A 115,343-nucleotide genomic window follows, 5' to 3' on the forward strand; every position below is an offset into this window, starting at 1 on the left:
ACGACTCTGCTTCGACGGGATGCGCGCCGCGGTGAAGGCCATGCTCCGGTCTATCACGCCCGGCGGAAGGCCGCCGGGAGAAACTCCCGGCGGCCTTCCGTGAGTACGTGAATCAGGGAACGGCGACGAGACCCACGGTGGGCAGGAAGGTGCACGAACGCGGATCGGCGCCCTCGTCCTGCGTGGTGATTCCACCGGAGATCACGGCAAGGACCTGACCCGAACCGGTGTCGGCGATCGCGCTCAGCGTGGTCGGGCCGTCGGGGTTGATCTTCGCGTCGTTGGTGAGCGGTTGCGTGCCCGTGCGTCCGTTGGAGACGTTGACCCAGCTCAGGGTGAGCGGCTGTTGCTGTTCGCCGGCGGCGGGTGCGGTGCCCAGCGCGGTGAAGACGAAGCCGGTCTGGCCTGCGCCCGGTCCGGGAGGGGGAAGGTGCGACGGACCCGCGACCGCGAGGGCGGTGCCCACGGAGTCCTGGCTGTCGCCGATGCAGCCCTTGCCGATAGTCGGGTAGAGGAACTGCGAGATCACCACGGCGCCGGGCTCGGGGATCTCGGGTCCGCCGCCGCCGCTGCCATCGAGGAAGGTGATGACGCGCTGGAGCGTGCTCTTCACCGATTCGGGGAGCTCGGAGTTCGCGAGCAGTTCCTTGGCCTGCGCCAGCAGGTCGTTCTTGCCGTCGGCCGCGTCGGCGACATCGGCGGGGCCCGCGGCCGCACCGATGATCGCGGGCGCGAGGGAAGCCAGGGCCTCGGCCTCTTCGGGGTTCGCCCGGACCCCGGCGAGCAGGTCGGTCAACGACTCTACGGAAAGATCAGCGGGAATCTCGAACTGGGGCAGTTCGATGAGCCCTGCCAGGTCCGGCAGTACGGGTGGCGCCGGTTGCGCGACGGCCTGCGTAGGCACGGCCAATCCCGCGGTGGCGGCGAGTGCGCACAGCGTGAGCGCCCGTCGCATTCCTCGAGTACGAAGCACTGTTCCCCATCCTTGTCGTTGAAGCATCCGGTTGTTCGGGACGAACGACCGGATGCTGACGGCTCGAGGAGACACTCTATGGACCCCCCGCACACGGGACAAGCCTGCCGTTTCGGAACGGCGCGCCCATCGCTGGTTCGGGATTCTAACCACGGGGTGTTCCGTCCCTCGGATCCTGTCGAACATAACGCGTTCGACCTGAGAAGATTGTGACTGTAGATGAAATCGTTACGGGAGTGAACTCCGGTTCGTTTGCATGCCTATCGGAACGGTAATCTCCTTCGCCGGGTCCGGTTCACCGGACGGACGTTCGACGGGAGAGGCCGCACCGCAGTGCCACGAGGGTTTCCTTCGCACCGGATGTGGTGGTGCGCGGCGTTACTGGCGCTGTCCGTCGTCGTCCGGATCGCCTGGGGATTCATCACTCCCAACGGCATGAACCTCGTCGACCTGCACGTCTACGTCGACGGATCGGCCGCTCTGCTGCAGGGCGACCTCTACGGGTTCACCTATTCGGAGGACACCCCCGACTTCCCCCTGCCGTTCACCTATCCGCCCTTCGCCGCGCTCGTCTTCCTGCCCCTGCACCTGATCCCGTTCGGAATCCTGGGCGTGGCCTGGCAGCTGCTGACGGTCGCGGCGCTGTTCGCCGTCGTGTGGATCTCGCTCGAACTCGTCGTGGACGCGCGGGCACGGAGCCGGTCGTGGGTCGGTGTCGCGATGCTGTGGACGGCTGCGGGCATATGGACCGAGCCGGTACGCACGACCCTCGACTACGGCCAGATCAACGTCTTTCTCGTCCTCGGCGTGATGCTCGCGGCCCGCAGTTCCCGGTGGTGGCTGTCGGGTGGGCTCGTCGGCGTGCTCGCCGGGATCAAGCTCACGCCTGCCATCACCGGCCTGTACTTCCTCGCGCAGCGACGCTGGCGCGAGGCGGTGTTCTCCGCGGTCGTCTTCGTGGGGACCGTCCTGGTGAGCCTGCTCGTGCTCGGCTCCCAAGCCGCCACCTATTTCGGGTCCCTCTTCGGCGACGCGGATCGGATCGGGCCGGTCGTGTCGGTGTGGAACCAGTCGCTGCGCGGAGCGCTGGGTCGTATCGCGGGTGAGGACGTCGGACTCGGGCCGGTGTGGCTGGTCGGCGTCGTGGTCTGCGCGGTCCTCGCGTTCGCGGCGTGGCGGTCGCTGGAACCGCTGCCCGACGGAACGCGCGACCGTCTCGGCACGCTGCTGATCGTGCAGCTGTTCGGCCTGCTCGTCTCGCCCATCTCGTGGGTCCACCACTGGGTGTGGGTGGTCCCTTTGCTGCTGTGGCTTCTCTACGGACCCTTGGCGCGGTCGCTCGGAGCCCGCATCGTCGCCGCGTGCTGGGCCGCGGTCACGCTGATCGGCGTTCCGTGGGTACTGAGTACGGCGCAGAACTCGATCTGGGATGTCGAACGTCCCGCTCCGCTCGCCTGGCTCGGCGCCGTCAACGTGGTCGGTGTCCTCGCCGTCTACGTCGTCGTGATCCTCGCGGCCCGGGGACGTGAGGGGCAGGACGAACGGGTGACTACAGACCCGAGCGCCGTGCCTCCTCGTCGATCCGACGCGCAAGAGCCGGATCCGACTCCGTGATGCCACCGGCGGAATGCGTGCTCAACGCGAAGGTCACCTTCCGCCACCTGATGTCGATGTCCGGATGGTGATTCGCCTCCTCGGCGACGACGGCCACCCGGTCGACGAGTGCGATCGCGTCGGGGAAGGTGGGCGCCTCGATGGTGCGGACCAGCGACTGTCCCGCGCGGTGCCAGTGCGGCAACTCGGCCAGCGCGGCGTCGATCTCTCCGTCCGTCAGCAGCTGGGACATGACTCATTCTGGGACGATGCACGTCATGTCTGCAAGCACATCGTCCGCGAGTACACCGGCGCCCGACGGGCACGTCGTGGCCGGCGCCGTCATCCGGGACGGACGCGTGCTGCTCGCCCAGCGCACGCGGCCCGTCGACCTCGCGGGCCTGTGGGAGTTGCCCGGAGGCAAGGCGGAACCGGGGGAGAGCGTGGAGGCGGCGCTCGTGCGGGAGCTGAGGGAAGAGCTCGGTGTCGAGGTGCGCGGTGCGGAGCGACTGGGGGTCGCGGTGCCGTTGGCCGGAGGTCGCGAGTTGTGTGCCTACAGGGTCGAACTCGTCTCGGGTGATCCCGAGCCGCTGGACCACGCGGCGTTGCGGTGGGTCGACGCGGACGAACTCGGGGAGGTCGATCTCGTCCCGGCCGATCGTGCGTGGATTCCCGATCTACGCGAACATCTGCGGCGCTGAGGTCATACGGCGCATGCCTGGTGGTCAGGCGGCGCGGGCCTTGTCGAGATACTTGCGCAGTTCCTTCTTGCTGAGCCCGTCGTTCTCGACCTTCTTCATGCGCATGACGACGACGGGGCATTTGAGGCACCGCGTCTTCTTGCGGCAGCACTTCTTCTTCGGCTTCAGGCCTGCGACCTTGCTCGCCTTCACCTTCCCCATACGTCCCGCCTGCCTTCCACGGTCCAGCGCGCGGCGAATCACCGGCGGGCGAAGGTTAGCATCCCCTTACTCACGGACCCAGGGGTGCATGTGGTGCCGGATTCGGCGGTTACGTCTCCTGGGGGAGTGTCGAGCGTCACCCCGATCGTCGCCGACCTGCGGGTATCTGATGAGGTAGAAGCGGCGACCGACGAACGGCCTGTAAAGTGTATTGACGGCCGCAGTGCCTGCACGCCGAGAATCGGACGGGGCAGGTAGCTCGCAATCTCGCGTCGCGGCCATCGAGACGAACGCCGTACGGGCGAGGTGCCGACCGGGTCCAGTGCCGTGTGGCCGGACTACAGCCAGGAGAGCTATCGCGTGAGCACCGCTGATTTTCGGAACGTCGCCATCGTGGCGCACGTCGACCATGGAAAGACCACTCTCGTCGACGCCATGTTGCGCCAGTCGGGCGCGTTCGCCGAACGTGCGGAACTCGTCGACCGGGTCATGGACTCGGGCGACCTCGAGCGCGAGAAGGGCATCACCATTCTCGCGAAGAACACCGCGGTGCACCGTCACCACCCGGACGGCACCGTCACTGTCATCAACGTCATCGACACCCCCGGCCACGCCGACTTCGGCGGTGAGGTCGAGCGCGGCCTGTCCATGGTCGACGGCGTCGTCCTGCTGGTCGACTCCTCCGAGGGCCCGCTGCCGCAGACCCGCTTCGTGCTCCGCAAGGCGCTCGCCGCGTCGCTGCCGGTGATCCTCGTGGTCAACAAGACCGACCGCCCGGACGCCCGCATCGCCGAGGTCGTCGAGGAGAGCCAGACCCTGCTGCTCGACCTCGCGTCCGACCTCGACGACGAGGCCGCCGAAGCCGCCGAGCTCGCCCTCGAGCTGCCCGTCCTCTACGCCTCCGGTCGTGAGGGCAAGGCCTCGAAGAAGCAGCCCGAGAACGGCCAGGTCCCCGACGCCGAGAACCTCGACGAGCTCTTCGAGGTCCTCATGGAGTGCATCCCCGCACCCAAGGGTGATCCGTCGGCGCCGCTGCAGGCCCACGTCACCAACCTCGACGCCTCCGAGTTCCTCGGTCGTCTCGCGCTGCTGCGCATCCACCAGGGTGAGCTGCGCAAGGGCCAGACCGTCGCGTGGATGCACGCCGACGGCGTCAAGAACGTCAAGATCACCGAGCTGCTCAAGACCGTCGGTGTCGAGCGGCAGCCGGGCGAGGTCGCGGTCGCCGGCGATATCGTCGCCGTGGCCGGCATCCCGGAGATCATGATCGGCGACACGCTCGCCGATCCGGAGAACCCGGTGGCGCTGCCGCGCATCACCGTCGACGAGCCGGCCATCTCGATGGTCATCGGCACCAACACCTCGCCGCTCGTCGGCCGGGTCAAGGGCCACAAGCTCACCGCTCGCATGGTGAAGACGCGGCTCGACTCCGAGCTCGTCGGCAACGTCTCGCTGCGCGTCCTCGACATCGGACGCCCCGACGCGTGGGAGGTGCAGGGCCGAGGCGAACTCGCCCTCGCCATTCTCGTCGAGCAGATGCGCCGTGAAGGCTTCGAGCTGACCGTCGGCAAGCCGCAGGTGGTCACCCGCACCATCGACGGCAAGCTCCACGAGCCCTACGAGGAGCTGACCATCGACAGCCCCGAGGAGCACCTCGGCGCCATCACCCAGCTGCTCGCGAACCGCAAGGGCAAGATGGTCCAGATGACCAACCAGGGCACCGGCTGGGTTCGTATGGAGTTCATCATCCCGTCGCGTGGTCTGATCGGTTTCCGTACCGACTTCCTCACGGAGACCCGCGGCACCGGCATTTCCAACGCCATCTTCCACGGTTACGCGCCGTGGGCCGGCGAGATCCGCGCCCGCCACACGGGTTCGCTCGTCTCCGACCGTGCAGGCTCGGTCACCCCGTTCGCGATGATCCAGCTCGCCGACCGCGGCACCTTCTTCGTCGAACCGGGCAGCGACACCTACGAGGGCCACGTCGTGGGCATCAACCCGCGCGCCGAGGACCTCGACATCAACGTCACCCGCGAGAAGAAGCTCACCAACATGCGCTCTTCGACCGCCGACGTGATGGAGACCCTCGCCAAGCCGATCGAGCTGACCCTCGAGGCAGCGCTCGAGTTCTGTGCTGCGGACGAGTGCGTCGAGGTCACGCCGGAGGACGTGCGCGTGCGCAAGCTGCACCTCTCGCAGACCGACCGTGCGCGTGCGCGGTCGCGGGAGAAGGCCCGTAACAAGTAGTCCAGGTGTGGGGTGGCCCCGGCGAGCGCATGCTGGCCGGGGCCACCCACGTACCACCTGCCTCACGGAAGGAGCCCGAGTGTCGCGTACGCGCGCTCGTCGCCGACTGATCGGGGCGACGGCCGGCCTGGCCGTGGCTGCGCTGGTCCTCACCGGTTGCACCGCCGACCCGCCGCCGCCCATCGAGCAGACGGAGCCGACCACGACCCCGGCTCCCGCTCCGAAGCGCAGCACGGTGGTGGTCGCGATCGACGAGGTCGGTTCGGGCTTCAACCCCCACCTGCTCGCAGACCAGTCGCCCGTCGCGAACGCCGTTGCCGAACTCGTGCTCCCGAGTGCCTTCCGGGCCGTGCCCGATCCGGAGAATCCCGCTGCAGCACTGTGGGTTCCGGACGACTCGCTGCTGCTGTCCGCGGAGGTCACCGACGAGGCGCCGTTCACCATCACCTACCGCCTGCGCGACGAGGCCCAGTGGTCGGACGGAGCGCCGATCGTTGCCGAGGACTTCCGGTATCTGTGGCGGCAGATGATCACCCAGCCCGGCGTCGTCGATCCTGCCGGCTACCGCCTCATCGACGACATCCGATCGTCGGGCGGAGGCAAGATTGTCACCGTCACCCTGCGCGAGCCGTATCCGGCCTGGCGCGAACTGTTCACGAATCTCTTGCCCGCCCACCTGGTCAAGGACACTCCGGGTGGCTTTTCCACCGGCCTGTCCGAGACGATTCCCGTGTCCGGAGCGCGATTCCACGTCGACAACGTCGATCGGGGGCGCGCCGAGGTGCTGCTCGAACGCAACGACCGGTTCTGGGGCACCCCGGCCGGACCCGACGAACTGATCATGCGCCGCGCCGGCACCGACGCCCAGGTGACCGAATCGGTGCGCAGCGACGACGCCCAAGTGGTCCAGAGCGCGGGCGGTGTCGCTCTCGAGGCGCAGCTCGCCGCCGTGCCGGGTGTGCGGACCGGCGTCCAGCTCCAGCCGCGCACCCTCGATCTGACCCTCAACACGCGCACCGCCGAACTCGCCGACCCGGTCGTCCGGCGAGGCATGCTCGACCTGCTCGACCCCGAGCTGCTCGGACTTGTCGCCACGGCCAACAGCACCGGGGTCGTGCGGGCGCGGGCCCAGGTGCTCGCGCCGTCCGATCCGGGATACACCGACACGATGCCGGCGCGTCTGTCCCGGGAGCAGGCCCTCGGACGTCTCGCCGAGGCCGGATATCTACCCGTCCCGCCTGCGGTGCCCCCGGTGCCGACGGACCCCGGCGCACCCGGCCCCGAAGCGCCGGAGGCCGCTGCACCGGAGACGAGGGCATCCGAGACGGCGGCATCCGAGACGGCGGCATCCGAGACGGCGGCGCCGACGAGCGCGACTCCCGGACCGAGAACCCCCGACGGGCCGGCCCTGCCCGAGGGCACCCTGGCCCGGGCCGGCGTGCCGTTGACGCTGGTCGTGGGCGTGCCGGAGGGTGACGAGACCGCCCGCGCCGTCGCACGCACCGCCGTCGACCTGTGGCGTGGCGCCGGGATCGACGCATCGGTCGACGAACTTCCCCCCGACGAGCTGTACGGCGAAGCCCTCGTCGAGGGCACCGTGCACGCGGTCGTCGGCTGGATGCGTGCCGGTGGAGACCTTGCCACCGCCGCGCTGTCCCGATTCGGATGCGTCCCGGTGGCCGCAGCACCCACCGTGGCGGGGGAGGACCTGCCGACCGTGCCCGAGTCCGACCTCCCGGCGCAGCCCGACGCCCCCGGGACGGCGGAGGCGGCACAGTCGTCGGACCCCGCGACCACCACGCTCGACGAGGACGACGTCGAGGAACGTGAGGATGCGCTCGCAGCGCAGCTCGAAGCTCCGAGCAACCTCTCGGGTGCGTGCGATCCCGGTCTCGAACCCGATCTGCTCGCTGCACTGAACGGCACCACCGACCCGGCGAAGGTCGTCGCCGACGCGCAGGCCAGGCTGTGGGATCTCGCGGTGAATCTGCCGATCCTGCAGGACCGGGCCGTTGTCGCCGCCGGTCCGGGCGTCGAGAACGTCTCGCTGACAGCCGCCGTCGCCACCGGTATTCTCGGCGACGCCCATCTGTGGGGAAGGACCACACCGTGACCGATGCTCCGGGAGCTCTCCCCGACGTTGCGGATCGACGACTTCTGCTCGTCCACGCCCATCCCGACGACGAAACCCTCACCACCGGCGGCACCATCGCCCGGTACGTCGCCGAGGGCGCCGAGGTCACCGTCGTGACCTGCACGCTCGGTGAGGAGGGCGAAGTGATCGGCGACGAGTGGGCCCAGCTCACCGCCGACCGCGCCGATCAGCTCGGCGGATACCGCATCCTCGAACTCACCCGGGCGCTCGACGCGCTCGGCGTCGAGCGACCGCGTTTTCTCGGCGGTGCCGGGCACTGGCGCGACTCCGGGATGGCGGGCACCCCGTCCGCCGACAATCCTCGCGCCTGGGTCAACGCCGACCGCGACGAGGCGATCGAGGCGCTCGTCGCCGTGATCCGCGAGACGCGTCCGCACGTGGTCGTCACCTACGACCCGTTCGGTGGCTACGGGCATCCCGACCACATCGCGGTGCACGAACGGGTGACCGCGGCCGTCGAAGCGGCCGGCACCGAGGACTATCCCTCCGCCGGGGCGGCGTGGACCCCCGCGAAGGTGTACTGGACCGTCGCCGAACGGTCCGCGCTCGAACGCGGCATCGCCGCCATGGGCACGCTGCCCGACGGCTGGCGCCGACCGGAGGCCGGCGAACTGCCGAGCGTGCCCGACGACGAGGTCACCACCGTCGTCGACGTCCGCTCGGTTCTCGACGCGAAGCGGACCGCGATGGCCGCGCACACGACCCAGGTGCTGGTCGCGGAGGACGGCGAGCAGTTCGTGCTCTCCAACCTCGTCGCCCAGCCCGTCTTCGACCAGGAGCACTTCGTGCTCGTGCGCGGGCAGCTCGGCCTGACCGACTCCACGGGACGAGAGGACGACCTCTTCTCCGGCATCGGCTAGTGTGACCCGAGTCATCAACGAGGCCGTGGGTGGTTCGCGTCACCCGTCCTCGCGTACCACGCAGGCACACCGTCAGGGGGTTGTCGATGTACAACTGGTCCGTCCAGAACCAGATCGTCGCGTTCGTGGAGTCGTTGAGGCCGTACGCCGACGAGATCCGGGCCGACTACTGGCACGCTCTGTACTCCTTCGCCGACCAGCAGAGCGCGCTGCTCACCATGCTCGGATACCCGCCGGTTCCCTGACGTCCCGTGCGTGGGTCGCGGATGGTTCCGCGGACCCCGGTTGCGCTCGGGCGCGTCCGGTAGCGCACCATCGAAGCATGACGGTCGATCCAGCAACCGCTGCACCCCTCGCGTCACCGGTGGACGTCCAACCCCGCCGGGGGCTCGTCGCGCTGCTCGTGCTCGACGGTGCGCTGTGCGCCCTGTTGTCGGTCTTCTATCTCGGCGTGTACATCGCCGGAGTGCCCTTCCCGATCACCATCCTGCTGGCCGGCCTCGTCAACCTGCTGCTGGTGATGGCCCTCCGCGCCGAGACCGGATCCCTGCGCAGCGCGACCCTGCCGCTGCTGGCCTGGGCCGTCGTCTTCCTCGTCTGCCTCGTGGGCGGTCCGGGCGGCGACCAGCTCGCGCTCGGCGACTGGCGGACCCTGCTGCTGCCCGTGGCCGCGCTCGCCCCCGCCGGCGGCTACCTGTTCTCGGCCCGCATCAGGGAGATCACCCAGGCAGTGGGAGGGACGCAGCCCGCGCCGCGTCCCTGAGCACCTCGGTCACCATCTCCTTCGTCAACCGGCCGGTGAAGGTGTTCTGCTGGCTGACGTGATAGCAACCGAACAGGTGCAACGGGTGCTCCCGCGCCTCGGTGGCAGCGAGCAGCACATGTGCGCCGTGCCCGAACTTGGGGCGGGGAACCGGAATCGTCCACCCCGCCGCCGACAGGACCGGCAGTAGTGCCTGCCACCCGAACCCGCCGAGCACGACGACCGACCTCAGCGTGGGGGAGAGCAGGTCGAGTTCCTGTTCGAGCCAGTGCCGGCAGGTGTCGCGTTCGACGACCGTGGGGCGATTGGCCGGTGGCGCGCAGTGCACCGGCGACGTGATGCGCGTGCCGAACAGTTCGAGGCCGTCGCCGATGTGCGTCGCGGTCGGTTGCGACGCCAGTCCCGCGTCGTACAGGCCCGCGTACAGCACGTCGCCCGACCGGTCGCCCGTGAACATCCGTCCTGTGCGGTTCCCGCCGTGCGCGGCGGGCGCCAGCCCGACGATCAGCAGGGACGCATCGGCCGGGCCGAAGCCCGGGACGGGCCGGCCCCAGTACTCCTCGTCGCGGAAGGCCGCCCGTTTCTCCCGCGCGACCTGCTCACGCCATGCGACCAGCCGCGGACACGCGTGGCAGTCGACGAGCGCGTCGTCGAGCTCGGCCAGCGTCGCCGGGGGAGTGCCGTGCAGGGGGCCTTTGCCGGATGTCGGCTTCATCGGTCGATCCATGCTTCTCCCATACCCGGTGTGACCTCCTGGACAAGCGCCCACGCCTCGTCCACGGGGATGTCGATCACCTCGTAGCGTCCCGCACCCGCCGGCGTCGCCGCGACGACGGTCGCGAGACCGGCACGGCGCTGGAAGAAGGTCTGCCGCACCGTCCAGCCGATCACACCGTCCGCATCGAGACAGATGCGCTGCCGGTCGATCGAACCGCTGCGGGCGACGAGATGTCCGTCGACGACGGCGTGGCCGAGACCCCGGTAGCGGTCCTGCGCCAGCGCGCACGCCCCCGCGACCAGCACCACGACCACCGTGGCGATCACGGCGAACGGCACGTGCCGGTCGGTGACGCTCAGGGCGACGAGCCCGGCGGCGACCACGACGGCCACCGGCCACAGCGTCCGCGTGTAGCGGCGACGCCGGGCACGGGGACCGTGACTGCGCAGCGGAACGTCGAGCGGCAGCCCCCCGGTGAGCACCTCGGCCGCGACCCGCCGGACCTCCCCGTCGGGCGCCGACGGCAGGACCAGTGACGAACCGCCCTGTTGCGCGGTTCTGCCCGTCATGACGGCGTCGAGCCGTGCGGCGCCGACGAGCCGCAGCGCCAGCGGTTCGTGCAGCGCGATCCCGCGTAGCCGCGCCCGGTCGAGGGTGGTGTGACGGGTCGTGAGCAGGCCGTGCGCGATGCGCAGGACCCGTTGGTCGTCGGTCACCCGCAGATCGCCGTAGAGCAGCAGGTACCGCACGCACGCGGCCGGGCTGGCGACGAGCACGACGACCAGCACGAGGATCACGAGCGCGACCACCAGGCCGAGGTCTTCCGCGGTCTCCACCGCGCGGCGGACGACCTGCGATTCGGCGATCGACCGGCCGAGCCCGAACTGGAAGGCGGCACCGGCGACGGCCGCGACGGCGAGCAGTCCCGTCGTGGAGAACGGCGCGTAGCGCACCCAGGCCGGGTCGAATCGCGCCAGCTGACGCTCGGTGACGGCAGCGGTCGAGGTCGTCTCGACCGGCACGTCGTCCTGTTGCCCACCCCTCAGGAGAACGGCACGGAGCTCGGGGACTGCTGCGATCGGAAGGCCGTTGAGTTCGAACCGGTTGCGATCGGCGCCCCCGCTCTGACCCGTGCCGATCTTCACGACCGCGAGGCCCAGCACGCGATGCAGGAGGCGTTGCTCGACGTCCACCGACCGGATGCGGCTGCGGGGGATCGACAACTCGCGTCGTTGCAGCAGGCCGCGGCGGAGTTCGACGTGCTCTGGTCCTACGCGGTAGGTGGTGGTGAACCAGCGCAGCAGACCGACCAGCACGAGCACGCCCGTCGCTGCGAGGCCCCACACGGGATTGCCGCTGGTGGACCCGATGACGAACGAGCCTGCGAGGACGGGCAGCAGGCGCAGGATCTCCTCGATCGGGTGGATCAGCAGCATCCGGCGATCGAGACGCGACCACAGCACCTCCTCGTCCGTCCCGGCCACGAGGGCGTCGTTCATGTCGCGTCCGTCTCCGAGCTCGCCGCGAGTGCGGTCAGGCGAGCGACGGTCTCGTCGGCGACCCGGCTGTCGAGCCCGACGATCTCCACCGCACCCGCCGCCGAGGCGGTGGTGACGGTGACGGTGGTCAGGCCGAGCCACCGGTCGAGCGGTCCACGCTCGGTGTCGACGGTCTGGATCCGGGAGATCGGTGCGATGCGGTGCTCCTGCGTCCACCAACCCGAACGCGTGTAGACCGCGGTCTCGTCCATCTCCCAGCGATGGACGCGGTATCGCCAGACCGGCACCACCGCGACGTGCAGTCCACCGAGGACGACGGTCGCGGCCGCGGCGGCGACGTGCCACCCGGCGCCCACCGGCGTGACGAGCACCCACACGACCTGCGCGACGACCAGCGGCAACCACATCAGCGCTGCACTCACGGCCCACAGCACACGCGCCTTCGGGCTCGGCCGCCACGACGGTTCCCTCATCACCACGCTCGTCGCTGCCGTGTTGTCGGCCGACCCCGCCGGCGAACTCTCGTCGTCCTCCACCCGCACCTCCTGCTCCATCGGGCCCCGTGTCCGGTTCCACGCTAGGCTGGGATCCGTAGAACCCGGCCGGACTCGCCCGATCCGATCTCACGATCGGGCCCTATCAGGAGGAGATCGCAATGACGGAGTCGAATGCGCTCGGCATCGAGATCCAGTCCGACAACGATTCCGAGGCCGACCGGCTCGAGCAGGCCATTCCCGTCTACGACGATCCTGCCGACGACCTGCCTTCGGACGTGCCCCTCGAAGCCGACCCGGCAGACACCTACGAGCAGTCCCGCGAAGTCCCGGCGGACGACGACTACCCGCGCGGATAGACCCCGAAGTGGCATGGGGGTGCTCGTAGGCGCATGATCGGGCCCATGACCGATTCCGCAGACGACACCCCGCAGTCCGCGATGCTCCCGACCCCCACCGTGCGTCCCGGCGCTGCGCACCGATCCACGGCGACTCCCTCGGGAATGCGTCGAGCGTTGCGTCGGGCTCGCGACGGGGTCGCACTGAACGTCGACGAAGCGGCGGTCCTGCTGCAGGCCCGGGGTGCCGATCTCGAGGATCTCTGTGCGTCGGCGGCGCGGGTGCGCGATGCCGGCCTTCTCGCGGAGGGTCGACCCGGCACGGTCACCTATTCGCGCAAGGTCTTCGTCCCCATCACCCGGCTGTGCCGGGACCGATGCCACTACTGCACCTTCGTCACCGTCCCCGGCAAGCTCCGCGCCGAGGGTCACGGCATGTATCTCGAACCCGACGAGATCCTCGAGATCGCCCGTCAGGGAGCCGAACTGGGTTGCAAGGAAGCCTTGTTCACACTCGGCGACCGGCCCGAGGACCGGTGGCCCGAAGCGAAGCAGTGGCTCGACGAGCGCGGCTACGATTCCACCCTCGACTACGTGCGAGCGATGGCGATCCGCGTCCTCGAGGAGACCGGTCTGCTGCCGCACCTCAATCCCGGGGTGATGAGCTGGGCCGAGATCTCGCGGCTGAAGCCGGTCGCCCCGTCGATGGGCATGATGCTCGAGACCACCTCGGAACGGTTGTTCACCGAGAAGGGGCAGTGCCACTACGGCAGCCCCGACAAGGATCCGGCGGTGCGGCTGCGGGTGCTCACCGATGCGGGCCGACTCGCGGTGCCGTTCACCACCGGCATCCTCGTCGGCATCGGTGAGGACTTCACCGAGCGTGCCGAATCGATCCACGCGATCCGTAAGTCGCACAAGGCATTCGGTCATATCCAGGAAGTAATCGTCCAGAACTTCCGCGCCAAGGACGACACCGCGATGCGCGAGCACGACGACGCCGATCTCGACGAGTTCCTCGCCGCGATCGCCGTCGCGCGGCTCGTCCTCGGGCCGGGAATGCGCATCCAGGCCCCGCCGAATCTCGTCTCGCTCGACGAGTGCCGCGCGCTGCTCGGGGCGGGTGTCGACGACTGGGGTGGTGTCTCGCCGTTGACGCCCGATCACGTCAACCCCGAACGGCCCTGGCCGAATCTCGACACCCTGGCGCGCCTGAGCTCCGAGGCCGGCTTCGAGCTCACCGAGCGGATCGCCGCGCAGCCGAAGTACGTGCTCGCCGGGCAGCCGTGGATCGATCCGCGCATCACCGCGCACGTGCACGCCCTCGCCGATCCGGCCACGGGCCTCGCGCGCGAGGTGATCCCGTCCGGACTGCCCTGGCAGGAACCCGACATCGACTGGGAGTCGTCGGGTCGCGTCGATCTGAACTCCGAGATCGACGTGACCGGACGCAACACCGAGCACCGGTCCGATCTCGGGAGCGCTTTCGGCGACTGGGAGACCGTCCGCGAACAGGTGCTCCAGCTGGGCGCCTCAGCACCGGTGCGGCTCGACAGCGACGTGCTCTCGGCGCTGCGCTCCGCCGAACGGGATCCGGGCGGTTGCACCGAAGCGGAGTACATCGCCCTCGCCAACGCCGACGGCGCCGGTCTCGAAGCACTCGTGGCGCTCGCCGACCAGCTGCGCCGCGACACCGTCGGCGACGACGTCACCTATGTCGTCAACCGGAACATCAACTTCACCAACATCTGCTACACCGGCTGCCGGTTCTGCGCCTTCGCGCAGCGCAAGGGCGACGCCGACGCGTTCACCCTCTCGGCGAGCGAGGTCGCCGACCGGGCGTGGGAGGCGCACGTCGCCGGCGCCACCGAGGTGTGCATGCAGGGCGGTATCGATCCGGAACTGCCGGTGACCGGCTACGCCGATCTCGTCCGCGCCGTCAAGGCGCGGGTGCCGTCGATGCACGTCCACGCGTTCTCGCCGATGGAGATCGTCAACGGTGTCGCGCGCAGCGGCACGTCGATCCGGGACTGGCTCACCGAACTGCGTCAGGCCGGGCTCGACACCATCCCGGGCACCGCCGCGGAGATCCTCGACGACGAGGTGCGGTGGGTGCTCACGAAGGGCAAGCTCCCGACCGCCGAGTGGATCGAGGTGGTGACCACCGCGCACGAGGTGGGCCTGCGATCGAGCTCGACGATGATGTACGGGCACGTCGACCAGCCGCACCACTGGGTCGGCCACCTCGAGGTGATCCGCGGGATCCAGGACCGCACGGGCGGATTCACCGAGTTCGTGCTGTTGCCCTTCGTGCACCAGTCGTCGCCGCTGTATCTGGCCGGCGCGTCGCGTCCCGGCCCGACCATGCGCGACAACCGTGCCGCGCACGCCCTCGCCCGGGTCATGCTGCACGGCCGGATCGACAACATCCAGACCAGCTGGGTCAAGCTGGGTGTCGCCGGGACGCAGGCCATGCTCGAGGGCGGGGCGAACGATCTCGGCGGCACGCTCATGGAGGAGACGATCTCGCGCATGGCGGGCTCGCAGCACGGTTCGGAGAAGACCGTCGCCGAACTGGTCGCGATCGCCGAGGGCATCGGGCGGCCGGCGCGCCAACGGACCACCGCGTACACGCCGATCGAGCTCCCGGTCACCGCGGGCTGACCCGCCTCGACGGTCTGCACTCTGAAGTAGGGGACCCTTACTCCGGTGTGTGGCACGGGCACGGGGGATACTGGAGGACCGTGGGCGCCGAGGGTGCCCGCTCGGGCGAGACCGCGCAGGTCGGCGGGCTTACAGAGAGGCAGGGAGAACAGCAGTGACGTACACGATTGCGGAACCGTGCGTGGACGTGTTGGACAAGGCATGCATCGAGGAGTGCCCCGTCGACTGCATCTACGAGGGCGGTCGCATGCTGTACATCCACCCCGACGAGTGCGTCGACTGCGGTGCGTGCGAGCCCGTGTGCCCCGTCGAAGCGATCTTCTACGAGGACGACGTCCCGGACGAGTGGTCCGAGTACGTCAAGGCCAACGTCGACTTCTTCAACGATCTCGGCTCGCCCGGTGGCGCCGCGAAGCTCGGCAAGGTCGACTACGACCCGCCGTTCGTCAAGAATCTCCCTCCCATGGGCGAAGAGTGACGAACGGACCGGTGGAACTTTCGTGAGCACGCGTGTCCGCCGTTCGGTGGCGAAGAGCCTGCCGGACTTCCCCTGGGATTCCCTGACCGACGCGAAAACGAAGGCAGCGGCGCATCCCGACGGCATCGTCAACCTGTCGGTGGGCACACCGGTCGACCCGGTCGCCCCCGTGATCCGGGAGGCGCTCGTCTCCGTCGCGGAGGAGCCGGGCTACCCGACCACGCACGGCACCGCCGAACTGCGGCGGGCGGCCGTGGGTGCGCTCGAACGTCGCTACGGCATCACCGGTCTCGACGACTCGGCGATCCTGCCGGCGATCGGCACCAAGGAGATGATCGCCTGGCTGCCGTCGCTGCTCGGCCTCGGTGCCGACGATCTCGTCGTGATCCCCGAACTGGCGTACCCGACCTACGAGGTGGGCGGGCTGCTCGCCGGTGCCCGCATCATCCGCGCCGACGGGCTGACCCGCCTCGGCCCCGAGGTCGCGTCGCTGGTCTTCGTGAACTCGCCGTCGAACCCCACCGGCAAGGTGCTCGGACCCGACCACCTGCGCAAGGTCGTCGACTGGGCGCGCAGCCGCAACGCGATCGTCGTCTCCGACGAGTGTTATCTCGGGCTCACCTGGGAGTGTGAGGCCCTGTCGATCCTGCACCCGAACGTGTGCGGGGGCGACCACACCAACCTCCTCGCGGTGCACTCACTGTCGAAGACCTCCAATCTCGCGAGCTACCGGGCCGGTTTCGTCACCGGCGACGCCGACCTCGTCGCCGACCTGCTCGAGGTCCGTAAGCACTCCGGCATGATGCTGCCGCTGCCGATCCAGGCCGCGATGACCGCGGCACTGAACGACGACGAACACGAGAACGCGCAGCGCGAGAAGTACCGCAAGCGTCGCGAGGTGCTCCTGGGGGCCGTGCGCGGCGCCGGCTTCACCGTCGACCATTCGGAGGCGGGCCTGTACCTGTGGGCGACGCGCGGTGAGGGATGCCGCGCGACCGTCGACTGGTTCGCCGACCGCGGCATCCTCGTCGCACCCGGCGAGTTCTACGGTCCCGGAGGTGTCCTGCACGTCCGGATCGCGCTCACCGCGACCGACGACGCCATCGACGCCGCCGCTGCCCGACTGCGCCGATAGAGCGCGCCGGCGCACCGCTCGGCGAGCAGCTCGCCGGTAGATTGGCCCCGTGAGTTCGTCCGGTGAGGATCCGCTGCTGTGGGTGCTCTACGTCGCCGTGGTGGCCATCGCTGCGGTGAGCGCGTCACGCTCCCATGCGGGAAGTTCCGCGCACGCGACGACGCGATCGTTCTGGTGGCCTCCGCCGGTCGCGGCGACGATCCTGTGGTCGGTGGTCGCGGTGGCCTCGCTCGCGCGACTGGTCTTCCCGGGACTGCTCGACGTCTTCCGGCGGCAGCCGGTCCGCACCCGGGACTCGGGGGAGTGGTGGCGTGTCCTCACCGCAGGTCTGATCGAGGACGGCGGCGTGCTCCTCACCGTCGTGAACCTGCTGTTGCTCGCGGTGGTCGCCATCGCGATCGTGCGGGTGTGGGGGTGGTACCGCGCACTCGGGTTGTTCCTGGTCGGCCAGGTGCTGTGGGGGTTGTTCACCACCTTCGTCTTCCCGTCCGACGGCGCGGGAACAACCGGCGCGACGCTCGCGGCGGCCGCGACTCTCGCGGGACTGTGGCCGGTCGTCGGAGCGACACGCTCGCTGCTCGTCGCCTCCGCGGCGACCTTCCTTCTCGGTGTGGTCCTCGTGATCGCGGGCGATGCGCACGGCGTGGCCGTCCTCATCGGAATGCTGCTGGGCGCGGTCCTGGCCACCGTGCTTCCCCCGGCACATCTGGCGCGGACATCGATGTCCGCGGCGCGCGGCGACATCCACACCTGACCGCCACACCCGACCGCCCCCGCGAGGCTGCGGCATCGATATGGAATCGTGGCTGTCGTGTCTGCACTGCTTCGTTCGCTGAATCCGCTGGCCGTCGCGCGCGGCGACGATCTCCCGGACGTCGTCCGTATCGACGGCCACACCTTCTCCCGCAGCGGTCTGCTCGGCGCGGCCACCGCCGTCGCGGCGCGGGTGGCGCGCGCCGATCGGGTGGCCGTGCTCGCGACTCCGAGCGCGACCACCGTCGTCGCCGTGACCGGTGCCCTGCTCGCCGGGACGACCGTGGTGCCGGTGCCACCGGACTCGGGGCCCGCCGAACTCGCCCACATCCTGACGGACTCGGACGCGCAGGCCTGGCTCGGTCCGGCGCCGGAGGTGCAGCATCCCGACGTTCCGCAGTTGCCGAGCCTGCCGGTCCGCCTGCACGCCCGCGACTGGCACCACCTGCCCGAGCCGAACCCGGCGCGAATCGCGTTCGTGCTCTACACCTCCGGGACCACCGGCGCTCCGAAGGGTGTGCTGCTGAGCCGCCGGGCGATCGCCGCGGGCATCGACGCGCTCGCCGAGGCGTGGGCCTGGACCGAGCGCGACACGCTCGTCCACGGGCTGCCGCTGTTCCACGTGCACGGACTCGTGCTCGGTGTGGTCGGAGCCCTGCGGGTGGGCAGCCGGCTGATCCACACCGGGAAGCCCACTCCGCAGGCCTACGCCGAAGCGCAGGGATCCCTCTACTTCGGGGTGCCGACGGTGTGGACACGCGTCGTCGAGGACGAGGACTCCGCCCGCGCGCTCAGCGGCGCGCGACTGCTCGTCTCCGGCAGCGCGCCGCTGCCGGTGCCGGTCTTCGAACGACTGCGTGAGCTCACGGGACTGGTTCCGATCGAGCGCTACGGCATGAGCGAGACGATGCTGACGCTCAGCACGCGCGTCGACGGCGAGCGCCGTCCCGGCTGGGTGGGCACGCCGGTGGCCCGGGTCGAGACGCGCCTGCGCGACGAGCAGGGCCGCGACGTGCCCCACGACGGGGAGAGCATCGGCGTCTTGCAGGTGCGTGGACCGATGCTCTTCGACGGCTACCTGAACAGGCCGGAGGCCACCGCGGCCGCGTGGACCGAGGATGGATGGTTCGTCACCGGCGACGTGGCGGCCGTCGACGAGGGCGGATTCCACCGCATCGTGGGTCGCGAGTCGACCGATCTGATCAAGACCGGTGGGTTCCGGGTGGGTGCGGGGGAGATCGAGACCGTTCTGCTCGGTCATCCCGCGGTGCGGGAGGTGGCCGTGGTGGGCCTGCCCGACGACGACCTCGGTCAGCGGATCGTCGCGTTCGTGGTGCCCGCCGCCGACGGCCCCCAAGTCGACGGGTCGGAACTGATCGACCTTGTCGCACAACAGCTTTCCGTGCACAAGCGGCCCCGGGAGGTGCGTGTGGTGGGTGACCTTCCACGCAATGCGATGGGCAAGGTGCAGAAGAAGAAACTGGGCTGACAGGGTCGGTGGGGGGCGCCCGCGGGCAGGTTCCTGTCACCGGAACTTCGTGGAAAATCGGTCACAGGGGTTGCATGTGTCACACTGCGAGGCGGATTCTCTACTGCACCGTATGTAGATCTACTCACTTCGATGGGGGTTCGAGGGATGTCTGTAACGGATCAGGTCCGGGTGACCGGGCACGATCGTCGGGGGGACGGTGACAACGCTCCGCTCTTCCTGGTGGACGGGAAGCCCGCGTCCGTTCCGCTGCGCGATCTGCCCGCCGTGGCTCGCAAACTCGTGGCGCACTTCGCCGACAACGTGGCGCCGTGTTCGCTGCGACCGGGCGAATCGCTGCGCGGTGACGTCACCGAGGTCACCGTGCGCTGCCTGCGCATCGCGATCCATCTCCTCGACTCCGGAGAACTACCCTCCGACGCGGAACTCGCCGACCTGCGCAGCAGCGCAGCCCAGTGGGCCCGCGCCGGCTTCCGGCTCGAATACATGCTCCGGATCTATCACGAAGGCATCCGTCTCGGGTGGGAGCTGGTCACCGATCGGGCCCGGGAGGGCGATGTCTCCTCCGTCGCCGACGCGTCCCGCCTGTGGATGGCGCTGCTCGAGAAGGTCACCGTCGCCGCGACCACCGGTTTCGTCGCCGAACTCGACGCCATCCGCCGTGAACGCGACGTCGCCGCGCAGGAACTGGTCGCCGCGCTGCTGAGCGGGCAGGACGCCGCGGCCGTGGCGCAACGCTCCGGGCTGGTGCTCGCCGACACCTACACCGTGCTCGCGGTCTCGCTCACCCGACATCCCGACGAACGCAATCCGCACGTGCGGCCGGAGGTCGTCGCGCGGCGCACCCTGCGCCGGGTCGAGACCGAACTCGAGGCGATCTGCGAGGGCCGCCACCTCGCGATGCTCGGCCCCGAGGGCGGCACCGTCCTGCTCCCCGAATCGCCCTCGACCGAGGCGATCGAGGAATTCCGGCAGCGCATCGAGACCGTCGCGGGCGTGTCCGTCACGATCGCTCTCGTCCACGCCCCCGTACGGGAGGTGCCCACCGCGGCGAAGCAGGCCCACGAACTGCTCGATCTGGTGCGACGGCTCGGCCGTGCGGTCGGGGCCTACGGTATGCAGGATCTGGCCCTCGAATACCAGCTCACGCGGCCCGGACCGGCGCGCCGTCACCTCGCACGCGTCCTCGACCCGCTCGACGAATCACCCGAACTCGTCGAGACGCTGGAAACGCACATCGCCCACGACCTGAGCCGCCAGCTCACGGCCAAGACCCTGCACGTCCACGCGAACACTGTCGACTACCGCCTCAAGCGGGTCGCGCAACTCACCGGATTCGATCCCACCCGGCCCTCCGGACTGCGCCAGCTGCAGGCGGCGCTGATCGCTCGACGACTCGAACTGGAGAGCTCCGAACAGGGCTGATATCGCGTCGGATTCGGCTTCCCGAGGCGTGCCGGTCTATATCATCGGTCTCGGGCGACCGAGGGTCGTCACCCGGAGTGAGCACGAGGGGGCCGACGCATGGCGGGGGAGTCCGGACCGTCCGAGTCGGATCCGCCGAGCCGTCGTGGCGGCGTGAGTGGGGATGCACGGCCGGGCGAGGGTCGGGCGCGCTGGTTCGTCGTCGCCGTGATCCTCGTCCTCGCGGCCGGATCCGTCGCCTTCCTGTTCGTGGAGCGACGGAGTGGGTGCGACGACTCCGAGCGCTACACCGTGGCGGTCACCGCCGACCTCGCACCGGTGATCGAGGGGACCTCGGTATCCGGATGTACGAAGTTCGAGGTCGTCGAACAGGAACCGGGGGAGGTGTCGGCGCGACTGGCGACCGACGACGTTCCCGACCTGTGGCTCCCGGCGGGCGGTTGGTGGGCGTCGTGGGCGGGTGAGACCGCCACGGGCCCGGTGCGCACGGTGTCGACACCGCTGGCCACCACGCCGCTCGTGATCGCGGGTGCGCCGGGCACCGTCGAACCGGCGGCCGACTGGCAGGAGGCCCTGTCCGATCCCGGTCTCGTCTTCGGCAATCCACTGCGCTCCGGTCCCGCGGCAGGTGCCATCCGCGCCGTGCTGGCCGAGGCCGCCGACGATCCCGTCGCGATGGGCACGGTCCGTCCCGTCATGGCGCCGCTCGCCGAGCGGGAGGGGGTTCGCGACGAGGAGGTACCTACCGGATCGACCTTGCTCGAGGAGACCGTCGCCGATGGTGGGACGGTGGTGAGCACCGAACAGCAGGTCGAGACCTATCGCAGCGTCCACAAGCGCGAACTGGGCATCGAGGTACCCGTCACCGGGACGCTGCTCGTGGACTATCCGGTGGTCGTGACGGCGCGCGGAGAACGGCACGACGCCGCGGCGGCGGCCGCCACGGCGCTGACCGACGCGCTGCACACGTCCGAAGGACTCGACAGGCTGACCCGTCACGGCTTCCGGGACGGAGGCGGACGACCCCTGCCCGACGGCCGCGGTGCGGGAGCGGTGCCGGTGCTCGAACTCGACGACGAGACCGTCGCCGAGGAGGCGATGAACGTGTGGGCGTTGCAGGCGCTTCCCGTGCGCACCGTGTTCGCGGTGGACGTCTCCGCGTCGATGAACCGTGATCTCGGCGACGAGAGTCGGATCGAACTGGTCCGGCGCGCCGCGACCGCCGCCAACGAGGTCCTGCCCGGGAACGTCTCAGCGGGCCTGTGGTTCTTCGGTGGGGGAGTGAGCGACTACGCCACATTGCCGAACGACCGCGCCGAGGCAACGGGGGACTACATCGTGGCGGCACCGATCCGGCGCTTCGATGCGGTGGTGGACGACGGTACCCAACGCGACCTGCTCACCTCGCTCGTCGCGCAGATGGCCGGTACGGCCGACGAGACCACCGCGCTCTACGACACGATCCTCGCGGCCTTCCGGTACGTGCAGGACAGCTACGATCCGCGCGCGGCCAACAGTGTCGTCGTGGTGACCGACGGCGCCGACAACGGTTCCGCGATGTCGAAGGACGAACTGCTCGCGGTCCTCTCGAACGAGAACGATCCGTCCAGGCCGGTACGGATCGTGACGATCGGACTCGGTGAGGACGTGGACACCGCAACCCTCGAGCAGATCGCCGCGGCGACCGGAGGGGTGAGCTACCGGACGAGCGATCCGCTCGACATCACCGAGCTCGTGCTCACTGCGCTGGCCGATCGGACGGGTGGCTGACCGTCTTGTCGTCGTGGGTGCGGTGCCAGAGCAAGCCGAGCGCCGTGATGATCAGGAACAGCACGAAGGTCGACGCGAGCTGGACCCGGGCCGCGCTGTCGGACAGCATCAGCACGATGAAGCCGATGAGCATCGCGAGCGTGAACCAGCTGAGATAGGGGAACAGCCACATGCGCAGGCGGATGGTGCCTTCGCGCTCGAACTTGCGGCGCAGCCGCAGATGCGAGACGACGATGAACAACCAGATCGCGATGAGCGCCGATCCGACCGCGTTGAGCAGGATCCCGAGGATGGTGTCGGGCAGCAGCCAGTTGAGCCACACGCTGACGAAGCCGAAGAACACCGAGACGAGCACCGCGTTGCGGGGCACTCCGTGGTGGGTGAGCTTACTGAGCCAGGCCGGTCCGTCGCCGCCGCGTGCCAGCGAGTAGGCCATGCGGGAGGTGCCGTAGACGTTGGCGTTGAACGCCGACAGCAGCGCGATCACCACGACGAGTTCCATGAAGCCGGACACGTAGGGGATGCCGGCGATGTCGAGCACCGAGACGAACGGGGAGGTCTCACCGCTCGCCGCGGTCCACGGCAGCACGAGCACCATGATCGAGATCGACCCGAGGTAGAAGACCGAGATCCGCCAGACGACACTGCGCACGGCCGTCGCGATGGACCGTTCCGGATCCTTCGATTCGGCCGCGGCGATCGTGACGATCTCGATGCCGCCGAACGCGAAGGCCACCGCGAGCAGACCGGCCGCGACACCGGCGATCCCGTTGGGCGCGAAACCGTCGCCGTCGCCGAGCAGGTGCGTGGTGCCGACGGGTTCGGTGCCCGGAAGCAGACCGAACACGAGCAGGATGCCGATCACCAGGAACCCGAGGATGACCGCGACCTTCAGTGCCGCGAACCAGAACTCGAACTCACCGAAGTTGGCGACCCTCGCCAGATTGACCACCGCGAAGAAGGTGACGAACACCAGCGCGACCACCCATTGGGGTACGCCCGGCAGCCACGACTGCACGATCGCGGAGGCACCGGTGATCTCGACACCGAGCACCATGATCAGCATGAACCAGTACAGCCACCCCATGCTGAATCCGGCCCAGCGGCCGATTCCGATGCGCGCGTAGTGCGAGAACGAACCGCTCACCGGCAGCGCGGCACCCATCTCGCCGAGCATGCGCATCACGAAGATGATCATCACGCCGGCGAGCAGGTACGAGACGATGATGGCCGGACCGGCTGCGGCGATACCCACTCCGGAACCGAGGAACAGGCCCGCGCCGATGGCGGAGCCGAGTCCCATCATGGTCAGATGGCGGACCTTCAGGCCGCTCCCGAGATGTTCGGCCTCGGACGCGGGCCGCTGGGTTTCACTCACAGTTTCTCGGTTCCGAATCTGTTGTGGGTGCAGAGTCAGTCGTTGGCGTGCAGAGCCGCGTTCAGTTCGACTCCGCTGCCCTTGTTCGGCACGACCTCGACCGCGCCGCTCACCGAGTTGCGTCGCAGCAGGAGGTTGGACGCGCCGCTGAGGGTCGCGGCCTTGACGACGGTGCCGTCAGGTCCGGTGACCTTGGTACCGGCGGTGACGTACAGGCCGGCCTCGACGATGCAGTCGTCGCCGAGCGAGATGCCCACGCCCGCGTTCGCACCGAGCAGGCAGCGCTTGCCGACGGAGATGACCTCCTTGCCGCCACCGGAGAGGGTGCCCATGATCGAGGCGCCTCCACCGACGTCGGAACCGTCGTCGACGACGACACCCGCGGAGATGCGGCCCTCGACCATCGAGTTGCCGAGCGTGCCGGCGTTGAAGTTGACGAAGCCCTCGTGCATCACGGTGGTGCCGGACGCGAGGTGCGCACCGAGGCGGACGCGGTCGGCGTCGGCGATGCGGACACCGGCCGGAACGACGTAGTCGACCATGCGGGGGAACTTGTCGACACCGAAGACTGTCACCGGTCCGCGGATACGCAGACGGGAGCGCACGGTCTCGAAGTTCTCGAGCGAGCACGGGCCGTAGTTGGTCCACACGACGTTCGCGAGCATGCCGAAGATGCCGTCGAGGCTGAGCCCGTGCGGCTGGACGAGACGGTGCGACAGCAGGTGCAGGCGCAGGTAGACGTCGTGAGTGTCGACGGGCGGCTTCGACAGGTCCGCGATGTCGGTGCGCACCACGACCTGCTGGACCTCGCGCGCCTCGTCGTGACCGGCGAGCAGGGCGAGATCGGACGGGATGTCCGTGCCCTCGAGTCGCGTCGTTCCGGTTTCGCTCGGCTCGCCGAGGGCGGGTGCCGGGTACCACGTGTCGAGGACGGTCCCGTCCTCCGTGATATTCGCGATGCCTACTGCTGATGCTCCGTGTGCACTCACGGGTGAGAAGCGTACGCGAGGCGGTCCTGCGCCTGTGTCCCCCCTGAGAAAATCGTGTGCGGGGTCTGAGGAACAGGCGCGTTTCGTATCGTGCAGGTATGCCCGTACCGCAGCTGGACCTGCACGCCGACCCCGTCGAACTGACCGCCGCGCTCGTCGACATCCCGAGCGTGTCGCAGAACGAGACGCTCATCGCCGACGCCGTGGAGACGGCCCTGCGCGAGCAGACCGACGGCTTCGAGGTCGTGCGCAACGGCAACTGTGTCCTGGCGCGGACGAACCGCGGACTCGGCAGCCGTGTGATGCTCGCCGGCCACCTCGACACCGTCCCGATCGCCGACAACGTGCCGTCACGGCGCGACGGCGACCTGATGTGGGGCTGCGGCACCTCCGACATGAAGGCCGGCGATGCCGTCTTCCTGCACCTCGCGGCGACCGTCACCGATCTCGCTCACGACCTGACGATCGTGATGTACGACTGCGAGGAGATCGCGGCCGCGTACAACGGGCTCGGACGGATCGAGACCGAACTGCGCGACTGGCTCGACGCGGACGTGGCGATCCTCGGCGAACCCACCTCGGGTGAGATCGAGGCTGGTTGCCAGGGCACCCTGCGGGTGCGCATCACGACCGACGGTGTGCGGGCGCATTCGGCGCGCTCCTGGCTCGGCGACAACGCGATCCACAAGCTCGCTGCCGTGCTCGACCGTCTGGCCCGCTACGAGGCACGGTCGGTCGACATCGACGGTTGTGTGTACCGGGAAGGACTGTCGGCCGTGCACATCGAGGGCGGTGTCGCCGGCAACGTGGTGCCCGACGCCGCTGCGCTCGACGTGAACTTCCGGTTCGCCCCGGATCGCAGCCCCGACGACGCACTCGCGCACGTCCGCGAGGTCTTCGACGGTCTCGCGATCTCGATGGAACTCACCGACATGTCACCCGGCGCGCTGCCCGGACTGTCGAACCCGGCCGCGGCGGCGCTCGTCGAGGCCGCGGGCGGGAAGTTCCGGGCCAAGTACGGCTGGACCGACGTCTCGCGGTTCGCCGCGCTGGGGATCCCGGCTGTCAACTACGGGCCGGGCGACCCGAACCTCGCGCACAAGCGCGACGAGCACGTCGAGGTCGGGCGGATCACCGAGGTGACCTCCGTTCTGCGCTCCTATCTCACCCGATAACGTGGCCGCCATGTCCGGCGACAACTCCTCCTCCGAACGCGGCTCCCGGCGCGAGGTCGTGCACCAGGGCCCGGTGCAACTGCGCGGCTCTCTCGCCCGCGAGGCGACGACGATGGACCAGCGGCTGCTCGATCGCCGCGGCCCGTCCGACTGGGTGCACACCGATCCGTGGCGTGTGCTGCGGATCCAGAGCGAGTTCGTCGAAGGCTTCGGTGCGCTCGCCGAGGTGCCCCGCGCCGTCACCGTCTTCGGATCGGCGCGCACCCCGGCCGGTCACGAGGAGTACGAGATCGGCCGCGAGCTCGGCGCCGCACTCGTCCACGCCGGATACGCCGTCGTCACCGGTGGCGGTCCGGGCGCGATGGAGGCGGCCAACCGCGGTGCCAGCGAGGCCGGGGGACTGTCGATCGGACTGGGGATCGAGCTGCCCTTCGAACAGGGCCTCAACGAGTGGGTCGATCTCGGCCTGAACTTCCGGTACTTCTTCGCGCGCAAGACGATGTTCGTGAAGTACTCGCAGGCGTTCGTGTGCCTGCCCGGGGGTTTCGGGACGCTCGACGAGCTGTTCGAGGCACTGACCCTCGTGCAGACCCGCAAGATCACGCAGTTCCCGATCGTGCTGTTCGGTTCGGAGTACTGGAACGGTCTGGTGGGCTGGCTGCGCGAGACCCTGGTCCGCGGCGGCAAGATCTCGCCCGCCGACCTCGACCTGCTCTTCGTCACCGACAGCGTCGAGGAGACGGTGGACATCATCCTCGAGGCGCATCGCGGCGAGGACGAGAACGAACTGTACGGAAACGGGAGTGGATGGTAACCGAAGCTCTGTCGGTCTGTGTGTACTGCGCGTCGGGCCCTGTCGACCAGAAGTTCCTCGAACTCGCCGCCGCTGTCGGTACCGAGATAGGCCGACGGGGCTGGCAGCTGGTCTCCGGCGGCGGCAACGTATCGATGATGGGCGCGGTCGCCGACGCGGCCCGCGCGGCCGGCGCGCACACGATCGGGGTCATTCCGAAGGCACTCGTGCACCGCGAGGTCGCGGACGTCGACGCCGACGAGTTGATCGTCACCGAGACGATGCGCGAGCGCAAACGCATCATGGAGGACCGCGCCAACGCCTTCCTGACCCTGCCCGGCGGCATCGGAACCCTCGAGGAACTGTTCGAGACGTGGACCGCGGGGTATCTCGGTATGCATGACAAGCCGGTCGTCCTGCTCGATCCCACGGGCCACTTCGACGGCCTGCTCGGCTGGCTCGGGTCGATGGTCGACACCGGCTTCGTCGCGCAACGCGCACTCGACGGTCTCGCGGTCACCACCGACCTCGCCGACGCGCTCGACCGTTGCGCTGCGCCGTACGCGACGGTCTGAGGTGTTCCACTTCGCCGCGCGCTTATCTACTCTTCGGTAAGTTCGGGGGAACGCCGTGGGTGTCGCCCGAGCGAGCCCGCCCGTCCCCAACGTCGCCGTGAGGAAATCTGTCGTGACCACTCGATCCGATCGAGGCAATGTCCCCGTCGTGTCCCTGCCCGGACTCGTCTCGAAACTGCCCCGGATGGCTACCGATCTCCCCATCGTGCTGCGCGGAGCAGCCGGGATGACCCGGAAGCCGACCGCCCGCGAGACGATCGGGTCGGTCTTCCAGAAGCTCGCCGAGCGTCACCCGGAGCGGCCCTTCATCCGGTTCGAGGGAGCCTCCATCGGGTACGGCGAGGCCAACGCGCAGGTCAACCGGTACGCAGCGGTGCTCGCCGATCGCGGTGTCGGCATGGGCGACGTCGTGGGCATCCTCATGGGCAACCGGCCCGAGACCCTGCTGGTCGCGCTGGCCGCGGTCAAGCTCGGTGCGGCCGCCGGCATGCTCAACATCAACCAGCGTGGTGAGGTGCTCGAGCACAGCCTGTCGCTGCTCGACAGCGCCGCCCTCGTGATCGGGGAGGAGTGCGAGGAGGCCGTCGACTCTCTCGGTGGCGAGCCGCAGGCCCGCACCGTGCTGCGCTTCGACGATCTCGACACCGCCGCCCGCGACGCCGACGCGTCGAATCCCGCAGTCACCGAGGAGCTGCAAGCGTCCGAGACGGCCTACTACATCTTCACCTCCGGCACGACAGGACTGCCGAAGGCCAGCCGCATGACGCACTTCCGGTGGCTGAAATCGATGTCGGGCCTGGGCAGCCTCGGCGTGCGCCTGCGCCGGACCGACGTCCTGTACTCCTGCTTGCCGCTCTATCACAACAACGCCCTCACGGTCGCGTTGTCCTCGGTGCTCGCCGCCGGCGCCACGCTCGGGCTCGGCCGGAAGTTCTCGGCGTCCAACTTCTGGAACGACGCGGAGCGCAACGGCGCCACGGCCTTCATCTACATCGGCGAGATCTGCCGCTACCTGCTCAACCAGCCGCCGCGGGAGGACGACGCCGACCACGGGATCCGCCTCGCCGTCGGCAACGGTCTGCGCGCAGAACTGTGGGACGAGTTCACCGAACGCTTCGGTATCGACCGCGTCGCGGAGTTCTACGGTGCGAGCGAATGCAACATCGCCTTCATCAACGCGCTCGACCAGAAGCGCACCGCCGGCATCTGCCCGCTGCCCTACGCCGTCGTCGAGTACGACCCCGATTCGGGCCAGGCACGTCGCGGCGACGACGGCCGGTTGAAGAAGGTCGGCAAGGGCGAGGTCGGACTGCTCCTCGCGAAGGTCACCTCCCGCGCACCCTTCGACGGGTACACCGATCCCGAGGCCACCGAGAAGAAGCTGCTCCGCGACGCGTTCTCCGACGGCGACGTCTGGTTCGACACCGGCGACCTCGTCCGCAACCAGGGATGGATGCACGTCGCGTTCGTCGACCGGCTCGGCGACACCTTCCGGTGGAAGGGCGAGAACGTCGCGACCACGCAGGTCGAAGCCGCGGTGTCGTCGCACGAGACGATCGCCGAGGCCGTCGTCTACGGCGTCGAGGTCGACGGGGCCGACGGCCGCACCGGGATGGCCGCGATCACCTTGAAGGAGGGCGCCGAGCTCGACGGAGCGGCGCTCGCGAAGTCGCTGCACGACGCGTTGCCGGACTACGCGGTTCCGCTGTTCGTCCGCATCGTCGACGAGCTCGAGTACACGACGACCTTCAAGAGCAGGAAGGTCGATCTGCGCAAGCAGGGCTACAGCGAGACCGGTGAGGACGAGGTGTACGTCCTCGCGAGTCGCAGCGAGGGTTACCGGCCGATCTTCGACGGCTTCGTCGACGGCGTCGCGCGAGGAGAATTGCCCGGTCGCTGAGCATGTCAGGATGGGATCATGAGCGGCCCCGCGACCGATGTCGACGAGCAGACCCCCGTGACCCGTCCCGGTCCGGCACCGTCCACCCTGTGCGGGCGCCCCGTCGCCACCGACAGGGCGCTCGTCATGGCGATCGTCAACCGCACCCCGGACTCGTTCTACGACCGGGGAGCGACCTTCGAGGACGACATGGCGCTCGCGGCCGTCGACCGCGCAGTGGCCGAGGGTGCCGACCTCGTCGACATCGGCGGGGTGAAGGCCGGCCCGGGTGAGGTCGTCGACAGCGACGAGGAGATCCGGCGCGTCGTGCCGTTCGTCGCCGCGATCCGCGAGCGCTATCCGGATGTGCTCATCAGCGTCGACACCTGGCGCAGCGAGGTCGCGCGTCGCGCTGTGGGCGAAGGCGCCGATCTGATCAACGACACGTGGGCCGGTGCCGATCCCGAGCTCGTCGCGGTCGCCGCGGAACTCGGGGCCGGCATCGTCTGCTCCCACACGGGCGGCGCCGTCCCGCGCACCCGCCCGCACCGTGTGCGGTACACCGACGTCGTCGGGGAGGTGGTGCGGGAGGTCGTCGCGGCCGCGGATGCCGCCGCCCGCGCCGGCGTCGCGAGCGACTCGATCCTCATCGACCCGACCCACGATTTCGGAAAGAACACCCATCACGGACTCGCTCTGTTGCGGCACGTGGACGTTCTTGTAAAAACCGGGTGGCCTGTGCTTATGGCGCTGAGCAACAAGGACTTCGTGGGGGAGACTCTGGGAGTCGAACTCGCCGACCGGTTGGAGGGCACATTGGCAGCGACAGCTCTGGCGGCAGCGGCCGGCGCACGAATGTTCCGGGTACACGAGGTGGCAGCCACACGTCGGGTGGTCGACATGGTCGCGGCGATCGCGGGCACACGCCCGCCGGCGCGCACGGTGAGGGGGTTGGCATGAGTGCACCTGCACGCACGTGGAACGAAGCCAACAGCTGGGATCGGCCCGCCTGGGCGATCGACGAGCTGATCGCGGCCAAGGCCGGCCGCACAGTGACCGTGGTGCTGCCCGCCCTCAACGAGGAGGAGACCGTCGCGAGTGTGATCGACACGATCCACCCGCTGCTCGGTGGTCTCGTGGACGAACTGGTGGTCCTCGATTCGGGTTCCACCGACGAGACCGCCACCCGGGCGCGGGCGGCGGGTGCCCGTGTCATGTCCAGGGAGGAAGCGGTGCCGGGCATCGAACCGGTCCCCGGCAAGGGGGAGGTGCTGTGGCGGTCGCTCGCGGCGACCTCCGGCGACATCATCGCCTTCGTCGACTCCGATCTGATCGATCCCGATCCGGCCTTCGTGCCGAAACTGCTCGGACCCCTGCTGCTCGGCGACGGTGTGCACCTCGTCAAGGGGTACTACCGGCGCCCGCTGCGCACCGGTGGGGGCGAGGACGCCCACGGCGGTGGCCGCGTCACCGAGCTTGTCGCACGGCCGCTGCTCGCGGCACTGCGACCGGAGCTGACCTGCGTGCTGCAACCGCTCGGCGGTGAGTACGCGGGGACGCGGGAACTGCTCGAGTCGGTCCCGTTCGCACCGGGTTACGGGGTGGAGATCGGGTTGCTGCTCGACACCTACGACCGGTTCGGTCTCCACGCGATCGCGCAGGTCAACCTCGGGGTCCGCAAGCACCGCAACCGGCCGCTGTCCGAACTCGGGGCGATGAGCCGGCAGATCGTGGGCACGATGCTCGCGCGCTGCGGGATCCCCGATTCGGGTGCGCCGCTCACCCAGTTCCTGGTGGAGGGCGATGCGTTCGTGCCGTTCGACACCTCCGTCGATCTCACCGACCGCCCCCCGATGGCGACGGTCACCGGCTGACCCGACCGTCCGGCACCGGTCCCGGCCGGTGTCGGCCGCTCGTGCCAAGATCGGAGCATGCTCACGGTTCTGCTGTACGTGCTCGTGATGGCGGGCGTCGCCGCGGTGCTGTTCTTCGTCGCGAGCGCCGTCTTCGGCCGGGGCGAGACGTTGGCGCCGCTGCCTCCGGGCACCACCGTCACGGTGTTGCCGGCCACCGACGTCACCGGCACCGACATCCGCGACCTGCGGTTCCAACAGACCGTGCGGGGTTACAAGATGAGCGAGGTCGACTGGGCGCTCGATCGTCTCGCCCGCGAGGTCGACGATCTGCGGGTCCGCCTCGCCGACGCCGAGGCCCGCGCAGAGGAGCCGCCGGTCGACGGCACCGGAAAGGGCGACGGCACCGGAAAGGGCGACGGCACCGGAAAGTGCGGCGGAGCAGAGGACGTCGGAGCAGAGGACGTCGGAGCAGCCGACGTCGATGGGGAGAACGTCGCCGAGCGGGCTTCGTCGGAGTCGACGGGGGAGTCACGATGACGGCAGACGGGCAGGGTCCCGTGGTCGATACCGACGGGCAGGGTCCCGTGGTCGATACCGACGGGCAGGGTCCCGTAACCGATACCGACGGGCAGGGGCCCGTAACCGATACCGACGACCGCGTGCGGTGCCCGTGGGCCGTCGACGGTCCCGGTTCGTCGCTCTACCGCGACTATCACGACTACGAGTGGGGTCGGCCGCTCCACGGCCGCGACGAGATGTTCGAGCGGCTCTCCCTCGAGGCATTCCAGTCGGGACTGTCGTGGCTGACGATCCTGCGCAAGCGGGAGGCCTTCCGCGCGGCTTTCCACGGCTTCGACGTCGAGGCGGTCGCCCACTTCACGGAGGCCGACGTCGAGAGGTTGCTTGCCGACTCCGGCATCGTGCGCAACCGCCGCAAGATCGAGGCGGTGATCGCCAACGCGCGGGCCGTGCTCGAACTGTCCACCGATCTCGACGAGCTGCTGTGGTCGTTCGCACCGCCGCGACGCGCGCGACGTTCGGTAACGGTCGAGGAGATTCCGGCGGTGACGCCGGAGTCCACGGCGATGGCCCGTGAGCTGAAGCGCCACGGCTTCCGTTTTGTGGGCCCTACCACTGCGTATGCGCTGATGCAAGCTACCGGAATGGTCGACGATCACCTCGAATCGTGCTGGGTGTCACTCGACTCGTAGAACCCGGAGGAGTGTCTTACCCAGGAGTCAGCTACGCGCACGTATTCCGGATAGGGAAGAATGAGAAGGTGCGCGTCGCCGCGACCGGCGATGCAACCACACGGTAACCCACGCGCCCGGCGGTCGGGTGCAGATTTGGAGGGAGCAGAGGATGGCGGCCATGAAGCCCCGGACCGGGGACGGTCCCCTCGAAGCAACCAAAGAGGGACGAGGAATCGTCATGAGGGTTCCACTCGAGGGCGGCGGACGTCTGGTCGTCGAGCTCACGCCGGAAGAGGCTGCGGCACTCGGCGACGAACTCAAGAGTGTCACCAGCTGATCGGCCCCTCTCAGGGCACTCCGGGCCCCGCGCTCCTCGGCGCGCGGGGCCCGGTGTCGTCCTGAGAGCAGGATCGGAGGCGCGATGCTCGCCGACGTGATCGATCTTCTCGCGTGCCCTAACTGCGAGTCCGCGCTCGACCTCGACGACAACGTCGTGGTGTGCGATCGCGGGCACAGCTTCGACGTCGCACGCCAGGGCTACGTGTCGCTGCTCGCCGGCGGTTCGACGCCGTTCACCGGCGACACCGCCGACATGATCGCGGCCCGCGCCGATTTCCTCGGTGCCGGGCACTACGACCCGATCCGGCGCGCGGTGGCCGACGCATGCCTCGACACCGCCGATACGGTGGACACCGATGCGGTAGTCGCAGCCGCCGGCGCTGCGATCCTCGAGGTCGGGGCCGGTACGGGGCAGTACCTCGCGTCCGTGCTCGACGCCCTGCCGGCGGCGCGCGGCATCGGGCTCGACGTCTCCAAGCCCGCGGTGCGGCGCGTCGCCCGCAGTCATCCCCGGACCGGAGCGATCCTCGCCGATGCGTGGCAACGACTGCCTGTGAAGTCGGCATCGCTCACCCACGTGCTGTCGGTGTTCGCGCCCCGCAACGCCGCCGAGAGTCATCGCGTGCTCGTCCCCGGAGGCACGCTCGTCGTTGCTACACCCACCTCGGAGCATCTGCGCGAACTGGTCGCGTTGCCCGGCATGGTGAGTGTGGACGACCGGAAGACGGAGCGGCTCTCGTCCGCGCTGTCGGGACGTTTCGAGCGAACGGGACGGACGGACGTGCGCTTCACGGCCGCACTCCCGTGCGAGGCGCTCGGTCTCGTCGCGGGGATGGGACCGTCCGCCCATCATGTGACGTCCGACCGGCGTGCGGAGTTGCTGGCCTCCCTGCCCGATCCGTTCGAGGTGACGGTCTCTGTCACCGTCACCTCGTGGCGACGGGTCGAGACGGCCGACGAACCTAGCGCGTCGTGAGCACCTGCTGGTAGACGGCGACGGTCTGGCGGGCGATCTGCGCCCACGAGAACTCGTTGACAGCGCGGTCGCGTCCGGCCCGGCCCCACCGGGCGGCACGGTCGCGGTCGCGCGCGACGTCGTCGATCGCATCGGCGAGCGCACGCTCGTAGGTCTCGATGTCGAAGGCGTCGTAGTGCACCAGTCGCCCGGTGACCCCGTCCTGCACGACCTCCGGGATGCCTCCGACGTCGGACGCCACCACGGCGGTCTCGCAGGCCATCGCCTCGAGGTTGACGATCCCCAGCGGCTCGTACACCGACGGACAGACGAAAACCGTTGCAATCGAGAGTAGTTCGCGGACCGATTCGGTGGGCAGCATCTCGCGTACCCAGTGCACCCCGTCACGGGCGTCCTGCAGGGCGGTCACCGCCCGTTCGGTCTCCGCGGCGATCTCGGGGGTGTCGGGCGCGCCGGCACACAGGACGAGCTGGATGTCGGGGTCGAGATGGTGCGCCGCGGCGATCAGGTGCCCGACGCCCTTCTGCCGGGTGATGCGGCCGACGAACACGACGATCGGACGATCCGGATCGAGACCGATGCGGGTGACGACGGACTCGTGGCCGGGCTCGGCCGGGCCCGGATGCCAGACGGTGGTGTCGATCCCGTTGCGCACCACGTGGACCCGAGCGGGATCGACGAACGGATAGGCGTCGAGCACGTCGAGGCGCATCCCGTCGCTGACCGCGATGATCGCGTCGGCGTACCGGACGGCGTTGCGCTCGGACCAGGAGGAGATGCGGTAACCGCCCCCGAGTTGCTCGGCCTTCCACGGCCGTCGGGGCTCGAGGGAGTGCGCGGTGAGGATGTGCGGGACGTCGTGGAGTTCGGCGGCCAGATGACCGGCCAGCCCGGTGTACCAGGTGTGCGAGTGCACCACGTCGACTCCGGCCGCGGCGTGCGCCATGCGCAACCCGGCCGACAGGGTCGTCAGGGCAGGATTGGCATCGCGCAGTGCCGGGTCGGGGGAGTGCACGAACGCGGTATCGCGCGGTGCGCCCGTGCAGTGCACGTCGACCTCGACCAGTCGACGCAGTTGTTCGACGAGTTCGGTGACGTGGACCCCGGCCCCGCCGTACACCTCAGGCGGATACTCCCGCGTCATCATTGCCACCCTCACCGCCTCAAAGTAGCGGGCCGCGCAGGTTCCGGCCACCCGGCCCCGACACTCCGTAGGGCGTCGAGATCGCGCTTCGCTGGCGGCGGCCTGGGTCGGGGGATAGGTTGAAGCGTGTGAGGAGCCAGCCCCATGTGCTTGGAATCGTTCTCGCCGGCGGCGAGGGCAAACGTCTGTATCCGCTGACCGCGGACAGAGCCAAGCCGGCAGTGCCGTTCGGGGGCGCATACCGCCTCATCGATTTCGTGCTCAGCAATCTCGTGAATGCCGGTTACCTGCGCATCTGCGTTCTCACGCAGTACAAGTCGCACTCCCTCGACCGGCACATCTCGCAGACCTGGCGCCTCTCCGGCTTCACCGGTGAGTACATCACCCCGGTGCCGGCCCAGCAGCGGCTCGGTCCACGCTGGTACACCGGCAGCGCCGACGCGATCCTGCAGTCGCTCAACCTGGTCTACGACGAGGATCCCGAGTACATCGTGGTCTTCGGCGCCGACCACGTGTACCGGATGGACCCCGAGCAGATGGTGCGCCAGCACATCGAGTCGGGCGCCGGTGTCACCGTCGCCGGTATCCGCGTCCCGCGCAGCGAGGCATTCGCGTTCGGCTGCATCGACAGCGACGAGAGCGGCAGGATCACCCAGTTCCTCGAGAAGCCCGCTCATCCGCCCGGGACACCCGACGACCCCAACGTCACGTTCGCGTCCATGGGTAACTACGTCTTCACCACGAAGGTCCTCGTCGAGGCGCTGCGGGCCGACTCGGAGAATCCCGACTCCGACCACGACATGGGGGGCGACATCATCCCCGCGCTCGTCGAGCGGGGCGAGGCTCACGTCTACGACTTCAACGACAACGTCGTCCCGGGCGCGACCGAACGCGATCGTGCCTACTGGCGCGACGTCGGTACGCTCGACGCCTTCTACGACGCTCACATGGACCTCGTGTCGGTCCACCCGATCTTCAATCTCTACAACCGGCGCTGGCCCATCCGCGGTGCCGCCGAGAACCTGCCGCCCGCGAAGTTCGTGCAGGGCGGTCTGGCGCAGGAGTCGATCGTCGGCGCCGGCAGCATCCTGTCGGCCGCCACGGTCCGCAACTCGGTGCTCAGCTCGAACGTCATGGTCGACGACGGCGCGACCGTCGAGGGCAGCGTGCTCATGCCCGGTGTGCGCATCGGCAAGGGTGCGGTCGTGCGACGAGCGATCCTCGACAAGAACGTCGTCGTCGGCGACGGCGAGATCATCGGCGTCGACCTCGAGCGCGACCGTCAGCGGTTCGCGGTGAGCAACGGCGGTGTCGTCGCCATCGGCAAGGGCATCTGGATCTGAGAGCGTGCTGCCCGCCCGGAGGCGGCTGCGCGGATCAGCTGAGGCGCACCGCGCAGAGCAGGCCGTCGCCGAGCGGCAGGACCACCGGAGCGAGACGCTCGTCGTCGGACACCGCGCGGGTCGCCTCGCGCACCGCGAGCACCGTTGCGTCGCGGGCAGCGGGGTCGGCGACGCGTCCGTCGAGCAGGGCGTTGTGCAGCACGATCACCCCACCCGGCCGGAGCAGACGCACCCCTTCGCGCACGAAGTGCGGATGGTCGGCCGGGGTCGCATCGACGAAGACCATGTCGTAGCCGGAGTCGGCGAGTCGCGGCAGCACGTCCAGCGCGCGGCCGTTGATGAGCCGGGTGCGCGACGCCACGACACCCGCCTCGCGGAAGGCGATCTTCGCGGCCCGCTGATGCTCCGGCTCGCTGTCGATGGTGGTGAGCACGCCGTCCTCGCGGAGGCCGTGCAGCAACCACAGTCCGCTCACACCCGCACCGGTCCCGATCTCCACTACCGTCCTGGCGTCGAGCATGCGGGCGAACATCGCGAGGGCGGCTCCGACGGAGGGGGACACCGGGTCGGCGCCCAGATCTTCGGCACGGTCACGCGCCGCGGCGAGCTCGTCGTCCTCGACGACGATGTTCTCGGCGTGGGTCAGGATGCGATCGGCGTTGGTCTGCACCTCACTGAGGCTATCCTCGGCGATTCGTTCGCGCAGGCAGGCGCGCACGGAGTGGTGCCGCCAGTTGTGTGATTCAGGCGGATGACCACGCCCGAACCGATTTTCTCAGGGACGTTTCAGGTTACTCATACGGCGGCCACATCGCCGCGAGGAAAACTGACAATCGGCGAACCGGACGATCGCACCGGTTCACGACTTCGAGGACGCACCGCTCTCGGGGAACGCTCCTGTGAAGGAATATTCCCTGCAGATCGAGTGTTGATAGGCCCTGAAGCAAGTACCACTGCGGTCCCGACGAGGAGGATCCACCGATCCACATGACCCGAGCCCACACTGTTCCCGAGAACGACGCCTCGGCGCTCGAGGCGGACCTGAGCGGCACCGCGGCGCTCGAGGCGGACCTGAGCGGCACCGCGGCGTTCGACGCCACCGGGGACCACGCGGCCATGCCGTCGTGGGACGAACTCGTTCGTGAGCACGGCGACCGCGTCTACCGCCTCGCCTACCGTCTTTCCGGCAACGCCCAGGACGCCGAGGATCTCACGCAGGAGACCTTCATCCGCGTCTTCCGGTCGTTGCAGAACTACCAGCCCGGCACTTTCGAGGGTTGGTTGCATCGCATCACCACGAACCTCTTCCTGGACATGGTGCGCCGCCGGAACCGCATCCGGATGGAAGCGCTCCCGGAGGACTACGATCGTGTACCGGCCGCAGGGCCGAACCCCGAGGAGATCTACCACGACGCGCGTCTCGGCGCCGACCTGCAGTCCGCTCTGGACTCGCTCGGACCCGAGTACCGTGCCGCGGTGGTGCTCTGTGACATCGAAGGTCTGTCCTACGAGGAGATCGGTGCCACACTGGGGGTGAAACTCGGTACGGTGCGTAGTCGTATCCACCGAGGCCGCCAGGCACTCCGCGAGTACCTGCGCGAGCATGGAAAGGTCGAAAACGGTCGCGTCGATGCGGGGTAGCCGCCGGGAGGTAGTGATGACGATGGTGCAACCACCTCGCAGGTTCGGCTCCACGGAACACCTCGCCAGCGAGGCAATTGCCGCATTCGTCGACGGCGAACTGCGCATGGCGGCCTACATGCGGGCCGCCCAGCATCTGTCGATGTGTCCGGAGTGTGCCGCCGAGGTCGAAGCCCAGCAGCAGGCCCGCCACGCACTGCGGTCCGCTGCCGATCACATACCGCGTATGCCGAGTTCACTGCGCGGTACGCTCAGCAACATCCCGTCCCACCTGTGCGACCCGACCCCGCGCCCTCAGGCGGAGGAAGGCTTCGCCGCGCGCCGCTGGTCGATTCTCCGGCGCCGGTGACCGGACGGGCGGTAACAGGTGATCCGATGCCATCGGTGATACTGGGCTGCGTGACGGACCTAGACGGGGGAGACGGGCACGCGTGACGGCCGAATCTGCGCAGCACACCGGACGGCGGGGCGGCGACGATCGTCGTCGCGACGACGAGCTGCCCCATGCCTCGTCGGGTAAGGACTCCTCGGGCGGAGACTCGTCCGGCAGAGGCTCGTCCGGCAACGCCTCGTCGGGTCTCCCCGACGGAGCGATCGCGCGCCCCGACGACGCTCCCCGTCTCGAACCGCGGCCCGTCTACCGGCCCACCGTCGACCCGGCATCGGCCCGTGTCTTCGGGCGCCCGGCCGGCGCCGAGGGATCGTTCGACTCCTCGGCCCATCCCCGCGTCGTCGACCCGCGCGTCCAGCAGGCACCTCCGACCGATGCGATCCTGGCCGAGGCCTACGGACGGCCGTCCGACGTCGACGAGACGCTCCAGCGTCCCCCTTCGCAGCCCGCGGCCGAGACCGAGGACGACACCGAACCCGATCCCTGGCGCGACCCCGACTCAGCGGTGCGGCTCGGTCCGCCCCTGGCCGGGCAGACCGAGGAGAAGGAACTTCCTCCGGCTCCCGGACTGACCCTGCGTGAGGTGTTGTTCGACCGCCGCGTCCAACCCCGCGCACTCGCGACCCTGGCCGCTGTGGCTGTCGTGATCGGCATGGTCGGCGGACTCGTCGTCGCGCTCGCGACCGCCGACAACGGTTCGCTGACCAGTCGCGGAGTGACGCTGAGCCAGTCGGGTCCCGACGAGGAACTGCCCACCGGCGCGGTCGCGCGTGTCGCCGACACCGTGCTGCCCGCGGTCGTCTCCATCCAGACCACCGTCGGCGGCGACGCCGGCACCGGCTCGGGCGTGGTGATCGACGGTGCCGGTTACATCGTCACCAACAACCACGTCGTTTCGATGGCCGCCGGCAATCCCGATGCGAAGGTACAGGTCACCTTCGATGACGGCACGAAGGTGCCCGCCTCGATCGTCGGACGCGACATCAAGACCGACTTGGCCGTGCTCGCCGTCGAGAACGTCGACAACCTGGTCGTCGCCGAGCTGGGCCGCTCCGAGGACGTCCAGGTGGGCGAGGACGTCGTCGCGGTCGGTTCGCCGCTCGGCCTGAGCAAGACCGTCACCCGCGGCATCGTCAGCGCGCTGCACCGGCCCATGCGGCTCAGCGGGCAGGGCACCGACACCGACGCGGTGATCGACGCCGTCCAGACCGACGCCTCGATCAACCCCGGCAACTCCGGCGGCCCCCTCATCGACATGGAGGGTCGCGTGATCGGTATCAATTCCGCGATCAAGTCGGAGACCGGCGGTTCGGTGGGCCTGGGCTTCGCGATCCCCATCGACGACGTCACCGAGGTGGCGCAGGAGCTGATCCGCACCGGCGAGATGCGGCACCCCGACATCGGCGTGAACGCACGCTCGGTGGTCAACGACGTCGCGAGCGGCGCGGAGGTCGCCAACGTCCGTCAGGACAGCCCGGCCCAGCGCGCCGGCATCGTCGAGGGCGACGTCATCGTCAAGGTCGGCGACCGCGAAGTCACCAGCGCCGACGAGCTCGTCGTGGCGGTCCAGCAGCAGGAGATCGACGAACCGATCACCGTCCAGCTCGTGCGCAACGGCCGTCTCGTCGACGTCGAGGTCACCCCCGTCTCTGACTGAGCGGCCCCTGTCTCGGACAGAACGTCCCAGCCGTGTGATGTGACCTTCCACGTAGGTGCTGCGATCCGGACGAGACCACGTACCCTGGATGCGTGTTCGGCAACATCGGTTGGGGCGAGTTCCTGGTACTCATCGTGGCGGCCCTCGTGGTCCTCGGCCCGGAGCGCCTCCCCGGCGCCGTCTCGTGGGTGGCCAAGTCGCTGCGTCAGGTACGCGACTACGCCACGGGTGCGCGCGACCAGCTCGAGCAGGAATTCGGACCGGAGTTCGACGACCTGCGGCAACCGCTGTCCGAGCTGAACCAGCTGCGCGGCATGACACCGCGGGCCGTGATCACGAAGCATCTGCTCGACGGCGACGACTCGATTCTCACCGGCAATTTCGACAAGCCGTCCTCGGCGGCTCCGGGAACGCCCACCAACGGCGCGGCCCGGCCGAACCTGTCGAAGCCGCTCGCTCCGGACGAGAAGCCGCCGATCGATCCCGACGCCACCTGACAGCTTTCCTACGATCGAGCCCCCGCCGTGAAGCACGGCGGGGGCTCGATCGATATCGGGTTCTTACAGGTGACGCGTGGTGTCGATTCCCAGCGACATGCCGGCCAGTCCGCGCCTGCGCACGGCGAGCTTGTCGGAGATCTCCTCGAGCGCCACCGCGGGCGCCGAGTCGGGCGCCGCGAGGACGATCGGGGTACCGGAGTCGCCGGCCTCGCGCACTGCCGGGTCGAGCGGGATCTGGCCGAGCAGCGGCACCGTCGCGCCCACCGCGCGGGTGAGCCGCTCGGCGACGGCCTGACCGCCGCCGCTGCCGAAGACGTCCATTCGGGTGCCGTCGGGCAGCTCGAGCCACGACATGTTCTCCACCACGCCGGCGATGCGCTGACGCGTCTGCAGCGCGATGGAACCGGCGCGCTCGGCGACCTCGGCGGCTGCCTGCTGCGGCGTCGTCACGACGAGGATCTCGGCGTTGGGGATCAGCTGCGCGACGGAGATGGCGACGTCACCCGTGCCGGGCGGCAGGTCGAGGAGCAGGACGTCGAGGTCGCCCCAGAAGACGTCGGCGAGGAACTGCTGCAGCGCGCGGTGCAGCATCGGGCCACGCCACACCACCGGGGTGTTGCCCTCGGTGAACTGGGCGATGGAGATCGTCTTCACGTCGTGCGCGATCGGCGGCATGATCATCCGCTCGACCTGCGTGGGCTTGGCGGACGTGCCGAGCATGCGGGGGATCGAGTGACCGTAGATGTCGGCGTCGAGCACACCCACCGACAGTCCGCGCGCGGCCATCGCCGCGGCGAGATTGACGGTGACCGACGACTTGCCGACACCACCCTTGCCGGAGGCCACCGCGTAGACGCGCGTGAGCGAACCGGGCTGGGCGAACGGGATGACGGGCTCCGTGGAGTCGCCGCGCAGCGACTTGCGGAGCTCGGTGCGCTGCTCGTCGCTCATCACGTCGAGGGTCACCCGGACCTCGCCCACGCCGGCGACGTCGGCGACGGCCTTGGTGACGCGCTCCGAGATCTCGGTGCGCATGGGGCACCCGGCGGTGGTCAGATAGATCGCCACATCGACGCTGCTGTCGGCGCCGATCTCGATGCTCTTGACCATTCCGAGATCGGTGATGGGCTTGCGGATCTCCGGGTCCTGGACCCGTGCGAGCGCACTGCGGACGTCGGACTCACTGACTGCCATGACGCCCATGGTAGGCGGCACGCCGCTCGCGACGGGATACGGGTCGACGGTGACCCGACGACGGCCTCCGGTCCGGGGTGACCCGACGACGGCCTTCGGTTCGGGGTCACCCGACGACGGCCTTCGGTCCGGGGTGACCCGACGACCCTCTCCGGACCTCAGTGGATGCGGGGGAGATCCGCGGGGCTCGGGTCGATGCCGGTGGAGTAGGCCGTCGACCAGGCGAGCACGTTCGCCACGTAGGCCATCGAGTTGTTGTAGCGGTGGATCGCCTTCGTCGAGTGCGCGAGGTTGCGCATGTCGAGGCCACCGTCGCACAGGTACTTCGCGGTGGTGAGCGTCGAATCGTACAGGTTCTGGGGATCGGAGACCCCGTCGCCGTTGCCGTCGCCCGCGTACTGGTTCCACGTGGTGGGGATGAATTGCATCGGCCCGACCGCACGGTCGTAGACGGTGTCGCCGTCGAGGGCGCCGCCGTCGGTGTCGTGGATGACGGCCTGGCCGGGCAGGCTGCCGTTGAGCGGCAGTCCGATGACGGGCTCGAGCAGGTTGCCCTTGGCGTCGGCATGACCACCGTTGGCGTGTCCGGACTCGACGCGGCCGATGCCGGCGAGGAGCGTCCAGTGCATGCCGCAGGCGGGATTCTCCTCGGCGAGGATGCGCTCGGCGTTGCGGTAGGCGGCGTAGTTGATGCCGGGGATGCCGAGGGGGCCCTCGTGGAGGACCTCGGGCTCGGGTTCCGGCTGGGGGGCGGCCTTGAAGGTGCGCACGGGTGCCGGTTCGGGCTCGAGCATGATCGTCTGCACGGCGGCGACCGCTTCGGGAATCGCGTTCGCGAGGTCGGCCGAGTCGGTCGACGACGCCGTCGGCTCGGTCTCGTGGTGAGCTGCACCCATCAGCGCTCGCGGCGACGCACCCGCGGTGGTCGCGGCTGCGGCGACCAGTCCGACCGGAACGAGTCCGGTCATCGCGATGACGGAATTTCGCCGAAGCTTCGAATCCGACGGTTTGGCGTGGCGGCCCAATGGATAACCCTCCCTCGGGTGCCTCGGAACGAGACACCTTCGTTACGTGCCGGGCCGAGGTTACAGCATTCGATGCCTTTCCGTTACTCAAACGTGATGTAACGGGGTCGTATGCGTACTGCTGTGGCCCGTCCGTGCTGGTCCGGTGGGTCGGGTGGGGTGAAAGAAAAAGATGACGACACGCGTGTCGTGCGTGGCGTCACCTCACGTGTGTGCCGGGAGTTATTCGCAGAAGGCGGGCACCAGGCAGGGGAGTTCGGGCAACTCCGGCATCGGCGGCGGAGCCGGGATGTTCTGTTCGGGTGCCTGCTGAGCCGGAGTGTCGGCGGGCGCTTGCTGGGCCGGCTGAGGTGTCGCCTCCGGAGCGGGCGCGGTGACCGCCGGAGCCGGCGCGGCGGCCGCGACATCCGAGGCGTTCGGAACGGGCCGCGCCGGGATCGGAGCGAGATCGGCGGGAGCCACCTCGGCGGCCTTCGAATACGCACCGGACCAGTGCCGGACATTCGCCAGATAGTCCGGTGACGGATCGACCGACGCCACCGCCCGCGCCTCCCCGTCCGGCTCGCGCAGGTTTCCGCCCTCCGCGCACATCCGGGCACCGGCGGCCAGGGTCGCGTCGAAGATGTTCTGTGGATCGGCGGTGCCGTCCGCGTTGCCGTCCGCCGAGTACTGCTCCCACACCGCGGGGGCCAGGCGCATCGGCCCGAGCAGCCCCTCCGGGGTGACGACCGGCGCGGTCAGCGTGCCCAGGATGTCGGTGCGTCCCCCGTCCGCGTGTCCGGAGTTCAGGCGCCCGACGGCGGCGAGCAGATTCCACGGCAGGCCGCACTCGGGAGAGTCGATGGCCAGCTGCATCTCGGCCGCGCGATAGGCGTAGAAGACGAGTTCGGGGATCGCGAGCGGCCCGTCGCCGAGGGCCGCCGCACCCCCTGCCGCGGCCACGGCATCGGGCGGAAGCTGGGTGAGCGGGTCGCTCGGGCTGCGCAGCGGTTGCGCCTCGCGCACCTCGCCGGGGAGCACGCCCACCGCCGGAGCGGCGCTCGGCTCGGTCTCGGCGGACGTCGTCTCCGCCACCACCGTCGCCGACGACGCTGTCGCCGCGAGTCCGGCAGCGACGATCACCGGCATCGCCAGCGCGACCTTCCACCGCACGCGATCACCCTCCTCCGATCGTCCGTCCGACTGATGTGACGAAGGTTACAGAAGGGTGTCGGGTTGTGTGCAACGGGGCGTGCCGGACAACAGGACGGGGTCCCTCAGTGACGGGGCCCGCGGGTGCGCGGAGTGCCGGCGTCGTCCTCGTTCTCGTCGTCGATCAGCAGGGCGCGCAGATCGTCGAGTTCGCGACGCAGATAGTCGCGGGTCGCGACCTCACCCACCGCGAGTCGCAGAGCCGCGAGTTCGCGTGCCAGGAACTCGGTGTCGGCCTTGGTCTGCTCGGCGCGGGCGCGATCCTCCTCGAGCGATACGCGGTCGCGGTTCTCCTGCCGGTTCTGCGCCAGCAGGATCAACGGCGCCGCATAGGCGGCCTGCGTCGAGAAGGCCAGGTTGAGAAGGATGAAGGGATAGGGATCCCACTGCAGTCCGACCGCGGCGATGTTGAGGGCGATCCACACGATGACGACGATCGTCTGGATGGCGAGATAACGGCCCGTTCCGAGGAACCGGGCGATCGACTCGCTGACCCGGCCCACCGCCTCGGCGTCGAAGTTGAAGCGGAACCTCGACGCCTGTGGGGTCTCGAGGCGCGAGCGGCCCTGCGTGCTGCGGTCACTCATCCTCGATGTCCTCCTCGCGCCAGTCCTCCGGCAGCAGATGGTCGAGCACGTCGTCGACGCTCACCGCGCCGAGCAGGTGCCCCTCGTCGTCCACCACCGGACCGCAGACCAGGTTGTACGTCGCGAAGTACCGGGTGACGGTGGTCAGGGCGTCGTCGGGGGCCAGGCGCGGCAGGTCGTCGTCGACGACCCCTCCCACCAGGCTCGCAGGCGGTTCCCGGAGCAATCGTTGCAGATGGACACAGCCGAGGTACTTGCCGGTGGGCGTCGCGGTGGGCGGCCGCACGACGAAGACCATCGACGCCAGGGCGGGACTCAGATCCGGATTACGGGCGCGGGCGAGCGCTTCGGCCACCGTGGTCGCCGGCGTCAGCACGACCGGCTCGGGGGTCATCAGACCACCGGCGGTGTCGGGGGAGTGCTCGAGCAGGCGGCGCACCGGCTCGGAGTCCTCGGGGTCCATGCGTTGCAGGAACGACTCGGCGTCCGTTGCGGGCAGCTCACCGAGGAGGTCGGCGACGTCGTCGGGATCCATCGCCTCGAGCACCGCGACCGCCCGGTCGAGGCCGAGCTGGGTGAGCAGGTCGGTCTGATCGTCGGAGGGTAGCTCCTGCACGATGTCGGCGAGGCGTTCGTCGTCGAGCGCCGCGGCGACCTCGGTGCGTCTCTTGATCGGCAGGTCGCGCAGGGCGTTCGCGACGTCCGGCGGGCGCATGTCCTCGAACTGCAGGAGCAACTGCGCGACACCCTGTCCGGGCATCGACAGTGCCTGCTGGGTGAGTCCGTGCACGTGCGGCCATTCCACGATGTGGATGGGGGAGCGGCGCGCGAGCCGGCCGCGATGGCGACGCACCGCCACGCGGGCGACGACCCAGTCGCGGGTGCGCATGAGCTCGAGCCCCAGATCCACCACGACGGCGTCGACACCCATCAGGTCCGGCAGCTCCGGGTCGTCGACGCGCACACGCGAATCGAGGACCTGACCGAGGGCGAGCACCTCCGAGGGTCGCTGCGTGAACCGGCGCAGACTGACGTTGCCGGTGACGAGGGTGACCGCGCCGGGTTCGATCGCGGTCACGCGCAGCATCGGGACGAAGATCCGCTTGCGGGTGGGCAGTTCGACGACGAGCCCCAGCGCACGAGGCGGCTGACGTCCCACTCGTATGGTCAGCACGACATCGCGGACGCGGCCGATGGACTCGCCGTCGGGGCCGAGAACGACCAGTCCGGCCAGCCGCGCGACGAAGACCTTGCTCACTGCTGCCATGATTGCCAGGCTAGAGCGTGCCCGCGCTGTTCCCGGAACTCGGAGGTCTGGTCAGGTCATGTCGTTTTCGTTCAGGCCCCGAAGATCGGTACTCGCGGTTCCCGGCAGCAGCCGGAAGATGATCGACAAGGCCAAGGGCCTTCCCGCCGACGAGATCTTCCTCGATCTCGAGGACGCGGTGTCGCCGCTGGCCAAGGAGCAGTCCCGCAGCACCATCGTCGAAGCTCTGAACGAGGACGGCTGGGGCGACCAGATCAAGGTCGTGCGCGTCAACGACTGGACCACGGACGCGACCTATCTCGACGTCGCGACGGTCGTCGGTGGTGCCGGCGCGAATCTCGACGCGATCCTGCTGCCGAAGGTGCCCGACGCGAGCCACGTGAAGGCGCTCGACCTGCTCCTCACGCAGGTCGAGAAGGCCCACGGTCTCGAGACGGGACGGATCGGTATCGAACCGCAGATCGAGAACGCCATCGGGTTGACGAACATCAACGAGATCGCGACGGCGAGCCCGCGCGTGCAGACACTCGTGTTCGGTCCGGCAGACTTCATGGCGAGCATCAACATGCGCACCCTCGTCGTCGGTGAGCAGCCCGAGGGTTACGACGTCGGCGACGCCTACCACCACATCCTCATGACGATCCTCATGGCCGCGCGTGCGCACGGGCTGCAGGCCATCGACGGTCCCTACCTCCAGATCCGCGACGTCGACGCCTTCCGCCGGTCGGCGCAGCGCACCGCCGCCCTGGGCTTCGACGGCAAGTGGGTGCTGCACCCGAGCCAGATCGACGCGGCCAACGAGGTCTTCAGCCCCCGGCAGGAGGACTACGACAAGGCCGAGATGATCCTCGACGCCTACGAGTGGCACACCTCGGCCGAGGGCGGCGCCCGCGGTGCCGCGATGCTCGGTGACGAGATGATCGACGAGGCGAGCCGGAAGATGGCCCTCGTGATCTCCGCGAAGGGCCGGGCCGCGGGGTTGCAGCGCACCCAGAAGTTCGAGCCGCCGGCCTCCTGACGGGAACGACCAGGGAAAAGAACATATCGGGCGAACCATCGCGGCGTGCCGGTCCCTGTCGAGGCAGAATGGAGACCGGCGCCGCGACCGTCGGCGTGCATCGCGAAGGAGCCGAAACGACATGACGAATCCCCTCGGACCCGGTCGCCAGGTACCCGGTCTGCCGACACCTCCCACGGGCTGGCCCGTCGGTTCGTACCCGACCTATGCAGAGGCGCAACGGGCGGTCGACCACCTGGCCGATCAGAACTTCTCCGTCGAGGACGTCACCATCGTCGGTGTCGATCTCATGCAGGTCGAACGGGTCACCGGTCGGCTCACGTGGCCGAAGGTGATCGGCGGCGGCATCGTCTCGGGCGCATGGCTCGGCGTGTTCTTCGGTCTCCTGCTCGGCATCTTCTCCACCGACTTCCTCGGCCCGCTGCTCGTCGGCCTCGTCGGCGGCATCATCTTCGGCCTCATCTCGGCGAGCATCCCGTACGCCGCGACCCGCGGTCAGCGCGACTTCTCGTCCACCATGCAGCTCGTCGCCGGCCGCTACGACGTGCTGTGCCAGCCGCCCACCGCCGAGAAGGCGCGCGACATCCTCGCCAAGCTCGCCATCTGATCGTCTCGCGGTCGCGTGTTCGCCGAGAACGGCACTCGTCGTGATCGGCCTCGCGCCACTACTGTCGATCCCATGCCCGACCTCGATTCGGTGGCCGATGCCCTCTACGGCCTCGACCCAGGAGACTTCGTGGCGGCCCGCTCCGAATTCGCGGCGCAGGCACGCGAAGCGGGCGACCGCGAGCTGACGGCGGCCATCGGCAGACTGCGCAAACCGACGGTCGCGGCCTGGATGGTCAACCTGCTCGCCCGCGAACGGGCCGACGAACTCGCGGCGTTGCTCGACATCGGATCCGCCCTGCGCACCGCGCAACGACGACTGTCCGGCAGCGAGATGCGGAAACTGTCGGAGCAGCGTCGCCGGGTGGTCGCCGCGCTCGAGCGCGACGCGGGTCGGCTCGCCGCCGACCGCGGCCGCACCGTCTCGGAGAGCGCACTGCGTGAGGTGGGGCGCACCCTCAACGCCGCGTTGTCGGATCCCGACATCGGGGAGCAGGTCCGGCAGGGCCGGCTCGACGCGATCGTCGAGTCCGACGGTTTCGGCGACCTGTCGGCGATGCCGCTCACCGTCGTCCGCGGAGGGTCGGAGGAGGACGACGAGGACGACCGGACGGCAGCGGGCAAGTCTGCACGCAAGAGCAAGGGCGAGCGCGAACCCACGGAGCGTGAGAAGGCGGACCAGGCGGCTCGCGAGGCGGAGATCGACGAGGCCGCTGCCGCTCTCGACTCGGCGCACAACGCGGCCGAGGAAGCGCGCGAAGCCGCGTCGGCGGCAGAGCAGGAGCTGGCCCGTCACGAGGAGGAGGTCGCCGAGCTGCGGGCGAAGCTCGAACACGCAGAGCAGCAACGCACCTTCGCGCGCCGCGCCGCCGCCGAGGCGAAGAAGCGGGTGGTCGCCGCCGAACGTGCCGTCTCGGCCGCCGAGGTCGACCTCGCCCGGACGAAGAACTGAGCTGTCAGGAATGCGCCTTCGCGTGCGCGACGAATTTGCGCTGCCAGGGCGTCTCGACCGCGCGCGGATGGTAGTGCCGCCGAACGAAGTCGACCGCCTCCTCCGGGGAGAGCCCGTCGAGGACGGCGAGGCACGCCAGTGCGGTGCCGGTGCGGCCGCGTCCACGCCCGCACGCGATCTCCACCCGCTGTCTTCCCGCGCGGATCCACGCCTCGTACAGGATGGCGAGAGCGTCCTCCGGGTCGCGTGGCGTGCGGAAGTCGGGCCAGTGGATCCACCGCGACTCCCACTCGAACGGTGCTGCCGGGGGGCGGCCGAGGAGATACACCCCGAAGTCGGGAAACGGCTCGCCGAACACCGGTCTGCGCATCCCGCGTCCCCGCACGAGTCGGCCGGAGGGCAGCTGCAGCACCCCGGTGTCTGCTGGATCCCACTCGCGTCGCACGCTGGAAACCTACCCGCCCGGAGCCGGTGTACCGAACGTCACGGCCGTTCACCCGCGGTGCAAGTTCGCGGTCGATAGTGTCGTTCCATGGGTGAGCGAACGGAACCGGAGATCAGAGTTCTGGAGTCGGAAGCCGAACTGCGGGAGGCGTCCGCGCTGTTCCGCACGGCGATGGTGGGTCTGCCCTCGTGGCCCGAGGTTCCCGACGGGACGGTGAGCCGCTACCTCGAGGCCGGCCGCACGTGGGGTGCTTTCCTCGACGGCATGCTCGTCGGGACAGTCGACGCCACGAGCGGAAATCTCACCCTGCCCGGCGGCGCCCGGGTGCCGCACGCGGCGGTCACCCACATCGGTGTGCTGCCCACCCACACGCGTCGCGGCGTGATCTCCGGACTCGTGCACCGGCAGTTGAGCGACGCGCGCGACCGCGGTGAGATCCTCGCGACGCTGCGTGCCTCCGAAGCGACCATCTACGGCCGGTTCGGCTACGGCGTCGCCTCGACTTCGGTGTCCGTCGACGTCGACGTGCGTGGTGCCGCACTGCGTCCCGACGTGCCCGAGTCCGGAGCGGTGCGTCTGCTGACCTATCCGGAGGCGTGGGACGTGCTGGCGCAGATCCATTCCCGTCATCTGCCGCCGCGCCCCGGCATGATCGATCGGTCGGAGTACTGGTGGAACTCGCGCCGGTGGCGGGCCGACTCGCTCACCGATCCGATGTACGTGGCGGTGCACGGCGAACCGGGACAGGAGGACGGTTTCGTCCGGTACCACCCCGTCGACACGCAGGGGTGGTTCACCAGTCGCAACCGCACCGTCGTGGTCGACGACTTCTTCGCCCCCTCGCCCGCGGCGTACGCCGGCCTGATCCGGTTCCTGCTCGACCTCGACCTGGTCGACACCTTGCGGTTCGCGGCACTTCCGCAGGACGACCAACTCCCGCTCATGCTCGGCGACGCGCGTGCCGTGCACTTCCGCTCGGTCTCGGACGAGACGTGGTTGCGCATCCTCGACCTCGATCGGGCGCTGTCGGCGCGGAGTTACCGAGGCTTCGGCTCGGTGACCGTGGAGGTGACCGATCCGGTGCTGACCGACAACGCCGGTGTCTTCGAGATCTCCGCCGACGGCGTGGCGCGCACCGCGGGACCGGCCGACCTGATGATCGACATCGCCGACCTCGGTGCGCTCCTGCTCGGCCGGCAGGGCTGGCACCGGATGGTCGACGCGGGGCGCGCCCGGGTGCACCGGCCCGAGGCCGTCGACACCGCTGACCTGCTGTTCTCCTGGCCCCAGGCGCCCTTCTCGGGGACCTCCTTCTGACCTCGTCGTCGTGCCGATTCCGTTCCGGATGTACGCCCTGCTCGTTTTGCTACGGCTGGCCGGTACGGGCGTTATCGTCGGATCACGAGGTCCCCGATGCGAGCGGAGTCACGCATGAGACGGTCGGGCAAGAGCCGGCGGACGAGCCGAGCGGTCACAGCTTCCGCGGCTGCTGTGCTCTTGGCGTCGGGGCTGGCCGCGTGCGGCAGCGACGACGAGGGTGTCGTCCTGTCCTTCTACACGGCCGCCGACGGTGCCGAGCAGTACGCGCAGGCCGCGGAGGTGTGCACCGCGGAGGCGGGCGGCCGATATCGCGTGCAGCAGAGGACACTTCCGAAGAACGCCGACGACCAGCGACTGCAGTTGGCGCGGCGGCTGACGGGTAACGACCCGGGGCTCGACCTCATGACCCTCGACGTCGTGTGGACGGCCGAGTTCGCCGAGGCCGGGTGGGCGCTGCCGCTGCCCGACGATGTTGCAGCCGCGGTCTCCGAGGGCACCCTCGAAGGTCCCCTCGAATCGGCGACCTGGCAGGACCGGCTGTACGCCGCACCGCTCAACACCAACACCCAGTTGCTCTGGTACCGAAAGGATCTCATGCCGGACGGGCAACCTCCGGAGACCTGGGACGAGATGATCGAGATTGCGAGCGGCCTCGCCGAGGAGGGCCGGCCGTCGTGGATCGGTGTGCAGGGCCGGCAGTACGAGGGGCTGATGGTGTGGTTCAACACCTTGCTCTCGAGCGCCGGAGGCTCGGTGGTGGGGGAGGACGGTGTCACCGTCACCCTCACCGACAACGACGCGGCGGTGACCGCGCTCGACATCATGAAGCGCGTTGCGACCGCGCCCGGCGCCGATCCCTCCCTGAACCAGGCCGACGAGGCGGCCGTCCGTCTCGGTATGGAGAGCGGGCGCACCGCGTTCCAGGTCAACTGGCCGTTCGTCCTGCCGGGCATCATGGAGAACGAGGGGGCCCTGCCCTTCATCGACGAGAACGGCAATGTCACCTCGGAGAACACCGGCAACACGGTCCTCACCGTCGACGGTGAGCAGAATTTCCTTCCCGCGCCGTACCCCTCGGTGATCCCCGGCGAGCCCGCCCAGGTCACCATCGGCGGGTTCAACATCGCCGTCGCCCGCACGAGTACCCACCCGGATCTCGCGTTCGAAGCGATGCAGTGCCTGCGCAACGAGGAGAACCAGCGCAACAACGCCATCGGTGGCGGCGTGCCGCCGACGCTCGCGGCGCTGTACGACGACCCCGATTTCCAGGAGGCCTATCCGGCCTGGCGTGAGGTCCGCGCCGGTCTCGAGAACGCCGCGGTGCGTCCCGCTTCACCGGCCTACCAGAGCATTTCGACACTGGTGACGGCCACCCTCAACCCGGTCGACCAGATCGATCCGCCCCGCACCGTCGAGGAACTCGCCGAGCAGGTGCGCAAGGCGGTCAATTCGGAAGGACTGATCCCGTGACCGCCGTCGAATCGACACCGACCGACGAGACCCCGAAGGAACCGTCGACGAAGACGAAAGCAGCGCTGTCCGAGGGGAAGAAGGCCGAACGGCGACTCGGTCTGCTGCTCGTCGCACCCGCCGCGATCGTGATGCTCGCCGTCACGGCCTATCCGGTGGGATACGCCGTCTGGCTCAGTCTGCAGCGTTACGATCTGCGCTTCCCCGACGAACGGCGCTTCGTCGGACTGTCGAACTATGTCGCGGTGCTCAGCGACGGATTCTGGTGGCAGGCCTTCATGGTCACCTCGCTCGTCACCCTGGTCTCCGTCGCGATCGAGTTCGTGCTCGGCCTCGCGATCGCACTCGTCATGCACCGCACCATCGTCGGCAAGGGCATCGTGCGCACGGTGGTGCTGATCCCGTACGGCATCGTCACCGTCGCCGCCGCCTACAGCTGGTACTACGCGTGGACCCCGGGCACGGGCTATCTCGCGAACCTGCTGCCCGACGGCAGCGCCCCGCTCACCGACCAGATCCCGTCCCTGGCGATCATCGTGCTCGCCGAGGTGTGGAAGACCACGCCGTTCATGGCACTGCTGCTCCTCGCCGGCCTCGCACTCGTCCCCGACGATCTGCTCAAGGCGGCGCAGGTCGACGGCGCCGGAGCGTGGACACGTCTGGTGCGGATCATCGTGCCGCTGATGAAACCGGCGATCCTCGTCGCCCTGCTCTTCCGCACGCTCGACGCCTTCCGCATCTTCGACAACATCTATGTCCTCACCCGCGGTGCCAACGGCACCGGATCGGTGTCGATCCTCGGTTACGACAATCTGTTCCGGGCCTTCAACCTCGGCATCGGGTCGGCGATCAGCGTCCTGATCTTCCTGTGCGTCGCGATCATCGCGTTCGTGTTCATCAAGTTGTTCGGTGCATCCGCGCCCGGCTCGGACGAAGGGGGCCGATGATGGCCGAGACCAGGAAACGGACCCTGTCGTGGTCGGCGGTGAACCTGATCGTCCTGCTCTACGCACTCGTCCCGGTGCTGTGGATCGCGAGCCTGTCGTTCAAGCCGCCCGGCACCATCCAGGACGGCCGGTTCATCCCGCAGCAGTGGACGCTCGACAACTACCGCGGCATCTTCCGCACCGACGCGTTCACGAGCGCGCTGATCAACTCCATCGGCATCGGCCTGATCGCCACGGTCATCGCGGTGATCCTCGGGACGATGGCCGCCTACGCGATCGCCCGGCTCGACTTCCCCGGTAAGAAGATTCTGATGGGCGTGGCGCTGCTCATCGCGATGTTCCCCCAGATCTCCCTCGTCAGCCCGCTGTTCGAGATCATGCGCGGCCTCGGACTGTTCGACACGTGGGCGGCGCTGATCCTGCCGTACATCACCTTCTCGCTACCGCTCGCGATCTACACCCTGTCGGCCTTCTTCAAGGAGATCCCGTGGGAACTCGAGAAGGCCGCGAAGATGGACGGCGCGACACCGGGTCAGGCGTTCCGGAAGGTCGTGGCCCCACTCGCCGCTCCCGGCATCATCACGGCGGCGATCCTGGTGTTCATCTTCTGCTGGAACGACCTGCTGTTCGCGATCTCGCTGACCTCCACCGAGCGGTCCATCACCGCACCCGCCGCGATCGCGAACTTCACGGGTGCATCGCAGTTCGAGGAACCGACCGGCTCGATCGCGGCGGCGGCCGTCGTCATCACGATCCCGATCATCGTGTTCGTCCTGATCTTCCAACGTCGAATCGTCGCCGGACTGACCTCCGGCGCAGTGAAGGGATAACTATCGTGGCCGAGATCGTGCTCGACAAGGTGACGAAGGAATATCCGGACGGAGCGAAGGCCGTCAGCGACGTGGATCTCGAGATCGCCGACGGCGAGTTCATCATTCTCGTCGGCCCGTCCGGGTGCGGAAAATCCACGACGCTCAACATGATCGCCGGTCTCGAGGACATCTCCGACGGCGAGCTGCGCATCGCGGGTGAGCGTGTCAACGAGCGGGCACCGAAGGACCGCGACATCGCGATGGTCTTCCAGTCCTACGCGCTGTACCCGCACATGTCGGTGCGCGACAACATCGCGTTCCCGCTCACCCTCGCGAAGGTGTCCAAGGACGAGATCGCCCGCAAGGTCGACGAGGCGGCCCGGATCCTCGATCTCACACAGCATCTCGACCGCAAGCCCGCCAACCTGTCGGGCGGTCAGCGGCAACGCGTGGCCATGGGTCGTGCGATCGTGCGCAGCCCCAAGGCGTTCCTCATGGACGAGCCGCTGTCGAATCTCGACGCGAAGCTGCGCGTGCAGATGCGCACCGAGATCGCGCGCCTGCAGAAGCGTCTCGGGACCACGACGGTGTACGTCACGCACGACCAGACCGAGGCGATGACGCTCGGCGACCGCGTCGTCGTGATGCGCGGTGGGATCGTGCAGCAGGTCGGGGCGCCGCAGGAGTTGTACGACCATCCGCGGAACCTGTTCGTCGCCGGCTTCATCGGATCGCCGTCGATGAACTTCGTTCCGGGGCAGATCGAGAACGGTTCGATCCGAACCTCGTTCGGCGAGTTCCGGTTGCCCGACGAGCGGTGGGAGACCGTGCGTCGCAACAATCCGTCGCGCGAGGTGGTCGTCGGTATCCGTCCGGAGCACTTCGAGGACACCGACCTGCTCGACCCGACCCAACGGGAGACGGGCGTGACCTTCTCCGCCGAGGTCGACGTGCTCGAGTCGATGGGCTCCGACAAGTTCGCGTACTTCACGGCCGAGGGGCCGGGCGTGCACTCGAAGGACCTCGACGAACTCGCCGCCGACGCCGGTGCCGACATGTCGGCCGAATCGCTGGTCGCGCGATTGTCGGTGGAATCGCAGGCCACCAAGGGCGGGACCGTGCAGTTGTGGTTCGACAGGGCGAAGATCGCCTTGTTCGATCAGGAGACCGGCGCGAACGTCACCCTCTGACAAACCGGCTTCGGTGGATCCGACCCCGGAAAACGGGGTCGGATCCACCGAAGCCGTCAGCGGGGTGCGCGGCTACGGAGCTCGTCGACGATCTCCTCGCTCCACACGTGCCGCCGCACGAGCCGGTACCGCTCGCTCGCGATCCACAGATACACCTCGGCGTCGGTGCGTGAGCGCAACATCCCCGCTTCCCGGGCCATCGCGACGACGGGGACGAATTCCTCCTCGTACCAGCGCCGCGCGACCTCCTCGCGGGTGAGGTACTCGCCGAGATCCTGCATCAAGCGGAAACCCCACGCCTCGACGGCCTCGGCCAGTTCGGCGTATCCCCACGGGTCGGACACGCGGATCGTGTCCTGGGCCGCGCCGTGCAGGGGAACGCGGCCGAGAAACATCCTGAAGTGGTCCTTGCGCACGAGATCGGGACGGGCGGTGATGCCCTCCGCGGGCACCTTCGTGGTGATCTCGGTGACGTAGGCGTCGATGGTGCGGTCGCCCTGCGCGTAGGCGATGGACACACGGTGGTGCCCGTCCTGCACGAAATGCATCGGTCCCACCCGGTACACGGAGATCGGGGGCATGGCCTCGCCGCGCCGCCGCGCGGCCGCGATGCGTTCCCACCTGGCGCGCAGGCGTGCCGAGGTGGGGCGGAAACGACGGTCGAAGTCGTCGGCACGGTCGACGCTGCCGACGATCGAGGCGACCTCGATGATCTGCAACCCGAGTCGCCGTTCACCGAGGCGTCCGAGGGCTGCGACGACGTCGTCGAAGGGCAGCACCGTGTTGACGTCGGCCGGTTCGCGGCGCAGCCATGCGATCAGCCGGGCGTACTCGGCGCGCCGGCGTTGCCGGGCGAAATCGTCGCCGGCATCGGAGACCGGAAAACCGGTGTCGCGAGCCACGCGTCGACGGTACCGCGCGGTGCACAGGTCCGGGTGTGAACCGCATGTGCGGGGACGGGGACTACATTGCAGGGGTGACCGACGCAGTTCTCGCCACCGTCCGCAGCCACCTCACCGAGCATCTGACCGTGCCGGGGGATCCGGAGCCGGAATCAGCGTCGGTGACCTTCCTCGGTCTCGAACCGATCGAGGTCCTCCGCTTCCGTGGTGCAGAGCTCCTGCGGTACGCGACCCTGGGGTGCTCCCGGCACCCGATGGGCGACCCGACCGACATGGTGGCCGACCCGACGCGCGGGCCGCGTGCCGAACTGGTGCTCAGCCTGCGCGACGACGAGGGCGTCACCGCCGGCGTCCACCGCACCCTCGCGGTGCTCGCGGCGCTGCCCGCCGTGGAGGGTGTGGTCCTCACCGACGACGCCCTGCTCGATCTCGGGGAACCGCTGTGGCCGGGTGCTCCGTTCACCGCGGTGTTGCTCGAGGCGGCCGACGTGCCGTCGCTGGAGTTGCCCGAGCCCTCCGATCCGGTCCACTTCTTCGAGGCCCGCCCGATCACCGGTACCGAAGCGGCCTGGAAGCGGCTGAAGGGAACCGAAGCGCTGCGCGAGGCGTGGGAGGAAGCGGGCATCGACCTGAGCGACCCGCGCCGGGCGCAAGCACGTCTGTGACCGTCCCGGTTCTCACGGACCGCGCGCTCGGACGCGCCACGCTGGCCCGCCGTCACCCCCGCGGCACGACCACTCCGAGCGATCCGGCACCGAGGCACACGGTCGTGCCGGGGGTGGACGAGCGCGCCTGCAACGCCGACCCGTCCCCGGAGACGCGGACGTACACCGTCCCGAGTCCTTCGGTGACGGGGACCGGAACGGATGCGCGGCCGGGGAAGCCGAGGTCGATCGTGCCGTCGGCGGAGGCCCGGTAGTTCACCTGCACGGTCCACTCCCAGTCGCCCGCGGGGGAATCGAGCGGCACGGCCGTGACGGCGTCGGTGGTGACGCGATAGCCACAGTCGGGCTCGGGGCCGGGCGGGACGAGGCGCAGCGGCAACAGGTCGGCAGGAGTGCGGTGACCGAGATCGTCGAGGACCCACAGGTCGGTCGCGTGGTTGCGGATGTCGGACCGGACGGGCAGCGCGGAGAAGACGGACCCCACCAGGTTGTGCGGGTAGGTGACGGGCAGCAGGATCCATACCGACACCGGGTGATCGAGCACGGGCTCGTCGGGCCGGGCCGTGAGCGCCGCCTTCGCCGCCCCGAGATAATCGCCCGTCGGATTGTCCGACCAGCTGCGCGCGAACGTCACGGTCGACCACAGGGAGCCGACGGTGAACACGGCCGCGCAGGTCCAGGCGGCCGCACGCACGGCACGAGGACGGGACGTCGTGCCTCGTCGCGGGGCGCGCAGGATCAGCGCCGCGGCGATCGCGACGACCACGGCGGAGTCGGCGAAGTAGCGCAGAGTGCGCGCGAGTTCGTAGGTGGTCTCCGGACCGAAGCGGGTGCTGATCATCGCCGCGAGCGAGGCCAGGATGTAGGCGATCACAGCGAACCACACGGGCCCGGTCCGCCGTCGCCGGCGCACCGTCCACGCTGCGGCGCCCGCGACAGCGAGCCACGCGACCACGACGAGCACGAGCGGGGGATCGGCCCAGGGCGGGCTCGGATTCCACCGCTCCCATTCCCAGGGACCCCCGAGCAGCGACGGCAACAGCCCGTAGGAGATGCCGTGATGGGTCAACCCGGCCACCATCGACCACGGCGGGATCCCGAACCGGGATTCGACGATCGTCGAGTAACAGACCGCCCACACGACCAGCACGGCCGCCGAGCCGAGCCACAACGGCCGGGCCTGTGCCCACGTGCTGCGGATCGGCCGAACGAGTCCGTCGACGTGGTGTGCGAGGGCGACCGTCGCGAACGCGGCGAACGGAACGAGGACCGACTTCTCGAAGAACACCAGCGCCACAGCGGTGACGACGAGGGCGCTCACGATATGACGGCGCCGGCCGGTCCTGCTGTACTGCAGCGCATCTCCCGCCACCCATGCCAGTGCGGCCTGCAGCGGCAACGCGTTGAGCGCGGCCGACCACCACGCGAAGGCCGGAAGCGTCAGCGGCGTGAGGAGATAGAACAGCAACGGTCCCCACAGAGCGCGTCGCGGGCCGAGCAGCAACCAGAGCACCCGCAGCACCGCCAGCGAGGCGAGCAACTGACCGATCACGAGCGAGGCCGCCGCCGGCCACCATTCCAGCGGCGCGATCGCCGCGGCGATCCCCGCCACGAGGAAGGCGGCGGGCATCAGGTGACCGTCGTGGTCGTACCGCAGGAAGGCGTCGGACAGCAGCGGATACGACCCCGCGCGCCCGACGAGGATCAGGTCGTCCCAGTAGAACTCGCCGGTCGCGGCCACCACGGTCCGGAGGATCGTCTGCAGCAGGATCAGCGCGAGGGCGACGGCGAGCACGTGGCGCCGAGGAGATCGCGCAGCCTGCGCAGCGCGTGTCGAGGGGCGGTCGAGTTCGGTGGTCACAACCAGTTGTTGCGCCTGAAGGTGACGAACAGTCCCACGGTGATCGCGACGATCGCGGAGAGCACGACGTAATAGCCGTATTGCCAATGCAGTTCGGGCATGCGATCGAAGTTCATGCCGTAGATCCCGGCGATCATCGTCGGCACGGCGGCGATCGCGACCCACGCGGAGATCTTGCGCATGTCGGTGTTCTGCTGCACGGTGACCTTCGCGATCGCCGCGTCGAGCAGCGTGCCGAGCGTCTCGTCGAAGGCCGCGATGCGGTCGGACACCGTGGTGTGGTGGTCGGCGACGTCGCGGAAGTAGCGCCGGACGTCCTTCGGGATCGGGTTGCCCGGCGCCCGGATGAGTTGCTGCAGTGGTTCGGCGAGCGGCACGACGGCGCGGCGCAACTGCACGATCTCGCGCTTGAGCATGTAGATCTGGTCGACCGCGATCCGCGTGTCGGGGGTGAACACGAGTTCCTCGATGTCGTCGACGTCGGGTTGCACGGCCGTGGTGACGGCGAGATAGGAGTCGACCACGTGGTCGGCGATCGCGTGGAGCACGGCCGCCGGACCGCGGGACAGATGATCGGGGTCGCGTTCGAGGCGCTTGCGCACGTGCGAGAGCTCGGAGTGGTCGCCGTGCCGCACGCTCACGATGAAGTCGGGGCCGGTGAACAACATGATCTCGCCGGTCTCGACGATGTCCTTGGTGGTCGTCACCGACTCGTGCTCGATGTAACTGACGGTGCGCAGCACCAGGAACAGCACGTCGTCGTAGCGCTCGAGCTTCGGGCGCTGGTGGGCGTGGACGGCGTCCTCGACCATCAGCTCGTGGAGTCCGAAGGTGTGCGAGACGTTCGTCATCTGCTTCTCGTCGGGGTGGTGCAGCCCGAGCCACACGAATCCCGTACCGCGCCGACGTACCTCTGCCACCGCCTCGGTGTGGCTGTAGCGGCCGGGCAGGCGGTGCCCGTCGACGTAGACCGCGCAGTCGACCACCGCTTGCTCGGTGGGGACCGGGGGAGTGGGGCCGCGACGGGTGGCACGAGAAGGCTGGTGCGGCATGTTGTCCTTCCTCACGGCATGCCGCTGGGACGCGGCCCGGTCGCAGGCCCGCGGCGCGGCGGTCGCCCGTCGACGGGGACCGGGCGGGGCAGCTCCAATCATGCTAGCCCGCCGACCTGACAGACTGGTGGCGTGCGTATCGATCTCCACACCCACTCGTCCGCATCGGACGGCACCGACCGTCCCGCGGAACTGGTCCGTGCCGCTGCCCGGGCGGGTCTCGACGTCGTGGCCCTGACCGACCACGACACGACCGCGGGATGGGACGAGGCCGCAGCGGCCCTGCCGACGGGCCTGCGTCTCGTCCGGGGAATGGAGATGTCCTGCACGGGACGCGGGGAGGACGGCGCCCCGGTCGCCGTGCACCTGCTGGCCTATCTGTTCGACCCGCACGATCCGGTCTTCGTCGCCGAACTCGAGCGGCTCCGTGGTGAACGGGTGTCGCGGATCCGGGCGATGGGTGTGCGGATGGCGGACGATGGTCTGCCGATCGACATCGACGCAGTGCTTGCCGAGGCGGGCCCCGCCGCGGGCCGGCCCCATCTGGCGCGGGCGCTCGTCGCCGCCGGTGTGGTGCCCACGGTGGCCGACGCCTTCACCGAGCTGCTGTCGCCGCGCGGCCGTTACTACGTACCGAAGGCTGATACCCCGCTCGCCGACGCCGTGAAGATGGTGACGGCCGCGGGCGGTGTGCCGGTGGTGGCGCACGCCCGGGCACGTGCGCGTGGGCGGCTCCTCGCCCTCGACCACATCGAGGAACTCGCCGAACTCGGGCTCGGCGGTGTCGAGGCCGATCATCCCGATCACGACGAGCAGGATGTGCGGACGATGCGCGATCTCGCGCGGTCGCTCGGGGTCGTCGTCACGGGATCGTCCGACTATCACGGCGACAACAAGACCATCAGGCTCGGCAGCTTCACCACGGCTCCGGCGGCGTACGAGGCGTTGCTCGACTGCGCGACCGGTGTGGAGGTGCTCGAGGGATGAGGCGACGGGGTGCGCGGTATCCGGACGAGGAGTACGGGTCGCCGAACGACGAAAACTACTACGACAGTGAGTACTACAACGAACCGTATTACCCGGACGAGGGGTACTACGCCGATCCGTACGAACCCGCATCGCGCCGCGCGAGTCTGCCCGTCCGCGCCCTCCGCGCTCTCTCCGGTGTGGTGTGCGGGGCGGTGCTGGTCCTGACGTTCGTGGTGTGCGGGGCCCAGTACCTCGCCGGCGACCGCGGTTTCCCCGGCCCGGGCGCCACCTCGGTCGCCGCGCACGTCGTCGCCGCGCTCGTGGCCGTGATCGCCCAGGTGACGGCGGATCGACGCTCGGGTGGCACAGCACTCCTGTCGAGCCTTGTGGTGATCTTCACTGCATCGATTCTGATGATCACTCAGTGGTGGGGATGACGGCCCCGAGTGCCGTCTCGGCTACCCGTCGGTAGCCATCGTGTAACTGCGGAAATTCATCGCGGTGCGCCCGCGGCGCGGTGTTCACGGCACGTAAACTCACAGGTGAGGCGACAAAACCGTGAGACCTTCGCAATCGATGCCGATTTGATTGTTCGTCTGCGAAGGTGGCAAACTTGCGGCAATCCGAAAGCCGGAATACCCCGGAATCGGACGAAGGATGGCAGACCCACCCAGGGCTAGATCACCCAGGGCTCGATGCCAGGGCCACCCGCCCCGGCTCCATCACGTTCCGGAAGCCGTACAGCGTTGTACAGCGGCAGTCGTGATCGCGCCCGGAAGCTTCAATCCAATGTCCTTGGCGAAGCGCTGCAACTCGATGCATGCACGTGTGTGAGATGCATCGAACTGCGGTGTTTTCGCAGCAACCGAGTCCAGAGGTCGACTCGGAACACGCAGGAGTGTCATCGTGTCAATTGTGTCTGATGCACCTACCCCTCAGAAGCTCGAGTTGACGGACGAGGAGATCTTCTCGAGTCACGTCGACGGCAAGCTGTCGGTCGAACTGACCGCGCCGCTCGAGAACCAGCGCGATCTGTCCATTGCATACACCCCCGGTGTCGCCCAGGTCTGCCGGGCCATCGCGGCCGACGAGACCCTCGTCGACCGTTACACCTGGACCAACCGCCTGGTCGTCGTCGTCTCCGACGGCACCGCGGTCCTCGGTCTCGGCAACATCGGCGCACGTGCCTCGCTGCCGGTGATGGAGGGCAAGTCCGCGCTGTTCAAGAAGTTCGCGGGCCTGAACTCAATCCCGCTGGTGCTCGACACCACCGATCCCGACGCGATCGTCGAGACCCTCATCCGGCTGCGTCCGTCCTTCGGCGCCGTCAACCTCGAGGACATCTCGGCTCCGCGCTGCTTCGAGATCGAGAAGCGCGTCATCGAGGCGCTCGACTGCCCGGTCATGCACGACGACCAGCACGGCACCGCCATCGTCGCCCTGGCCGCCCTCAAGGGTGCGGTGAAGGTGCAGGGCCGCGACATCGCCGACCTGCGCATCGTGATCTCCGGCGCCGGAGCTGCCGGCGTGGCGTGCACGAACATCCTGCTCGCCGCCGGTGCGCGCGATGTGGTGGTGCTCGATTCGAAGGGCATCATCTCCTCCGACCGCACCGATCTCGGTGAGATCAAGGCCGATCTGGCCTCCCGCACCAACCCGGAGGGCCGCAAGGGCGGCATCGCCGAGGCGCTCGACGGCGCCGACGTCTACCTCGGCGTGTCGTCGGGCACCGTGCCCGAGGAGATCGTCGCGACGATGGCCGACGACGCCATCATCTTCGCGATGTCGAACCCGGATCCGGAGATCCACCCCGACATCGCCCACAAGCACGCCGCGATCGTGGCGACCGGTCGCAGCGACTTCCCGAACCAGATCAACAACGTGCTGGCTTTCCCCGGTGTGTTCAAGGGCGCTCTCGACGCAGGTGCCCGCCGCATCACCGAGGGCATGAAGCTCGCCGCCGCCGAGGCCATCCTCTCGGTCGTCGGTGACGAACTGGCTGCGGACAAGATCGTCCCGAGCCCGCTCGATCCGCGCGTGGCGCCCGCCGTTGCCGAGGCCGTCGCGGCCGCGGCGAAGGCCGAAGGCGTCACCGACTAGGGATTCGCTCCCGGCGAGATCGCACCGAACGCCCCGATCCGAACCGCACAAGGGTTCCGGACCGGGGCGTTCGGCGTCTCGGCGGGCCGGACGGTCGGGCACGTGCGGACCGTGGCGCACCGGTGGGCGACAATGACCGCCGTGGCGAACGAAGCGAGACGGATCCGGCCGGTCGCGGCGACGGTGCTCACCGCATGCGCGGCGGCGGCCGTGCTCCAGGGGTGTGCGTCGCCCGTTCTCGACGAGGCGGCACCGTCGACGACGGTGATCGTCGGGGCGGGGGAGCGGCCCGACGAGGAACTGCTCGCGCAGCTGTACGCGGGAGCGCTGCGCAGTAGCGGGATCGACGTGCAGGTCCGCTCCGGCGTCGCCGATCCGACCCCAGCGCTCGACGCCGCCGATCTCACACTGATCCCCGGCTACACGGGACGGCTGCTCGCGTCCTACGATCCCGGTGCCGACGCGACCGACGCCGAGGACGTCTTCGAAGCGCTGGCGCGCGCACTGCCCGACGAACTGACCATCTCCGATTACGCCTCGGCGCAGGACCGCGCGGTGCTGCTCGCCGACCGCGAACGGCTCACGCAATGGTCGGTGAGCCGCGTGGCCGACCTCGCCGGCCGCTGCGCCGACCTGACCTTCGCGGTGACCGAGGACTTCGACACCGCCGGTGGACTCACCGCCCTCGAACGCGCCGACTGCCGCCCGCGCGAGGTGCGACGGATCGAGGATGCACAGTCCGTCGCCGTCGCGTCGGAACCCGACACGGTCGTCGGAACCACCACGACGTCGTCCGCCCTCGCGGAGATCGACGCGGATTCGCCCGTGAGCACCGTGCCCGACGCACCCGACCGCAGCCCGCAGGACGACACGAACGCCGACGATGCGCCCGCCCCGGTCCTGCCGGCCCAGAACGTCGTCCCGGTCTTCCGCAAGGGCACCCTCGACGAGGCACAACTCGACGCGTTGCGGACCATCGCGGGTGAACTGACCACGAGCGATCTCACCGAACTGCGTGCGCGTGTCGAGGAGGGAGACGATCCCGAGACCGTGGCCCGCGAATGGATCGACGAACACGCCGGAGCGTGAACGGCACCCCGCGAGTACTCAGCCCGCGCGGGTGCCCATCCGGTCGCGGAGGAACACACCGAAGTCGGAGATCGCCGCGGCGGCCTCGGGAACGAGCGACGCCTGCAACGGCGCGACGTGCCACAGCTCGGGTTGTTCGACGAGGGTGACCTCGACGCCCGCCGCCCGGAGCTTCTCGGCGTACTGCCGCACCTGTGGGTGGAACATCTCCGCGGTGCCCACCTGGATGAGCGTCGGCGGCAGACCCGTGGGATCGGCGTGGATGGGCGCGTAACCGGGATCGGTGGGATCGCCTCCGGCGAGATACGCCTCGGCCGAGGAATACACCCAGCCCTTGTTCAGAACGACGTCGTTCACGTCGGGCAGGTCGCGGGCGGCCGGATCGGTCCACGGCGACAACAATCCGAGCGCCGGCGGGGTGATCCCGTGACGGTCGACGAGCCGGTGTGTGGTGGCCGCGGCGAGGCCACCGCCGGCCGAGTCGCCGGCGATCGCGATGCTCGACACCTCGAAGCCGTGCTCGCTGACGAGTTCGAGATAGGCCGCCTCGGCGTCGTTCAACGCCGCCGGATAGGGATGCTCGGGCGCGAGCCGGTAGTCGAGGACGTACACGGCCGCTCCGGACGCGGCGGCGAGATGCGCCGCGAGCGAGCGGTGCGTGGCGAGCGACCCGCCGGTGTATGCCCCGCCGTGCAGGTACAGGATCGCCGTGGTCCGCTCGGTGGCGCCCACCGTGATCCGCTCGGCGGGGCGTCCTCCCAGACGGATCGGGCGCACCACGGTGTCCTTCGGGAGGAACTGCAACGGCGCCGCGAGGTCGAGCAACCGGCGCTGCGTGGCGAACGACCAGCGCGGCGACAGCAGGGCACGGAAGAGAGGACGCAGGGCGGTACGCGCCACCCGCGGTGACAACTGCGGTGTCGGAGGCATGCCGCAGCCTATCCCCTCGGCACGACCCGGGAGGTCACGGTGGCGACGACACGCTGATAGGCCGGTCCGGCAACGCGGACGAAGGCGTCGAGCAGCTTCGCATCGGCGCCGATCAGTACACGCGCCTTGTTCTTCCGCACACCGGTGAGGATGGTCTTCGCCGCGTCCTCGGGGGTCGTGCGTGCGAGCTTGCGGTCGAAGAACTCCGCGAAGGTCGCCTGGTCGTCGCCGTCGGGGACGGCGGCGTTGCGCGCGATCGCGGTCTTGATACCACCGGGATGCACGCACGTGACCTGCACGGGATGCCGCGCGACGAGCATCTCCTGCCGCACCGCCTCGGTGAAGCCGCGCACGGCGAACTTCGCCGAGTTGTACGCCGCCTGACCCGGGATGCTCAGCAGACCGAACAGGCTCGAGACATTGATCAGGTGGCCGTCGCCCGACGCGATGAGATACGGCAGGAAAGCCTTGGTGCCGTTGACGACTCCCCAGAAGTCGACGTCCATCACGCGCTCGATGTCCTTGAACTCGGTGCGCTCGAGGTCGCCGTGATAGGCGATGCCCGCGTTGTTGTACACCTGGTGGACCGCGCCGAAGTGGGCGGCGACCTGCTCGGCGTACTCGAGGACCTTCTCGCGCTGGGTGACGTCGAGATGGTCGGCCTTCACCTCGGCGCCGAGTTCCCGTGCGCGACGCGCGGTCTCCTCGAGCCCTGTGGTGTCGACATCCGAGATCGCCAGGCGGGCGCCTCGGGCCGCGAGGGCGAGGACGAGGGCCCGGCCGATCCCGGAACCCGCGCCCGTGACGACGACGACCCGGCCTGCGACATCACTCATCGAACTGCTGCCTCTCGGGACGTGCGCTCCTGCGCGGGACGGTCGGTGGCGACGGGGAGATCCGATTCGGCGACGCTACGGTACGCCTCGAGGTCGAATCTGCGGGTGATACGGCGGAATTCGAAGGTGAATCCCGGCCACAGCGTGGTGTTGTTGCCGTGCTTGTCGAGATACCAGCTCGCGCACCCGCCGTTGTTCCACACGCTCGACCGCATCGCGCGCTGCAGGTCGCGGTTGTACTCGTCCTGCACGTCCTCGCGGACCTCGACCGTGCCGATGCGGTTGCGATCGATCGTGCGAACGGCGTCGACGACGTATTCGAGCTGCGACTCGATCATGTACACCATCGAGGTGTGCCCGAGTCCGGTGTTCGGTCCGACGAGGAAGAACAGGTTCGGGAATCCGGCGACCGAGCTGCCCTTGTACCCCCGCATGCCGGTCTCGTCGAAGACCTCGGCGAGCGAACGGCCTTCCTTGCCGAAGATGCCGGCGAAGGTCGGCGAGTCGGTGACGTGGAAGCCCGTCGCGACGACGATCGCGTCGACCTCGCGTTCGGTGCCGTCCTTCGTGACGATGCCGCGCGGGGTGACGCGTTCGATGCCGTCGGTGACGAGGTCGACGTTCGGCCGGTCGAGCGCGGGGTAATAGTTGTTCGAGATCAGCATGCGCTTGCAGCCGATACCGTAGTTCGGCGTGACCTTCCGGCGCAGTGCCTTGTCGCGGATCTGCCGCCGGACCTGGATGCGCGCGGCGAGCTCGAGCGGCTTCATGAAGGCCTGCGCCTTGGCCAGACCCACGACCTGCGTCTCGCGGGCGGTGTACTGCAGGGCGCGTGAAAGGCGCTGGAAGCCGGGGATGAACCGGAAGGCGAACCGCTCGGGAGCGGTGTACTCGCGATCGAAGCGGGGGAGGATCCACGGTGCCGTGCGCTGGTAGACGTCGAGACGGCCGACGGTGCCGGCGATGGCCGGCACGATCTGGATGGCGGAGGCGCCGGTGCCGATGACCGCGACGCGCTTGCCGGCGAGGTCGGCGTCGTGGTTCCACCGTGCCGAGTGGAAGATCTCGCCCTCGAAACCGGAGATGCCCTCGATGTCGGGGAGCGACGGCTCGCACAGGGCGCCCACCGCGGAGATCACGACCTTGGCGCTGTACTTCCCGCGCGTGGTGGCCACGTCCCAGCGGTGCGTCGCGGTGTTCCAGCGGGCCGTCTGCACGTCGCACCCGAAGACAGTGCGTCGCCGCACGTCGTACCGGTCGGCGACCGAGCGGATGTACTTCTGGATCTCCGGCTGCGGCGAGAACGAGCGCGTCCAGCCGGGGTTGAGGGCGAACGAGTAGGAGTACAGGTTCGACGGCACGTCGCACGCCGCGCCGGGGTAGGTGTTGTCGCGCCAGGTGCCGCCCACCTCGGAGGCGCGTTCGAGCACGAGGAAGTCCTTGCCCGCCTGCGACAGTCGGATGGCCGCACCGAGCCCGGCGAACCCGCTGCCGATGATCAGCGTGTCGACCTGACGGATCTCCGCGTCGGCGACGGTATCTGTAACCGGAAGACTCATGTACTTGAGGTTAGAGCGTTCCAGTGACCTGGTCAACACTTGTTGACCATAATTCAATAACGGTGTTTGCATGGTGGACGTGACAGACGACAGTCCCGGACCCCGCCGGACCCGCCTCGGTCCCGCCCAACGCCGGGCCCAGCTGATCGAACAGGGTCTCGAACTGCTCGCCGACCGGCCCCTCGAACAGATCTCCGTCGACGAGGTCGCCGACCGGGCCGGGGTCTCGAAGGGGCTGCTGTTCCACTACTTCGCCTCGAAGCACGACTACCACGTCGAACTCGTGCGATGCGTCGGCCAGGATCTCGTCGAGTACACCGCACCGGACGAAGGTCTCGAACCGATCGAGATGCTGCGCGGCACGCTCGTCGCGTACGTCGACTACGTCACCCGGCGCCGCGACATGTACGTCTCGATCCTGCGCGGCGCCACCAGCGGCGACCCCGACATGCGGGCGGCCTTCGAGGACACCCGCACAGCGCTCGTCGACCGGACTGTCGCGCACCTGCCCGCCATCGGGATCGAGCCGACGCCCGCCGTGCGGCTCGCCGTGCGCGGCTGGGTGGCCTTCGTCGAGGACACGACCATCGCGTGGCTACGCGATCCCGAACTCACCCGCGACGAGTTCGTCGAACTGGCCATCGCGGCGCTGTCCGGCGTTGCGCTGGCGGCACATTCGCTCCACTCATCGGCCGGTGACGCTGCTCCGGCCGGGGGGTTTCTCAGCGATCGTTTCCGGGAAGGTACTCCTGCAGCTTCGTCTTGACGCCCTGTTTCACGAAGCCCCAACGGTTCTCGTCACCGGCGAGCACGGCCTTGGCGACATCGGTGAACTGCTCCCACGTCGCGTGCGGCGGGATCGGCGGCATGTCCGGATCGGTGTACACGTCGAGCACCGTCGGACGGTCCGCGGCCAGCGCGCGATCCCAGGCCGAGCCCATCTCGTCCGAGGACTTCACGGTTTCGCCGCCCAGCCCGAGACTGCGCGCGAAGGCAGCGTAGTCGACGTCCGGAAGCGACTGGGAATCCGCAAATTTCGGTGCCCCACCCATCGCACGCATCTCCCAGGTGACCTGGTTGAGATCGTTGTTGTGGATGATCGCGACGACGAGCCGCGGATCGGTCCACTGCTGCCAGTACCGCTGGATGGTGATCAGCTCGGCCATGCCGTTCATCTGCATCGCCCCGTCGCCGGCGAACGCGACCACCGGACGACCCGGATGCGCGAACTTCGCGCCGATCCCGTACGGCACCGCCGGACCCATCGTCGCGAGGGTGCCCGACAGCGAACCGCGCATGTCACCGCGGAACTGCAATTGGCGCGCATACCAATTGGCGGCCGAACCCGAGTCGGCGGTGACGATCGCATCGTCCGGCAGTCGCGGTGAGGCCTCGGCGAACATCCGCAGCGGATTGACGAACTCCGTCTCGACCTCCGCCTGCTGTCCCATGGTCTGCCACCAGCGCTGCACGTTCTGCTCGATGCCCTCACGCCACGACCGGTCCTCCTTGCGCTGCAGCAGCGGGACGAGCGCGTCGAGCGCGGCGGCGGCATCCGCGACGAGGTTGACCTCGTTCGGATAGCGCATCCCGATCATGTTCGGGTCGATGTCGATCTGCACGCAGCGGGCCTGGCCGTATTCGGGCAGGAACTGGCTGTAGGGGAGGGACGAACCGACGATGAGCAGCGTGTCGCAGCCGGTCATCATCTCGTGGGTGGGCCGCGTGCCCAGCAACCCGATCGATCCGGTGACCCATGGCAACTCGTCCGACAGCACGTCCTTGCCCAGCAGGGCTTTCGCCACCCCGGCGCCGAGCAGATCCGCGACCTGCTCGAGTTGCGCCCGCGCACCGCGGGCGCCGCTGCCGACGAGCATCGCCACCTTGTCCCCGTCGTTGAGGATCTCCGCGGCCCGCCGGATCGCGTCGTCGTCCGGTGTGATCCGGGGACGGTCGAAGCCGACGCTCGACGGCACCATCTTGAACTCGTGGCCGGGCGGGGAGTACTCGAGTTCCTGCACGTCGCCGTGGATGATGACTGCCGTGGGAGTGCGGTACGCGATGGCGGTGCGCATCGCCCGGTCGAGGACGTTCGGCAACTGCTCGGGCACCGTCACCGTTTCCACGAACGCCGACGCCACATCCTTGTACAGCGTGTGCAGGTCCACTTCCTGCTGGTACGACCCGCCCATCGCTGAACGGTCGGTCTGGCCCACGATCGCCACCACCGGAACGTGGTCGAGTTTCGCGTCGTACAGGCCGTTGAGCAGATGGATCGCGCCCGGGCCGGAGGTCGCCATGCACACCCCGGGCCGGCCCGTGAACTTCGCATAGCCCACGGCTTCGAAGGCGCTCATCTCCTCGTGCCGGGACTGCACGAAGACCGGATCGTTGCCGGTGCGCGTCCAGGCGGCGAGGATCCCGTTGATGCCGTCGCCGGGATATCCGAAGACGTGGTCCACCCCCCACGCGCGCAGGCGGTGCAACAGGTAGTCGGCCACGGTCGGATTTGCCATCGGTAGCTCCTCGCAGGACACGATCGGGGGTCCTCCGGAGGGTGCCCGTCGTGCCCGGTCCGAAACACACCGGAAAAAGGCGTGAGCCGGGTCGATCGCCCCTCGCGGGGACGAACCGACCCGGCTCACATGAGAACCGTCAAGGACCCGAAGGATCCGAAACGGAGCTTCTAGCGACCGAAGGCCTTCTCGATGATCTCCTGCTGCTCGACAGCGTGGACCTTGCTCGAGCCGGACGACGGTGCCGACATCGCGCGACGCGACACGCGCTTGATACCGCTGAGCTTGTCGGGCAGCAGTTCCGGCAGCGCGAGGCCGAGGAACGGCCAGGCACCCTGGTTCGCCGGCTCCTCCTGGACCCAGAAGAACTCGGTGGCGTTCGGGTACTGCTCGAGCGTCTCGGCGATGCGGCGACGCGGCACCGGGTACAGCTGCTCGATGCGCACGATCGCGACGTCGTCACGACCTTCCTTCTGCTTCTTCGCCAGCAGTTCCCAGTAGATCTTGCCGGAGGTGAGCAGCACACGAGTGGCCTTCGACCGGTCGGCCGTGCCCTCCTCGTAAGGAACCTCTTCGAGCAGCGAGCGGAACTTGCCCTGCGTGAAGTCCTCGATGTTGCTGACCGCGGCCTTGTTGCGCAGCATCGACTTGGGCGTGAACACCACCAGCGGGCGGCGGATGCCGTCGAGGTGATGGCGGCGCAGCAGGTGGAAGTAGCTCGCCGGGGTCGACGGAACCGCGACCGTCATCGAACCCTCGGCGCACAGCTGCAGCCAGCGCTCGATGCGGCCCGAGGTGTGGTCGGGACCCTGGCCCTCGTGGCCGTGCGGCAGCAGCAGCACGACGTCGGAGAGCTGACCCCACTTGGCCTCACCGGACGAGATGAACTCGTCGATGATGGGCTGCGCGCCGTTGACGAAGTCGCCGAACTGCGCCTCCCACAGCACGAGCGCGTCGGGGTTGCCCACCGAGTAGCCGTACTCGAAGCCCAGACCCGCGAACTCGGTCAGCGCCGAGTCGTAGACCATGAAGCGGCCGCCGTTGCCGGCCTGGTTGGCCAGCGAGGCGAGCGGGTTGTACTCGTCGCCCGTCTTGCGGTCGATGATGACCGAGTGGCGCTGCGTGAACGTGCCGCGACGCGAGTCCTGACCGGCCAGGCGCACCAGGGCACCTTCCTCGGCCAGCGAACCGAACGCGAGCAGCTCGGCGAACGCCCAGTCGATCTTGCCGTTGCGTGACATCTCACGACGCTTCTCGAGCACCGGCTTGACGCGCGGGTGGACGGTGAAGCCCTCGGGCGCCTCGGCGAAGGCGTCGCCGATCCGCTCGAGCACCGGCCGGTCGACGGAGGTGTCGAGACGCTTCGGCGGGGTCTGGTCGAGCTCGACCGACTCCGACGGCTCCGGCGGGTACTTCTCGAGTTCGCGGACCTCGTTGAAGACCCGTTCGAGCTGTCCCTGGTAGTCGCGCAGGGCGTCTTCCGCTTCCTTGAGCGAGATGTCGCCGCGGCCGATCAGAGCCTCGGTGTAGCTCTTGCGGACGCTGCGCTTGGTATCGATCACGTCGTACATCGCCGGCTGGGTCATCGACGGGTCGTCGCCCTCGTTGTGACCGCGGCGGCGGTAGCAGATCATGTCGATGACGACGTCCTTGTGGAACTTCTCGCGGAAGTCCACGGCGAGCTTCGCGACCCACACGCAGGCCTCGGGGTCGTCGCCGTTGACGTGGAAGATCGGCGCGCCGATCATCTTCGCCACGTCGGTGCAGTACTCGGACGAACGCGAGTGCTCCGGCGCGGTGGTGAAGCCGACCTGGTTGTTGACGACGATGTGCACGGTGCCGCCGGTGCGGTAGCCGCGCAGCAGCGCGAGGTTGAGGGTCTCCGCGACGACGCCCTGACCGGCGAACGCAGCGTCGCCGTGCAGGAGCAAGGGCAGGACGGTGAAGCCGTCCTCGCCCTTGTCGAGGATGTCCTGCTTGGCGCGGACGAGGCCCTCGAGCACCGGGTTGACCGCCTCGAGGTGCGAGGGGTTCGCGGTGAGCGAGACCTTGATGTCGTTGTCGCCGAACATCTGGATGTAGGTGCCCTCGGCGCCGAGGTGGTACTTCACGTCGCCGGAACCGTGCGCAGCGGCCGGGTTCAGGTTGCCCTCGAACTCCGAGAAGATCTGCGAGTACGGCTTGCCGACGATGTTCGCGAGCACGTTCAGGCGACCGCGGTGCGGCATCGCGATGGCGACCTCGTCGAGCGTGTGCTCGGCGGCCTGGTCGATGATCGCGTCCATCATCGGGATGACGGACTCGGCGCCCTCGAGCGAGAAGCGCTTCTGACCGACGTACTTGGTCTGCAGGAACGTCTCGAACGCCTCGGCGGCGTTGAGGCGGCTCAGGATGTACTTCTGCTGGGCGACCGTCGGCTTGACGTGGTGCGCCTCGACCCGCTCCTGCAGCCACTGCTGCTGCTCGGGCTCGAGGATGTGGGTGTACTCGACACCGACGTGGCGGCAGTACGCGTCGCGCAGCACCGACAGCACGTCGCGCAGCTTCATCTTCGGGCGGCCGTGGAAGCCACCGACATTGAACTCGCGATCGAGATCCCACAGCGTCAGGTCGTGGGTCGTGACGTCGAGATCGGGATGCGACCGGAACTTGTCGCGCACGAACTGCAGCGGATCGGTGTCGGCCATGAGGTGGCCGCGGCTGCGGTAGGCGGCGATGAGCTCGAGCACACGGGTGTGCTTGTCGACGAGACCTTCCGGCACGTCCTTGCGCCAGCGGACCGGCTCGTAGGGGATGTGCAGGGTGTGGAAGATGCCGTCGTAGAAGTCGTCGCTGATGAGCAGCTCGTGGATCTTCTTCAGGAACTCACCCGACTCCGCGCCCTGGATCACGCGGTGGTCGTAGGTGGAGGTGAGCGTCAGCAGCTTGCCGATGCCGATCTCGGCGAGCCGCGCGTCGGACGCACCCTGGAACTCGGCCGGGTACTCCATGGCGCCGGCGCCGATGATCGCGCCCTGGCCCTGCATCAGACGCGGGACCGAGTGCACGGTGCCGATACCGCCCGGGTTGGTCAGCGAGATCGTGACGCCGGAGAAGTCGTCGCCGGTGAGCTTGCCGTCGCGGGCGCGGCGCACGATGTCCTCGTAGGCCGAGTAGAACTGCGCGAAGTTCATCGTCTCGCAGTTCTTGATGGCCGCCACGACCAGCGAACGCTGGCCGTTCTTGCCGGGCAGGTCGATCGCGAGACCGAGGTTCGTGTGCGCGGGCACGACGAGGTTCGGCTTGCCGTCGACCTCGGCGAAGTGGTTGTTCATGTTCGGGAACGCCTTGACCGCCTGGACGATCGCGTAACCGAGGATGTGGGTGAACGAGACCTTGCCGCCCCGGGTGCGGGCGAGGTGGTTGTTGATGACGATGCGGTTGTCGAACATCAACTTCGCGGGCACCGCGCGAACACTGGTGGCCGTCGGGATCGACAGCGAGGAGTTCATGTTCTTCGCAACGGCAGCAGCGGCGCCGCGCAGAACCTTCTTCTCCTCGGTGGCCTGGCCCGACGGGGCCGCGGCGGGCTTGGGAGCCGGCTTCGCGGGCGCGGCCTGGGCCTTCGGCTGCGTCGCAGGCTTGGTCTCCGCCTTCGGTGCAGGCTTGGCCGGCGCGGCCTCGGCCTGCGGTGCGGGCTTCGCCGACGCGGTCTCGGTTTTCGGTGCAGGCTTGGTGGGGGCCGAAGCGGAGGAACTCGGCGCAGATGCTGTGCTCGGCGCGGGCTTCTCGGTCGTGGCGGTGTCGGAGCCGTTGGTGCCTCCGGCCACCGCGGCTTCCGGCGAATAGTCGGTGAGGAATTCGTGCCAACTCGCGTCCACGGACGAAGGGTCGTCCTGGAAGCGCTGGTACATCTCGTCAACCAACCACTGGTTCTGTCCGAACTGTGATGTAGAGCTGCTGCTCACGGCAGTTGTTCGCCTCGTTTCTTTCTTCGGTACCCGATCGGAGCGCCTGTGAATATGAGGCTAGCCCGTGGCATGTGACGATCCGAACTGACCGCGCATGTCGGTGGGCTACCTCACAATCTGGTGCGATGGGGTCTCCATCGATGACGGTTCTCGAGAGCCGATTATTCCCTCTAAGGTGCATCGGCGCAGCGCGCACCCCGTTACAAACGTGAGGACGATCTCATGTTCGATCCTTCCGTCGTCGAAGTGAGCAGGACCTCGGGCTCCTCCGGAACGAGACCACCGGTAGCGAGTTGCCACAAAGTGGTGTACAGACCTCCCGCTCGGCGGAGCTCGTCGTGGGGCCCGCACTCGACGATACGGCCGTCGTCGACGACCACCACGAGATCGGCGCGTGCGGCGGTCGCGAGACGGTGCGCCACCACCACGGCCGTCCGCGAGCGGGCCACCCGCGCACCCGCCTCGAGCACCGCCTTCTCGGTGGCGGGATCGAGGGTCGCGGTGGCCTCGTCGAGCAACAGAAGATCGGGGTCCACCAGTTCGGCGCGCGCGAGTGCGATGAGCTGACGCTGCCCTGCCGACAGACCCTGACCGCGCTCACCCACCGGATGGTTCATGCCGCCGGCGAGTCCCGCGATCATGTCCAGCGCCCCCACGGCGCGCGCGGACGATTCGATCTCCTCGCGCGTCGCCTCGGGCCGGCCGTAGGCGATGTTGGTCGCCACCGTGCCCGTGAACAGGTGCGCCTCCTGCGGCACCACCCCGAGCCGGCCCCGATAGTCGCGCAGACGGTAACTGCGCAGATCGGTGTCGTCCACCCGCACCGAACCGGAGGTCGGGTCGTAGAACCGGGCGAGCAGTTTGACGACCGTCGACTTCCCGGCACCGGTGCGGCCCACCAGGGCGACCGTCGAACCGGCCGGGATCGACAGGTCCACATCGCTCAACGCGTCACGGTCGGCCTCGCTGTACCGGAAGCCCACCTGCCGCAGGTCGACGTCGCCGCGGAGGTGCCCGGTGATGGCGACCGTGCCCTCCTCGACAGACTCGAGCGAGCTCTCGGTCCGCAGCAGGTCGCCGATCCGGCGCAGACCGACCCGCGCCTGCTGGTAACCGTCGAAGACCTGCGACAACTGCTGGATGGGTGCGAACAACAGGTTCAGATACAGCACGAACGCGATCAGCACACCGGGGCCGACCGCGCCCGACGCCACCTCGCGGGCGCCGACGAAGACGACCGCCGCGAGCGCCAGATCGGACAGGAAAGTGATGAACGGGAAGTACAGCGAGATGGCCCGCTGCGACCGCAGGCGACTGCGCCGATAGGCCTCCGCGCGCTCGGCGAACCGCCGCGCCGCGGTCTCCTCCCTGCGGTAGGCCTGGGCGGCGCGCAGACCCGTGACGTTCTCCTGGAAATCCGCGTTCACCAGGGAGATGCGTTCGCGGGACTGCGCGTACGCCGTCCCGGAGACCTTCCGGAACCACAGGGTCGCGCCGACCAGCACGGGCAGCACCGCCAGCACTACCAGGGCCAGCGACAGATCGGTGGCGATCAGCGCGATCGAGATACCGGTGAGCGTCAGCACCGCCACGACCGCGGTGGACAGGCCGGTCTGGATGAACTGCGACAGCGCGTCCACATCGGTCGTCATCCGCGTCATGATCCGGCCCGACAGTTCGCGTTCGTAGTAGTCGAGCCCGAGCCGTTGCAGGTGCGCGTACGAGCGCACGCGCAGCCCGAACAACACCCGTTCGCCCGCCCGCGCGGTGAGCACCGTGAGGATCGCGACCACGAACCAGCCGAGCAGCGCGAGCACCACACCCGCGGCGGTCGCCTGCCACAGCCGGGACGGATCGCCCGGGGTCACCCCGCGGTCGACGGCGTACCGCACCAGCGACGGGAACGCGATGCTCGTCAGCGACTCCACCGCCAGGCACAGCACGACGATCGCCAGCAGTGCGCGCACCGGGCGCAGCGTCGTCCACAATCGGAACTGCGGGTCGGGCAGGCGCAGGGCCTCGGACCGCAGGGCCGGATCGCGTCCGGGGGTCTCGGTGGCCGGGGGAAGCGCGTCGACGGCCGCGCGCAGTTCCGGGGTCGGGGCCACCGCGCCGAGCGCCCCGGACACCGGCCCGCCGCGGCCACCACTGCCCGCCGGTCCGCCGCGACCTCCACCGACCGCCGGAGGATTCCGGACGGTACCGGACGGCTCATCGTCGTCCGGTTCCTCGGGCCACAACTCACCGGCGGGAACCGGGCGTTCCGGTGCCGGTGCGGCGTCGTCGTCGGTCGAGAGCAGACGCCGGAAGACGGGACTGCGCTCCTCGAGTTCGTCGACCGTCCCGATGTCGACGATGCGTCCCTCGTCGAGCACGGCGACCCGGTCGGCGAGTGCGAGCGTCGACCGCCGATGGGCGAGCACGAGGGTCGTGCGGCGCCGACCCGCCCGCAACGCGCCGTAGATCGCAGCCTCGGTCTCGGCGTCGACCGCAGAGGTCGCGTCGTCGAGGATCAGCACCCGCGGATCGACGAGCAGTGCCCGCGCCAGCGCGACCCGCTGCCGCTGCCCACCGGACAGTGTCAGGCCGCGTTCACCGACGACCGTGTCGTAACCCTCGGGGAGGGCCTCGACGAAGTCGTCGGCGCGTGCCGCCGCGGCCGCGGTGCGGATCTCGTCGTCCGACGCGTCGGGCCGGCCGAGCGCGATGTTGGACGCGACCGTGTCGGAGAACAGGAACGGCTCGTCGAAGACGAGGCCGACCGCCCCGCGCAGATCGTCGGCGCGGAGCGTGGCGACGTCGATGTCGCGGCCGTCCGCGGTCAGGCACACCGACCCGCGGTGTGGCGCGTAGAAGCGGGGGAGCAGCAGCGACAGCACGGTCTTGCCCGACCCGGCCGGGCCGACGATCGCGACGGTCTCGCCGGGCGCGATCTCCAGGTCGAGGCCGCGCAGTACGTCCCGGTCGTCGTCGAAGCCGAACGTCACGTCCTCCAGGTGCACCCCGAGCGGACCGTCGGGCAGTTCGACGGGATGCGGGGGATCGGCGACGTCGGGTTCGGTGTCGATCACCTCGTACACCCGCTCGACGGCGGCGCGGGACAGCTGCGCCATGATCACGACCTGCGAGAGGGTGCGGGTCGTCCCCGTCATCGTCGCCACATAGGCGGTGAACGCCACGAAGGTGCCCACGGTGATTCCGCCCTCGAGGGCGAGCCAGCCGCCGAGAGCGATGGTGGCGACGAGCCCGAACTGCGGGATCGCACCCATCGGCGCCGAGAACCACGCGTTGATCCGGGCGGCACGCAGACGCTCCGCGTACAGCCTGCGACCGTGCTCCTCGAGTTGGTCGACCGCGTGCGATTCCTGCCCGAATCCCTTCACGACCCGCACGCCCGTGACCGTCTCCTCGACGTGCTGGGCGAGATCGGCCGCGCGCTGCTGCGCCGACCAGGTCGCGGCGAACAGCCTCGGGCGCACGACCCGCACGAGACCCGCGATGATCGGGACGATGACCACCGCGACCAGCGTGAGCAGCGGCGAGAGGGTCGTCATGATCACCAGCGCGAGCACGAATTGCAGCAGCGCACCCGCCGACATCGGCACCATCGCGAGCAGCCCTTGCACGAGCTGCAGGTCGGTGATGGACCGCGAGACCACCTGACCCGTGCGGATGCGGTCCTGACCGTGGCCGTCGAGACGTTGGAGTGAGCCGAGCAGGCGCAACCGCAGGTCGTGCTGCACGTCGAGCGACAGGCGTCCGGCGAGCATGCGGCGCCCGTACTGGCAGCCGAACCGGATCACCGCACCTGCCGCGATCGCAGCCGCGGCCAGCCCGATCAGGCGCAGGTCGTCGGCGGGCACGTCGCCCTGCCCGGTCGCGCTGTCGACCGCGACCTTCGTCAGCAGTGGGAAGGTGATGTCGATCAGGGCGGCGACGACGGTGACGGCCAGCGCCCCGACGGCTGTTCTGCGGTGTTTCAGGCATTCGGCGACGAGCCGGGAAATCCATCCCGGCGAGCGCGGAATCGGGTCGTGTGCCATCGAACCGACATTAGCGCCGAGCGACGACAGGGCACGTCGAAGCCGCCCGGGGAGGGCCGGTGACGCAGGTGATCGAACGTGTCAGACGACGTCGGCGGTGCGGGCGCGCCACCAGCCGAGGCCGCCCAGCACCACGGTCCAGAGGAGCAGGAGCAGCGGGGCCGCCGGCCACGTCATCTCGAGTGTCACGTCCTCGGGCATCGACACCGCGGAGAACAGCACGTACCAGGTCACCTGCGCCGGCAGGTACGACGCGATCGCGCCGAGACCGAGACCGTGCAGGACGACCGAGACCATCAGCTCCCCGAACGGCACCCACGCGCAGATCGCAAGCACACTGCCCGTCGTCGACCGTGTGAGCAGACCCAGCCCCGCTCCGATGAGCGACCACATCAGCGCGCAGAACAGACCGATGCCCATCACCTTGGCGACCGATCCGAGGTCGGCACCGTCGAAGCCCCCACCGAACAACACGAGCGTCGCGGCCGCCGCGACTTCCGTGACGATGCAGTACAGCAGCCCGATCACGGCGACGGTCGCGAACTTCACGCCGACGACCCGGTCGCGTCCCCGCGCGGTGAGGAAGGTCGTCACGATCGTTCGGTGCGCGAACTCGTTGCCCGTCGCCACCGCGCCGAAGATCGCGGCGAACAGGAACACCAGCGACAACGAGAGGGAGATGCCGACCGCAGCGGCGACGGCCTCGGCGAAACCGTCACCGAAGCCGAGTTCGAGTTGCCGCGCGACCGGCAGCGTCAGCGCCCCGCAGAACAGCCCCACCAGCAGCGGTGCGATGCCGAGGATCCACCAGTAGCGCAGGCTCAGGACCTTGCGGAACTCGGCGGTGAGAAGCGCGGTCATGCGGTGGGACCTCCTTGCCCGGTCGGCGGTCGGTTCGGCTGTCCCCACTGCGACTGCGGGTACTGCTGTGAGTTCGGGTACTGCTGTGCGGTCGGGTACTGCTGATACTGCTGGCCGTTCGGATACGGCTGGGCCTGCGGGTGCTGCTGGGCACTCGGGTACTGCGGGCCCTGCGGATACCGCCCGCCCGGCGGATGGTGGGCTCCGTGCCCCGGATACTGCACGACCGGCGCGGCCGCGTAGCGACCGGCCGTCATCGCCAGGTAGACCTGCTCGAGATCGACGTGCTCGACACTCGTCCCGAACAGCGTCACCTCCGCGGTCGCGGCGATCTCGGCGATGCGGTCGGAAGTCACGCCGACGACCGCGAGCCGTCCGTCCTGCTGCACCTGCGCGTCGGTGTGCCCGGCCGCGGCGAGTGCGGTCGCGAGGCGGGCCGGGTCGGAGGCCGCGGCGAACACCCGCGAGCGGTAGGCGTCGCGCAGATCGGTCATCGAGGTCTCCGCGACCAGGTGACCGTTCGCGATGATCACGAGGCGGTCGGCGATCTGCTCGATCTCCCGCAGGATGTGGCTCGAGATCAGCACGGTCCCGCCGTTGGCGGCGAATGCGCGGAGGAAGTCGCGCAGCCAGGCCATGCCCTCGGGGTCGAGTCCGTTCGCCGGTTCGTCGAGCACGAGATAACGCGGTTGTCCGAGCAGGGCCGTCGCCAGGGCGAGTCGCTGCCGCATGCCGAGGGAGAACTCCCCGATGCGACGCCGCGCGACCGACCCCAGGCCGACGAGGTCGAGCATCTGCCTCGCCCGTTCGTCGGGCACGCCGATCGCGGCACAGTAGATCTGCAGGTGTGTCAGCGCCCGGTGTTTGGGGTGGGCGCTGCGCGCGTCGAGCACCGCTCCGACGACCTGTGCAGGCTGCTGCAGGGAGGTGAACGGCACGCCGTCGACGAAGGCGTTCCCGGCGCTCGGCCGGACGAGGCCGAGCATCATGCCGAGGGTGGTGGTCTTGCCCGATCCGTTGGGTCCGAGGAAGCCGGTGATCGAGCCCGGCGGCACCGTGAACCACAGATTCGATACGGCCGTGTGGTCACCGAACGTCCTGTTCAGGCCGTGGACGGCGATCCCCGCGCCCGGTGCCCCCGGTGCCCCCGGTGCCCCCGAGGGCACCCGGGGATCGGGTGTGCCGTACGGCGGTTGCGTTGACGGTGCTGTCACGGATTCGGACCCCCGCGTCGTCGAGATATGGGTGCGGCTGGTGCCGCGGTCGCCGTGAGCTTACGGGTCAGTCGAGGAAGGGCAGGACGGCGTCGAGGAACTCGCGGGGCGCGTCGAGCTGAGGACAGTGCCCGGCATCGGGGATGATCACCACCCGTCTCCGGCCGCCGGCCTGCACCCGTCGTGCGGCGTGAGCGGGCGTCAACCGGTCTTGTGCACCCCACACCAGCAGGGCCGGCATGTCGAGGGCGTGCACCATCTCCGGGATCGGCAGTCGGCCGAGCTCACCGATCGCGTGCCGGCCCACGGTCAGCAGCGTGTCGACCTGCTCGCGGGTCGCGTAGTTCGCCGCGAACGCCGTGCGCGCCGCCCGGTCGAAGGTGCCGCGCCGGTGCACGGCGGCCCGCGCGTACAGGGCACCCATGGCCTGCTGTATCACCGGAGCGGGCAGCAGGCGCGACAGTTCGACCGGCATGCGTGCACCCTGCGTCCACCACCGGGGGATCCCGGCGAGACCCGGCATGTCGGCGAGCACCACGCGGTCGACCCGGGACGGGTGGACCGACGCGAACACCAGTGCGGTGACCGCACCGAGCGAGTTCCCGACCAGCGACACCGGTTCGGGAACGTCGTCGACGAGCTCGTCCAGGACGTCGACATAGTGGTCGAGCACGGGGGTCTCCCAGTGCTGCGCGCTACGTCCGAAACCGGGCAGGTCGACCGCGAGCACCCGGTGCCGTTCGGCGATCGCCGGCGCGACCTTGCACCACGTACCGCCGTGATCGGAGAAGCCGTGCAGCAGAACGACGGTGCGTGGTCCCGCACCGGACTCCCGTACGAACACCTTCCCGTCGGCCGTCACGGTCAGTCCTTCGGGACCGGAACACCGGTGTCGAGCGCCGGTGCCTCTCCGCTCGCCGGGAGGACGGGACGTGCGACGGGCCACGCGGCCGGCGGTGGACCGAAGGCGTCGCGGGCGTTCTGGATCGTGCGCTTGCCCAGCGCACGGTTGCCGACGCCACCGATCGCGGCGCCGATACCAGCGGGGACGAGCTTGCCGATCAGCAGCGGACTGCGCTTGGCGAAGTACCGGCGGATGAATTTCTTGACCAGGGAATTGTTCAGCGTCTTCAGCTGGGTGCCGCCCGCGCCGGTGGTCAGCGCCTTGGGCCAGTTGCGCAGCGACGCGCCGGTCGCGGTCGCGACGATCTCCCGGCCGGCGTCACCGAGGGAGACGGCGAGCACCAGCGCGCGGCGCTGCTCGTGGTTGTGGGGTTCGATCCCGTGCACCGATGCGATGGCCAGGGTGAGCAGCGCGGACGCCTCGAAGAAGAAGGCCGTCTCGGCGCCGACCGCGCCGATGGCCGCGAGTGTCCCGATGCCGGGGAAGGCTGCGGTCGCGCCCGCCGCGGACCCGCTGCCGGTGACGGTCAGCAGGAACTGCTTCTCGAGCCGCTCGATGATCTGCGCCGGGGACTCGTCGGGGTGCGAGCGCCGCATGAGATCGACGTACTTGGCCACCGCAGGGCCCTGCAGCCTCGCGCCGTTGTCCAGCATCTTGACGATAAAGGCCTCTGCGACGCCTGCCTTGTTGCTCATCGTGCCCCTGTTCTCCGGTGCTCTTGTCTTCCGGACTGCTCTCACTACGCTGGTGCCATGACCGGGTCCGCAGTCGGTGAGTCTGACGGCGCCAGGCGGCGTCCGACACCCCTGCTGACACCCTACGTACGGTCGTACGAGGGGTATCGGCTCGACGGTTTCCCGTCGGGGACCCATCTGGGTATGCCCTCTCCGGAGGTCACCGTAATCCTCACGATCTCCGAACCCGTCGAACTCTCGCGGGGCGACGGACGGTGCCCGGAACGTTTCGACGCGCTCGCCGGAGGGTTGTCGACGCAACCGGTGCCCATCGTCCACCACGGCCGGCAGCACGGGATCCAACTCGCGCTCACCCCCGCGGGTGCGCGCGCCCTGCTGGGTGTGCCCGCCGCCGCGCTCGGGCCGTGGGCCGTCGATCTCGAGGACGTCATCGGCGCCGACGGCCGGGAGTTGTTCGACCGGATCTCCGCGGTCGAATCGTGGGACGAGCGGTTCGCCGTCCTCGACCGGATTCTCACCCGCCGCCTGGTCGCCGCACGGTCGACGAGTCCGGACGGGCACCTCGTCCACGCCTGGCACCTGCTCGTGACGCACCCGGCTCGCCCGGTCCGCGCTGTTGCGGACGAACTCGGATGGAGCAGGCGACACCTCGCGAACCGGTGCGCCGCCGAGTTCGGACTGTCCCCGAAGGACGTGGCCCGGGTGGCGCGCTTCGACCGGTCGCGACGGATGCTGCGGGCCGACCCCGGCCGCCGCCTCGCCGATGTCGCCGCCGAGTGCGGCTTCTACGACCAGGCGCATCTCGCCCGCGACTGGCGCGATCTGGCGGGCGTCCCGCCGTCGCGGTGGCTCGAGGACGAGGTGTTCCCATTCGTCCAAGACGACCGGGGGGTTCCGGGCCGACACTCGGAGACATGACGTACACAACGAATTCCACGCAGCAGTCGACCACCCTCACACCCACCGTCGACACGGTGTGGCCGTGCTTCGCCTACACCGACGCCCGGGGCGCGATCCGTTTCCTCGTGGACACCCTCGGGTTCGCCGAAGCGGAGGTCTACGGGGAAGGGGATCGCGTCGACCACGCAGCCCTGCTCTGGCCGCACGGCGGAGGGGTCATGCTCGGCTCGACCGGTCGCGGGTCGCCGCTCGACCAGCACGCCGACAGGGGCGCCGCCTATCTCGTGCTTCCCGACGACGTCACCGTCGATGCCCTGTACGAGAGGGTGCTCGCCTCGGCGCAGGCGGAGGACCCGGCGGTCCGCGCGACCGTGACCGTCGAACTCCGCGACGAGGACTACGGATCGCACGGGTTCACCTGCCGGGACCCGCACGGTGTGTACTGGACGATCGGCACCTACCGGCCCCGCCGGCCGTAGGAACCGTCGCAGGGGGGTCAGCGTCGCAGGGGATCAGCGGGCGACCGTGCCGTGCCCTTCGGGGACCACCTCGCTCGGACGCGGCGGGGGCGGCGGTGTGCCGTCCCCGAACGGCCGCCCGCCGAGCGCCTCACGGCCGTGCGGATCGAGCCAGTTCGACAGGTCCGGTCCCTTCGGCACGATGCCCGTGGGATTGACGTCGGTGTGCACGAGGTAGTAGTGCTGCTTGATCTGAACGAAGTCGATGGTGTCGCCGAAGCCCGGTGTCTGGAACAGATCGCGCGCGTAGGCCCACAGCGCCGGGAAGTCCGCCAGCCGGTTCCGGTTGCACTTGAAGTGCCCGTGGTAGACGGGATCGAACCGGACGAGCGTGGTGAACAGGCGCACGTCGGCCTCGGTGATGGTCTCGCCCACGAGATAGCGCTGCGCCCCGAGGCGTTCCTCGAGCCAGTCGAGGCGGGCGAAGAGACGGTCGAAGGCCTTGTCGTAGGACTCCTGCGAACCGGCGAAACCGCACCGGTACACGCCGTTGTTGACGTCCTGGTAGACGAGCTCGGCCACCTCGTCGATCTCGCCTCGTAGCTCCTCGGGATACAGATCCGGGGCGCCCTCGCGGTGGAACTGCGTCCACTCGGTGGAGAAGTCGAGGGTGATCTGCGGATAGTCGTTCGTCACGACCTGCCCGGTGGGCGCGTCGACGACGGCCGGGACGGTGATGCCGCGGTCGTATCCGGGGAATCGCGCGAAGTACGCGTCCTGCAGTCGCGGGATGCCGAGGACGGGGTCGACCCCGCCCGGGTCGAGATCGAACGTCCAGCTGCGCTCGTCGTGCGTCGGGCCGCACAGTCCCAGCGACAGAGCGTCCTCGAGACCGAGCAGCCGCCGCACGATGAGGGTGCGGTTGGCCCACGGGCACGCCCGGGCGGCGACGAGCCGGTACCGCCCCGACTCGACGGGATAGCCGTCGCGCCCGTCCGCGGTGATGCGGGTTCGGATGTAGTTGGTGTCGCGGGCGAACTCCGCACCCGGCTCGACGTACTTGTTCTCGGTCACCTACGCATCCTTCCGTGCACACTCGTCACTTCCCGGGTGGAACCCGAACCGTCACGAGGGTTCCCCAGATGTCGTATCCCGACACCGCCGCGACCGTCCGGGCACCGCGGTTGTCGCGGCGCATGCGGGCCAGCGGGACGAGTCCGGCGTCGAGCGCGTCGTGGGTCGCCAGCGTCGCGACCGTCGAGGCGAGCCCGAGCCGGCGCGCCGGCGGTGTCGTCAGCACCCGCACATCGGCCAGCAACGACCCGAGTTCGCTGTAGGCCGCGCCGGCGAGGGGACGGTGATCGTCGTCGAGCAATACGAACACGCGCGACGGCCCGGTCGGCGACAGTTCGGCCTCGGTGACGTCGTCGGGCGGGCAGCACCGCAGCAGTTCGGCGAGGTCCTCGGGGTCGTCGGAGATGAGCGGGTTCTCGACGCGTGTCGCGTCGATCCAGTCGGTGCACAGGGCGAGGATCTCCGTGCGACCCGCGTGGCCTGCGACGACGAGCTCGGCGTTCGGGGCATCGATCTCGGCCGGGTCGGGTTCGGCCGCGAGGCGGGAGACCGCGGCGTCGGGTCCGACGATCGCGGTGGCGCGCCCCACGGCGAGCAGTCGGACGTCGCGGAACGAGTCGTCGACACGCGTCACGCACCCGGGTTCGACGAGTGCGCCGTCGGGTAGGCCCAGTGCACGACACCACGCGAGGGCGGCGATGCTCGAGATGTGCGGGTCCACCCCGCTACCGTAGACCGCCGACGAGGGGAGAGGTCCGGTGAGCGACGACAGCGGGGTGGACACGCGCGAACGCGGGTCCGATGTGGCGGTGGAGATGTCCGACGGTGCCCGCTGGGCGGCGTTGGGCGCTCTGTGCCTGGGCTTCTTCATGATCCTGGTGGACAGCACGATCGTCGCCGTCGCCAACCCGGCGATCATGCGGACCTTCGGGGCCGACATCGCCGCCGTCGTGTGGGTCACGAGCGCCTATCTGCTCGCCTACGCGGTGCCGCTGCTCGTGACGGGCCGCCTCGGCGACCGCTTCGGTCAGCGCCGGGTCTACCTCTGCGGGCTGGTGCTGTTCACGATCGCGTCGTTGTGGTGCGGTTTCTCGTCGACGATCGAGATGCTCATCGTCGCCCGCGTGTTCCAGGGATTCGGCGCGGCGCTCATGTCGCCGCAGACCATGGCCGTGGTGACCCGGATCTTCCCGCGTGAGCGGCGCGGGACCGCGATGGGCCTGTGGGGCGCCGTGGCCGGGGTCGCGACGCTCGTCGGGCCGCTGGCCGGCGGTGTCCTGGTCGACGGGCTGGGCTGGGAATGGATCTTCTTCGTGAACGTGCCCGTCGGGATCGTCGGGTTCGCGCTCGCAGTGCGGTACGTGCCGGTGCTGCCCACGAGCCCGCACCGGTTCGACGTGCTCGGCATGCTGCTCAGCGGCGCCGGCCTGTTCTGCCTCGTGTTCGGGATCCAGGAGGGCAACTCGTTCGAGTGGACCGCCCGCGTGTGGGTGCTGATCGGGCTGGGCATCGTGTTGCTCGTCGTGTTCGTCGTCCAGCAGTCGCGCAACCGCGGTGAACCGCTCGTACCGCTGTCGCTGTTCCGGGACCGCAACTTCGGGTTGGCGAACATCGGTATCGCGACGATGGGTTTCGCCATCACCGGCGTCATGCTGCCGATCATGTTCTACGCCCAGTCGGTGCGCGGTCTGAGCCCGACCGGCGCCGCGATGCTCATGGTGCCGATGGCGGTCTTCAGTGGTGTGCTCGCGCCGCTCGTGGGCAGGCTCGTCGACCGGGTCCATCCGCGGCTGATCGCCGGTACCGGCTTCTCGCTGCTCACGATCGGGCTGGGTTGGCTCGCGCTGGTGATGACCCCCGACGCGGAGATCTGGCAGTTGCTGCTGCCGATCGCCCTGATCGGGGTGGCGAACGCGGGCATCTGGTCGCCGCTCTCGGCCACCGCGACGAACGGTCTCGCACCGAGCCGGGCCGGGGCGGGTTCCGGTGTGTACAACACGACGCGTCAGGTGGGCGCGGTGATGGGGAGTGCCGCTCTCGGTGCGATCATGGCGGCGCGGTTGAGCGCCAACGGTGTCGGCGGGGGAGGAGGGGCGCCGGAAATGGAGACGTCCGGCTCCGTCCTGCCGGAGCCCCTGCACGAACCGTTCGCCGCGGCGATGGCCGAATCGTTGTGGCTTCCCGCCGGCATCCTGCTCATCGGGCTCGTGGCCGCGCTCGCCTTCGACCGTCCCGCGAGCCAGAAGGAACAGCGTGCCGCCGAGGAGCGTTCGGCGGCAGCGAGCGCCTGACGGACGTTCCAGCGACCACCCTGCGGCACCTTCCCCGGTTGTCCGTGACCCGCCGTTTCCTCACATGGCTGTGATCCACGCCATATAGTGCAGGCACGCACGCCGGGTGGGAGGTGGCATGTCGGTGGCCGTAGTGGAAATTCCGGCAGGGAGTCGTTGGCTCCGGGACGATCGGGTCACTCGCCGCGACAGCGGCATCCTCCAGTACGACTGCCTGGAGCCGTGCATCGCCGAGCTGCTCGATCGGAGTGCGTTGCGTTTCGCGAACCGCGTCGCGGTGGTCGACCGATGCGGCCGCGCACTCACCTACCGCGAACTGTGGGCCGCCGCCGCCCGCGTCGCCGGTGGTCTCCTCGATCAGGGGGTCGGCCCCACCGACCGGGTGGTCGTCTGTCAGCCGAACGGGGTCCGTTGGCTGATCGGGTTCCTGGGCGTGGTCCTTGCCGGAGGTGTTCCGGTGCTCCCCGACCCGAGCTGCAGCCCCGAGGAAACGGCGGAGATCGGGGTCCACAGCGGTGCGGTTCTCACCCTGGACTCCGATCTGCCCGACGGTGTCGCCTTCCTCGACGGAGGTGCGTCACCGGACGAGCTCGCGGTGCTCTACTACGTGCGCGTCGCCGGTGGTGGACTGCGCGGCGTCGAACTGACGAACACCAACGTGCTGTCGACGATCGAGGCCGTCGCCCACGCAATGGATCTCGTCGGCGACGGCGTACGGACCGTGCTGACGGCGCCGCTGTCCACGGCGGTCGGATGCAGCGTCCAGTTGCTGCCCACCCTCGCCTCCGGGGGAACCGTCGTGGTCTCGGGATCCCGCGTGATCCGCGCACCGTGGCGGCACCTCCGCGCAGCTTTCCCCACCTCGCGGTGTGTGCGGGGCTGGGGAGTCGCCGAGACGGGAGGGATCGGTCTGCTGCTGCCTTCGGAACACCGCTCCCGCCATCCCCGCAGTGTCGGAGTGCCATTCGGAGGGATCGAGATCGCGCTGCTCGGGCCCGATGCCGAACACGGTGTCGGCGAACTGCTCTGTCGCGGACCGAGCGTGGCCCGCCGCTATTGGCGCGATCCGTGCGCCACGGACGAGACGTTCACGGAGGACGGCTGGTTCCGCACGGGCGATCAGGTGCGCATCGACGACGAGGGCTTCGTCGATCAGATCGCCGTCCGGGTGTCGTGAACCCTGCAACGGGTTCCCGTCCGGTATACAGCCTGTAACCCGATGAACCGGCATTTTTCGTAGTGGAGAGGTGTGTCCATGTCCGACGTAGTCCTGCTCGAACGACGCGATCGCGTTCTCGTCATCACCATCAACCGGCCCGAGGCGCGCAACGCCGTCAACGCCGCCGTGAGCCACGCGCTCGCCGAGGCGGTCGACCAGCTCGACAGCGACGACTCCCTGTCGGTCGGTGTGCTCACCGGCGCCGGCGGCAACTTCTGCGCGGGCATGGACCTCAAGGCGTTCGTCGCAGGCGAGAACGTGGTCGTGCCCGGTAAGGGTCTCGGCTTCACGGAGGCGCCGCCGCGCAAGCCGCTCATCTCCGCCGTCGAAGGATTCGCCCTCGCCGGCGGAACCGAACTCGTCCTGGCCACCGACCTCGTCGTCGCCGCGAAGGACGCGAAGTTCGGCATCCCGGAGGTCAAGCGCGGCCTCGTCGCCGGTGGCGGTGGCCTGCTGCGCCTGCCGTCGCGCATCCCTTACCAGAAGGCCCTCGAACTCGCCCTCACCGGGGACGCGTTCACCGCCGAGGAAGGCTACGGATACGGTTTCGTCAATCGTCTCACCGAACCCGGTGGGGCACTCGAGGGTGCATTCGAACTGGCCGAGCGCATCACAGCGAACGGACCGCTCGCCGTGGCGGCGACCAAGGAGATCATCGTCCGCTCGGCCGACTGGTCGAGCGACGAAGCATTCGCGAAGCAGATGGAGATCATGGCGCCCGTGTTCACCTCGGAGGACGCGCGTGAAGGCGCCACCGCATTCGCCGAGAAGCGACCCCCTGTGTGGAAGGGTCGCTGAGCTCCGGTGTGGAAGGGTCGCTGAGCTCCGGTGTGGAAGGGTCGCTGAAAGACCGAACGAGAGATGACGAGGATCAGGTGACCGACGGGTTCGCAGAACTGCACGTACACATCGAGGGCACGCTCGAACCCGAGCTGATCCTCGCCCTCGCCGAGCGGAACCGCATCGAGTTGCCCTATCGCGATCTCGACGATCTGCGCAGCCGCTACGAGTTCACCGACCTGCAGTCGTTCCTCGACCTGTACTACGCGAACATGGAGGTCCTGCGCACCGCGCAGGACTTCGCCGACCTCGCCCGCGCCTATTTCGCTCGTGCGGCGCGGGCGGGTGTCACCCACGCGGAGTTCTTCTTCGATCCGCAGGCCCACACCTCGCGCGGTGTCCCGCTGCCAGAGGTCGTAGCCGGGCTCTCCGACGCGGTCGCCGGGGCACACCGGGAGTTCGGGGTCGATGCGGCGATGATCGCGTCGATCGTACGCGATCGCCCCGTGCCCGAAGCGCATGAGGTGTTCGGCGAACTGCTGCGCCTCGGTGCGCCGATCATCGCTCTCGGCCTGGACTCGGCGGAGGTCGGTCACCCGCCGTCACTGTTCGAGGACGTCTTCGCGCGGGCGCGGGCCGAAGGGCTGCACATCACCGCGCACGCGGGGGAGGAGGGACCTCCGGAATATGTTCGGCAGGCGCTCGATCTGCTCGGCGCCGAGCGCATCGACCACGGCATCCGCTCGCTCGAGGATCCCGAACTCGTCGCGCGCCTGGTCGACGAGAGCATTCCCCTCACCGTCTGCCCGTTCTCGAATGTCCGCCTCCGCGTGGTGGATACGCTCGCCGACCATCCGCTGCGCCGCATGCTCGAGGCGGGCCTGTCGGTGAGCGTGCACTCGGACGATCCCGCCTATTTCGGTGGTTACGTCGACGACAACCTCGCAGGGCTGAAGGATCAGCTCGGTCTGACCGATGCCGAACGGGATGTGCTCCGGCGCAATTCGTGGGACGCCGCCTTCCTCTGAGTCCGTCCGGGTGAGTCGGCTCGGGCGTCATTCGCCCAGGACGCGGCGCAGATACGGGTTCGTGAAGGTGCGGTGCGGATCCACGCGGTCGCGCACGGCGAGAAAGTCGTCGAACCGAGGGTAGAGCTCGCGTAGAGCGTCCGCGGTCAGGGAATGGAGCTTGCCCCAGTGCGGGCGTCCCTGCGCGGCGCGCAGGATCGGCTCGACACCGTCGAAGTAGGGCGTGTGGTCGCGCCGATGGTACTGGTGCACGGCCACATAGGCGGTATCGCGGCCCTGCGCCGTGGACAACCAGACATCGTCGCCCTGCGCGAACCGCACCTCCACCGGAAAACCGACACGAACGTCCGTGCGCTGCAGCCACGCATCGATCTCGCGCAGAACCGCTGGAAGGTGCTCGGCGGGGAGCGCGTACTCCATCTCCCGGAACCGCACCCGGCGGGTGGAGGCGAACACCCGGTAACTGCGGTCGACGAAGGTGCGCGGGGACAACGCCCGGGACGCGACCCGGTTCAGCGCCGGGATGGTGGCGGGAACCCGCGTCCCGACCTGCTGGAGGAGTGCGAAGGCGCCGTTGGAGAGCAGTTCGTCGTCGAGGAGGGTGCGCACCCGCCCGACCGGCTGCACCGGTGCCTCACCGGGGAGGCGGGTGTTGCGTTTGATGAGCACGCCGTCGGTGTGTGGGAACCAGTAGAACTCGAAATGGTCGACACCGCTTCGCAGTTCGTCGAGGACATCGAGTGTGGTGCGGAGCGACGAGGGGGCTTCCTCTGCGCGCAGGCGGAATGCGGGGACACAATCGAGCGTCACGGTCGCGAGCACGCCGAGGGCGCCGAGGCCGAGCCGGGCGGCCTCGAACAGGTCGGGCTCGTGCTCGGGGGAGCAGTCGACGATCCGGCCGTCGGCGAGCACGATCGTCGCGCCGCACACGGCTGCTGCCAGTCCGCGGAAGGTCGCGCCGGTGCCGTGGGTGCCGGTCGAGATCGCGCCGGCGACGGACTGCACGTCGATGTCGCCGAGATTCGGTACGGCGAGGCCCTGTGCCCACAGCAGGTCGCCCAGGCCGCGCAGTCGCGTCCCCGCCCGCACGGTGACGCGCGCGCCGGTGGCCGACGGTTCCACCGCGACGAGACCGGACATCCGGTCGAGCGAGATGAGCGTGCCGTCGGTGACGGCCGCGCCGGTGAACGAGTGCCCGGCGCCCACGGCCTTGACATGTTCGCCCTGCTCGGAGGCGCGGACGACGACGCGCGCGAGGTCGTCGGTGCTGCCGGGGGTCTCGAAACGGCGAGGTGCCGCACTCTCGGTGCGAGCCCAGTTGTGCCAGGTGGCCATGCCTCATCCTCGACCTGGACAAGCGTCCAAGTCAACACCTGCTCGTGAACCTTTCCCGACCTCTACCATCAGGGTCATGCCGAATCGGTTGCCTGCTGACGAGCGCCGCGCCCAACTCGTGGCAGCAGCACTGGAACTGGCGGAGGGCGGGGGAGTCGGAGCCGTCACGGTCCGCGCCGTCGCCGAGAAGGCCGGAGTGTCACTGGGCGTTGTCCACTACTGTTTCGACAGCAAGGAAGCCCTCGTCGTCGCCATGGCGAACGCCGTCGTCGGCGAACTCGCCGGAGCCATGCACGCGGCCTTCGATGTGCCCGAGGACGCGCAGCAGACCGGCGGCGTCGACTGTCTCCGCTCGATGCTCCACACCGGCCTTCGCTCCATGTGGTCGACGATCGAGTCCACGCCGGGGCTGCAGACCCTCACCTACGAGATCACCGCCTACTCGCTCCGGCAGCGCACCGATGGCAGTCCCGCCGGCGGCGAGATCGCCGTGGAGCAGTACCGCCTGATGGACAAGCAGGCCCAGTTGTTCCTCGACACCTGCGCCGAGCGGTGCGGCGTCGAATGGTCGCTGCCCACTTCGACGCTCGCACGACTGTCGTTGTCCGTGCTCGACGGCGTCGTGCTCCGGTGGCTCGTCGATCGCGACGGCGAGGCGGCCACGGCCGAACTGGGAGTCGTCGCCGACATCATCGCGACCCGTGCCGTAGAACGTTCCTGACCCGACCCGACCTTTTCGAAGGGATCGCCCGTGCTCCGTGCTGCTTCCGTTCACGACGCCGCCCTCGACCGGGTGCACGCGGCGACGGCCGACCTCGACCCGCCGTTCGCCGCCGTCGATCTGCCCACCCTGCGGCGCAACGCCGACGACCTGATCCGCCGCGCGAACGGTGTGCCCGTGCGGGTCGCGAGCAAATCGGTGCGCTGTCGTGCCGTCCTCGCCGAGGTCCTCGGCCCGGAACTGACCACCCGCGGCGGTTTTCGCGGCATCATGGCGTACTCGCTACGGGAGGCGCTGTGGCTCGTCGAGCACGGAGCGCGCGACATCCTGATGGGCTACCCCACGGTCGACCGGGCGGCGCTCGGGAAACTCGCGGTGTCGCCGGACGCGGTGCAGGCGATCACGCTCATGGTCGATTCGGCCGAGCACCTCGACATCATCCGTACGGCTTTGGGGAAGAACACTTTCCGGACGAAGGTCTGCCTGGACATCGATGCGTCGTTGCGGGTGGGTCCGCTCCATCTCGGTGTGCGCCGTTCTCCGCTGCGCGACCCGGAGGCAGCCTCCGGCCTGGCCCGTCGCGCCGACGCCGCCGGATTCGACGTCGTCGGAGTGATGTTCTACGAGGCCCAGATCGCGGGCCTGCCCGACTCGTCGCTGCCGGTACGGCTCGTCAAGGGACTGTCGGCGCGGGATCTCTCCTCGCGCCGCCGCGCCGTGGTGGAGGCCGTGCGTGCGGTCGTGGGTGACCTCGAACTGGTCAACGGTGGCGGAACCGGCTCGCTCGAGGTGACCACCGCCGATCGTGTCGTCACCGAGGCCACCGCGGGATCGGGGCTGTATGTGCCCACCCTGTTCGACGGCTACCGGGCGTTCACCCCGAACCCGTCGATGTTCTTCGCGCTGCCTGCCGTACGCAAACCGTCACCGTCGGTCACGACGTTGTTCGGCGGCGGGTACATCGCGTCCGGCCCGACCGGCGCCTCGCGGGTGCCGCGCCCGGTCCGTCCTGCGGGATTGAAGTTGCTGGGGACGGAAGGTGCCGGCGAGGTGCAGACCCCGGTGCGCGGTCGCGCTGCCGCGTCGATCCCCGTCGGGGGACGGGTGTGGTTCCGCCACGCGAAGGCCGGCGAACTGTGCGAGAGGTTCGACCGGGTGTACCTCGTCGACGAGAACGGACGCACCGAGGTTCCCACCTATCGCGGTGAGGGCGGCTGCTGGTGACCTTCCGGCTCCGGCCACAATGAGGCCATGCCGTTGACGTTCTTCCCCGGGTCGGTCGGCCGGGTCCACTGGCGGTGCCGGACCGTCGACGACGCGAGAGCCGGTGTGGTGTTCGCGCACGGTTTCGGGCAGCACACCGGGCACTACCACCGTTTCGCCTCCGGCCTCGCCGCCCACGGCATCGCGTGGTGGGGACTCGACCTCGCCGGACACGGGCTCTCCGAAGGAGAACCCGGCTCACCGGGCAACGTCGAGTTCCACGCCGAGGACTTCGGCGTGCTCACCGGCCTCGCCGCCGAGTCCGGTCTGCCGCTGGTGGTGATGGGCCATTCGCTGGGGGCGGCGACGGTCCTGACGGCGCTGGATGCCGATCCCTCCGGTGGTAGCCGCCTCGCGGGCGTCGTGCTGTGCGGTACGCCGCGCACCGCGGCCCTGCCGGAGACGGCCGAAGCGCTCGGCGCGAGCGACCTGCCGGTCCTGCTGGTCCACGGCGTCGACGACCGGCTGGCCCCCATCGACCCGGTACGCGAGTGGGCGTCGTCGCTGCCCGGGGCACAGTGGTGCGAGTATTCCGATGCCGGGCACGACCTGTTGCACGAACCCGTACATCGCAGGGTGACTTCGGATATTGCCGCGTTCGTGGGCGACGTGGCCGACCGGATTCCCAGATTCCCCGAGAAACGACCGGGCCCCTCGCGGTGACGAGGGGCCCGGTCGACGGTGTGGAACCTCAGTTGTAGATCGCTGCGATCTCGGCGCCGTGCTTGTCGTGGATGATGTTCCTCTTGAGCTTGAGCGTCGGGGTCAGCTCGCCGCTCTCGACGCTGAAATCGGTCTCGAGGAGGCGGTACTTGCGGATCGCCTCGGCCTTCGAGACCTTCTTGTTGGTCTCGGCAACCGCCTCGTCGATCTCGGCGATCAGGTCGGGGTTCTTGATCAGATCGGCGACCGTGGTTTCCGCCGGCAGACCGTGTCGCTCGAGCCAGCCCGGCAGCGCCTCCGGATCGAGGGTGATCAGCGCGCCGACGAATGGCTTGGAATCACCGACCACGATGACCTGGCTGATTGTTTGGGACGCCTTTCGGAAAGCGCGGTTCTGATGATCGGGTAGCGGTCGGACGGGCATCGGATAGCGGCATCTGCCCGTCCGACCGCTGGGCCGCTATGGCGTTGCCGTGGCGAGGTGCCGTCTCATGTTCGGGCCGTCGAGGGCGATGATCTCGGCGCCGGCGACGATCCGGTTGAGGATCGATTCGGCGATGACCGCGTCTTGGAGCGACTTGTACCAATCTGGCGGATCGAACTGCGAGGTCACCAGCGTCGAGCCCCGCCCTTCCCGAGCGGCAAGGATGTTGAGCAGCTCCGCCGCGGTGTGCGGAGCCACCGGCGTGGTCAGGAAGTCATCGAGAACCAGCAGGTCGCAGTTGTGCAGATCAGTGAGGAAGTCCAGCCTGCGCTGCGAGGTCGGCTCCAGCACGGCGAGCCGGTTGGCCAGGTCGTCGAGCCGGAAGAACCTCGCGGTGTAGTACTTTCGGCACGCGGCATTGAGCAGCGCCTGGGCGAGGTAGGTCTTGCCCACGCTGGACTGGCCGAGCACGACGAGATTGCGGGTGGCGTCGATCCATTGACAGCTGGAAAGTCGTGCGATTAGCTCGCGGTTGACGTTGCGGTCAGGCAGGTAGCGGATCTCTTCTACGCAAGCATCAGGGTTTGGCGATCTGGAGGCCTTGAGTAGTTTCTGGGTCCGGCGTTCCTGCCTGGCCGTGATCTCTTTGTCCAGGGCGTGGAAGATCTTCTCCGAGAAGGTCCACTCGTCGCAGGCGGGATCGTTGGCCAAGTCGATGACGGTCTGGCCGAACGCGGTCATCCGCAACTGGGTGAACAGTGGCATGTCGGCGTCGGTGAGATGACGATCAGTCACTGCAGCTCCTCCCGCCCCGCGGTGCCGCTGCTCGGGCCTCCGGTGAGGACGGCGAGGCTGAACTGCTCCGGCCCGGCCAGATGCGCCCCGGTGGTATCTCGCCGATCCGGCGGTACCGCTACAGGCGTTGCGGTCGCCGGCGTCGTCGCTGCGGTCGTGGTGGTGGGTCGAGCGGCGGCCTGGGCCCTCAGGGCCGCCAGCTGCTGCTTGACGGCGGTGTAGCTGATCGCCCGGCGTGAGGTCTCGGAGACCAGCTGCCCGCAGGCCCGCTCGAGCAGCATCTTGTTGTCCCCGCGGGCCAGGGCGAGGATGTTCTGGCACGAGCGGTAGCCCTGAGCCTCGATCCGCTGGCGATCCAGGACCTCACTGATCGCGGCCACGGTGTGCGGTCCGATCTTGTGGGCCTGGCGCACGAAATACGCCCGCGACCACAGGTCCGATGACTGCAGATGCTGCGCGGGAACATGGTCAGGGTCGGTCACGAAGGCGTGCCGCCTACCGGAGACGGCGTGGGAGGCGATGACCTCCCCGCCAGCCATGACAGTGAGCGTGGGGCCGGTGATCTTCACATCGACGTGCTGGCCAGCGAAGGTGTAGGGCACCGAGTACTTCACCGTGGCGATCTCCACGTGGTAATCCCTGTTGACCTTGGACTTCTTCCAGATGACTGGCTGCCAGCGGGCCTCGGGAAGGTCGAACAGTTCCGACTGCTCGTGCTCGGTGAACAGCTCCCGGCGGCTGGTCTTCTGGCCGCGGAACGGGGTCCGGTCGTTGATCGCCTCGACCTCGGCGGCGATCGCCTCGTTCGCATCATCCAGGCTAGCGAACCGCCGATCGGCCAGCCGTCCGATCACCCAGTTCGTCACCACCTTCACCCCAGCCTCGACGTGCCCCTTGTCTGTCGGGCGCACCGGCCGAGTGGGCACGGCAGCGGTCTGGTGATACTCGAGGAAGTCACGGTACTCACGGTTGACCTCGCGGGCCCGGTCACCGCGGGCGATCTGGTTCGACGCCGTCGAGGCGTTGTCCGGGACGATCACCTGCGCCGCGCCGCCGAAGTACTCGAACGCCTGCAAGTGCGCGTCGAGCCAGTTCGGCATCTTCTCGTCCAGGCAGCCGCAGGCGAAGACCATCCCCGAGTACGGCAGCGATGCCACGAACACCGACACTGTGGTCTTGGTGCCGGTGACGGGATCGAAGATGGCCATCTTCGTGCCCGCCCAGTCGACCTGCATCGTGTGCCCGGGCACGTGCGTGATCCGCATCGTCAGCTCGTTGACCTCGACGTACTCGCCGATGATCTGGCAGAACCGCTGGTAGCTGTAGTGCCGCTGCCCCGGCGTGCCGTCAGTGTCGAGGTAGTTGGCCCACAGCACCCGCAGCGGCAGCTTCTTCTTGCCCGTGCGCTTCTTCACGGCAGCCGCCACGTCGAAGGCGACGAACTCCTTCGACGGCGTCTTGCGCCCATCGGCGAACAAGACGTCGATCTCCTCGACGCTGAGCGCCTCGACCTGGCTCGTGGCGGTCAACCCGTGCTCGTGGCAGACCTTCTTCGCCTTCGCGACCGTGCGATGCGAGCAACCCGCGATCGCCTCGATGTCCCGGTAGGACCTGTCCTGCAGCAGTAGCGACATCACCAATCGGTAATCAGTCACCCGTGCCTCCTGTTCGGATCCACGCGCAGCCTGGTTGCCACGCGTAGAACCGACACGAGCACACGAGGACCGGCACCGCTATCCGATGCTCATACTCGCGCTACCCGATCATCAGAACCCTGCTATCCGAAGCACGTCCCTAACAGCTGATCAGCGGGTGGGCGCGCAGCGAATCCTCGAGGACGGCCGGGGCGACGTTCTTGCCGCCCGCGGTGACGATGAGTTCCTTCTTGCGGCCGGTGATCGAGATGAAGCCGTCCTCGTCGATCGCACCGATGTCGCCGGTGTGGAACCAGCCGTCGCGGATGGCTTCGTCGGTGGCCTTGTCGTTCTGCCAGTAGCCGTCGAACACCTGGGGGCCCTTGAGGAGGAGCTCGCCGTCCTCGGCGATCTTCGCGGCGCAGCCGTTGAACGGCGTGCCGACGGTGCCGATCTTCTGGGCGGCCGGGGTGTTCATGATGATGCCGCCGGTGGTCTCCGTCAGGCCGTAACCCTCGTAGATGGTGACGCCGACACCGCGGAAGAAGTGGCCGAGACGTGCGCCGAGTGCGGCGCCGCCCGAGACGGCCCGGGTGACGTTGCCGCCGAGCGCGGCCTTGAGCTTGCCGTAGACCAGCTTGTCGAAGACGAAGTGCTGGATCTTCAGGCCGAGGCCGGGGCCGCCGTTCTCGAGGGCCTTGCTGTACTCGATCGCGACCTCCGAGGCCTTCTCGAAGATCTTGCCCTTGCCGCCGTCGTAGGCCTTCTGCTTCGCCGAGTTGTAGACCTTCTCGAACACGCGGGGCACCGAGAGGATGAAGTTCGGCTTGAAGACCGCGAACTGGTCGAGCAGCGTCGTCAGGTCGGAGGTATGACCGACGGTGACCTTGCTGTCGAATGCCGCGAACGAGATCAGGCGCGCGAAGACGTGTGCCATCGGGATGAACAACAGGGTGCGCTGGCCCTCGTGCATCGAGTCGGGCAGGGCCAGGCCGCAGGCTGCGGACTCCGAGGCGAAGTGGCGGTGCTTGAGCTGGACGCCCTTCGGCCGGCCCGTGGTGCCGGAGGTGTAGATGAGGGTCGCCGCGGATTCGGCCGTGACCGAGTTGCGCCGTTCCTCGACCTGCTCGTCGGTGACCGCTGCGCCGCGTGCGATGAGCTCGTCGACCGCGCTCTTGCCGCCCGGCGCCGGCTCGATCTGCAGGATCTCGCGCACGGTCGGGGCGTTCTCGGCGACCTCGCGGACGGTGTCGACGTGACCGGAGTTCTCGACGATGAGCAGCTTGGTCCCGGAGTCCTCGAGGATCCACTGGGCCTGGTCGGCCGACGACGTCTCGTAGATCGCCACGGTGGCACCGCCCGCGGCCCAGATGGCGTAGTCGAGCAGGACCCATTCGTAGCGCGTCGCCGACAGGACCGCGACGCGGTCGCCGAGCTCGATACCCGACGCGATCAGGCCCTTCGCCACGGCGCGCACCTCGGATGCGAACTGGCGGGCGGTGACGGGAACCCACTTGCCGTCGACCAGTCGCTCAAACGGCACGAACTCAGGCGACTCCTTCTCGTGCCGGAAGACGCTGTCGGCCATCGACGTGTTCTCGGGAATCGAGAACGACTGTGGTACGGCAATCTCACTCACTGTGACCCCTCCATCGTTAGGTGCTGTCGGTGTGCATTGCATCACACGTCGTTGGGAAATGCATTACCCTCGGACCGCTTTGCCCCCTTTTTACAGTCCGATAGGCAGTGATCCAGGTAACAATGCTACCCGCCGGTAACGAGGATTGCCACTATCGGATCGTCTCGTCGGATTTCCCGGTACCGGAAGTACCAGTATTTCGGAGAAGGAGAATCGCTTCGTCGTCGCCGAGCTGATGGAAGTCGTCGTAGGCGGCGCCGACGCTGTCGGTGTCCACCGGCGTCCACGGGCAGATCACCTCGTCGGCCGTCCGGCCGGCCCGGCGCAGTGCGTCGGGGGAGGCCACCGGCACCGCGAGGACGACCCGGGTCGCTCCGGAGGCGCGCGCGGCGAGGCATGCCACCGCGGCCGTCGCACCTGTGGCGATGCCGTCGTCGACGACGATCGCCGTGCGGCCCTCCAGCGGCACCCGGGTGCGACCGGCACGCAGGCAATCGGCACGTCGAGCCAGTTCGGCCAGCTCGCGTCGCTCGACGGCCGCCACGGATTCGGGGGCGATCCGCCCGCGCCGGATCACGTCGTCGTTGAGGACCCGGAAGACGGCGTCCTGCGTGGTCGATTCCCCGGCGGTTCCGGGACCCGGTCCTTCGGCGATCGCGCCCATCGCGAGTTCGGGATGCCAGGGCACGCCCAGTTTGCGCACCACGAGGACGTCCAGGGGCGCATCGAGGGCTGCGGCGAGTTCACGGGCGACGGGAATGCCGCCGCGAGGTAGTGCGAGGACCACCGGGTCGGCGTCGTGCAGGTGCCCGGCCGACCGGGCGAGTCGCCGGCCTGCCTCCTCGCGCGTGGCGTACCCCACACCTCCAGTATGGGACGGTCCGCCCGGGCGGGCGAGCACTCACCGCCCGGACGGACCGGGGGGATCTCGGTCGAGCTCGCCCGACAGGTACGAGTGGTAGGCGGGCAGATCGAGCTGGCCGTGGCCGGACAGGCCGATCACGATGACCTCGGGTTCGGTGAGGCCCCGCGTGTACTCCGCGGCCGCGGCGATCGCGTGCGACGACTCCGGCGCCGGCACGATGCCCTCGTTCCGGGCGAAGAGCACCGCCGCGGAGAAGGCATCGGTCTGTGCCACGGACTGTCCCTGCACGTAGCCGAGCTCGACGGTGTGGCTGAGCAACGGCGCCATGCCGTGATATCGCAGCCCGCCGGCGTGGATCGGATCCGGGATGAAGTCCTGACCGAGGGTGTGCATCTTCAGCAGCGGGGTCAGACCCGCGATGTCACCGTGGTCGTAGCGGTACTCGCCGCGGGTGATCGACGGGCACGCCGCGGGCTCGACGGCGACGACACGCGTGGTCGCCCGCTCGTGGATGACCTCGCGCAGGAACGGGAACGACAGGCCGGCGAGGTTCGAACCGCCGCCCGCGCAACCGAAGACGACGTCGGCCTGGTCCTCACCCGCGGCCCGCAGTTGCTCCACGGCCTCGAGGCCGATGACGGTCTGGTGCAGCACCACGTGGTTGAGCACGCTGCCGAGGGTGTAGCGGGCGGCGGCGTCCTTCACTGCGACCTCCACGGCCTCCGAGACCGCGATGCCGAGCGAGCCGGGTGTGTCCGGGTGCTCGGCAAGGACGGCGCGACCGGCCTCCGTCAGGTCGGACGGGCTGGGATGTACTGTGCCGCCGTAGGTCTCGATGAGGAAGCGGCGGTAGGGCTTCGAGTCGTAGGAGGCGCGGACCTGCCACACCTCGAGATCGATACCGAACTTCGCGCACGCGAACGACAGGGCCGAACCCCACTGTCCGGCACCGGTCTCCGTCGTGAGCCGGGTGACGCCGTCGAGCGAGTTGTAGTAGGCCTGTGCGACCGCCGAGTTCACCTTGTGGCTGCCCACCGGGCTCACGCCCTCGTACTTGACGTAGATGCGGGCCGGGGTGCCGAGTGCCTTCTCGAACGAGCGGGCGCGGAAAAGGGGCGTGGAGCGGTAACCGGCGTAGACCTCGCGCACGGCCTCCGGGATCTCGATGTCGGTCTCGGTCGACAGTTCCTGCTCGATCAGTCCCGAGGCGAACAGAGGTGCGAGATCGTCGGCGGTGATCGGTTCGCGGGTGCCGGGGTGCAGGTGCGGCGGCGGAGCGACAGGCAGGTCGCCGGCGATGTTGTACCAGTGGGTGGGAATGCTGACGGGCTCCGACACCGGGTCGTCCTTTCGGTCTGCAACGAGAACTCGTTCAGTGTGCCAACGCACACATCGACGCCCGTCGGCGGTGTGGCCCCTACCTAAAATATGTAGACCGGTCTATTATTTTGGCGTGACCACCAAGGGAGCGCGAACCAGGACGCGCATGATCGACACCGCGCTCGAACTCATCCAGACCCGCGGCTACCACGGCACCGGGCTCGCACACATCACCGCCGGCGCCGCGGCACCGCGCGGCTCGCTCTACTTCCATTTCCCCGGCGGCAAGGACGAGCTCGTCGTCGCCGCCCTCGACCGGGTCGGCGCGGAGTTCACCGGCCTGCTCGAGTCGCTGATCGCCGACGGCCGGGGCGCCGGCGCCGTCGTCTCGGCCGTGTTCGACGACCTCGCTGCCCGGCTCGAACGCTCCGATTTCGCGGCCGGCTGCGCGGTCGCGTCCGTCGCCGTCGACGCCGCCGCCGAGAACCCCACGCTGCAGGAGAGCTGCGCCCGGGTGTACGAGTCGTGGCGGGTCGTCCTCGAGCAGCTCCTCGTCCGGGACGGCGTGCCGAACCCGGCAGCGCTCGCGGGTGCGATCGTCGGTCTCGTCGAAGGCGCGACCGTCGTTGCGCGGGCGCGACGCGACACCGCCCCGCTGCACGAGGCGAAGGCCGTCGTGCTCGACCTGATCGGAGCCTCACGATGAACGGGGCAGCGACGAACGGGGCAACCGTGGTGTTCGGCGCGACGGGCTTCATCGGCCGCGGGCTGCTGCGCGAACTGCTCACCGGACCGGACGACGGCCGGATCGTCGCGGTCGTGCGCTCGGCGGAATCCGGGGCCCGGCTCCGGGAGCGGCTCGCGGGCGACGGCGTGCCGATCGACCGGCTCTCGGTTCACCTCTTCGATCCCGACGCCGCGGAGATCTCCCTCGAACCGGCGGTGCCGGAGGTGCGCGACGTCCACAACCTCGCGGCCGCGTTCGCCTTCGGCATGACACCGCAGGCGGCGCGCGCGGTGAATGTCGTTCTGGCCGAGAAGATCACCCGCTTCGCCGCCGCGTCCGGGGCGCGCCGGCTGATCCACGTCAGCGGGTATCGCGTCGGTGCGCATCCGACGATGCCGGTGCCGTGGCCGCCGCGTCACCGGCGCCGGATCTACGGCAGGCTCGGCGCCTACGAAGCGTCCAAGATCGAAGCCGACGCGGTGGTGCGCGCGCTCGCGGCCGCGCTGAACGTCCCGCTCACCGTCGTCAATCCCGGCACCGTGATCGGCGACTCCCGGACGGGGGAGGCCGACCAGTACCTGGGCCTGGCGGAACTCGTGCTGCAACTGTCCCGCGGGCAGCTGCGGGCGGTGCCCGGCTCCCGGGGCACCGTGGTGCCCGTCGTCACCGTCGACCACCTCGCACGGTTCCTGGCGCTCGTGCCGCGGGACCCGCAGGCCGCGGGGCAGGCGTACTGGGTTCTCGACGACGCGACGCCGGCGCTGCCCGAACTCGTCGCCCTGGTCGCGGGGGAGCTGGGTGTGCCCGCGCCGCGTCGTCTCGTTCCCGTCGTCGCGCTGCGGATCCTGCCGGCGTGGCTCACCGGGGCGCAGAAGGAAACGCTGAGCTTCGTCAGTACCGACACGTACCCGACGGCGTCGGCCACTGCGTTCGCGCGCAGGCACGGGCTCGAATATCCACCGGTGCGGCCCGCGCTGCGACGCTGGGCGAAACACCTCGCCGCGACGGCTCCGGACCGGCGACTCGAGGGTGCCGGAGGGAGGTCGGGGCGCCGATGATTCGAGGTCAGCGACGCTCATCCGATAAACTGCAGGTCAAATGAGTGATACTGTGCAAGACCCCGACGCCGAAAACGCCACCCCCACGTTCGCCGATCTCGACATCGATGCCCGTGTGCTGCAAGCGCTTTCGGATGTGGGCTACGAGTCCCCGTCGCCGATCCAGGCGGCGACCATCCCGCCGCTGCTGGAGGGACGGGACGTCGTCGGTCTCGCTCAGACCGGCACCGGCAAGACCGCCGCGTTCGCGGTGCCGATCCTGTCCCGCATCGACACCTCGAAGAAGCGTCCGCAGGCGCTGATCCTTGCGCCCACGCGCGAGCTCGCGCTGCAGGTCGCAGAGGCTTTCGGCAAGTATTCGGCGCACATCCCCGGGTTGCACGTGCTGCCCATCTACGGTGGCCAGGCGTACGGGGTGCAGCTGTCGGGGCTGCGTCGCGGCGCCCAGGTCATCGTCGGCACCCCCGGACGTGTGATCGATCACCTTTCCAAGGGCACCCTCGACATCTCGGAGCTCGAATTCCTCGTGCTCGACGAGGCCGACGAGATGCTCACCATGGGCTTCCAGGAGGACGTCGAGCGGATCCTCGCCGACACCCCGGACACCAAGCAGGTGGCGCTGTTCTCCGCGACGATGCCCGGCGCGATCCGCCGGCTGTCGAAGCAGTACCTCAACGACCCCGAAGAGATCACGGTCAAGTCGAAGACCACGACCTCCTCGAACATCTCCCAGCGCTGGGTGCTGGTGTCGCACCAGCGCAAGCTCGACGCCCTGACCCGCATCCTCGAGGTCGAGTCGTTCGAGGCGATGATCATCTTCGTCCGGACCAAGCAGGCCACCGAAGACCTCGCCGAGCGGTTGCGTGCCCGCGGCTTCTCGGCCGCCGCGATCAACGGCGACATCGTGCAGGCCCAGCGTGAGCGCACCATCGGCCAGCTCAAGAGCGGCGCCCTCGACATCCTCGTCGCGACGGACGTCGCCGCGCGTGGTCTCGACGTCGAGCGCATCAGCCACGTCGTGAACTACGACATCCCGCACGACACCGAGTCGTACGTCCACCGCATCGGCCGCACAGGCCGCGCCGGCCGCACCGGCGACGCGCTGCTGTTCGTCGCTCCGCGCGAGCGTCACCTGCTCAAGGCGATCGAGCGGGCCACCCGCCAGCCGCTCGCCGAGATGCAGCTGCCCACCGTCGAGGACGTCAACGCCCAGCGCGTATCGAAGTTCAACGACTCGATCACCGAGGCGCTCGCCTCCGATCACCTGCAGCTGTTCCGCACCTTCATCGAGGACTACGAGCGTGAGCACGACGTGCCGCTCGCCGACATCGCGGCCGCGCTGGCGGTGCTGTCTCGCGACGGCGAGTCGTTCCTCATGGAGGCCGAACCCGAGCCGGTCGCACCGCCGCGCCGCGAGCGCGAACCGCGCGAGCGTCCGCCGCGTCGCTTCGACGACGGGCCGAAGGTCGGTCGCGACGGCCAGGAGATGACCACCTACCGCATCGCCGTAGGCAAGCGTCACCGCGTGCAGCCCGGTGCGATCGTCGGTGCCATCGCCAACGAGGGCGGACTGCGCCGCGGCGATTTCGGGCACATCAGCATCCGTGCCGATCACAGCCTCGTCGAGCTGCCGAAGGATCTGTCGCCGCAGACCCTCGACGCGCTGCGCTCCACCCGAATCTCGGGCGTGCTCATCCAGCTGCAGCCCGACTCCGGCGCACCGTCCGGACGTCCCAGCTCGTATCGCGGACGCGACGACCGTCGCGGCGACGATCGACGCGGGGGAGACCGTCGCGATCACGGCAAGCGCGATCGTGGCGGCAAGCGCGAGTACGGCGACAGCCGTGGCGGACGCTCCGGCGACTTCACGCACCGCAGCGACCGCAACGATCGTGGTGGTCGCGGCGGATACCGCGACTGAGACCGCCGGCCGATCCACTCGGCCGGGACGTCGGCGGTGGCACCGTCGACGTCCCGGCGCTCATGCGTCGAGTATGGGGGCTCCCACCGATACCTTCGGTCCCGAATCGGCGAACTGCGTGCGGTACAGCTGCGCGTAGCGGCCGCCCGCCGCTAGGAGATCGTCGTGGTTGCCGCGTTCGACGATGCGCCCGGCCTCGACGACCAGGATCTCGTCGGCGGCGCGGATGGTCGACAGGCGGTGCGCGATGACCACCGACGTGCGACCCTCGAGCGCCTCGGTCAACGCCTCCTGCACAGCGGCCTCCGAGGTCGAATCGAGATGGGCGGTGGCCTCGTCCAGGATCACCACCCGCGGATGGGCGAGCAGCAGTCGCGCGATCGTCAGCCGCTGACGCTCACCACCCGAGAGCCGGTAGCCGCGTTCGCCGACGACCGTGTCGAGTCCGTTCGGCAACGACGCGATCAGGGGCTCGAGGCGTGCGCGACGTAGGGCGTCCCACAGTTCGTCCTCGCCGGCTTCGGGGCGGGCGAGCAGCAGGTTGTTGCGGACCGTGTCGTGGAACAGGTGACCGTCCTGGGTGACCAGCCCGACCGTCGCGCGGATCGAGTCGGCGGTCAGTTCGCGGACGTCCGCTCCGCCGAGCAGCACGGCGCCGGAATCGACATCGTACAATCGCGGGATCAGTTGTGCGATGGTCGATTTGCCCGCGCCGGACGATCCGACCAGTGCGACCATCCGGCCCGGTTCCACGCGGAACGACACGTCGCGCAGCACCTCTTCGCCGCCCCGCGAATCGAGCACCGCGACCTCCTCGAGGGAGGCGAGCGAGACCTTGTCGGCGGACGGATACGCGAAGGTGACATCCCGGAGTTCCACCGAGACCGGACCGTCGGGCACCGGCCGGGCGTCGGGCGACTGCTCCATCAGCGGCTTCAGATCGAGGATCTCGAAGACCCGCTCGAAGCTCACCATCGCACTCATGACGTCCATGCGGGCACTGGCCAGCGCCGTCAGCGGCGAGTACAGGCGCGTGAGGAGCATCGCCATCGCGACCACCGAACCGGGATCGAGCTGGTCGCGCAGGGCATAGAAACCGCCGAGGCCGTAGACGAGCGCGAGCGCGAGTGCGGACACGAGTGTCAGAGCGGTGACGAACACGCTCTGCAGCATCGCGGTGCGCACGCCGATGTCGCGGACCCGCGTCGCCCGGACGGCGAACTCCCTCGACTCCTGTGCCGGACGGCCGAACAGCTTGACCAGGGTGGCGCCTGGAGCCGAGAACCGTTCGGTCATCTGCGTGTTCATCACCGAGTTGTGGTTGGCGGCCTCCCGGCTGAGCTGCGCGAGCCGGGCGCCCATGTGCCGGGCGGGAATCACGAAGATCGGGAGCAGCAGCAGTGCGAGAAGGGTGATCTGCCAGGATATCCCGATCATCACCACCAGGGTGATCGCGAGGGTGACGATGTTGCCGACCACGCCGGACAGGGTGTCGCTGAAGGCACGCTGCGCACCGATGACGTCGTTGTTCAGGCGCGAGACGAGCGCGCCCGTACGGGTTCTCGTGAAGAAGGCGACCGGCATGCGCTGCACGTGGTCGAAGACCGTGGTGCGCAGATCGAGGATGAGATCCTCGCCGATGCTCGCCGACAACCAGCGGTTCGCGATCCCGAGGCCGGCCTCGATCAGTGCGATCGCGGCGATGATCACCGCGAGCAGCACCACGACCGAGACCGCAGCGCCGTCGACGATCGCGTCGATCACCCGGCCCGCGAGTACCGGTGTCGCGACGCCGAGCGCCGCGATGGTCACGCTCAGGACGAGATAGAAGGTGATGTTACGGCGGTGCGGCCGGGCGAACTCGGCGATCCGCCGTAGGCTCGCTCGGGAGAACGGCCTGCGGTCGCTCTCGGCGTGCATCGCGTTGTACATCGCGTTCCACGCGGTGACTTCCATGCTCATGGTGTCGGCCTCCTCGGGTCGCAGCCGAGGCTAGGACCTCGAGTGCGCTCGAGGTCAAGCCTAGGCTCGCACCACGACAGGACGAGACGTCAGCGGGCCACGTCGATCACCACGCGGGTCGGTCCGGTGAGGGAGTACACCGAGAACGGCGTGCCGTGCGCGGCGACGCCGATGAACGACTGGGTGACACCTTCGAAGACGCCGGACCCGCTGACCTCCACCACGGATCCGCCGGCATCGGCGAGCACGGGATCCGGGCCGGCGTACTGCTCGACACCGCTGTCGAACGGATAGGCCGAGCCGTCGATGAGCACCTGCAGCACGGCGTTGCCGGCGACGGGGACCTCGTTGCCGCTGCCCTGCTGGAGCGGCTCGTCGACGTAGCCGACCCGCCACCCCGGTGTGCCCTCGCCGCCGAGTTCGTAGACCACGCGGTCGAAGCCCTCGTGACGTCCGGTGCGGATGTCGACGACCGTGAGTTTTGCGCCCTCTCCGGCCGGGGAGACCTTCTCGCGCGCGTCGCGCGGGACCTCGTCGGAGGTGGTGGTCTCGGGAGCCGAGGACGTCGGCGTGTCGACCGAGACGGCGGGGGAGGGTGCGGGCTCGTCGGCACCGGCGGAGCATCCCGCCAGGACCAGTGCTGTTGCGGTGACGGCCAGGGCGAGACGCGTGTGCTTCATGGGACTCATGGTACGTCGGAGCTCCCGTCGGCCACTGGCGACGCTCGCGGGGGTTGACCGGATCGAGACGTGAGGCGCACAATTCATCCAAGGATGATTTCAACACTCGATGAATTGAGTGGATCATGGCCATCGACCACATCTCCGACGCTGTCGACATCCGCGATCTGCACGTTCGGCGTGGCACCCATCGAGCTCTCGAGGACGTGAGCGTGCGCGTCCCGCGCGGGGCGATCACCGGACTGCTCGGCCCCTCGGGCTGCGGGAAGACCACCCTGATGCGCACGATCGTCGGCACCCAGATCGTCGAATCCGGCACGGTCACGGTGCTGGGCCTGCGCGCGGGCAGCGCCGAACTGCGCCGCCGCATCGGTTACGTCACCCAGTCGCCGAGCGTCTACCCCGACCTGACCGTCACCGAGAACGTCTCCTATTTCGCCTCCCTCTACGGGCGGAAGGGCGCCGCGGTCGCCGACACCCTCGCGGCGGTCGGGCTCACCGACCACGCCGGCAACCGGACGGCGGCCCTCTCCGGCGGTCAAATGGGCCGGGTGTCGCTCGCGTGTGCGCTGGTGGGCGATCCCGAACTGCTCGTGCTCGACGAACCCACCGTCGGACTCGATCCACTGCTGCGCGCCGAGCTGTGGGAGCACTTCCGCGCACTCGCCGACCGCGGCACCACCCTGCTCGTGTCGAGCCACGTCATGGACGAGGCCGGCCACTGCGACGAGCTCGTCCTCCTGCGCGAAGGCCGACTGGTGGCCCAGCTGACCCCGGTCGAACTGCGCGAACAGACGGGGGAGACGGGCCTCGAGAACGCTTTTCTCCGACTCATCCGGAACCGGACGGGAGCACGACCGTGAGCGCCGTCATCTATGCCACCACGACCACCCGCATCCTGCGTCAACTGCGGGCCGACCATCGCACCGTCGCGATGATCGTGCTCGTCCCGAGCCTGCTGATGACGCTGCTGTACTTCATGTACCAGAACGCCCCCACCGGTCCGGGCGGAGTCTCGCTGTTCGACCGGATCGCCGTCACGATGCTCGGGATCCTCCCGTTCGTCGTGATGTTCCTGGTCACCTCCATCGCGATGCAACGCGAGCGCAGTTCGGGCACCCTCGAACGGCTACTCACGACACCGCTGACGAAACTCGACCTGCTCGCCGGTTACGGCAGCGCTTTCTCGCTCGCGGCGGCCGTCCAGGCCGGTCTCGCATGCGTGGTGGCCTTCTGGCTGCTGGACGTCACCAGCGCCGGATCGGTGCTGTGGGTGCTGGTCGTCGCGGTTCTCGTCGCCGTCCTCGGGGTCTCCCTGGGGCTGTTGTGCAGCGCCTTCGCCCGCACCGAGTTCCAGGCCGTGCAGTTCATGCCGGTGATCGTCATTCCGCAGTTCCTGCTGTGCGGGTTGCTCGTCGCCCGGGACGATCTGCCCGACTGGCTGCGCTGGATCAGCAACGCACTGCCGTTGAGCTACGCGGTGGAGGCGCTGCAGGAGATCACCGTGAATCCGGGGATCACCGCCGTCATGGTGCGGGATCTGATCGTCGTCGCGGCGTTCGCCGCCGCGGCCCTCACACTCGGTGCGGCGACGCTGCGCCGTCGCACCCCGTGACGAGCGAGGCCGGGACGCGGCGCCCCGGCCGCCGTCCCGGGAACTCGGGCGCGCGCGGCGACATCCTCGCGAGCGCCCGGGAACTGTTTGCCGCCAACGGTTTCGACAAGACGACGGTGCGTGCGGTAGCGGCCCGTGCAGGGGTGGACCCGGCGCTCGTGCACCACTACTTCGGCACCAAGCTGCAGCTGTTCACCGCGTCCATCGCGCTGCCGGTCGATCCGCGCGACGTCCTCGCCCCCGTCTACGCGGCCGAACCCGAGGATCTCGGCCGTGCCCTCACGACCGCCCTTCTCGGTGTGTGGGACTCCCCGCACCGCGACGCGGCCGTGGCGATGTTCCGTGCGCAGATCGCCGGGGGCGACAGCGGTCTGATCCGCTCGTTCCTGCTGGAAGTCGCGCTCGCACCGCTGTTCGAGCGTATCGACCGTCCGGTCGGCACCGGCCGGCTGCGGGCCGAACTGGTGGCCACCCAGATGACCGGGATCATGCTGGTGCGCTACATCATCGGACTCGAACCGCTCGCGTCGATGTCGTCGGAGCAGCTCGTCGAGATCGTCGCCCCCACTGTGCAGCGCTATCTGACCGGCGACCTGCCCGGCATGTGACCGCAGCTTCGGGGGTGTGCGCTTCGGTCGGAGACAGAGGCGCGCCGTCGACACGGTGCATCGGTCCGCGCACGACGCAAACGTAGAACGGAGTGTGTCGTCAGGTCGAGTGCTCCCGCAGGAAGGCGATGTCCTCGGCGAGTCCCTCCGCCGGGGTCTCGAGCACGATCGGTGCGTCGGCCTGCACCGCGATCTCCGCGAGCAACTGCGGATCGATCTGCCCGTCGGCAAGATTGGCGTGCCGGTCGCGGGCCGAATCGAACTCGTCACGCGAATTGTTCAGGTGCACCAGATCGATCCGGCCGGTGACCGCACGCACCCGTTCGACGACACCGACGAGATCCTCACCGCCCGCCCAGGCGTGGCAGGTGTCGAGGCAGAAGCCGGGACCGTAGTCGCCGATGGCGTCCCACAGACGTCCGATCGCGTCGATGTAGCGGGCCATCGCGAAGTCGCCGCCCGCCGTGTTCTCGACGAGGATCGGCACCCCGAACCCGCCCTTGTCCTCCTGCCGTTCGAACAGCTTGCGCCAGTTCTCCACCCCGGCGGCGACATCCTCACCCGCGCGCACGTGCCCGCCGTGGACCACCAGCCCGAGCGCACCGATACGCGCGCCCGCCTCGGCGTGGTCGGCGACGGCCTTCCGCGACGGCATCCGCACCCTGTTGTTCAGGCTCGCTACGTTGATGACGTACGGCGAGTGCACCACCACGTCGACGTCCGATGCGAGGATCTCCTCGGTGCGCGGATGCTCACCGGGCTTCGTCCATTTCTGCGGGTCCGACAGGAACACCTGCACCAGATCGGCACCGAGATGTTCGCCCTGACCGATGGGATCGTCGTCCTGCCGGACGTGCGCACCTATCCGCATGTGCCACAGGTTAGGGCAGTGTCCCGCCGACCGGGACCGCAATACCCGGACGTGCCCGGAATCTGCTCGACTCCTCGCATGGGCACACTCGAAGGCGGCAAACTCGACGGCAGGGTCGCGCTGATCACCGGCGCAGGTCAGGGGGTCGGTCAGGGGGTTGCGTTCGCGCTGGCCCGCCAAGGTGTGGCCATCGCGGTCGCCGGCCGGACCGAGTCGAAGCTGATCGACACCGCCGAGCAGATCCGCGCCTTCGGTGGCACCGCCGAGCCGGTCGTGTGCGACATCGCCGATCCGGATGCGATCGCCGCCGCGGTGGACCGCACGGTCAGAGCCTTCGGAGGTGTCGACATCCTCGTCAACAACGCGAGCTTCAATCCGCTCGGGCCGCTGCTCGACCTGAAGCCGGCCGTGCTGGAGAAGGCGTACCGCTCGGGTCCGCTCGCCGCGCTGCACGCCATGCAACTCGTCCACCCGATCATGAAGGAACGCGGTGGCGGGTCGATCGTCAACATGGTCACCTCCGCCGCGGTGCGCTGGGACGCGAGTGGTTACGGCGGCTACGCCTCGACCAAGGAGGCACTGCGGTCGCTGACCCGCACCGCGGCATCCGAATGGGGAGTCGACGGCATCCGAGTCAATGCCATCGCCCCGCACGCCCTTTCGCCGGGCCTGAAATGGTGGACGGAGAAGAACCCGGAGGAGGCCGCCGAGTTCGTGCAAACCATCCCGCTCCGCCGCATCGGCGACCCCGAAGAGGACATCGGGCGCGCCGTGGCGTGGATTGTGAGCGACGACGCACGCTATCTCACCGGCGCGACGATCCCGCTGGACGGGGGTCAGGCACGCTGGGCCTGAGCCACCGCCCCGGCATACACCCGTATCCCCGAATCGAAGATCGGGGTCATCCCCGATGGTGCGGTGGTCCCGGCACCGGGAAGATGGGTGCATGCCACTGCACTCGGCCCCAGCAGCCCGCGCCCAGGACCTGAAGAAGATCTACGGAACCGGAGAAACCGCGGTACACGCCCTCGACGGTGTGACCGCGGATTTCGCCGCCGGTGAGTTCACCGCGATCATGGGTCCCTCCGGATCGGGCAAGTCGACCCTCATGCACTGCCTCGCAGGTCTCGACAGCGCGACCTCCGGAGCGGTCTTCATCGGCGACACCGATCTGACGACCCTGTCCGACAAGGGGATGACCCAGCTGCGGCGCGACCGCATCGGCTTCGTCTTCCAGGCGTTCAACCTCGTCCCCACCCTCACCGCGCTCGAGAACATCACCCTGCCGGTGGATATCGCGGGCCGCAAGATCGATCAGGAATGGCTCGACACCGTCGTCACCCGTCTCGGTCTCACCGACCGTCTCGGACACCGCCCCGGCGAATTGTCCGGTGGCCAGCAGCAGCGTGTCGCGTGCGCGCGTGCCCTCGCGGGCCGGCCGGAGATCATCTTCGGCGACGAGCCGACCGGCAACCTCGACTCCCGCTCGTCCGGTGAGGTGCTGTCCATCCTGCGGGCGGCCGTCGACGAGTTCGACCAGACCGTCGTGATCGTCACCCACGACCCGCGTGCCGCCGGCTACGCCGACCGCGTGGTGTTCCTCGCCGACGGACGCATCGTCGACGAGATGCGCGAACCGACGGCCGAACGAGTGCTCGACCGGATGAAACAGTTCGATCCCGCCTCCGCGGCTCCCGTGGCGGAATAGGAGACACCGCGATGAGTGGGAATCCCATCCGCAGGGTTGCCCTGCGCAACCTCGCCGCACACAAGGTGCGGCTCGCCCTGACCGTGCTCTCCGTGGTGCTCGGCACGGCCTTCATCACCGGTTCGTTCGTCTTCACCGACACACTGCAGCGCACCTTCGACGGCATCTTCGGCGACGTCGCCCAGGGCGTCGACGTCCGCGTCAGCACCGAGCAGTACGGCACCAGCGGTGTCCCGATCGAGGCCGTCGACCAGGTCGTCGCCCTCCCCGGCGTCGAGCGCACGTCCCCGTCGATCGGTGGCAGCATCATCGTCCTCGACTCCGAGGGCGCCGCGATCCAGACCGGAGGCGCACCCGCCGAGGGTTACGCCTACATCCCGCCCGACCGTCTCGTCGGCGAACCGGAGACCTTCGTGGCCGGTGGACCACCCGCGGAGAGCGGGCAGATCGCGCTCAACGAGAGCGCGGCCGAACGAGGTGATCTCTCGATCGGCGACAGCACGACCGTGCTCACCATCTCGCAGGGCATGGTGCCGGTGACCGTCAGCGGCATCTACGAACTCGAGACCGACACCGGCGGCTACATCGGTGCGTTGTTCACCGAGGAACAGGCCTCCCAGCTGTTCACCGACGGCCGGCACATCGGCTTCCTCGACGTCGCAGGCGACGGTTCGCTCTCGCCCGAGCAGCTGCGCGACGAGATTGCGGCAGCGCTGCCCGAGCTGAAGGTGCAGACCGGAGCCGAGGTCACCGAGGAGACCAAGTCGCAGGTCGCCGAGGCCCTGAACTTCCTCAACTACTTCCTGCTCGCGTTCGGCGCGATCGCACTGCTCGTCGGCACGTTCATCATCTACAACACCTTCTCGATGATCGTCGCCCAGCGACTACGCGAACTCGCCCTGCTCCGCGCGATCGGCGCGAGCCGCAAGCAGGTCGGCCGGTCGGTCACCCTCGAGGCCTTCGTCGTCGGTCTGATCGGCAGCATCATCGGTATCGCCGCGGGCGTCGCGCTCGCCTACGGTCTGCGCGCGGCACTGAACGCCGCGGATCTCGGACTGCCGTCGGGCCCGCTGCAGTTGTCCCCGCGCACCGTGATCGTCGCGCTGCTCGTCGGCGTGGTCGTGACGATGGTCAGCGCCTACGCCCCGGCGCGGCGCGCGACCCACGTTCCGCCCGTCGCCGCGATGCGCGAGGAATCCACAGCGACCGTCGAGTCGCTGCGCATCCGCACGATCATCGGTGTGCTCTGCGCGATCGTCGGTGCGGCACTCGTCGTGGTGGGCGCACAGCAGGTCGGTGGCGGCGCGGCCGCGACCGTCGGTATCGGCGCCTTCCTGCTGATCCTGTCGGTGCTGTTCGCGGCGCCGGCGTTGTCCCGGCCCGTCGTGAACGCGCTCGGTGCGGTCTTCGCTCGGCCGTTCGGGGCGATCGGCCGGCTCGCGCGCACCAATGCGACCCGCAATCCGCGTCGCACCGCCGCGACCGCGTTCGCCCTCACCCTGGGGCTGATGCTCGTCTCCGTCATCGGGGTGTTCGGGTCGTCGGCGAAGGCCAGTGTCGACGCGCTCGTCGACAACGGGGTCGAGGCGGACTTCATGCTCACCGGGCCGCAGATGTTCGGTGTCCCGGCCCCCGCCGCCGAGGCGGTCCGCGGAGTGGACGGCATCGAGGAGGTCGTGCCCGCCTACGGCGTGCAGGCCAAGATCGACGAGGACTTCGAGTTCGGCACCGGAGCGGGCGGGCCCCTCCAGGACGTTCTCGACCTGGACATGGTCGCGGGAGCCTTCGAGGTGACCGGGAACGAGATTCTCGTCTCGCAGGCCTCGGCGGACGACCACGGCTGGGAAGTGGGCTCCACCGTTCCGCTCACCAGTCGCGACGGCGACACCGTCGACACCACGGTCGCCGGCATCTTCGCCGACAACCAGCTGATCGGTCCGTGGGTCGTCTCGCAGGAGCTGTTCGAGCAGTTCACGCCGCCGAACAACCGGTCGGCGCTCGTCGTCCTCATGAACACCGTCGACGGTGCCGATCCGGAGACCGTGCGCGCGTCGATCGAGGAGGCCGTCAAGGACTACGTGATCGTGCAGGTCCTCGACCGTGAGCAGTTCAAGGGTCAGCAGGCGCAGCAGATCGACATGCTCCTCGCGATCCTCTACGGCCTGCTCGCCCTCGCCGTAGTCATCGCCATCCTCGGCATCGTCAACACCCTCGCGCTGTCGGTGGTGGAACGGCGGCGGGAAATCGGCATGCTCCGCGCCGTCGGTATGCAACGCGCCCAGGTGCGTCGCACGATCTACCTGGAGTCGCTGCTCATCGCGGTCTTCGGCGCGGTCGTGGGTGTCGTGCTCGGTCTCGCGTTCGGCTGGGCGTTCGTACGCACCCTCGCCGATCAGGGACTCGACATCATCTCGGTGCCGTGGTCGCAGGTCGTCGGCATGCTCGTCGCGTCCGGCATCATCGGTGTCCTCGCGGCGCTGTGGCCCGGGCAGCGGGCGGCGAAGACGCCGCCGCTCGAAGCGATCAGCGACATGTAGGCAGAAAGTGCAGGTGGACAAGAGTTGTCCACAGGCAGTGGAGTTGTCCACAGCGGCCGGCCCGCGGAGCATTCCGCGGGCCGGCCGTCGTCGGTGCCCCTTATGCTTCCGCGGCAGGGGGTGGTGGTGTGCAGGTGGACGATCTGGCGGGGTGGGATCCGGATGCGCTCGAGCGCACGGCGACCGAGCTCGCGGCATGTGCCGATGCCGTCGACGCCGTGGCCGGCGACGTCGCGCGGTCGGCGTCCTTCGGCGACGCCTGGAGCGGTGCGGCGCATGACGGAGCGACGTCCGCATTCGCCTCGTACGGGCGGGATCTCGCGGCACAGGCCGAGTCGTATCGGCGCGTGTCCGCATGTGCGCGGTTCGTCGTGCCGCGACTGCGGGCACTGCACTCCGAACTGGGCGAGCTGCAGACCAGGGCCGCTGCGCGGGGTTTCCCGCTCGACGCCGACGAATTGCTCGCGGCGTCGCTGCGATCGCTGCTCGTCCGTGCCGATGGGCTCGACCGCGAGGCCGCCGCTCGCCTGAGTGTCGAATCCGATCCGCCGGGAACGGTTCTCGGCGAACAGGGTCGCCTACATACCGCGATCGCGCGGTCCGGATCGACGACGCTGCCGGTCCTGCCGGATCCGGCCACCGATCCCGTGCAGGTCGCGCAGTGGTGGAACGGTCTCGACGACACGGCACGCACCGCGCTGGTCGCCGAACATCCCGAACGGATCGGCGCCCTCGACGGACTACCCGCTGCGGTTCGCGATCTCGCCAATCGTGCCCTGCTCGACGACGAACGTCGCCGCCTCGAATCCGTCGCGACACAACTGCGGGCCGAACTCGACGCGATGTTCCTCGGTGGCACCGTGATCGACAGTCTCGGCGTCACCGGACTGTTCACCGACGCCGATGCCGGGCTCGAACAGACGGTGCGGAAGATCGAGGCCCTCGCCGCGATCGACGCGACCCTCGCCCACGGCGACCGGCAATTGCTCGCCCTCGACCTGTCCGGACGCGAAGCGATGGCGGCGGTGGCCGTCGGGGACGTCGACACCGCCGAGCACCTGGCCGTCTTCGTCCCCGGCGCCGGCTCGACCGTGCAGGGCAATCTGCAGGGCTACGACACGCAGGTCGCGGCGCTGCGCGACGCCGCTCGGCTCCACCTCACCGGCGGCGATCCCTCCGTCGCGGCGGTCACCTGGCTGAATTACCAGGCGCCCCAATGGGGATGGGGTCTCGCGTTCACCGAGCGCAGTCCGGTCTCCGACCTCGCCGCCCGGATCGCCGCGCCTCGCCTGGTCGACTTCCTCGACGGCATCGCGGCCTCGCGTCCCGACGACCCGCGTATCACCACGGTCGGGCATTCCTACGGGGCCGTCGTCTCTGGTCTGGCGCTGAGGGAGACCGGTGCGGTCGATGCCGCGGTGTTCGTCGGGGCTCCGGGGATCGGGACCGGCGACGTGACCGACCTGCGGATCCCGCCCGGCTCCGCCTATCTCGTCGAAGCCGAGCGCGACATCGTCGCCGACGCCGGAACCTTCGGTGGCGACCCGAGCTTCCTCGACGGCCTGACGCATCTTCCCGCCGGTCCGGGCACCACCACCGCCGGAGTCCCGCTCGCGGGCATCACCGGCCACAGCTCGTATCTCACCCCCGGAACGTCGAGTTCCCACCACATCGCCGGTGTCGTCGCGGGCACCGCAGAACGGAGTACGCCGTGACCTCTGTGTGGAGTTCTCGGCTCGGGGCGTGCGTCGTCGTTCCGGCAGCACTGCTCGCGGCGTGCACCACCACGGTGACCCCGGTCGCGATGCCCGAACCGGTCGCCACGACCAGCGTGGGCGCGGTCGAGTTCTACACCGCCGTGCAGCGCGACGTCCTCACCGCACTGTCCGCCGAGTTCCCCAGCGTGCGCTTCGAACCGAAGTACGCGAGCACCACCGCGGGATGCACGCTGCCCGACGGCACCTCGGGCCTGACGGTGCACCTCCCGATCCACGGCTCGGGCAGGCCGGTGCCGGTCGACGAACTGGACCGTGCGGCCAGGGTCTTCGAGGACACCGCCGCGCGGGCGGGCTTCCACGGTCGCCATGTGCTGCCTCCGGATACCGGTCTCGCCGTCCGGATGTTCGCGGCCGACGGCTCGTACATCACCTTCGGCAGTTACGTCGCCGCGACCGTCGGACTCACCGTCGGTTGTTACCCGGAGTAGGCCCGGTAGTCGGCTAGGCTCGTCCGAGCGACGGCCGCTCGGGCCGTCGTGATTCGTGCTGGCAGCCGTGGAGGGACGAACAGATGCGCCCGATGCTCGGCATCTCCGTCGACGACGGTGAAGTGTGCGCGGTCCTCGTCGATGCCGACGTTCCGAGTCTCGGTCCGTTCGACTCCCAGCGAGGCTTCGGCGCACCCGGGGACACACCGGCGGAGGCCGCTGCCGCTGCCGCCTCCGCCATGGCGGAACGTGCCGCCGCGGCGTCGCTGACCCTGTCCGCGGCCGCGGTGGTGACCGGTCCCGAGAACGACGAGGACGCCGAACCGGTCACCGAGGCGGTGCGAGCCGTGCTCGGTATCGACGTCGACACGGTCCTGCTCGACGACGCGCGACTGGCCTTCCTCGCCGGAGCACCCGAACTCGCGGAACTGCCGGTCCTGGCCCTGCACACCCGTACCTACGGCGTCGAATCCGCATCGATGGTCGACGTCCCCTCGCGCACGGTGCTGTCCACGGTGAGTCCCGACGGCGACGAGTTCGGTCCCTACACGCAGTCCCTGCCCGAGGCGATGGACGAAGCGGTCGCCCGCGCAGGCACCTCGCCCGACGCGGTGGTCTTCCTCGATCTGCGTCCCGGCGACGCCCGTCCGGCACGAGAACTCGCCACCGTCCTCGGTGTTCCCTTCGTGACTCCGCACGAGGTGCCCTGGCATCGCGCGACCGGTGCCGCGCTCGTCGCAGCCGCCCGCCGTTCCCCGACGGTCGTCGCCGCGCCCACGAACCGTC

105 protein-coding genes and 2 pseudogenes (2 of these 107 only partly in view) are annotated in these 115,343 nt (G+C 69.1%); 65 read left to right on the plus strand and 42 right to left on the minus strand.

Translation table 11 applies throughout. The features are described 5' to 3' along the window. Nucleotides 1-42: the start of a hypothetical protein gene (locus KXC42_RS06225; protein WP_019288039.1), read on the minus strand. Its footprint begins 342 nt before the window's first position; 42 of the gene's 384 nt are visible here — the first part of the coding sequence; it begins with the start codon at nt 40-42; its stop codon lies off the left edge, out of view. A gap of 70 nt (nt 43-112) precedes the next feature. Beyond that, nucleotides 113-955: a hypothetical protein gene (locus tag KXC42_RS06230; protein ID WP_019288040.1), complete on the minus strand. Its 843-nt coding sequence runs from the start codon at nt 953-955 to the stop codon at nt 113-115. A gap of 378 nt (nt 956-1,333) precedes the next feature. On the opposite strand from KXC42_RS06230, the gene KXC42_RS06235 reads away from it, so the two are divergent. Continuing rightward, entirely contained in the window at nt 1,334-2,587 is a 1,254-nt protein-coding gene (locus tag KXC42_RS06235; RefSeq protein WP_019288041.1) for a mannosyltransferase, read from the plus strand. Here KXC42_RS06235 and KXC42_RS06240 read toward each other — a convergent pair. Beyond that, on the minus strand, nt 2,523-2,819 hold the full coding sequence (locus KXC42_RS06240; protein ID WP_006550586.1) for a 4a-hydroxytetrahydrobiopterin dehydratase: 297 nt from the start codon (nt 2,817-2,819) through the stop codon (nt 2,523-2,525). The two genes, KXC42_RS06235 and KXC42_RS06240, sit on opposite strands and share 65 nt — an antisense overlap. A 25-nt stretch (nt 2,820-2,844) precedes the next feature. Here KXC42_RS06240 and KXC42_RS06245 point away from each other — a divergent pair, with 25 nt between their 5' ends. Further along, nucleotides 2,845-3,267: a (deoxy)nucleoside triphosphate pyrophosphohydrolase gene (locus tag KXC42_RS06245; protein ID WP_024103420.1), complete on the plus strand. Its 423-nt coding sequence runs from the start codon at nt 2,845-2,847 to the stop codon at nt 3,265-3,267. A 24-nt stretch (nt 3,268-3,291) separates the two neighbouring features. On the opposite strand, the gene KXC42_RS06250 is transcribed toward KXC42_RS06245, so the two are convergent. Beyond that, nucleotides 3,292-3,468 (minus strand): hypothetical protein, encoded by a 177-nt coding sequence (locus KXC42_RS06250; RefSeq protein WP_006550584.1) that lies wholly within the window; start codon nt 3,466-3,468, stop codon nt 3,292-3,294. Between the two features lie 360 nt (nt 3,469-3,828). On the opposite strand from KXC42_RS06250, the gene typA reads away from it, so the two are divergent. The 5 genes from typA to KXC42_RS06275 all read left to right on the plus strand — a co-directional run bounded on the left by typA (nt 3,829) and on the right by KXC42_RS06275 (nt 9,493). Next, a complete protein-coding gene (typA, locus tag KXC42_RS06255) occupies nt 3,829-5,715 on the plus strand; it encodes a translational GTPase TypA (RefSeq protein WP_006550583.1) in 1,887 nt (628 codons plus the stop codon). Between the two features lie 79 nt (nt 5,716-5,794). Beyond that, complete coding sequence (locus KXC42_RS06260) at nt 5,795-7,828, plus strand: ABC transporter family substrate-binding protein (protein ID WP_219130039.1); 2,034 nt, start codon at nt 5,795-5,797, stop codon at nt 7,826-7,828. Beyond that, nucleotides 7,807-8,730 (plus strand): N-acetyl-1-D-myo-inositol-2-amino-2-deoxy-alpha-D-glucopyranoside deacetylase, encoded by a 924-nt coding sequence (gene mshB, locus KXC42_RS06265; protein ID WP_050993397.1) that lies wholly within the window; start codon nt 7,807-7,809, stop codon nt 8,728-8,730. Before KXC42_RS06260 ends, mshB begins: the two co-directional genes overlap by 22 nt. 86 nt (nt 8,731-8,816) lie before the next feature. Next, a complete protein-coding gene (locus KXC42_RS06270) occupies nt 8,817-8,975 on the plus strand; it encodes a hypothetical protein (RefSeq protein ID WP_006550580.1) in 159 nt (52 codons plus the stop codon). 77 nt (nt 8,976-9,052) lie between these two features. Further along, entirely contained in the window at nt 9,053-9,493 is a 441-nt protein-coding gene (locus tag KXC42_RS06275; protein ID WP_006550579.1) for a hypothetical protein, read from the plus strand. Here KXC42_RS06275 and KXC42_RS06280 read toward each other — a convergent pair. The 3 genes from KXC42_RS06280 to KXC42_RS06290 are packed head-to-tail and all read right to left on the minus strand — an operon-like array spanning nt 9,450 to nt 12,264. Continuing rightward, a complete protein-coding gene (locus KXC42_RS06280) occupies nt 9,450-10,208 on the minus strand; it encodes a uracil-DNA glycosylase (protein WP_219130040.1) in 759 nt (252 codons plus the stop codon). The two genes, KXC42_RS06275 and KXC42_RS06280, sit on opposite strands and share 44 nt — an antisense overlap. Next, on the minus strand, nt 10,205-11,710 hold the full coding sequence (locus KXC42_RS06285) for a PH domain-containing protein (RefSeq protein ID WP_219130041.1): 1,506 nt from the start codon (nt 11,708-11,710) through the stop codon (nt 10,205-10,207). The genes KXC42_RS06280 and KXC42_RS06285 overlap by 4 nt, the downstream gene beginning before the upstream one ends. Further along, nucleotides 11,707-12,264: a PH domain-containing protein gene (locus KXC42_RS06290; protein WP_006550576.1), complete on the minus strand. Its 558-nt coding sequence runs from the start codon at nt 12,262-12,264 to the stop codon at nt 11,707-11,709. The genes KXC42_RS06285 and KXC42_RS06290 overlap by 4 nt, the downstream gene beginning before the upstream one ends. A gap of 101 nt (nt 12,265-12,365) precedes the next feature. Between KXC42_RS06290 and KXC42_RS06295 the strand changes: the two genes are divergently transcribed. The 8 genes from KXC42_RS06295 (at nt 12,366) to KXC42_RS06330 (ending at nt 22,256) form a co-directional block, all read left to right on the plus strand. Then, on the plus strand, nt 12,366-12,563 hold the full coding sequence (locus tag KXC42_RS06295; RefSeq protein ID WP_006550575.1) for a hypothetical protein: 198 nt from the start codon (nt 12,366-12,368) through the stop codon (nt 12,561-12,563). A gap of 81 nt (nt 12,564-12,644) precedes the next feature. Further along, on the plus strand, nt 12,645-15,206 hold the full coding sequence (locus KXC42_RS06300) for a bifunctional FO biosynthesis protein CofGH (RefSeq protein WP_373922193.1): 2,562 nt from the start codon (nt 12,645-12,647) through the stop codon (nt 15,204-15,206). A gap of 154 nt (nt 15,207-15,360) precedes the next feature. Beyond that, nucleotides 15,361-15,684 (plus strand): ferredoxin, encoded by a 324-nt coding sequence (gene fdxA / locus KXC42_RS06305; RefSeq protein ID WP_006550573.1) that lies wholly within the window; start codon nt 15,361-15,363, stop codon nt 15,682-15,684. Nucleotides 15,685-15,706: 22 nt separating this feature from the next. After that, nucleotides 15,707-16,819: a succinyldiaminopimelate transaminase gene (gene dapC, locus KXC42_RS06310; protein ID WP_257606043.1), complete on the plus strand. Its 1,113-nt coding sequence runs from the start codon at nt 15,707-15,709 to the stop codon at nt 16,817-16,819. Between the two features lie 49 nt (nt 16,820-16,868). After that, nucleotides 16,869-17,573 carry a hypothetical protein gene (locus KXC42_RS06315; RefSeq protein ID WP_033097290.1) on the plus strand — a complete coding sequence of 235 codons (705 nt, stop codon included), beginning with the start codon at nt 16,869-16,871 and terminating at the stop codon, nt 17,571-17,573. Between the two features lie 57 nt (nt 17,574-17,630). Further along, on the plus strand, nt 17,631-19,061 hold the full coding sequence (locus KXC42_RS06320; RefSeq protein ID WP_033097291.1) for an acyl-CoA synthetase: 1,431 nt from the start codon (nt 17,631-17,633) through the stop codon (nt 19,059-19,061). 171 nt (nt 19,062-19,232) lie between these two features. Next, entirely contained in the window at nt 19,233-20,486 is a 1,254-nt protein-coding gene (locus KXC42_RS06325; protein WP_006550569.1) for a CdaR family transcriptional regulator, read from the plus strand. Nucleotides 20,487-20,639: 153 nt separating this feature from the next. Next, nucleotides 20,640-22,256 (plus strand): substrate-binding and VWA domain-containing protein, encoded by a 1,617-nt coding sequence (locus KXC42_RS06330; protein WP_257606044.1) that lies wholly within the window; start codon nt 20,640-20,642, stop codon nt 22,254-22,256. On the opposite strand, the gene KXC42_RS06335 is transcribed toward KXC42_RS06330, so the two are convergent. Together KXC42_RS06335 and dapD are read right to left on the minus strand one after the other, a co-directional pair. After that, nucleotides 22,225-23,562: an amino acid permease gene (locus KXC42_RS06335; protein WP_220577881.1), complete on the minus strand. Its 1,338-nt coding sequence runs from the start codon at nt 23,560-23,562 to the stop codon at nt 22,225-22,227. The two genes, KXC42_RS06330 and KXC42_RS06335, sit on opposite strands and share 32 nt — an antisense overlap. 107 nt (nt 23,563-23,669) lie before the next feature. Then, nucleotides 23,670-24,623 (minus strand): 2,3,4,5-tetrahydropyridine-2,6-dicarboxylate N-succinyltransferase, encoded by a 954-nt coding sequence (gene dapD, locus KXC42_RS06340; RefSeq protein WP_006550566.1) that lies wholly within the window; start codon nt 24,621-24,623, stop codon nt 23,670-23,672. A 98-nt stretch (nt 24,624-24,721) separates the two neighbouring features. Here dapD and dapE point away from each other — a divergent pair, with 98 nt between their 5' ends. The 10 genes from dapE (at nt 24,722) to KXC42_RS06390 (ending at nt 33,409) form a co-directional block, all read left to right on the plus strand. Beyond that, nucleotides 24,722-25,798 (plus strand): succinyl-diaminopimelate desuccinylase, encoded by a 1,077-nt coding sequence (gene dapE, locus KXC42_RS06345; RefSeq protein ID WP_219130043.1) that lies wholly within the window; start codon nt 24,722-24,724, stop codon nt 25,796-25,798. A 10-nt stretch (nt 25,799-25,808) separates the two neighbouring features. Next, nucleotides 25,809-26,612 (plus strand): TIGR00730 family Rossman fold protein, encoded by an 804-nt coding sequence (locus tag KXC42_RS06350; protein ID WP_006550564.1) that lies wholly within the window; start codon nt 25,809-25,811, stop codon nt 26,610-26,612. Further along, nucleotides 26,606-27,166 (plus strand): TIGR00730 family Rossman fold protein, encoded by a 561-nt coding sequence (locus tag KXC42_RS06355; RefSeq protein WP_019288053.1) that lies wholly within the window; start codon nt 26,606-26,608, stop codon nt 27,164-27,166. Before KXC42_RS06350 ends, KXC42_RS06355 begins: the two co-directional genes overlap by 7 nt. A 148-nt stretch (nt 27,167-27,314) precedes the next feature. Then, nucleotides 27,315-29,066 carry a long-chain-acyl-CoA synthetase gene (locus KXC42_RS06360; protein ID WP_219130441.1) on the plus strand — a complete coding sequence of 584 codons (1,752 nt, stop codon included), beginning with the start codon at nt 27,315-27,317 and terminating at the stop codon, nt 29,064-29,066. An 18-nt stretch (nt 29,067-29,084) separates the two neighbouring features. Then, nucleotides 29,085-30,005 (plus strand): dihydropteroate synthase, encoded by a 921-nt coding sequence (gene folP, locus KXC42_RS06365; protein ID WP_019288055.1) that lies wholly within the window; start codon nt 29,085-29,087, stop codon nt 30,003-30,005. Then, the gene (locus tag KXC42_RS06370; protein WP_006550560.1) at nt 30,002-30,919 is read left to right on the plus strand and encodes a glucosyl-3-phosphoglycerate synthase; all 918 of its coding nucleotides are present in this window, start codon (nt 30,002-30,004) and stop codon (nt 30,917-30,919) included. The genes folP and KXC42_RS06370 overlap by 4 nt, the downstream gene beginning before the upstream one ends. A gap of 57 nt (nt 30,920-30,976) precedes the next feature. Then, a complete protein-coding gene (locus KXC42_RS06375; RefSeq protein ID WP_064852901.1) occupies nt 30,977-31,438 on the plus strand; it encodes a DivIVA domain-containing protein in 462 nt (153 codons plus the stop codon). After that, nucleotides 31,435-32,112 carry a DNA-3-methyladenine glycosylase I gene (locus KXC42_RS06380; protein ID WP_235367190.1) on the plus strand — a complete coding sequence of 226 codons (678 nt, stop codon included), beginning with the start codon at nt 31,435-31,437 and terminating at the stop codon, nt 32,110-32,112. Before KXC42_RS06375 ends, KXC42_RS06380 begins: the two co-directional genes overlap by 4 nt. Before the next feature lie 151 nt (nt 32,113-32,263). Further along, nucleotides 32,264-32,431 carry a DUF3117 domain-containing protein gene (locus KXC42_RS06385; protein ID WP_006554284.1) on the plus strand — a complete coding sequence of 56 codons (168 nt, stop codon included), beginning with the start codon at nt 32,264-32,266 and terminating at the stop codon, nt 32,429-32,431. Nucleotides 32,432-32,515: 84 nt separating this feature from the next. Beyond that, nucleotides 32,516-33,409, plus strand: coding sequence for a putative RNA methyltransferase (locus KXC42_RS06390; RefSeq protein WP_219130044.1), 894 nt, complete (start codon nt 32,516-32,518; stop codon nt 33,407-33,409). Here the strand turns inward: KXC42_RS06390 and glgA are convergent. Beyond that, on the minus strand, nt 33,396-34,568 hold the full coding sequence (gene glgA, locus KXC42_RS06395) for a glycogen synthase (protein WP_039586422.1): 1,173 nt from the start codon (nt 34,566-34,568) through the stop codon (nt 33,396-33,398). The genes KXC42_RS06390 and glgA overlap by 14 nt on opposite strands. A gap of 113 nt (nt 34,569-34,681) precedes the next feature. Between glgA and glgC the strand changes: the two genes are divergently transcribed. Beyond that, the gene (gene glgC, locus KXC42_RS06400) at nt 34,682-35,896 is read left to right on the plus strand and encodes a glucose-1-phosphate adenylyltransferase (protein WP_006554287.1); all 1,215 of its coding nucleotides are present in this window, start codon (nt 34,682-34,684) and stop codon (nt 35,894-35,896) included. Nucleotides 35,897-35,930: 34 nt separating this feature from the next. On the opposite strand, the gene KXC42_RS06405 is transcribed toward glgC, so the two are convergent. Beyond that, the gene (locus tag KXC42_RS06405) at nt 35,931-36,566 is read right to left on the minus strand and encodes an O-methyltransferase (protein ID WP_006554288.1); all 636 of its coding nucleotides are present in this window, start codon (nt 36,564-36,566) and stop codon (nt 35,931-35,933) included. A gap of 317 nt (nt 36,567-36,883) precedes the next feature. On the opposite strand from KXC42_RS06405, the gene sigE reads away from it, so the two are divergent. The 4 genes from sigE to tatB all read left to right on the plus strand — a co-directional run bounded on the left by sigE (nt 36,884) and on the right by tatB (nt 40,082). Beyond that, entirely contained in the window at nt 36,884-37,537 is a 654-nt protein-coding gene (sigE, locus tag KXC42_RS06410) for an RNA polymerase sigma factor SigE (RefSeq protein WP_006554289.1), read from the plus strand. 16 nt (nt 37,538-37,553) lie between these two features. Next, nucleotides 37,554-37,886 carry an anti-sigma factor gene (locus KXC42_RS06415; RefSeq protein ID WP_019288062.1) on the plus strand — a complete coding sequence of 111 codons (333 nt, stop codon included), beginning with the start codon at nt 37,554-37,556 and terminating at the stop codon, nt 37,884-37,886. Nucleotides 37,887-37,968: 82 nt separating this feature from the next. Further along, complete coding sequence (locus KXC42_RS06420; protein WP_039586307.1) at nt 37,969-39,585, plus strand: S1C family serine protease; 1,617 nt, start codon at nt 37,969-37,971, stop codon at nt 39,583-39,585. Nucleotides 39,586-39,677: 92 nt separating this feature from the next. Continuing rightward, entirely contained in the window at nt 39,678-40,082 is a 405-nt protein-coding gene (tatB, locus tag KXC42_RS06425) for a Sec-independent protein translocase protein TatB (protein WP_006554292.1), read from the plus strand. A gap of 63 nt (nt 40,083-40,145) precedes the next feature. Here tatB and KXC42_RS06430 read toward each other — a convergent pair whose 3' ends face one another. From KXC42_RS06430 to KXC42_RS06450, 5 genes are all read right to left on the minus strand, one after another. Then, nucleotides 40,146-41,279, minus strand: a complete 1,134-nt coding sequence (locus KXC42_RS06430) for an Mrp/NBP35 family ATP-binding protein (RefSeq protein ID WP_024103442.1) — start codon at nt 41,277-41,279, stop codon at nt 40,146-40,148. A gap of 158 nt (nt 41,280-41,437) precedes the next feature. Beyond that, a complete protein-coding gene (locus KXC42_RS06435; RefSeq protein WP_006554294.1) occupies nt 41,438-42,304 on the minus strand; it encodes a lytic transglycosylase domain-containing protein in 867 nt (288 codons plus the stop codon). Between the two features lie 222 nt (nt 42,305-42,526). Further along, entirely contained in the window at nt 42,527-43,456 is a 930-nt protein-coding gene (locus KXC42_RS06440) for a hypothetical protein (RefSeq protein ID WP_033097298.1), read from the minus strand. Nucleotides 43,457-43,560: 104 nt separating this feature from the next. Continuing rightward, the gene (locus KXC42_RS06445; protein WP_006554296.1) at nt 43,561-44,082 is read right to left on the minus strand and encodes a DUF1003 domain-containing protein; all 522 of its coding nucleotides are present in this window, start codon (nt 44,080-44,082) and stop codon (nt 43,561-43,563) included. After that, the gene (locus KXC42_RS06450; protein WP_006554297.1) at nt 44,075-45,349 is read right to left on the minus strand and encodes a magnesium transporter MgtE N-terminal domain-containing protein; all 1,275 of its coding nucleotides are present in this window, start codon (nt 45,347-45,349) and stop codon (nt 44,075-44,077) included. The genes KXC42_RS06445 and KXC42_RS06450 overlap by 8 nt, the downstream gene beginning before the upstream one ends. A 58-nt stretch (nt 45,350-45,407) precedes the next feature. On the opposite strand from KXC42_RS06450, the gene KXC42_RS06455 reads away from it, so the two are divergent. The 3 genes from KXC42_RS06455 to KXC42_RS06465 all read left to right on the plus strand — a co-directional run bounded on the left by KXC42_RS06455 (nt 45,408) and on the right by KXC42_RS06465 (nt 47,925). Beyond that, entirely contained in the window at nt 45,408-46,367 is a 960-nt protein-coding gene (locus KXC42_RS06455; RefSeq protein ID WP_219130045.1) for a CoA ester lyase, read from the plus strand. 121 nt (nt 46,368-46,488) lie between these two features. Beyond that, nucleotides 46,489-46,974, plus strand: coding sequence for a general stress protein (locus tag KXC42_RS06460; RefSeq protein ID WP_006554299.1), 486 nt, complete (start codon nt 46,489-46,491; stop codon nt 46,972-46,974). A 72-nt stretch (nt 46,975-47,046) separates the two neighbouring features. Then, nucleotides 47,047-47,925 (plus strand): hypothetical protein, encoded by an 879-nt coding sequence (locus KXC42_RS06465; protein ID WP_006554300.1) that lies wholly within the window; start codon nt 47,047-47,049, stop codon nt 47,923-47,925. Nucleotides 47,926-47,929: 4 nt separating this feature from the next. On the opposite strand, the gene KXC42_RS06470 is transcribed toward KXC42_RS06465, so the two are convergent. Next, a complete protein-coding gene (locus KXC42_RS06470) occupies nt 47,930-48,370 on the minus strand; it encodes a protein-tyrosine phosphatase family protein (RefSeq protein WP_019288067.1) in 441 nt (146 codons plus the stop codon). 87 nt (nt 48,371-48,457) lie between these two features. Between KXC42_RS06470 and KXC42_RS06475 the strand changes: the two genes are divergently transcribed. The 5 genes from KXC42_RS06475 (at nt 48,458) to KXC42_RS06495 (ending at nt 54,109) form a co-directional block, all read left to right on the plus strand. Beyond that, nucleotides 48,458-49,687, plus strand: coding sequence for a GNAT family N-acetyltransferase (locus tag KXC42_RS06475; protein ID WP_200359699.1), 1,230 nt, complete (start codon nt 48,458-48,460; stop codon nt 49,685-49,687). A gap of 114 nt (nt 49,688-49,801) precedes the next feature. After that, nucleotides 49,802-51,160 carry an ABC transporter substrate-binding protein gene (locus KXC42_RS06480; RefSeq protein WP_051121679.1) on the plus strand — a complete coding sequence of 453 codons (1,359 nt, stop codon included), beginning with the start codon at nt 49,802-49,804 and terminating at the stop codon, nt 51,158-51,160. Nucleotides 51,161-51,225: 65 nt separating this feature from the next. Beyond that, nucleotides 51,226-52,107 (plus strand): carbohydrate ABC transporter permease, encoded by an 882-nt coding sequence (locus tag KXC42_RS06485; RefSeq protein WP_094981110.1) that lies wholly within the window; start codon nt 51,226-51,228, stop codon nt 52,105-52,107. Beyond that, nucleotides 52,107-52,937: a carbohydrate ABC transporter permease gene (locus KXC42_RS06490; RefSeq protein WP_219130046.1), complete on the plus strand. Its 831-nt coding sequence runs from the start codon at nt 52,107-52,109 to the stop codon at nt 52,935-52,937. Before KXC42_RS06485 ends, KXC42_RS06490 begins: the two co-directional genes overlap by 1 nt. 5 nt (nt 52,938-52,942) lie before the next feature. After that, nucleotides 52,943-54,109 (plus strand): ABC transporter ATP-binding protein, encoded by a 1,167-nt coding sequence (locus tag KXC42_RS06495; RefSeq protein ID WP_024103451.1) that lies wholly within the window; start codon nt 52,943-52,945, stop codon nt 54,107-54,109. Between the two features lie 56 nt (nt 54,110-54,165). On the opposite strand, the gene KXC42_RS06500 is transcribed toward KXC42_RS06495, so the two are convergent. Next, on the minus strand, nt 54,166-55,011 hold the full coding sequence (locus tag KXC42_RS06500; protein WP_006554307.1) for a hypothetical protein: 846 nt from the start codon (nt 55,009-55,011) through the stop codon (nt 54,166-54,168). 74 nt (nt 55,012-55,085) lie between these two features. On the opposite strand from KXC42_RS06500, the gene KXC42_RS06505 reads away from it, so the two are divergent. Further along, complete coding sequence (locus tag KXC42_RS06505; RefSeq protein ID WP_037215782.1) at nt 55,086-55,676, plus strand: suppressor of fused domain protein; 591 nt, start codon at nt 55,086-55,088, stop codon at nt 55,674-55,676. Between the two features lie 52 nt (nt 55,677-55,728). Here KXC42_RS06505 and KXC42_RS06510 read toward each other — a convergent pair whose 3' ends face one another. Together KXC42_RS06510 and KXC42_RS06515 are read right to left on the minus strand one after the other, a co-directional pair. Continuing rightward, nucleotides 55,729-57,537, minus strand: a complete 1,809-nt coding sequence (locus tag KXC42_RS06510; RefSeq protein ID WP_219130047.1) for a hypothetical protein — start codon at nt 57,535-57,537, stop codon at nt 55,729-55,731. Further along, nucleotides 57,534-58,589, minus strand: coding sequence for a magnesium and cobalt transport protein CorA (locus tag KXC42_RS06515; RefSeq protein ID WP_037215783.1), 1,056 nt, complete (start codon nt 58,587-58,589; stop codon nt 57,534-57,536). The genes KXC42_RS06510 and KXC42_RS06515 overlap by 4 nt, the downstream gene beginning before the upstream one ends. 132 nt (nt 58,590-58,721) lie before the next feature. Here KXC42_RS06515 and KXC42_RS06520 point away from each other — a divergent pair, with 132 nt between their 5' ends. From KXC42_RS06520 to KXC42_RS06535, 4 genes are all read left to right on the plus strand, one after another. After that, nucleotides 58,722-59,576 (plus strand): PHP domain-containing protein, encoded by an 855-nt coding sequence (locus KXC42_RS06520; protein WP_006554311.1) that lies wholly within the window; start codon nt 58,722-58,724, stop codon nt 59,574-59,576. After that, nucleotides 59,573-59,995 carry a hypothetical protein gene (locus tag KXC42_RS06525; RefSeq protein WP_006554312.1) on the plus strand — a complete coding sequence of 141 codons (423 nt, stop codon included), beginning with the start codon at nt 59,573-59,575 and terminating at the stop codon, nt 59,993-59,995. Before KXC42_RS06520 ends, KXC42_RS06525 begins: the two co-directional genes overlap by 4 nt. 469 nt (nt 59,996-60,464) lie before the next feature. After that, nucleotides 60,465-61,658, plus strand: coding sequence for an NADP-dependent malic enzyme (locus KXC42_RS06530; protein WP_033097302.1), 1,194 nt, complete (start codon nt 60,465-60,467; stop codon nt 61,656-61,658). Between the two features lie 132 nt (nt 61,659-61,790). Further along, nucleotides 61,791-62,747, plus strand: a complete 957-nt coding sequence (locus tag KXC42_RS06535) for a glycine betaine ABC transporter substrate-binding protein (protein WP_019288076.1) — start codon at nt 61,791-61,793, stop codon at nt 62,745-62,747. An 18-nt stretch (nt 62,748-62,765) separates the two neighbouring features. Here KXC42_RS06535 and KXC42_RS06540 read toward each other — a convergent pair whose 3' ends face one another. Genes KXC42_RS06540 through KXC42_RS06550 form a run of 3 tightly spaced genes read right to left on the minus strand, consistent with a single transcriptional unit; the run spans nt 62,766 to nt 66,072 of the window. After that, nucleotides 62,766-63,677 (minus strand): alpha/beta hydrolase, encoded by a 912-nt coding sequence (locus KXC42_RS06540; RefSeq protein WP_052040056.1) that lies wholly within the window; start codon nt 63,675-63,677, stop codon nt 62,766-62,768. Between the two features lie 8 nt (nt 63,678-63,685). Beyond that, nucleotides 63,686-64,513: an SDR family oxidoreductase gene (locus tag KXC42_RS06545; RefSeq protein ID WP_019288078.1), complete on the minus strand. Its 828-nt coding sequence runs from the start codon at nt 64,511-64,513 to the stop codon at nt 63,686-63,688. Continuing rightward, nucleotides 64,510-66,072, minus strand: coding sequence for an NAD(P)/FAD-dependent oxidoreductase (locus tag KXC42_RS06550; RefSeq protein WP_219130048.1), 1,563 nt, complete (start codon nt 66,070-66,072; stop codon nt 64,510-64,512). The genes KXC42_RS06545 and KXC42_RS06550 overlap by 4 nt, the downstream gene beginning before the upstream one ends. A 70-nt stretch (nt 66,073-66,142) precedes the next feature. Here KXC42_RS06550 and KXC42_RS06555 point away from each other — a divergent pair, with 70 nt between their 5' ends. Then, nucleotides 66,143-66,838, plus strand: coding sequence for a TetR/AcrR family transcriptional regulator (locus tag KXC42_RS06555; RefSeq protein ID WP_033097304.1), 696 nt, complete (start codon nt 66,143-66,145; stop codon nt 66,836-66,838). Here KXC42_RS06555 and KXC42_RS06560 read toward each other — a convergent pair. The 7 genes from KXC42_RS06560 to KXC42_RS06590 form a co-directional block, all read right to left on the minus strand. After that, nucleotides 66,795-68,588: a thiamine pyrophosphate-requiring protein gene (locus KXC42_RS06560; RefSeq protein WP_219130049.1), complete on the minus strand. Its 1,794-nt coding sequence runs from the start codon at nt 68,586-68,588 to the stop codon at nt 66,795-66,797. The genes KXC42_RS06555 and KXC42_RS06560 overlap by 44 nt on opposite strands. 170 nt (nt 68,589-68,758) lie before the next feature. Then, nucleotides 68,759-72,535: a multifunctional oxoglutarate decarboxylase/oxoglutarate dehydrogenase thiamine pyrophosphate-binding subunit/dihydrolipoyllysine-residue succinyltransferase subunit gene (locus tag KXC42_RS06565; RefSeq protein ID WP_071934582.1), complete on the minus strand. Its 3,777-nt coding sequence runs from the start codon at nt 72,533-72,535 to the stop codon at nt 68,759-68,761. A gap of 203 nt (nt 72,536-72,738) precedes the next feature. Beyond that, nucleotides 72,739-76,581 carry an ABC transporter ATP-binding protein gene (locus KXC42_RS06570; RefSeq protein WP_219130050.1) on the minus strand — a complete coding sequence of 1,281 codons (3,843 nt, stop codon included), beginning with the start codon at nt 76,579-76,581 and terminating at the stop codon, nt 72,739-72,741. A gap of 81 nt (nt 76,582-76,662) precedes the next feature. Then, a complete protein-coding gene (locus tag KXC42_RS06575) occupies nt 76,663-77,442 on the minus strand; it encodes an ABC transporter permease (RefSeq protein ID WP_219130051.1) in 780 nt (259 codons plus the stop codon). Next, entirely contained in the window at nt 77,439-78,497 is a 1,059-nt protein-coding gene (locus KXC42_RS06580) for an ATP-binding cassette domain-containing protein (RefSeq protein WP_373922194.1), read from the minus strand. Before KXC42_RS06580 ends, KXC42_RS06575 begins: the two co-directional genes overlap by 4 nt. 226 nt (nt 78,498-78,723) lie before the next feature. Then, nucleotides 78,724-79,518, minus strand: coding sequence for an alpha/beta fold hydrolase (locus KXC42_RS06585; protein WP_219130052.1), 795 nt, complete (start codon nt 79,516-79,518; stop codon nt 78,724-78,726). A 2-nt stretch (nt 79,519-79,520) separates the two neighbouring features. Further along, a complete protein-coding gene (locus tag KXC42_RS06590; protein WP_006554327.1) occupies nt 79,521-80,255 on the minus strand; it encodes a hypothetical protein in 735 nt (244 codons plus the stop codon). A gap of 57 nt (nt 80,256-80,312) precedes the next feature. On the opposite strand from KXC42_RS06590, the gene KXC42_RS06595 reads away from it, so the two are divergent. Together KXC42_RS06595 and KXC42_RS06600 are read left to right on the plus strand one after the other, a co-directional pair. Continuing rightward, the gene (locus tag KXC42_RS06595; RefSeq protein WP_033097311.1) at nt 80,313-81,173 is read left to right on the plus strand and encodes an AraC family transcriptional regulator; all 861 of its coding nucleotides are present in this window, start codon (nt 80,313-80,315) and stop codon (nt 81,171-81,173) included. Beyond that, the gene (locus KXC42_RS06600) at nt 81,170-81,634 is read left to right on the plus strand and encodes a VOC family protein (RefSeq protein WP_039586280.1); all 465 of its coding nucleotides are present in this window, start codon (nt 81,170-81,172) and stop codon (nt 81,632-81,634) included. The genes KXC42_RS06595 and KXC42_RS06600 overlap by 4 nt, the downstream gene beginning before the upstream one ends. A 33-nt stretch (nt 81,635-81,667) precedes the next feature. On the opposite strand, the gene KXC42_RS06605 is transcribed toward KXC42_RS06600, so the two are convergent. Next, entirely contained in the window at nt 81,668-82,687 is a 1,020-nt protein-coding gene (locus tag KXC42_RS06605) for a glutathione S-transferase family protein (protein WP_219130053.1), read from the minus strand. 25 nt (nt 82,688-82,712) lie between these two features. Next, nucleotides 82,713-83,408 carry a hypothetical protein gene (locus KXC42_RS06610; RefSeq protein ID WP_024103467.1) on the minus strand — a complete coding sequence of 232 codons (696 nt, stop codon included), beginning with the start codon at nt 83,406-83,408 and terminating at the stop codon, nt 82,713-82,715. Nucleotides 83,409-83,502: 94 nt separating this feature from the next. On the opposite strand from KXC42_RS06610, the gene KXC42_RS06615 reads away from it, so the two are divergent. From KXC42_RS06615 to KXC42_RS06630, 4 genes are all read left to right on the plus strand, one after another. After that, the gene (locus tag KXC42_RS06615; protein ID WP_024103468.1) at nt 83,503-84,978 is read left to right on the plus strand and encodes an MFS transporter; all 1,476 of its coding nucleotides are present in this window, start codon (nt 83,503-83,505) and stop codon (nt 84,976-84,978) included. Nucleotides 84,979-85,111: 133 nt separating this feature from the next. Continuing rightward, nucleotides 85,112-86,155, plus strand: a complete 1,044-nt coding sequence (locus KXC42_RS06620) for a class I adenylate-forming enzyme family protein (RefSeq protein ID WP_006553915.1) — start codon at nt 85,112-85,114, stop codon at nt 86,153-86,155. Between the two features lie 78 nt (nt 86,156-86,233). After that, on the plus strand, nt 86,234-86,995 hold the full coding sequence (locus KXC42_RS06625; RefSeq protein WP_024103470.1) for a crotonase/enoyl-CoA hydratase family protein: 762 nt from the start codon (nt 86,234-86,236) through the stop codon (nt 86,993-86,995). Between the two features lie 77 nt (nt 86,996-87,072). Next, nucleotides 87,073-88,005 (plus strand): adenosine deaminase, encoded by a 933-nt coding sequence (locus KXC42_RS06630; protein ID WP_019288092.1) that lies wholly within the window; start codon nt 87,073-87,075, stop codon nt 88,003-88,005. Between the two features lie 27 nt (nt 88,006-88,032). Here the strand turns inward: KXC42_RS06630 and KXC42_RS06635 are convergent, their stop codons facing one another. After that, nucleotides 88,033-89,340 (minus strand): D-arabinono-1,4-lactone oxidase, encoded by a 1,308-nt coding sequence (locus KXC42_RS06635; protein WP_033097315.1) that lies wholly within the window; start codon nt 89,338-89,340, stop codon nt 88,033-88,035. Between the two features lie 76 nt (nt 89,341-89,416). On the opposite strand from KXC42_RS06635, the gene KXC42_RS06640 reads away from it, so the two are divergent. From KXC42_RS06640 to KXC42_RS06650, 3 genes are read left to right on the plus strand one after another with little or no spacing between them, the layout of a single operon-like run. After that, nucleotides 89,417-90,061 (plus strand): TetR/AcrR family transcriptional regulator, encoded by a 645-nt coding sequence (locus tag KXC42_RS06640; RefSeq protein ID WP_219130054.1) that lies wholly within the window; start codon nt 89,417-89,419, stop codon nt 90,059-90,061. 30 nt (nt 90,062-90,091) lie between these two features. Next, nucleotides 90,092-91,285 carry an alanine racemase gene (locus tag KXC42_RS06645; RefSeq protein ID WP_006553919.1) on the plus strand — a complete coding sequence of 398 codons (1,194 nt, stop codon included), beginning with the start codon at nt 90,092-90,094 and terminating at the stop codon, nt 91,283-91,285. 27 nt (nt 91,286-91,312) lie between these two features. Next, nucleotides 91,313-91,987: an alpha/beta hydrolase gene (locus KXC42_RS06650; RefSeq protein WP_033097316.1), complete on the plus strand. Its 675-nt coding sequence runs from the start codon at nt 91,313-91,315 to the stop codon at nt 91,985-91,987. Nucleotides 91,988-92,015: 28 nt separating this feature from the next. Here KXC42_RS06650 and KXC42_RS06655 read toward each other — a convergent pair. From KXC42_RS06655 to KXC42_RS06680, 6 genes and pseudogenes are all read right to left on the minus strand, one after another. After that, a pseudogene (locus KXC42_RS06655) lies at nt 92,016-92,366 on the minus strand (long-chain fatty acid--CoA ligase); the annotation flags it as partial. Nucleotides 92,367-92,447: 81 nt separating this feature from the next. Continuing rightward, nucleotides 92,448-93,206 carry an ATP-binding protein gene (locus KXC42_RS06660; protein WP_007633699.1) on the minus strand — a complete coding sequence of 253 codons (759 nt, stop codon included), beginning with the start codon at nt 93,204-93,206 and terminating at the stop codon, nt 92,448-92,450. Beyond that, nucleotides 93,203-94,861 (minus strand): IS21 family transposase, encoded by a 1,659-nt coding sequence (gene istA, locus KXC42_RS06665; protein WP_257605819.1) that lies wholly within the window; start codon nt 94,859-94,861, stop codon nt 93,203-93,205. The genes KXC42_RS06660 and istA overlap by 4 nt, the downstream gene beginning before the upstream one ends. A gap of 145 nt (nt 94,862-95,006) precedes the next feature. Then, nucleotides 95,007-96,479, minus strand: a pseudogene (locus KXC42_RS06670) (long-chain fatty acid--CoA ligase); the annotation flags it as partial. A 151-nt stretch (nt 96,480-96,630) separates the two neighbouring features. Then, complete coding sequence (locus KXC42_RS06675; protein WP_219130056.1) at nt 96,631-97,341, minus strand: phosphoribosyltransferase; 711 nt, start codon at nt 97,339-97,341, stop codon at nt 96,631-96,633. Nucleotides 97,342-97,380: 39 nt separating this feature from the next. Further along, the gene (locus KXC42_RS06680; RefSeq protein WP_219130057.1) at nt 97,381-98,682 is read right to left on the minus strand and encodes a TrpB-like pyridoxal phosphate-dependent enzyme; all 1,302 of its coding nucleotides are present in this window, start codon (nt 98,680-98,682) and stop codon (nt 97,381-97,383) included. Nucleotides 98,683-98,797: 115 nt separating this feature from the next. Here KXC42_RS06680 and KXC42_RS06685 point away from each other — a divergent pair, with 115 nt between their 5' ends. Genes KXC42_RS06685 through KXC42_RS06695 form a run of 3 tightly spaced genes read left to right on the plus strand, consistent with a single transcriptional unit; the run spans nt 98,798 to nt 102,370 of the window. Further along, nucleotides 98,798-99,370: a TetR/AcrR family transcriptional regulator gene (locus tag KXC42_RS06685; protein WP_257606047.1), complete on the plus strand. Its 573-nt coding sequence runs from the start codon at nt 98,798-98,800 to the stop codon at nt 99,368-99,370. Further along, nucleotides 99,367-100,449, plus strand: coding sequence for an SDR family oxidoreductase (locus KXC42_RS06690; RefSeq protein WP_039586267.1), 1,083 nt, complete (start codon nt 99,367-99,369; stop codon nt 100,447-100,449). Before KXC42_RS06685 ends, KXC42_RS06690 begins: the two co-directional genes overlap by 4 nt. Before the next feature lie 40 nt (nt 100,450-100,489). Further along, nucleotides 100,490-102,370 carry a DEAD/DEAH box helicase gene (locus KXC42_RS06695; protein WP_071934587.1) on the plus strand — a complete coding sequence of 627 codons (1,881 nt, stop codon included), beginning with the start codon at nt 100,490-100,492 and terminating at the stop codon, nt 102,368-102,370. Nucleotides 102,371-102,430: 60 nt separating this feature from the next. On the opposite strand, the gene KXC42_RS06700 is transcribed toward KXC42_RS06695, so the two are convergent. After that, nucleotides 102,431-104,332 (minus strand): ABC transporter ATP-binding protein, encoded by a 1,902-nt coding sequence (locus KXC42_RS06700; RefSeq protein WP_219130058.1) that lies wholly within the window; start codon nt 104,330-104,332, stop codon nt 102,431-102,433. An 89-nt stretch (nt 104,333-104,421) separates the two neighbouring features. Next, nucleotides 104,422-105,012, minus strand: a complete 591-nt coding sequence (locus KXC42_RS06705) for a hypothetical protein (RefSeq protein ID WP_219130059.1) — start codon at nt 105,010-105,012, stop codon at nt 104,422-104,424. Between the two features lie 125 nt (nt 105,013-105,137). Between KXC42_RS06705 and KXC42_RS06710 the strand changes: the two genes are divergently transcribed. From KXC42_RS06710 to KXC42_RS06720, 3 genes are read left to right on the plus strand one after another with little or no spacing between them, the layout of a single operon-like run. Continuing rightward, nucleotides 105,138-105,875 (plus strand): ABC transporter ATP-binding protein, encoded by a 738-nt coding sequence (locus KXC42_RS06710; protein WP_019288102.1) that lies wholly within the window; start codon nt 105,138-105,140, stop codon nt 105,873-105,875. Beyond that, nucleotides 105,872-106,627, plus strand: a complete 756-nt coding sequence (locus KXC42_RS06715; protein ID WP_219130060.1) for an ABC transporter permease — start codon at nt 105,872-105,874, stop codon at nt 106,625-106,627. The genes KXC42_RS06710 and KXC42_RS06715 overlap by 4 nt, the downstream gene beginning before the upstream one ends. Then, nucleotides 106,624-107,235, plus strand: coding sequence for a TetR family transcriptional regulator (locus KXC42_RS06720; RefSeq protein WP_019288104.1), 612 nt, complete (start codon nt 106,624-106,626; stop codon nt 107,233-107,235). Before KXC42_RS06715 ends, KXC42_RS06720 begins: the two co-directional genes overlap by 4 nt. Before the next feature lie 100 nt (nt 107,236-107,335). Here the strand turns inward: KXC42_RS06720 and KXC42_RS06725 are convergent, their stop codons facing one another. Further along, nucleotides 107,336-108,106 (minus strand): deoxyribonuclease IV, encoded by a 771-nt coding sequence (locus KXC42_RS06725; RefSeq protein WP_200359722.1) that lies wholly within the window; start codon nt 108,104-108,106, stop codon nt 107,336-107,338. 78 nt (nt 108,107-108,184) lie between these two features. Here KXC42_RS06725 and KXC42_RS06730 point away from each other — a divergent pair, with 78 nt between their 5' ends. From KXC42_RS06730 to KXC42_RS06755, 6 genes are all read left to right on the plus strand, one after another. Continuing rightward, a complete protein-coding gene (locus tag KXC42_RS06730; RefSeq protein ID WP_006553929.1) occupies nt 108,185-108,961 on the plus strand; it encodes an SDR family NAD(P)-dependent oxidoreductase in 777 nt (258 codons plus the stop codon). A 91-nt stretch (nt 108,962-109,052) separates the two neighbouring features. After that, nucleotides 109,053-109,814, plus strand: coding sequence for an ABC transporter ATP-binding protein (locus KXC42_RS06735; RefSeq protein ID WP_006553930.1), 762 nt, complete (start codon nt 109,053-109,055; stop codon nt 109,812-109,814). An 11-nt stretch (nt 109,815-109,825) separates the two neighbouring features. After that, the gene (locus KXC42_RS06740) at nt 109,826-112,351 is read left to right on the plus strand and encodes an ABC transporter permease (protein WP_219130061.1); all 2,526 of its coding nucleotides are present in this window, start codon (nt 109,826-109,828) and stop codon (nt 112,349-112,351) included. Nucleotides 112,352-112,485: 134 nt separating this feature from the next. After that, nucleotides 112,486-114,066: an alpha/beta hydrolase family protein gene (locus KXC42_RS06745; protein ID WP_257606048.1), complete on the plus strand. Its 1,581-nt coding sequence runs from the start codon at nt 112,486-112,488 to the stop codon at nt 114,064-114,066. Further along, entirely contained in the window at nt 114,063-114,557 is a 495-nt protein-coding gene (locus tag KXC42_RS06750; protein WP_071934591.1) for an LppA family lipoprotein, read from the plus strand. The genes KXC42_RS06745 and KXC42_RS06750 overlap by 4 nt, the downstream gene beginning before the upstream one ends. An 83-nt stretch (nt 114,558-114,640) precedes the next feature. Continuing rightward, nucleotides 114,641-115,343: the 5' portion of a hypothetical protein gene (locus tag KXC42_RS06755; protein ID WP_219130063.1), read on the plus strand. 299 nt of this gene lie beyond the right edge of the window; the window shows 703 of its 1,002 coding nt (coding positions 1-703); the start codon lies at nt 114,641-114,643; its stop codon lies off the right edge, out of view.

It is taken from the genome of Rhodococcus sp. LW-XY12 (assembly GCF_019317345.1).
Classification (GTDB): domain Bacteria; phylum Actinomycetota; class Actinomycetes; order Mycobacteriales; family Mycobacteriaceae; genus Rhodococcus; species Rhodococcus pyridinivorans.

Excerpts from the sequence above, each read along its gene's own strand:
- KXC42_RS06230 (WP_019288040.1), bottom strand. The coding sequence starts at position 955 with ATGCGACGGGCGCTCACGCTGTGCGCACTCGCCGCCACCGCGGGATTG.
- KXC42_RS06235 (WP_019288041.1), top strand. The coding sequence starts at position 1,334 with ATGTGGTGGTGCGCGGCGTTACTGGCGCTGTCCGTCGTCGTCCGGATC.
- KXC42_RS06240 (WP_006550586.1), bottom strand. The coding sequence starts at position 2,819 with ATGTCCCAGCTGCTGACGGACGGAGAGATCGACGCCGCGCTGGCCGAG.
- KXC42_RS06245 (WP_024103420.1), top strand. The coding sequence starts at position 2,845 with ATGTCTGCAAGCACATCGTCCGCGAGTACACCGGCGCCCGACGGGCAC.
- KXC42_RS06250 (WP_006550584.1), bottom strand. The coding sequence starts at position 3,468 with ATGGGGAAGGTGAAGGCGAGCAAGGTCGCAGGCCTGAAGCCGAAGAAG.
- KXC42_RS06270 (WP_006550580.1), top strand. The coding sequence starts at position 8,817 with ATGTACAACTGGTCCGTCCAGAACCAGATCGTCGCGTTCGTGGAGTCG.
- KXC42_RS06275 (WP_006550579.1), top strand. The coding sequence starts at position 9,053 with ATGACGGTCGATCCAGCAACCGCTGCACCCCTCGCGTCACCGGTGGAC.
- KXC42_RS06280 (WP_219130040.1), bottom strand. The coding sequence starts at position 10,208 with ATGAAGCCGACATCCGGCAAAGGCCCCCTGCACGGCACTCCCCCGGCG.
- KXC42_RS06285 (WP_219130041.1), bottom strand. The coding sequence starts at position 11,710 with ATGAACGACGCCCTCGTGGCCGGGACGGACGAGGAGGTGCTGTGGTCG.
- KXC42_RS06290 (WP_006550576.1), bottom strand. The coding sequence starts at position 12,264 with ATGGAGCAGGAGGTGCGGGTGGAGGACGACGAGAGTTCGCCGGCGGGG.
- KXC42_RS06295 (WP_006550575.1), top strand. The coding sequence starts at position 12,366 with ATGACGGAGTCGAATGCGCTCGGCATCGAGATCCAGTCCGACAACGAT.
- KXC42_RS06300 (WP_373922193.1), top strand. The coding sequence starts at position 12,645 with ATGCTCCCGACCCCCACCGTGCGTCCCGGCGCTGCGCACCGATCCACG.
- KXC42_RS06335 (WP_220577881.1), bottom strand. The coding sequence starts at position 23,562 with ATGATGGGACTCGGCTCCGCCATCGGCGCGGGCCTGTTCCTCGGTTCC.
- dapE (WP_219130043.1), top strand. The coding sequence starts at position 24,722 with ATGCCCGTACCGCAGCTGGACCTGCACGCCGACCCCGTCGAACTGACC.
- KXC42_RS06350 (WP_006550564.1), top strand. The coding sequence starts at position 25,809 with ATGTCCGGCGACAACTCCTCCTCCGAACGCGGCTCCCGGCGCGAGGTC.
- KXC42_RS06355 (WP_019288053.1), top strand. The coding sequence starts at position 26,606 with ATGGTAACCGAAGCTCTGTCGGTCTGTGTGTACTGCGCGTCGGGCCCT.
- folP (WP_019288055.1), top strand. The coding sequence starts at position 29,085 with ATGAGCGGCCCCGCGACCGATGTCGACGAGCAGACCCCCGTGACCCGT.
- KXC42_RS06370 (WP_006550560.1), top strand. The coding sequence starts at position 30,002 with ATGAGTGCACCTGCACGCACGTGGAACGAAGCCAACAGCTGGGATCGG.
- KXC42_RS06375 (WP_064852901.1), top strand. The coding sequence starts at position 30,977 with ATGCTCACGGTTCTGCTGTACGTGCTCGTGATGGCGGGCGTCGCCGCG.
- KXC42_RS06380 (WP_235367190.1), top strand. The coding sequence starts at position 31,435 with ATGACGGCAGACGGGCAGGGTCCCGTGGTCGATACCGACGGGCAGGGT.
- KXC42_RS06385 (WP_006554284.1), top strand. The coding sequence starts at position 32,264 with ATGGCGGCCATGAAGCCCCGGACCGGGGACGGTCCCCTCGAAGCAACC.
- KXC42_RS06390 (WP_219130044.1), top strand. The coding sequence starts at position 32,516 with ATGCTCGCCGACGTGATCGATCTTCTCGCGTGCCCTAACTGCGAGTCC.
- sigE (WP_006554289.1), top strand. The coding sequence starts at position 36,884 with ATGACCCGAGCCCACACTGTTCCCGAGAACGACGCCTCGGCGCTCGAG.
- KXC42_RS06415 (WP_019288062.1), top strand. The coding sequence starts at position 37,554 with ATGACGATGGTGCAACCACCTCGCAGGTTCGGCTCCACGGAACACCTC.
- KXC42_RS06430 (WP_024103442.1), bottom strand. The coding sequence starts at position 41,279 with ATGGCAGTCAGTGAGTCCGACGTCCGCAGTGCGCTCGCACGGGTCCAG.
- KXC42_RS06445 (WP_006554296.1), bottom strand. The coding sequence starts at position 44,082 with ATGAGTGACCGCAGCACGCAGGGCCGCTCGCGCCTCGAGACCCCACAG.
- KXC42_RS06450 (WP_006554297.1), bottom strand. The coding sequence starts at position 45,349 with ATGGCAGCAGTGAGCAAGGTCTTCGTCGCGCGGCTGGCCGGACTGGTC.
- KXC42_RS06455 (WP_219130045.1), top strand. The coding sequence starts at position 45,408 with ATGTCGTTTTCGTTCAGGCCCCGAAGATCGGTACTCGCGGTTCCCGGC.
- KXC42_RS06460 (WP_006554299.1), top strand. The coding sequence starts at position 46,489 with ATGACGAATCCCCTCGGACCCGGTCGCCAGGTACCCGGTCTGCCGACA.
- KXC42_RS06465 (WP_006554300.1), top strand. The coding sequence starts at position 47,047 with ATGCCCGACCTCGATTCGGTGGCCGATGCCCTCTACGGCCTCGACCCA.
- KXC42_RS06475 (WP_200359699.1), top strand. The coding sequence starts at position 48,458 with ATGGGTGAGCGAACGGAACCGGAGATCAGAGTTCTGGAGTCGGAAGCC.
- KXC42_RS06480 (WP_051121679.1), top strand. The coding sequence starts at position 49,802 with ATGAGACGGTCGGGCAAGAGCCGGCGGACGAGCCGAGCGGTCACAGCT.
- KXC42_RS06490 (WP_219130046.1), top strand. The coding sequence starts at position 52,107 with ATGGCCGAGACCAGGAAACGGACCCTGTCGTGGTCGGCGGTGAACCTG.
- KXC42_RS06515 (WP_037215783.1), bottom strand. The coding sequence starts at position 58,589 with ATGCCGCACCAGCCTTCTCGTGCCACCCGTCGCGGCCCCACTCCCCCG.
- KXC42_RS06525 (WP_006554312.1), top strand. The coding sequence starts at position 59,573 with ATGAGGCGACGGGGTGCGCGGTATCCGGACGAGGAGTACGGGTCGCCG.
- KXC42_RS06535 (WP_019288076.1), top strand. The coding sequence starts at position 61,791 with ATGACCGCCGTGGCGAACGAAGCGAGACGGATCCGGCCGGTCGCGGCG.
- KXC42_RS06540 (WP_052040056.1), bottom strand. The coding sequence starts at position 63,677 with ATGCCTCCGACACCGCAGTTGTCACCGCGGGTGGCGCGTACCGCCCTG.
- KXC42_RS06545 (WP_019288078.1), bottom strand. The coding sequence starts at position 64,513 with ATGAGTGATGTCGCAGGCCGGGTCGTCGTCGTCACGGGCGCGGGTTCC.
- KXC42_RS06550 (WP_219130048.1), bottom strand. The coding sequence starts at position 66,072 with ATGAGTCTTCCGGTTACAGATACCGTCGCCGACGCGGAGATCCGTCAG.
- KXC42_RS06555 (WP_033097304.1), top strand. The coding sequence starts at position 66,143 with ATGGTGGACGTGACAGACGACAGTCCCGGACCCCGCCGGACCCGCCTC.
- KXC42_RS06560 (WP_219130049.1), bottom strand. The coding sequence starts at position 68,588 with ATGGCAAATCCGACCGTGGCCGACTACCTGTTGCACCGCCTGCGCGCG.
- KXC42_RS06570 (WP_219130050.1), bottom strand. The coding sequence starts at position 76,581 with ATGGCACACGACCCGATTCCGCGCTCGCCGGGATGGATTTCCCGGCTC.
- KXC42_RS06575 (WP_219130051.1), bottom strand. The coding sequence starts at position 77,442 with ATGACCGCGCTTCTCACCGCCGAGTTCCGCAAGGTCCTGAGCCTGCGC.
- KXC42_RS06590 (WP_006554327.1), bottom strand. The coding sequence starts at position 80,255 with ATGAGCAACAAGGCAGGCGTCGCAGAGGCCTTTATCGTCAAGATGCTG.
- KXC42_RS06595 (WP_033097311.1), top strand. The coding sequence starts at position 80,313 with ATGACCGGGTCCGCAGTCGGTGAGTCTGACGGCGCCAGGCGGCGTCCG.
- KXC42_RS06600 (WP_039586280.1), top strand. The coding sequence starts at position 81,170 with ATGACGTACACAACGAATTCCACGCAGCAGTCGACCACCCTCACACCC.
- KXC42_RS06615 (WP_024103468.1), top strand. The coding sequence starts at position 83,503 with ATGTCCGACGGTGCCCGCTGGGCGGCGTTGGGCGCTCTGTGCCTGGGC.
- KXC42_RS06625 (WP_024103470.1), top strand. The coding sequence starts at position 86,234 with ATGTCCGACGTAGTCCTGCTCGAACGACGCGATCGCGTTCTCGTCATC.
- KXC42_RS06635 (WP_033097315.1), bottom strand. The coding sequence starts at position 89,340 with ATGGCCACCTGGCACAACTGGGCTCGCACCGAGAGTGCGGCACCTCGC.
- KXC42_RS06640 (WP_219130054.1), top strand. The coding sequence starts at position 89,417 with ATGCCGAATCGGTTGCCTGCTGACGAGCGCCGCGCCCAACTCGTGGCA.
- KXC42_RS06650 (WP_033097316.1), top strand. The coding sequence starts at position 91,313 with ATGCCGTTGACGTTCTTCCCCGGGTCGGTCGGCCGGGTCCACTGGCGG.
- KXC42_RS06690 (WP_039586267.1), top strand. The coding sequence starts at position 99,367 with ATGAACGGGGCAGCGACGAACGGGGCAACCGTGGTGTTCGGCGCGACG.
- KXC42_RS06695 (WP_071934587.1), top strand. The coding sequence starts at position 100,490 with ATGAGTGATACTGTGCAAGACCCCGACGCCGAAAACGCCACCCCCACG.
- KXC42_RS06700 (WP_219130058.1), bottom strand. The coding sequence starts at position 104,332 with ATGAGCATGGAAGTCACCGCGTGGAACGCGATGTACAACGCGATGCAC.
- KXC42_RS06705 (WP_219130059.1), bottom strand. The coding sequence starts at position 105,012 with ATGAAGCACACGCGTCTCGCCCTGGCCGTCACCGCAACAGCACTGGTC.
- KXC42_RS06710 (WP_019288102.1), top strand. The coding sequence starts at position 105,138 with ATGGCCATCGACCACATCTCCGACGCTGTCGACATCCGCGATCTGCAC.
- KXC42_RS06725 (WP_200359722.1), bottom strand. The coding sequence starts at position 108,106 with ATGCGGATAGGTGCGCACGTCCGGCAGGACGACGATCCCATCGGTCAG.
- KXC42_RS06730 (WP_006553929.1), top strand. The coding sequence starts at position 108,185 with ATGGGCACACTCGAAGGCGGCAAACTCGACGGCAGGGTCGCGCTGATC.
- KXC42_RS06735 (WP_006553930.1), top strand. The coding sequence starts at position 109,053 with ATGCCACTGCACTCGGCCCCAGCAGCCCGCGCCCAGGACCTGAAGAAG.
- KXC42_RS06740 (WP_219130061.1), top strand. The coding sequence starts at position 109,826 with ATGAGTGGGAATCCCATCCGCAGGGTTGCCCTGCGCAACCTCGCCGCA.